This window comes from Campylobacter concisus (genome assembly GCF_015229965.1).
Lineage (GTDB): Bacteria > Campylobacterota > Campylobacteria > Campylobacterales > Campylobacteraceae > Campylobacter_A > Campylobacter_A concisus_BD.
The window spans coordinates 1-114,716 of sequence record NZ_JAAKZB010000001.1 but is presented as its reverse complement, the minus strand read 5'-3'; the positions used below and the strand labels follow the sequence as shown (position 1 = coordinate 114,716).

Annotated in this window: 122 protein-coding genes, 1 tRNA gene and 1 pseudogene (1 of these 124 running past the window's edge); 57 read left to right on the top strand and 67 right to left on the bottom strand. The window is 38.7% G+C overall.

Going from position 1 to position 114,716, the window contains the following annotated elements:
* From leuB to G6W43_RS00575, 10 genes are all read right to left on the bottom strand, one after another.
* Positions 1-816: the 5' portion of a 3-isopropylmalate dehydrogenase gene (leuB, locus tag G6W43_RS00620; RefSeq protein ID WP_149711811.1), read on the bottom strand. Its footprint begins 267 nt before the window's first position; the window shows 816 of its 1,083 coding nt (coding positions 1-816); its start codon is at positions 814-816; the stop codon falls past the left edge of the window.
* 9 nt (positions 817-825) lie between these two features.
* Positions 826-1,311, bottom strand: a complete 486-nt coding sequence (locus G6W43_RS00615; protein WP_002941843.1) for a 3-isopropylmalate dehydratase small subunit — start codon at positions 1,309-1,311, stop codon at positions 826-828.
* A 125-nt stretch (positions 1,312-1,436) separates the two neighbouring features.
* Positions 1,437-2,984, bottom strand: a complete 1,548-nt coding sequence (locus G6W43_RS00610) for a flavocytochrome c (protein ID WP_021092276.1) — start codon at positions 2,982-2,984, stop codon at positions 1,437-1,439.
* 131 nt (positions 2,985-3,115) lie between these two features.
* Positions 3,116-4,009, bottom strand: coding sequence for a DUF4299 family protein (locus G6W43_RS00605; RefSeq protein ID WP_103617172.1), 894 nt, complete (start codon positions 4,007-4,009; stop codon positions 3,116-3,118).
* A 17-nt stretch (positions 4,010-4,026) separates the two neighbouring features.
* Positions 4,027-4,386, bottom strand: coding sequence for a DsrE/DsrF/TusD sulfur relay family protein (locus G6W43_RS00600; RefSeq protein ID WP_103617173.1), 360 nt, complete (start codon positions 4,384-4,386; stop codon positions 4,027-4,029).
* Positions 4,387-4,459: 73 nt separating this feature from the next.
* On the bottom strand, positions 4,460-5,059 hold the full coding sequence (locus tag G6W43_RS00595) for a LysE family translocator (protein WP_194168903.1): 600 nt from the start codon (positions 5,057-5,059) through the stop codon (positions 4,460-4,462).
* A gap of 310 nt (positions 5,060-5,369) precedes the next feature.
* Positions 5,370-5,861: a DUF1877 family protein gene (locus tag G6W43_RS00590; protein WP_103617175.1), complete on the bottom strand. Its 492-nt coding sequence runs from the start codon at positions 5,859-5,861 to the stop codon at positions 5,370-5,372.
* A 180-nt stretch (positions 5,862-6,041) separates the two neighbouring features.
* Positions 6,042-7,088, bottom strand: a complete 1,047-nt coding sequence (locus tag G6W43_RS00585) for a type II asparaginase (protein ID WP_035160651.1) — start codon at positions 7,086-7,088, stop codon at positions 6,042-6,044.
* Positions 7,089-7,173: 85 nt separating this feature from the next.
* Positions 7,174-7,509 (bottom strand): branched-chain amino acid transporter permease, encoded by a 336-nt coding sequence (locus G6W43_RS00580; protein WP_194168902.1) that lies wholly within the window; start codon positions 7,507-7,509, stop codon positions 7,174-7,176.
* On the bottom strand, positions 7,506-8,168 hold the full coding sequence (locus tag G6W43_RS00575) for an AzlC family ABC transporter permease (RefSeq protein ID WP_194168901.1): 663 nt from the start codon (positions 8,166-8,168) through the stop codon (positions 7,506-7,508). The genes G6W43_RS00580 and G6W43_RS00575 overlap by 4 nt, the downstream gene beginning before the upstream one ends.
* 149 nt (positions 8,169-8,317) lie before the next feature.
* Between G6W43_RS00575 and G6W43_RS00570 the strand changes: the two genes are divergently transcribed.
* The 3 genes from G6W43_RS00570 to G6W43_RS00560 all read left to right on the top strand — a co-directional run bounded on the left by G6W43_RS00570 (position 8,318) and on the right by G6W43_RS00560 (position 10,539).
* Positions 8,318-9,277, top strand: a complete 960-nt coding sequence (locus G6W43_RS00570; RefSeq protein WP_194168900.1) for an SEL1-like repeat protein — start codon at positions 8,318-8,320, stop codon at positions 9,275-9,277.
* 9 nt (positions 9,278-9,286) lie between these two features.
* Positions 9,287-9,664, top strand: coding sequence for a hypothetical protein (locus G6W43_RS00565; protein ID WP_194168899.1), 378 nt, complete (start codon positions 9,287-9,289; stop codon positions 9,662-9,664).
* A 131-nt stretch (positions 9,665-9,795) separates the two neighbouring features.
* Positions 9,796-10,539, top strand: a complete 744-nt coding sequence (locus G6W43_RS00560; protein ID WP_194168898.1) for a tetratricopeptide repeat protein — start codon at positions 9,796-9,798, stop codon at positions 10,537-10,539.
* 121 nt (positions 10,540-10,660) lie between these two features.
* On the opposite strand, the gene flgG is transcribed toward G6W43_RS00560, so the two are convergent.
* On the bottom strand, positions 10,661-11,449 hold the full coding sequence (gene flgG / locus G6W43_RS00555) for a flagellar basal-body rod protein FlgG (protein ID WP_002942100.1): 789 nt from the start codon (positions 11,447-11,449) through the stop codon (positions 10,661-10,663).
* Between the two features lie 15 nt (positions 11,450-11,464).
* On the bottom strand, positions 11,465-12,274 hold the full coding sequence (locus tag G6W43_RS00550; RefSeq protein WP_194168897.1) for a flagellar hook-basal body protein: 810 nt from the start codon (positions 12,272-12,274) through the stop codon (positions 11,465-11,467).
* A 150-nt stretch (positions 12,275-12,424) separates the two neighbouring features.
* On the opposite strand from G6W43_RS00550, the gene rpoD reads away from it, so the two are divergent.
* Complete coding sequence (gene rpoD, locus G6W43_RS00545; protein WP_194168896.1) at positions 12,425-14,278, top strand: RNA polymerase sigma factor RpoD; 1,854 nt, start codon at positions 12,425-12,427, stop codon at positions 14,276-14,278.
* Positions 14,279-14,871: 593 nt separating this feature from the next.
* Here the strand turns inward: rpoD and G6W43_RS00540 are convergent.
* From G6W43_RS00540 to G6W43_RS00510, 7 genes are all read right to left on the bottom strand, one after another.
* Positions 14,872-15,627, bottom strand: coding sequence for a flagellin (locus G6W43_RS00540; RefSeq protein WP_194168895.1), 756 nt, complete (start codon positions 15,625-15,627; stop codon positions 14,872-14,874).
* Positions 15,628-15,767: 140 nt separating this feature from the next.
* Positions 15,768-17,060 carry a histidinol dehydrogenase gene (gene hisD / locus G6W43_RS00535; RefSeq protein WP_194168894.1) on the bottom strand — a complete coding sequence of 431 codons (1,293 nt, stop codon included), beginning with the start codon at positions 17,058-17,060 and terminating at the stop codon, positions 15,768-15,770.
* Positions 17,057-17,908 (bottom strand): pyridoxal-phosphate dependent enzyme, encoded by an 852-nt coding sequence (locus G6W43_RS00530; protein ID WP_194168893.1) that lies wholly within the window; start codon positions 17,906-17,908, stop codon positions 17,057-17,059. The genes hisD and G6W43_RS00530 overlap by 4 nt, the downstream gene beginning before the upstream one ends.
* Positions 17,901-18,992, bottom strand: coding sequence for an OmpA family protein (locus tag G6W43_RS00525; RefSeq protein ID WP_194168892.1), 1,092 nt, complete (start codon positions 18,990-18,992; stop codon positions 17,901-17,903). Before G6W43_RS00525 ends, G6W43_RS00530 begins: the two co-directional genes overlap by 8 nt.
* Complete coding sequence (locus G6W43_RS00520) at positions 18,989-20,302, bottom strand: MotA/TolQ/ExbB proton channel family protein (RefSeq protein ID WP_194168891.1); 1,314 nt, start codon at positions 20,300-20,302, stop codon at positions 18,989-18,991. Before G6W43_RS00520 ends, G6W43_RS00525 begins: the two co-directional genes overlap by 4 nt.
* Before the next feature lie 4 nt (positions 20,303-20,306).
* On the bottom strand, positions 20,307-21,371 hold the full coding sequence (gene fbaA / locus G6W43_RS00515; protein ID WP_009294115.1) for a class II fructose-bisphosphate aldolase: 1,065 nt from the start codon (positions 21,369-21,371) through the stop codon (positions 20,307-20,309).
* Between the two features lie 15 nt (positions 21,372-21,386).
* A complete protein-coding gene (locus tag G6W43_RS00510) occupies positions 21,387-22,205 on the bottom strand; it encodes a peptidylprolyl isomerase (protein ID WP_009294116.1) in 819 nt (272 codons plus the stop codon).
* A 94-nt stretch (positions 22,206-22,299) separates the two neighbouring features.
* Here G6W43_RS00510 and nth point away from each other — a divergent pair, with 94 nt between their 5' ends.
* The gene (gene nth, locus G6W43_RS00505) at positions 22,300-22,932 is read left to right on the top strand and encodes an endonuclease III (RefSeq protein ID WP_196779720.1); all 633 of its coding nucleotides are present in this window, start codon (positions 22,300-22,302) and stop codon (positions 22,930-22,932) included.
* 35 nt (positions 22,933-22,967) lie between these two features.
* Here the strand turns inward: nth and G6W43_RS00500 are convergent, their stop codons facing one another.
* Genes G6W43_RS00500 through G6W43_RS00485 form a run of 4 tightly spaced genes read right to left on the bottom strand, consistent with a single transcriptional unit; the run spans position 22,968 to position 25,924 of the window.
* Complete coding sequence (locus tag G6W43_RS00500; protein ID WP_103594073.1) at positions 22,968-24,257, bottom strand: M28 family peptidase; 1,290 nt, start codon at positions 24,255-24,257, stop codon at positions 22,968-22,970.
* Between the two features lie 17 nt (positions 24,258-24,274).
* Entirely contained in the window at positions 24,275-24,532 is a 258-nt protein-coding gene (locus G6W43_RS00495) for a heavy-metal-associated domain-containing protein (RefSeq protein WP_021085953.1), read from the bottom strand.
* Complete coding sequence (locus tag G6W43_RS00490; RefSeq protein ID WP_009294140.1) at positions 24,525-24,848, bottom strand: hypothetical protein; 324 nt, start codon at positions 24,846-24,848, stop codon at positions 24,525-24,527. Before G6W43_RS00490 ends, G6W43_RS00495 begins: the two co-directional genes overlap by 8 nt.
* Positions 24,845-25,924, bottom strand: a complete 1,080-nt coding sequence (locus G6W43_RS00485) for a transglutaminase-like domain-containing protein (protein WP_103594075.1) — start codon at positions 25,922-25,924, stop codon at positions 24,845-24,847. Before G6W43_RS00485 ends, G6W43_RS00490 begins: the two co-directional genes overlap by 4 nt.
* A 91-nt stretch (positions 25,925-26,015) precedes the next feature.
* Here G6W43_RS00485 and G6W43_RS00480 point away from each other — a divergent pair, with 91 nt between their 5' ends.
* From G6W43_RS00480 to G6W43_RS00460, 5 genes are all read left to right on the top strand, one after another.
* Positions 26,016-26,183 carry a hypothetical protein gene (locus tag G6W43_RS00480; protein ID WP_002942642.1) on the top strand — a complete coding sequence of 56 codons (168 nt, stop codon included), beginning with the start codon at positions 26,016-26,018 and terminating at the stop codon, positions 26,181-26,183.
* Position 26,184: 1 nt separating this feature from the next.
* The gene (cmoB, locus tag G6W43_RS00475) at positions 26,185-27,054 is read left to right on the top strand and encodes a tRNA 5-methoxyuridine(34)/uridine 5-oxyacetic acid(34) synthase CmoB (protein ID WP_262974962.1); all 870 of its coding nucleotides are present in this window, start codon (positions 26,185-26,187) and stop codon (positions 27,052-27,054) included.
* Between the two features lie 8 nt (positions 27,055-27,062).
* Entirely contained in the window at positions 27,063-27,602 is a 540-nt protein-coding gene (locus G6W43_RS00470) for a PaaI family thioesterase (RefSeq protein ID WP_194168890.1), read from the top strand.
* 196 nt (positions 27,603-27,798) lie between these two features.
* Complete coding sequence (locus tag G6W43_RS00465; protein ID WP_194168889.1) at positions 27,799-29,031, top strand: major outer membrane protein; 1,233 nt, start codon at positions 27,799-27,801, stop codon at positions 29,029-29,031.
* Between the two features lie 115 nt (positions 29,032-29,146).
* Positions 29,147-29,578 (top strand): trehalose-6-phosphate synthase, encoded by a 432-nt coding sequence (locus G6W43_RS00460; RefSeq protein WP_194168888.1) that lies wholly within the window; start codon positions 29,147-29,149, stop codon positions 29,576-29,578.
* A gap of 53 nt (positions 29,579-29,631) precedes the next feature.
* On the opposite strand, the gene ppk2 is transcribed toward G6W43_RS00460, so the two are convergent.
* Positions 29,632-30,441: a polyphosphate kinase 2 gene (ppk2, locus tag G6W43_RS00455; RefSeq protein ID WP_002942696.1), complete on the bottom strand. Its 810-nt coding sequence runs from the start codon at positions 30,439-30,441 to the stop codon at positions 29,632-29,634.
* Between the two features lie 107 nt (positions 30,442-30,548).
* Between ppk2 and dsbD the strand changes: the two genes are divergently transcribed.
* Positions 30,549-32,276: a protein-disulfide reductase DsbD gene (gene dsbD, locus G6W43_RS00450; protein ID WP_194168887.1), complete on the top strand. Its 1,728-nt coding sequence runs from the start codon at positions 30,549-30,551 to the stop codon at positions 32,274-32,276.
* 697 nt (positions 32,277-32,973) lie between these two features.
* Here dsbD and kdsB read toward each other — a convergent pair.
* Genes kdsB through G6W43_RS00420 form a run of 6 tightly spaced genes read right to left on the bottom strand, consistent with a single transcriptional unit; the run spans position 32,974 to position 38,298 of the window.
* On the bottom strand, positions 32,974-33,684 hold the full coding sequence (kdsB, locus tag G6W43_RS00445; protein ID WP_103617631.1) for a 3-deoxy-manno-octulosonate cytidylyltransferase: 711 nt from the start codon (positions 33,682-33,684) through the stop codon (positions 32,974-32,976).
* Positions 33,681-35,144 carry a threonine synthase gene (thrC, locus tag G6W43_RS00440; RefSeq protein WP_103617632.1) on the bottom strand — a complete coding sequence of 488 codons (1,464 nt, stop codon included), beginning with the start codon at positions 35,142-35,144 and terminating at the stop codon, positions 33,681-33,683. Before thrC ends, kdsB begins: the two co-directional genes overlap by 4 nt.
* Complete coding sequence (gene cutA, locus G6W43_RS10830) at positions 35,141-35,455, bottom strand: divalent-cation tolerance protein CutA (protein ID WP_103617633.1); 315 nt, start codon at positions 35,453-35,455, stop codon at positions 35,141-35,143. Before cutA ends, thrC begins: the two co-directional genes overlap by 4 nt.
* A 50-nt stretch (positions 35,456-35,505) precedes the next feature.
* Positions 35,506-36,426, bottom strand: a complete 921-nt coding sequence (locus G6W43_RS00430) for a tetraacyldisaccharide 4'-kinase (protein WP_103617634.1) — start codon at positions 36,424-36,426, stop codon at positions 35,506-35,508.
* Positions 36,419-37,549 carry a DegT/DnrJ/EryC1/StrS family aminotransferase gene (locus G6W43_RS00425; RefSeq protein WP_103615487.1) on the bottom strand — a complete coding sequence of 377 codons (1,131 nt, stop codon included), beginning with the start codon at positions 37,547-37,549 and terminating at the stop codon, positions 36,419-36,421. The genes G6W43_RS00430 and G6W43_RS00425 overlap by 8 nt, the downstream gene beginning before the upstream one ends.
* 11 nt (positions 37,550-37,560) lie before the next feature.
* Positions 37,561-38,298: an NAD+ synthase gene (locus G6W43_RS00420; RefSeq protein ID WP_194168886.1), complete on the bottom strand. Its 738-nt coding sequence runs from the start codon at positions 38,296-38,298 to the stop codon at positions 37,561-37,563.
* A gap of 120 nt (positions 38,299-38,418) precedes the next feature.
* On the opposite strand from G6W43_RS00420, the gene G6W43_RS00415 reads away from it, so the two are divergent.
* Positions 38,419-39,021, top strand: a complete 603-nt coding sequence (locus tag G6W43_RS00415; RefSeq protein ID WP_194168885.1) for an MBL fold metallo-hydrolase — start codon at positions 38,419-38,421, stop codon at positions 39,019-39,021.
* A gap of 147 nt (positions 39,022-39,168) precedes the next feature.
* Here the strand turns inward: G6W43_RS00415 and dnaK are convergent, their stop codons facing one another.
* Genes dnaK through G6W43_RS00400 form a run of 3 tightly spaced genes read right to left on the bottom strand, consistent with a single transcriptional unit; the run spans position 39,169 to position 42,408 of the window.
* Positions 39,169-41,043: a molecular chaperone DnaK gene (dnaK, locus tag G6W43_RS00410; RefSeq protein WP_002942660.1), complete on the bottom strand. Its 1,875-nt coding sequence runs from the start codon at positions 41,041-41,043 to the stop codon at positions 39,169-39,171.
* A gap of 31 nt (positions 41,044-41,074) precedes the next feature.
* Positions 41,075-41,617: a nucleotide exchange factor GrpE gene (grpE, locus tag G6W43_RS00405; RefSeq protein WP_103645282.1), complete on the bottom strand. Its 543-nt coding sequence runs from the start codon at positions 41,615-41,617 to the stop codon at positions 41,075-41,077.
* Positions 41,614-42,408, bottom strand: coding sequence for an HrcA family transcriptional regulator (locus tag G6W43_RS00400; protein ID WP_087581009.1), 795 nt, complete (start codon positions 42,406-42,408; stop codon positions 41,614-41,616). Before G6W43_RS00400 ends, grpE begins: the two co-directional genes overlap by 4 nt.
* Positions 42,409-42,775: 367 nt before the next feature.
* On the opposite strand from G6W43_RS00400, the gene G6W43_RS00395 reads away from it, so the two are divergent.
* The 3 genes from G6W43_RS00395 (at position 42,776) to G6W43_RS00385 (ending at position 43,821) form a co-directional block, all read left to right on the top strand.
* Positions 42,776-43,021: a DNA-binding protein gene (locus G6W43_RS00395; RefSeq protein WP_103641782.1), complete on the top strand. Its 246-nt coding sequence runs from the start codon at positions 42,776-42,778 to the stop codon at positions 43,019-43,021.
* Positions 43,022-43,201, top strand: a complete 180-nt coding sequence (locus G6W43_RS00390) for a hypothetical protein (RefSeq protein ID WP_107945893.1) — start codon at positions 43,022-43,024, stop codon at positions 43,199-43,201.
* Positions 43,202-43,470: 269 nt separating this feature from the next.
* Positions 43,471-43,821 carry a hypothetical protein gene (locus G6W43_RS00385; protein WP_230855690.1) on the top strand — a complete coding sequence of 117 codons (351 nt, stop codon included), beginning with the start codon at positions 43,471-43,473 and terminating at the stop codon, positions 43,819-43,821.
* Between the two features lie 88 nt (positions 43,822-43,909).
* On the opposite strand, the gene G6W43_RS00380 is transcribed toward G6W43_RS00385, so the two are convergent.
* Genes G6W43_RS00380 through G6W43_RS00350 form a run of 7 tightly spaced genes read right to left on the bottom strand, consistent with a single transcriptional unit; the run spans position 43,910 to position 50,418 of the window.
* Positions 43,910-45,187 carry a dihydroorotase gene (locus G6W43_RS00380; protein ID WP_148802847.1) on the bottom strand — a complete coding sequence of 426 codons (1,278 nt, stop codon included), beginning with the start codon at positions 45,185-45,187 and terminating at the stop codon, positions 43,910-43,912.
* A gap of 2 nt (positions 45,188-45,189) precedes the next feature.
* Complete coding sequence (locus G6W43_RS00375) at positions 45,190-46,119, bottom strand: aspartate carbamoyltransferase catalytic subunit (RefSeq protein ID WP_194168884.1); 930 nt, start codon at positions 46,117-46,119, stop codon at positions 45,190-45,192.
* Between the two features lie 17 nt (positions 46,120-46,136).
* The gene (locus G6W43_RS00370; RefSeq protein WP_021085857.1) at positions 46,137-46,547 is read right to left on the bottom strand and encodes a tetratricopeptide repeat protein; all 411 of its coding nucleotides are present in this window, start codon (positions 46,545-46,547) and stop codon (positions 46,137-46,139) included.
* 9 nt (positions 46,548-46,556) lie between these two features.
* A complete protein-coding gene (locus G6W43_RS00365; protein ID WP_002942640.1) occupies positions 46,557-46,784 on the bottom strand; it encodes a hypothetical protein in 228 nt (75 codons plus the stop codon).
* Positions 46,781-47,806 (bottom strand): DHH family phosphoesterase, encoded by a 1,026-nt coding sequence (locus tag G6W43_RS00360; protein ID WP_194168883.1) that lies wholly within the window; start codon positions 47,804-47,806, stop codon positions 46,781-46,783. The genes G6W43_RS00365 and G6W43_RS00360 overlap by 4 nt, the downstream gene beginning before the upstream one ends.
* A gap of 9 nt (positions 47,807-47,815) precedes the next feature.
* Positions 47,816-50,011, bottom strand: coding sequence for a flagellar biosynthesis protein FlhA (gene flhA, locus G6W43_RS00355; protein WP_103596779.1), 2,196 nt, complete (start codon positions 50,009-50,011; stop codon positions 47,816-47,818).
* A 2-nt stretch (positions 50,012-50,013) separates the two neighbouring features.
* Positions 50,014-50,418 carry an Rrf2 family transcriptional regulator gene (locus G6W43_RS00350; protein WP_004317794.1) on the bottom strand — a complete coding sequence of 135 codons (405 nt, stop codon included), beginning with the start codon at positions 50,416-50,418 and terminating at the stop codon, positions 50,014-50,016.
* A 146-nt stretch (positions 50,419-50,564) separates the two neighbouring features.
* On the opposite strand from G6W43_RS00350, the gene rpsO reads away from it, so the two are divergent.
* Positions 50,565-50,837: a 30S ribosomal protein S15 gene (gene rpsO, locus G6W43_RS00345; RefSeq protein WP_103617640.1), complete on the top strand. Its 273-nt coding sequence runs from the start codon at positions 50,565-50,567 to the stop codon at positions 50,835-50,837.
* Positions 50,838-51,195: 358 nt separating this feature from the next.
* Positions 51,196-53,472, top strand: a complete 2,277-nt coding sequence (gene fdhF, locus G6W43_RS00340) for a formate dehydrogenase subunit alpha (RefSeq protein ID WP_194168882.1) — start codon at positions 51,196-51,198, stop codon at positions 53,470-53,472.
* A gap of 144 nt (positions 53,473-53,616) precedes the next feature.
* Here the strand turns inward: fdhF and cmoA are convergent, their stop codons facing one another.
* Genes cmoA through G6W43_RS00290 form a run of 10 tightly spaced genes read right to left on the bottom strand, consistent with a single transcriptional unit; the run spans position 53,617 to position 62,708 of the window.
* Positions 53,617-54,321 (bottom strand): carboxy-S-adenosyl-L-methionine synthase CmoA, encoded by a 705-nt coding sequence (gene cmoA / locus G6W43_RS00335; RefSeq protein WP_103580882.1) that lies wholly within the window; start codon positions 54,319-54,321, stop codon positions 53,617-53,619.
* Positions 54,318-55,211: a bifunctional riboflavin kinase/FAD synthetase gene (locus G6W43_RS00330; protein WP_194168881.1), complete on the bottom strand. Its 894-nt coding sequence runs from the start codon at positions 55,209-55,211 to the stop codon at positions 54,318-54,320. The genes cmoA and G6W43_RS00330 overlap by 4 nt, the downstream gene beginning before the upstream one ends.
* Positions 55,177-55,890: a 23S rRNA (cytidine-2'-O)-methyltransferase TlyA gene (gene tlyA / locus G6W43_RS00325; protein ID WP_194168880.1), complete on the bottom strand. Its 714-nt coding sequence runs from the start codon at positions 55,888-55,890 to the stop codon at positions 55,177-55,179. The genes G6W43_RS00330 and tlyA overlap by 35 nt, the downstream gene beginning before the upstream one ends.
* A complete protein-coding gene (gene ligA / locus G6W43_RS00320; protein WP_194168879.1) occupies positions 55,880-57,823 on the bottom strand; it encodes an NAD-dependent DNA ligase LigA in 1,944 nt (647 codons plus the stop codon). The genes tlyA and ligA overlap by 11 nt, the downstream gene beginning before the upstream one ends.
* Before the next feature lie 41 nt (positions 57,824-57,864).
* A complete protein-coding gene (locus tag G6W43_RS00315) occupies positions 57,865-58,725 on the bottom strand; it encodes an NADAR family protein (RefSeq protein ID WP_194168878.1) in 861 nt (286 codons plus the stop codon).
* 23 nt (positions 58,726-58,748) lie between these two features.
* Positions 58,749-59,888, bottom strand: coding sequence for a dihydropteroate synthase (gene folP / locus G6W43_RS00310; protein ID WP_194168877.1), 1,140 nt, complete (start codon positions 59,886-59,888; stop codon positions 58,749-58,751).
* Positions 59,885-60,505 carry a DNA polymerase III subunit delta' gene (locus G6W43_RS00305; RefSeq protein WP_009294157.1) on the bottom strand — a complete coding sequence of 207 codons (621 nt, stop codon included), beginning with the start codon at positions 60,503-60,505 and terminating at the stop codon, positions 59,885-59,887. The genes folP and G6W43_RS00305 overlap by 4 nt, the downstream gene beginning before the upstream one ends.
* Complete coding sequence (locus G6W43_RS00300; protein WP_009294158.1) at positions 60,506-61,045, bottom strand: HobA family DNA replication regulator; 540 nt, start codon at positions 61,043-61,045, stop codon at positions 60,506-60,508.
* Positions 61,045-62,244 carry an aspartate kinase gene (locus G6W43_RS00295; RefSeq protein WP_002939482.1) on the bottom strand — a complete coding sequence of 400 codons (1,200 nt, stop codon included), beginning with the start codon at positions 62,242-62,244 and terminating at the stop codon, positions 61,045-61,047. The genes G6W43_RS00300 and G6W43_RS00295 overlap by 1 nt, the downstream gene beginning before the upstream one ends.
* A complete protein-coding gene (locus G6W43_RS00290; RefSeq protein ID WP_021087786.1) occupies positions 62,244-62,708 on the bottom strand; it encodes an RNA pyrophosphohydrolase in 465 nt (154 codons plus the stop codon). Before G6W43_RS00290 ends, G6W43_RS00295 begins: the two co-directional genes overlap by 1 nt.
* A gap of 131 nt (positions 62,709-62,839) precedes the next feature.
* Here G6W43_RS00290 and hemW point away from each other — a divergent pair, with 131 nt between their 5' ends.
* From hemW to G6W43_RS00265, 5 genes are all read left to right on the top strand, one after another.
* On the top strand, positions 62,840-63,886 hold the full coding sequence (gene hemW, locus G6W43_RS00285) for a radical SAM family heme chaperone HemW (RefSeq protein ID WP_194168876.1): 1,047 nt from the start codon (positions 62,840-62,842) through the stop codon (positions 63,884-63,886).
* 67 nt (positions 63,887-63,953) lie between these two features.
* On the top strand, positions 63,954-64,352 hold the full coding sequence (gene tatB, locus G6W43_RS00280; RefSeq protein ID WP_035142300.1) for a Sec-independent protein translocase protein TatB: 399 nt from the start codon (positions 63,954-63,956) through the stop codon (positions 64,350-64,352).
* Positions 64,352-65,107, top strand: coding sequence for a twin-arginine translocase subunit TatC (tatC, locus tag G6W43_RS00275; RefSeq protein WP_103634270.1), 756 nt, complete (start codon positions 64,352-64,354; stop codon positions 65,105-65,107). The genes tatB and tatC overlap by 1 nt, the downstream gene beginning before the upstream one ends.
* A complete protein-coding gene (queA, locus tag G6W43_RS00270; RefSeq protein ID WP_194168934.1) occupies positions 65,100-66,122 on the top strand; it encodes a tRNA preQ1(34) S-adenosylmethionine ribosyltransferase-isomerase QueA in 1,023 nt (340 codons plus the stop codon). The genes tatC and queA overlap by 8 nt, the downstream gene beginning before the upstream one ends.
* Positions 66,119-66,913 carry a hypothetical protein gene (locus G6W43_RS00265; protein ID WP_194168875.1) on the top strand — a complete coding sequence of 265 codons (795 nt, stop codon included), beginning with the start codon at positions 66,119-66,121 and terminating at the stop codon, positions 66,911-66,913. Before queA ends, G6W43_RS00265 begins: the two co-directional genes overlap by 4 nt.
* Here G6W43_RS00265 and ruvX read toward each other — a convergent pair.
* The 4 genes from ruvX to ilvC are packed head-to-tail and all read right to left on the bottom strand — an operon-like array spanning position 66,908 to position 70,532.
* Complete coding sequence (ruvX, locus tag G6W43_RS00260) at positions 66,908-67,291, bottom strand: Holliday junction resolvase RuvX (RefSeq protein WP_004317765.1); 384 nt, start codon at positions 67,289-67,291, stop codon at positions 66,908-66,910. The genes G6W43_RS00265 and ruvX overlap by 6 nt on opposite strands.
* Positions 67,288-68,058: a DNA-processing protein DprA gene (locus G6W43_RS00255; RefSeq protein ID WP_194168874.1), complete on the bottom strand. Its 771-nt coding sequence runs from the start codon at positions 68,056-68,058 to the stop codon at positions 67,288-67,290. The genes ruvX and G6W43_RS00255 overlap by 4 nt, the downstream gene beginning before the upstream one ends.
* Positions 68,055-69,506, bottom strand: a complete 1,452-nt coding sequence (locus tag G6W43_RS00250) for a divergent polysaccharide deacetylase family protein (RefSeq protein ID WP_107797317.1) — start codon at positions 69,504-69,506, stop codon at positions 68,055-68,057. Before G6W43_RS00250 ends, G6W43_RS00255 begins: the two co-directional genes overlap by 4 nt.
* 3 nt (positions 69,507-69,509) lie before the next feature.
* A complete protein-coding gene (gene ilvC, locus G6W43_RS00245; RefSeq protein WP_103608584.1) occupies positions 69,510-70,532 on the bottom strand; it encodes a ketol-acid reductoisomerase in 1,023 nt (340 codons plus the stop codon).
* 147 nt (positions 70,533-70,679) lie between these two features.
* Between ilvC and G6W43_RS00240 the strand changes: the two genes are divergently transcribed.
* From G6W43_RS00240 to rpsR, 6 genes are all read left to right on the top strand, one after another.
* Complete coding sequence (locus G6W43_RS00240) at positions 70,680-71,498, top strand: HDOD domain-containing protein (RefSeq protein WP_012140069.1); 819 nt, start codon at positions 70,680-70,682, stop codon at positions 71,496-71,498.
* Entirely contained in the window at positions 71,495-73,414 is a 1,920-nt protein-coding gene (locus G6W43_RS00235; protein ID WP_012140070.1) for an RNB domain-containing ribonuclease, read from the top strand. Before G6W43_RS00240 ends, G6W43_RS00235 begins: the two co-directional genes overlap by 4 nt.
* Positions 73,407-74,405: a DNA polymerase III subunit delta gene (gene holA / locus G6W43_RS00230; protein ID WP_012140071.1), complete on the top strand. Its 999-nt coding sequence runs from the start codon at positions 73,407-73,409 to the stop codon at positions 74,403-74,405. Before G6W43_RS00235 ends, holA begins: the two co-directional genes overlap by 8 nt.
* 77 nt (positions 74,406-74,482) lie before the next feature.
* Positions 74,483-74,902 (top strand): 30S ribosomal protein S6, encoded by a 420-nt coding sequence (rpsF, locus tag G6W43_RS00225; RefSeq protein WP_012140072.1) that lies wholly within the window; start codon positions 74,483-74,485, stop codon positions 74,900-74,902.
* 13 nt (positions 74,903-74,915) lie between these two features.
* A complete protein-coding gene (locus tag G6W43_RS00220) occupies positions 74,916-75,443 on the top strand; it encodes a single-stranded DNA-binding protein (protein ID WP_021087759.1) in 528 nt (175 codons plus the stop codon).
* A 16-nt stretch (positions 75,444-75,459) separates the two neighbouring features.
* On the top strand, positions 75,460-75,720 hold the full coding sequence (gene rpsR / locus G6W43_RS00215) for a 30S ribosomal protein S18 (RefSeq protein WP_087582546.1): 261 nt from the start codon (positions 75,460-75,462) through the stop codon (positions 75,718-75,720).
* 235 nt (positions 75,721-75,955) lie between these two features.
* Here the strand turns inward: rpsR and mrdA are convergent, their stop codons facing one another.
* From mrdA to G6W43_RS00150, 13 genes are all read right to left on the bottom strand, one after another.
* Entirely contained in the window at positions 75,956-77,779 is a 1,824-nt protein-coding gene (gene mrdA, locus G6W43_RS00210; protein ID WP_148824832.1) for a penicillin-binding protein 2, read from the bottom strand.
* A complete protein-coding gene (locus tag G6W43_RS00205; protein ID WP_021087205.1) occupies positions 77,776-78,267 on the bottom strand; it encodes a hypothetical protein in 492 nt (163 codons plus the stop codon). Before G6W43_RS00205 ends, mrdA begins: the two co-directional genes overlap by 4 nt.
* A 1-nt stretch (position 78,268) precedes the next feature.
* A complete protein-coding gene (gene yihA, locus G6W43_RS00200; RefSeq protein ID WP_194168873.1) occupies positions 78,269-78,880 on the bottom strand; it encodes a ribosome biogenesis GTP-binding protein YihA/YsxC in 612 nt (203 codons plus the stop codon).
* The gene (lptA, locus tag G6W43_RS00195) at positions 78,877-79,353 is read right to left on the bottom strand and encodes a lipopolysaccharide transport periplasmic protein LptA (RefSeq protein ID WP_103615407.1); all 477 of its coding nucleotides are present in this window, start codon (positions 79,351-79,353) and stop codon (positions 78,877-78,879) included. Before lptA ends, yihA begins: the two co-directional genes overlap by 4 nt.
* Positions 79,326-79,853, bottom strand: coding sequence for an LPS export ABC transporter periplasmic protein LptC (gene lptC / locus G6W43_RS00190; protein WP_021086384.1), 528 nt, complete (start codon positions 79,851-79,853; stop codon positions 79,326-79,328). The genes lptA and lptC overlap by 28 nt, the downstream gene beginning before the upstream one ends.
* A complete protein-coding gene (locus tag G6W43_RS00185) occupies positions 79,844-80,332 on the bottom strand; it encodes a KdsC family phosphatase (RefSeq protein ID WP_004317467.1) in 489 nt (162 codons plus the stop codon). The genes lptC and G6W43_RS00185 overlap by 10 nt, the downstream gene beginning before the upstream one ends.
* Positions 80,329-80,904 (bottom strand): imidazoleglycerol-phosphate dehydratase HisB, encoded by a 576-nt coding sequence (hisB, locus tag G6W43_RS00180; protein WP_180997188.1) that lies wholly within the window; start codon positions 80,902-80,904, stop codon positions 80,329-80,331. The genes G6W43_RS00185 and hisB overlap by 4 nt, the downstream gene beginning before the upstream one ends.
* 15 nt (positions 80,905-80,919) lie before the next feature.
* A complete protein-coding gene (locus G6W43_RS00175; protein WP_194168872.1) occupies positions 80,920-81,780 on the bottom strand; it encodes a septal ring lytic transglycosylase RlpA family protein in 861 nt (286 codons plus the stop codon).
* Complete coding sequence (locus G6W43_RS00170) at positions 81,767-82,978, bottom strand: lytic transglycosylase domain-containing protein (RefSeq protein ID WP_012140081.1); 1,212 nt, start codon at positions 82,976-82,978, stop codon at positions 81,767-81,769. Before G6W43_RS00170 ends, G6W43_RS00175 begins: the two co-directional genes overlap by 14 nt.
* 65 nt (positions 82,979-83,043) lie before the next feature.
* Positions 83,044-83,829 (bottom strand): TatD family hydrolase, encoded by a 786-nt coding sequence (locus G6W43_RS00165; RefSeq protein ID WP_194168871.1) that lies wholly within the window; start codon positions 83,827-83,829, stop codon positions 83,044-83,046.
* Complete coding sequence (locus tag G6W43_RS00160) at positions 83,826-85,082, bottom strand: diguanylate cyclase (protein WP_194168870.1); 1,257 nt, start codon at positions 85,080-85,082, stop codon at positions 83,826-83,828. The genes G6W43_RS00165 and G6W43_RS00160 overlap by 4 nt, the downstream gene beginning before the upstream one ends.
* A gap of 88 nt (positions 85,083-85,170) precedes the next feature.
* Positions 85,171-86,691, bottom strand: a complete 1,521-nt coding sequence (locus G6W43_RS00155) for an AAA family ATPase (RefSeq protein WP_194168869.1) — start codon at positions 86,689-86,691, stop codon at positions 85,171-85,173.
* Positions 86,684-87,559 carry an NAD(+) kinase gene (locus tag G6W43_RS00150; protein ID WP_193798961.1) on the bottom strand — a complete coding sequence of 292 codons (876 nt, stop codon included), beginning with the start codon at positions 87,557-87,559 and terminating at the stop codon, positions 86,684-86,686. The genes G6W43_RS00155 and G6W43_RS00150 overlap by 8 nt, the downstream gene beginning before the upstream one ends.
* A 92-nt stretch (positions 87,560-87,651) precedes the next feature.
* On the opposite strand from G6W43_RS00150, the gene aspS reads away from it, so the two are divergent.
* From aspS to G6W43_RS00005, 29 genes and pseudogenes are all read left to right on the top strand, one after another.
* Positions 87,652-89,409 (top strand): aspartate--tRNA ligase, encoded by a 1,758-nt coding sequence (aspS, locus tag G6W43_RS00145; RefSeq protein WP_107804800.1) that lies wholly within the window; start codon positions 87,652-87,654, stop codon positions 89,407-89,409.
* Between the two features lie 254 nt (positions 89,410-89,663).
* Positions 89,664-90,233: an adenylate kinase gene (locus tag G6W43_RS00140; RefSeq protein WP_021092793.1), complete on the top strand. Its 570-nt coding sequence runs from the start codon at positions 89,664-89,666 to the stop codon at positions 90,231-90,233.
* Positions 90,234-90,345: 112 nt separating this feature from the next.
* Positions 90,346-90,675, top strand: coding sequence for a NirD/YgiW/YdeI family stress tolerance protein (locus G6W43_RS00135; protein WP_223231546.1), 330 nt, complete (start codon positions 90,346-90,348; stop codon positions 90,673-90,675).
* Between the two features lie 68 nt (positions 90,676-90,743).
* Positions 90,744-91,262, top strand: a complete 519-nt coding sequence (gene ppa, locus G6W43_RS00130) for an inorganic diphosphatase (protein WP_103596801.1) — start codon at positions 90,744-90,746, stop codon at positions 91,260-91,262.
* A gap of 124 nt (positions 91,263-91,386) precedes the next feature.
* Positions 91,387-91,463, top strand: a tRNA-Ile gene (locus tag G6W43_RS00125).
* 193 nt (positions 91,464-91,656) lie between these two features.
* Complete coding sequence (locus G6W43_RS00120; RefSeq protein WP_194168868.1) at positions 91,657-92,910, top strand: tyrosine-type recombinase/integrase; 1,254 nt, start codon at positions 91,657-91,659, stop codon at positions 92,908-92,910.
* A gap of 746 nt (positions 92,911-93,656) precedes the next feature.
* Positions 93,657-93,935, top strand: a complete 279-nt coding sequence (locus G6W43_RS00115; RefSeq protein WP_103568014.1) for a TrbC/VirB2 family protein — start codon at positions 93,657-93,659, stop codon at positions 93,933-93,935.
* Positions 93,936-93,947: 12 nt separating this feature from the next.
* Positions 93,948-96,737, top strand: coding sequence for a VirB3 family type IV secretion system protein (locus tag G6W43_RS00110; RefSeq protein WP_194168867.1), 2,790 nt, complete (start codon positions 93,948-93,950; stop codon positions 96,735-96,737).
* Between the two features lie 11 nt (positions 96,738-96,748).
* Positions 96,749-97,543: a type IV secretion system protein gene (locus G6W43_RS00105; protein ID WP_194168866.1), complete on the top strand. Its 795-nt coding sequence runs from the start codon at positions 96,749-96,751 to the stop codon at positions 97,541-97,543.
* A gap of 9 nt (positions 97,544-97,552) precedes the next feature.
* Entirely contained in the window at positions 97,553-98,725 is a 1,173-nt protein-coding gene (locus tag G6W43_RS00100; RefSeq protein ID WP_194168865.1) for a type IV secretion system protein, read from the top strand.
* On the top strand, positions 98,710-98,967 hold the full coding sequence (locus G6W43_RS00095; protein WP_194168864.1) for a hypothetical protein: 258 nt from the start codon (positions 98,710-98,712) through the stop codon (positions 98,965-98,967). Before G6W43_RS00100 ends, G6W43_RS00095 begins: the two co-directional genes overlap by 16 nt.
* A gap of 1 nt (position 98,968) precedes the next feature.
* Entirely contained in the window at positions 98,969-99,673 is a 705-nt protein-coding gene (locus G6W43_RS00090) for a virB8 family protein (protein WP_194168863.1), read from the top strand.
* Positions 99,674-99,675: 2 nt separating this feature from the next.
* Positions 99,676-99,951, top strand: coding sequence for a hypothetical protein (locus G6W43_RS00085; protein WP_149718887.1), 276 nt, complete (start codon positions 99,676-99,678; stop codon positions 99,949-99,951).
* A 3-nt stretch (positions 99,952-99,954) separates the two neighbouring features.
* Positions 99,955-100,503, top strand: a complete 549-nt coding sequence (locus G6W43_RS00080; RefSeq protein WP_103594653.1) for a hypothetical protein — start codon at positions 99,955-99,957, stop codon at positions 100,501-100,503.
* On the top strand, positions 100,504-101,451 hold the full coding sequence (gene virB9 / locus G6W43_RS00075; RefSeq protein ID WP_194168862.1) for a P-type conjugative transfer protein VirB9: 948 nt from the start codon (positions 100,504-100,506) through the stop codon (positions 101,449-101,451).
* Positions 101,438-102,583: a type IV secretion system protein VirB10 gene (gene virB10, locus G6W43_RS00070; protein WP_242047598.1), complete on the top strand. Its 1,146-nt coding sequence runs from the start codon at positions 101,438-101,440 to the stop codon at positions 102,581-102,583. The genes virB9 and virB10 overlap by 14 nt, the downstream gene beginning before the upstream one ends.
* The gene (locus G6W43_RS00065) at positions 102,580-103,581 is read left to right on the top strand and encodes an ATPase, T2SS/T4P/T4SS family (RefSeq protein ID WP_103594655.1); all 1,002 of its coding nucleotides are present in this window, start codon (positions 102,580-102,582) and stop codon (positions 103,579-103,581) included. Before virB10 ends, G6W43_RS00065 begins: the two co-directional genes overlap by 4 nt.
* Positions 103,578-105,371 (top strand): annotated as a pseudogene (locus G6W43_RS00060) (type IV secretory system conjugative DNA transfer family protein); the annotation flags it as partial. The gene G6W43_RS00065 and the pseudogene G6W43_RS00060, both read left to right, overlap by 4 nt.
* 363 nt (positions 105,372-105,734) lie before the next feature.
* Complete coding sequence (locus tag G6W43_RS00055; RefSeq protein WP_103568025.1) at positions 105,735-105,956, top strand: DNA-binding protein; 222 nt, start codon at positions 105,735-105,737, stop codon at positions 105,954-105,956.
* A gap of 16 nt (positions 105,957-105,972) precedes the next feature.
* Complete coding sequence (locus G6W43_RS00050) at positions 105,973-106,443, top strand: cag pathogenicity island Cag12 family protein (RefSeq protein ID WP_180999549.1); 471 nt, start codon at positions 105,973-105,975, stop codon at positions 106,441-106,443.
* The gene (locus G6W43_RS00045) at positions 106,400-107,104 is read left to right on the top strand and encodes a TrbM/KikA/MpfK family conjugal transfer protein (protein ID WP_103609469.1); all 705 of its coding nucleotides are present in this window, start codon (positions 106,400-106,402) and stop codon (positions 107,102-107,104) included. The genes G6W43_RS00050 and G6W43_RS00045 overlap by 44 nt, the downstream gene beginning before the upstream one ends.
* Entirely contained in the window at positions 107,104-108,075 is a 972-nt protein-coding gene (locus G6W43_RS00040; protein ID WP_194168861.1) for a hypothetical protein, read from the top strand. Before G6W43_RS00045 ends, G6W43_RS00040 begins: the two co-directional genes overlap by 1 nt.
* 34 nt (positions 108,076-108,109) lie before the next feature.
* Positions 108,110-108,856, top strand: a complete 747-nt coding sequence (locus tag G6W43_RS00035; RefSeq protein WP_103568028.1) for a hypothetical protein — start codon at positions 108,110-108,112, stop codon at positions 108,854-108,856.
* 143 nt (positions 108,857-108,999) lie between these two features.
* Positions 109,000-111,246, top strand: coding sequence for a DNA topoisomerase III (gene topB, locus G6W43_RS00030; RefSeq protein WP_194168860.1), 2,247 nt, complete (start codon positions 109,000-109,002; stop codon positions 111,244-111,246).
* Positions 111,247-111,256: 10 nt separating this feature from the next.
* A complete protein-coding gene (locus G6W43_RS00025) occupies positions 111,257-111,769 on the top strand; it encodes a hypothetical protein (RefSeq protein WP_194168859.1) in 513 nt (170 codons plus the stop codon).
* A 1-nt stretch (position 111,770) separates the two neighbouring features.
* Positions 111,771-113,018, top strand: a complete 1,248-nt coding sequence (locus tag G6W43_RS00020; protein ID WP_194168858.1) for a hypothetical protein — start codon at positions 111,771-111,773, stop codon at positions 113,016-113,018.
* Positions 113,015-113,515, top strand: a complete 501-nt coding sequence (locus G6W43_RS00015; protein ID WP_103568032.1) for a lytic transglycosylase domain-containing protein — start codon at positions 113,015-113,017, stop codon at positions 113,513-113,515. Before G6W43_RS00020 ends, G6W43_RS00015 begins: the two co-directional genes overlap by 4 nt.
* A complete protein-coding gene (locus G6W43_RS00010) occupies positions 113,512-114,516 on the top strand; it encodes a toprim domain-containing protein (protein WP_103568033.1) in 1,005 nt (334 codons plus the stop codon). The genes G6W43_RS00015 and G6W43_RS00010 overlap by 4 nt, the downstream gene beginning before the upstream one ends.
* A complete protein-coding gene (locus tag G6W43_RS00005; RefSeq protein ID WP_103568034.1) occupies positions 114,513-114,695 on the top strand; it encodes a hypothetical protein in 183 nt (60 codons plus the stop codon). Before G6W43_RS00010 ends, G6W43_RS00005 begins: the two co-directional genes overlap by 4 nt.
* Positions 114,696-114,716: the final 21 nt, after the last annotated feature.

Sequence of the window (114,716 nt, the reverse complement as noted above, 5' to 3'; positions counted from 1 at the left end):
ATAAATTCCCACTTTACCGCCCATGCTAGCACTTGGTAAAAGTCCTATCGAGCCACAAACCATACTTGCCTCGTCACTTAAAATGTCGCCAAATAAATTTTCAGTCAGTATGACGTCAAAATTTGCTGGCGCTCTTACTAGCTGCATCGCTGCGTTATCGACGTACATAAAGCTAAGCTCTACTTCAGGATAGCCCTTTGCCACTTCGCTAGTCACCTCGCGCCAAAGCTGGCTTGTCTCAAGGACATTTGCCTTATCGACCATGCAGACCTTTTTCTTGCGAAGCATAGCCGTCTCAAAGGCGATCTTTGCGATGCGCTCGATCTCAAATTTAGAATAAATCATCGTATTAAACGCTCTATCTTCGCCTTTTTCACGTGGCTGTCCAAAATAAAGCCCACCAGTTAGCTCGCGAACCACGACAAAATCAACGCCTTTTAGCACATCTGGCTTTAGCGTGCTAGCATCCACTAGCTCGTCAAAGATGATGGCTGGGCGTAAATTTGCATAAGCTTCTAGCTCTTTTCTGATCTTTAAAAGCCCGCTCTCTGGCCTTAAGTGTCTTGGCAGGCTGTCCCATTTCTCGCCGCCGATCGCTCCAAAAAGCACAGCGTCGCTACTAAGCGCTGAGCTTAGCGTCTCATCTGGCAGTGGCTCGCCAAAAACGTCGTATGCTGCACCACCCATAAGCTTGTAGTCGTACTCAAATTTGATACCAAACTCGGCACTAACTACGTCTAAAACCTTTATCGCCTCGTCGATGATCTCAGGGCCGATGCCATCGCCTTTTATAACGCAAATTTTATAGTTTTTCATCGCCGCCCCTTAGTTCATCTTCGCTTTTGCGTACTCTATAAGGCCGCCAGCGTTTAAAAGCTCTTGCATAAATGGCGGGATAGCGTTAAATTTATACTCTTTTTTTGTGCTTTCATTTACGATGACGCCGTTATCTACGTCGATCTTTAGCGTGTCGCCCTCGTTTATCTCGTCAGTTTCTTTTATCTCAAGTATCAAAAGCCCTGTGTTAAAGCTGTTTCTATAAAAAATCCTCGCAAAGCTTTTAGCCACAACAGCCGCTATGCCAGCCTCTTTTAGCGCTAATGGGGCGTGCTCTCTTGAGCTACCGCAGCCAAAATTTTCGCCAGCTACGATGATGTCGCCTTTTGCTATTTTTGAGCTAAATTTAGGATCGGCGTCTTCCATGATGTGTTTTGCTAGCTCTTTTTCGTCTGAAGTGTTTAAATATCTTGCGGCGATGATGATGTCGGTGTCGATATTATCGCCAAATTTCCAAACTTTGCCTTGTTTCATTTTTAACCTTTAGTTTTTGTAAATTTGGGCTGATTTTAACCAAAAGAAGCTAAATAAATAATCAAAAGCGCTCTTGCAAGCTAAATTTAGCGGCATTTAAACCGCTAAATTTAAATAAAAATAAATTAGATATTCTCTCCAGCAACCATGCCAAATACCATACAATCAGCCATGCTCATCGTGCCAAGACGGCTTGCTCCATGCACGCCACCAGTGATCTCGCCAGCTGCGTAAAGACCTGCGATAGGCTCGTGAGTAGTTGCGTTTATGACTTGCGCTTTTGTATTTATCTCGACACCGCCCATGCAGTAAAGGATCTTTGGCGTAGTCTCACTCGCGTAAAATGGGGCTTTTGTAATGCCAATGCCATTTACATCAGCTTTTGTCAAAGGTTTGCCAAACTCAGGATCTTTTTCATTTTTGACATATTCGTTGAAATTTTTAATAGTCTCCAAAAATGGCTCAAGCGGGATATTATAAGCTTTTGCAAGCTCTTCAAGTGTGTTAAATTTCTTTATAGAGCCCTCTTCAACGCCCTTTTTTGTATAAGCGATATTGTTTGCATCAACGGCTGCTTGATCGCAGATATTTACTGGATAGTTATCGTTTTTATCGCTTTGCGCCATACAAGCAAAGATTGCATCGCTCTTTACCTTACGACCTGCATGCTCGTTCATAAAGCGTTTGCCTGTTTTTGGATTGACGCTTAGGCCGTAGTCATTTGCGCAGTGATTTGTAAAAAGTGCAGATGTGCCAAAGCCTCTTTCAGTTGGGTTTGTGTATGGATTTAGCTGGATCCAGCTAAGTTGGATAGGGTTTGCTCCAAGCTTCATCGCAGCTACTAGTGCTCCAGAGGTTGCGCCTGGCTGGCTAACTGTCTCGATATTGTCTTTTAGATACGGCACTTGCTGCATCCTAAACCACTTATCAGAGCTAAAGCCTCCTGCGGCTAGGATGACGCCATCTTTTGCTTTAAAGCATTTTGGCGTGCCAGTTTTATTCTCTTTATCATCATTTGCAAGCTGATGATCAAATCTATAATCCTCCCTGCATTTTATGCCAACAACCCTGCCATTTTCATCGATGATAAAATCATCAAATTTAGTCCTTCTTTTTGTCACGGCATTTGGATTTTTATCGATCGCATCGTGCATAGGCAAAACGTATCCTGCGCCACTTGTGTTTTTAGACTGAACAGCACGTTTTATAGAGTGACCGCTCGCTGAGATCACCTTGCCAGTAAATTCAACGCCAAGCGTTTTTAGGTATTCAAAAGCGTCATTTGCACGGTCATAGATGACTTCAAGCAGATCGACATGGTTTAAATTTTGACCATCTTTTAGGCAGTCAGCGATAAATGCTTCTTTGCTATCTTTTATGCCTGCTGCTTTTTGAAATTCATTATTTGGGACAGCCATATTGCCAGCATTTATGACTGAGTTGCCACCACTTCGTCCCATTTTCTCGATCATTAGCACTTTTTTACCGCGTTTTAGCGCTTGCAAAGTAGCCATCGAGCCTGCAAAGCCTGTGCCTATGACGATGACGTCATACTCTTCGTCAAATTTAATATCTTTCGCCTCTAAAACTCCAGCATTTGCGCTGCTAGCAGCAAGCGCCAATGCACCAGTAGCACCCATTTTCATAAAATTTCGCCTAGAAATTTCTTTCATTGTTTGCTCCTTTTTTGAATTTCTTGGCGTAAATTATACGTCAATTACGCATAAAATAAAACTTAATTATGAAAATTTGACTAAAAATATTTATAAAGAAAATTTTAATACTAGCCTTTAAAACTCCAAATTTATGCCTTGGCCTTTTGTAAAATTTCTTTCATCTCATCTTCACTAAGTGGCTCAACAAGCACGTTTGCAGCGTCGATGAAATGGTATTTTTCTTTTGGTAAATTTGCCATAAATGCTCCATATTCACACTCATCAAGCACATGCGCGTCACTATCATCCACGCCCACAACTAGCGTAAGCACCCAGCGTGAGACCTTGCGATCCCCAAGCGCCTCTTGTGCCTGCCACGACGGAGATGGAGCATAAGGCAAGATGGTCGGTAAATTTTCACTAAGTGTATATGTGCCAAGAATTTCGTTGCCGTCTTTATCTTGATAGAGATGCTCTTTTGCGCTGTATGCGTCAAGATACTGAACCTGTCTCATCATCTCATCAAATTTAGCCGCAGGACTGGCACTTGCAAAAATTTCATCTACCATAACCGCGTCAAACGCCACGTCTCGCTCCACGCCAGAGATGTAAAGCGTTTGATTTTTCTCTTTTGCGTCTTTTAGAGCTTCAAGCCCCCACATGATGTCAGCCTCATAGTCAAATTTTAAAATTTGCTCGCTATCATAAATTTTTTCGTTGTCGCACTCTATTTTTGAGCCAGTTTGAGCCGAGAGCTTTGAGAGTAGCTCGAGCGCGATCTGCCAGTCGCCAACGCCACTTGGAGTATAAACACGCACGATATAACAGCCATCTTCGTAGTTTAGCTCAAAGCCACGAACGCTCTTTTGCCACACACCTGCTATCATCACGTCAGCGCCAAGCTCATTTGCGCTTGGCTCCTCTTGCTCGCTGTTAAAAAAGAAAAGCCCCTCAACAAGAGCTGAAATTTCACGCTCACTTAGCGCCTTTGCGTATCCGCCAAGTAGCTTCTTTTTATTTTTTACACTAAATGTCAAACTCATAAATTCTCCTTTTTGCTCTAAAATGTCATCACCTGATCGCACTCTCTCACCCACTCGGACAAGATATCCATGCTACCTTTCACCTCAGCCTCAAAATAAGGCTCTCCCACATGCAAACCGCACCTTGTTTGGCAGCTACCACAAACCTTCAGCATCGCACCACCAGCGTAAAGCTCTTTTAGCATCGCTACTAGATCTACGTCGTAGTTTTCCGGCTTTTTGGTGCTATTTCGCGCAAGGTCGACCGCATCGTTCATTAGAAAAATTCTAACCTCTTCGCCTTTTTCTTTTAGCGTTTTAGCTAGCCTTAGTGCGTTGTAAGCGTTGTCTGTGCCGCTATATGGCTGATTTGTAAATATAAATAGAAATTTTTTCATCTCTTATCCTTTTGCTAAAAATGTAGTGCAAACTGGACAAATTTTAACCAAGCTAGATAAAAGGGGGATAAATTTATCTAAAAAGCAAGAACACGCCGATCGTGCAGACGATGATGGCGGTGCAAATTTCAAGTAGCCTTAGGTGCGTTTGTAAAAATTTCTTTAGCATAGCTCCGCCAAGTGCGTAGATATTTAGCGCGCAAAACTCGATGAAAACGAGCGTTACGGTGATAACGCACATGCGAGTGAGGCTAAATGGGGCGTCTTTGTCCAAAAATGTAGGTAGCAAGGCTGAGAAAAATATCCACGCCTTTGGGTTTGAAACGCTAACGATGAGGCCATTTATAAACATCTGCTTTTTGCTTGGCAAATTTGAGACATTTGTGATGCTAAGCTCGCCCTTGCCAAAAAATAGCATCACGCCAAGATAGAGCATATAAAGGCCTGCGATGATATTTAGCACCTTAAATGCGTACTCAAAGTGATGTAGCACTGCGCCCACACCAAGCATGCAGCTAAACGATACAAAAGCAATCGCTAAAAGCTGCCCAGCCATCACGAAAAACGAGTGTTTGTAGCCAAGGCTCATGCCAACGCTCATCGCATAAGTCATGTTGATGCCTGGCATCATCGAGATGGGCGCAAGGGTGATAAAAAATAGCAAGAAATTCATTAGATGCCTTGAAATTTTAATGAAATGCTAAATCAAAATCTATAAATTTATGATAAAGAGCGCTTTATTGGCAAATTTAGCCTGCTTTTGGACGTGAAAAATTTGACTTTTGGTGCTAGGCATATAAATTTAATAAATTTGGTGCAAAAACAAAGGCGATTTTGTATCTGTTTCGCAGGCTAAATGGCAAATTTATCAAGTATGTTTTTACATAAATTTAGCTTTTGATATAAAGGCGCTCTATAAATTTATTTGCCACAAAAGCTGACTAAATTTAAACCACAAAATAGCCCACTAAAAATTTAGAAATTTAGCCTATTACTATCAGCACGCCAAGCCCTTTGTCAGCGGCATTTTGGTAAAAGCTTAAAAGCCCAGCGAAGTGCTCTTTTAAACTCGCCTTTATATCTTCAAATTCGCTCTGCCGCCCAAAGATATCAGGATATGTCTTTGAGCTAGCAAATTCTTTTAAATTTATCTTTGCTAAAAATGCGCTAATATCAACATTTTTCAACGTCTCAGCCACCTCTTTTACATCCGCGGCATTTGTGTAAGAGATCATCTCGCTTAGCTCTTCATTTAAGGCACTTCGCCCAAAAATAGCCCAGCTAAAAGGCTCATTTGAGCTAAAAATATCACCAGCCTTAAGCCTCTGCTTGAAATTTTTACCAGTTAGCATCTTACACATGGCGTCCCACAAATTATTCAAGTCGTATTCGTCCAAAAGCTCGCCGCCGCCGCCATTTTTGATCTTTTCTATATCATCTTGCGAGTAGGCATAGTAGTGCGCAACAATCCCCATTTTAGAGCCTTAAAATTTAATGTGAATTTGAAAAAAGAGAGGGCGGAGCTATAAATTTAATAGATCCGCCATGAGCGGATATCGTGAGATGATTTTAAATGTTACGCATAATTTTTCTACTAAATGAGAAAAATCAAAGCTCACTTAAAAGCATTCGCGATATCTCCGCTAAAATTAAGCTTAGTGAGTTAAGAAAAACTCTTGAATTTTAGCTTTGTCGCTTGTTTTTGTAAGAGCAAGCATCAAAAGCACTCTAGCTTTTTGAGCGTTTAGGTTGTCGCTTGTTAAAAAGCCGTATTTTGCGTCATCAACTTCGCCATTCATAGTTGTCTCGCCACTTCCCACACGTGAGTCACGAACTACCACTACGCCAGCTTTTGAAGCCTCACCAAGAGCCTCTAACACGCTAAAGTAAGGGTTGCCGTTGCCTAGACCAGCGCTAACGATGCCTTTTGCGCCGTTTTTAACAGCCACATTTACAAAGTCAGGGTTGTCATTTGCGTGAGAGTAGATGATATCAACTCTTGGAAGCTCTTTTACGCCAGTTAGGTCAAAAGCTGAGCTTGCTGTGTGTTTTCTGATCGGATTCATATAGTATTTTACGTTGCCATAAAAGACTGTGCCGATCTTGCCGCTGTTTGGTGATTTAAATGTATCAACGCCTGTTGTGTTAGTTTTTGTTACCTCTCTACCAGCGTGAATTTCGTCATTCATAGTGACTACAACGCCCTTGCCTACGCTATCTTTGCTGATAGCTACATTTACAGCGTTAAATAAATTTAGTGGGCCATCAGCACTTAGTGAGCCGCTATTTCTCATCGCACCTACAAGCACAACTGGTTTGTCGCTTTTAACGACTAAATTTAAGAAGTAAGCTGTCTCCTCCATAGTGTCTGTGCCGTGAGTAACGACGATACCATCAGCTTTGCCGCTGTTTAGAAGTTCATTGATCCTATTTGCAAGCTTAAGCCAAACTTCGTTGTTCATATCTTGTGAGCCGATATTTGAAATTTGCTCGCCTTTTATGGTAGCGATCTTGTTGATATCTGGCACGGCTGCTATTAGTTTATCGACCGTAACAGTTCCAGAAGTATAGCTTGAATCAAGCGAACCTGAGCCGCTTCCAGCTATCGTTCCACCAGTAGCTAGGATGTAGATGGTTGGCTTAGCAACCGCCAAAGTAGTACCTAAAATCATGAGCAACACCGCCTTAAAGATTAAACGCATTTTAACTCCTTTGCATTAAAATTTGCTAGAGCATTATAACGTCATATATTTAAAAAATTTATTAATTTTTAAAATTTATATTTATTTAAAAAATTCTTATCATAAGCATATAAATTCCGGTTGAGACAACTATGCTAAGAAGGGCATTTTTGAATTTCAAATGCACCAAAACAGCCGTAAAAACCGCCACTATCTCACTTAAGCCATATGGAAACTCGCTAAATTTCGTATCTTTTAGCCCGTAGCAGACCAAAACGACCATTATCATCATACCCATGTGCTTCTCAATGGCGTCTAAATAAGGATTTGGCTTATAGTTTCTTAACGCATAAAATGGCGTCGCCCTCGTTATAAAAGTAGCTAGTGCGCTTAAAAGCACCGCTACAAAAAGCACCATCTCGCTTGAGCTTACACTTATCAAATTTTATCCTTAAACAAAAGCAAAAATATAAAACAAAGCGCCATCGAGCCAACAAGCACAAATTTAGCTGGAAACAGGCTCACTCCAAGCACGCCAAAAAAGACCGCCGCAAAGAGCACACGGTAGTTTTTATCATTTTTAAACATCTCGATGACGACCACTATAAAAAGCGAGGTCAAACTAAACTCAAGTCCCCTTGTATCGGCCTTGATAAAGTCACCAAGTATCGCTCCAAGTAGCGTCCCAGCCGCCCAGTAAGACCAAGATAAGAGATTTAGCCAGGTAAAGACAAAACTGCGATCCATTGCATCTTTTAGCCCTAAATTTTTAAATATCGAAAAGGTCTCATCTGTTAGCAAAGCGATGTTTAAAAGCCTAAATTTGATCCCGCTATACTCTTTTAAAAGTGAAATTCCATAAAAAGTGTGGCGCAAATTTACAAGGTAGCTCACGATAAAGACCTCAACATAGCTCGTGCCGACGCTAAAAAGTGAGAGCATCATAAACTGCGCTGCTCCGCCGTATCCAAGCATGCTAAGCGCCATGGCGATAAATGCACTCACTCCCATGCTCTTTGCCAGCACGCCAAAGGCGACACCAAGCGGAAAATAGCCCATAAAGATAGGAATGGATAGTTTAAAAACGTAGTTAAATGTCAAATTTTTACCTTAATAAAAGCCAAAATGTTAGCAAAAATTTAAAAATTTAAATTTAAAGAGGCGTTTTTGCTTTTATAAATTTAACTGCTTGCTCGCATTTTAAAACTAAATTTTATAAAATAACAACAAAATTTATAAAGAAAATTTCTATGAAAAAGATAGTTTTACTAATATTTTTAACACTAAATTTAATAGCCTTAACAACAAATCCAAAGATCAAAATCCCTCAAGCAAATAGCTGCAATATCGAGGATAACTGCATTGATTTTAGCCGCAGATACAGCGATGATGAGTATAAAAGGCTATTTGGAATTTACAAAAGTGAGTGCGAGGTTAAAAATTTAGACGCATGCATCTATCTGGCTGAGTTTTATAAAAGCGGACTTGGCGTAAAAAAAGACGCGGGAAAATCACTAGAAATTCTTAACAAAGCTTGCGATGAGAGCAATAAATTTGCCTGTCACAACCTTGGTGTTGAGTATCAAGAGATGAAAGAATACAAAATGGCTTTAGAAGCTTTTAAAAAGGGTTGCGATCTAGCTTTTATACAAAGCTGTTTTAACATCGCAGTTTTATATAATAACGGCAGCGGCGTAAAAAGAGACTACAAAAAGGCTGCAAAAATTTACAAAGAAGTTTGCGAGCAAAATTTCTATGAAGGATGCTACAACCTAGCGGTTTTATACCACAACACCCCAGGCGTAAAGCGCGACTACAAAGAAGCGGTAAAGCTTTACAAAAAGGCTTGTGATAGCGACTTTAGCATCTCTTGCTACAACCTAGCGAGCTTATATCAAGAGCAAAAAGAGTATGAAAAGGCTAACAAGCTCTATTTTAAAGCTTGCAAGCTTGACTTTGCCGATGCTTGTAATAACCTAGCCAGCCTTTACGACGACGCACTTGGCGTAGAAAAAGATGATGAAGTGGCGTTTAGATACTACAACAAAGCGTGCAGGCTAGATAGCGCAAGTGGGTGCAAACATCTTGCATACTTTTACTATCATGGTATAGGGACAAAAAAGGATAAAAAGCTGGCAGAAAAAGAGCTTAAAAAAGCTTGCAAACTAGGCCTTAAAGAGGCTTGCGAGATAGTTAGAGATTTTCACTAAAGAGCGTTTATGAAAAATTTGATTTTGTTTTTATCTCTCATTGTGCTTTTAAATGCAGAAAATTTAAACGAGATGTGCCAAAGCGAGGGCGATATAAGAGCAAATTTAACAAGCTGTTACAAGGCTGCTGTAAAAATTTATAACTCATCAAGCGATGATAAAGAGTTTAAAAAGCTAAAAGAGATATTTTTACTAGCTTGCGAAAATGATATGAAAGAGGGTTGTTACAGCGCTGCGCTCATCTATCTAAATGGCTACAACGACGTGGGTAGCGAGCTTAATCAAACTATCATATTAAATAGATATGCAAGATTTTTAAACTACGCGCTTTTAGATAACGGCAAAAAAGAGGACAAAAAAGCTACTTTCAAAGATCATGCGAGCTAGGCTTTAAAAAGGGCTGTGATGTGAGAAATTTATTAGAGAAACTTGGGTATTAATTTTAATCCTAAAAGCATATTTACTATAAATTTAAAGCTTTTTATCTAAACTTATTTAAATTTTTAAAAAGGCAGACAATGAAAAAGGTCGTTTTATTTTTAGCCTCTGCGGTGATTTTGTGGGGCGCAAATTTAGAGACAAAAACGCTTGAGTCTAGGTGCGAAAACGAAGATGCTAAAAGCTGCTTTGAACTTGGTAATAAATTTGAGAAGAGCAAAAACTACCAAAAAGCGGGCGAGTTTTACAAAAAAGCTTGCGAGCTAAAACACGCAGACGCTTGCAGTAGTGTGGGCGTGCTCTACGACATGGACTACATAAAAGATGTAAATAACAAAAATGCAGCCAAATTTTACCAAAAGGGCTGCGAGCTAAATGACGGCTTTGGCTGCGCAAGGCTTGGCTTTGTCTATACGTTAGATAAAAACTATCAAAAGTCAAAAGAGCTATTTTTAAGAGCTTGCGAGCTAAAAGATGGCGACGGATACTACGGCCTTGGACTTTTATACTATGACGGAAATGGCGTAGAGCAAGATGCCAAAAAGGCAAAAGAGCTCTTTGAAAAGAGCTGCGATCTGGGCCACTCTGCTGGCTGCAATAGCCTTGGTATGATGCTTCATAGCGGAAAATACGTAGAAAAAGATCAAAAAAGAGCTAGCAAACTCTTCACAAAAGCTTGCGAAATGGACTTTGGGGATGGTTGCCACAACCTTGGGGTTATTTATTTTGAAGCAAAAGGCGATAAAAATTTAGCCAAAAAGTACTTTGGCAAGTCCTGCGAGCTGGGCAACGACGAAGACTGCCAAATTTACAATGGCCTATAAATTTAATGCACCTGCCCTTTTGGACCCTTGCCCTTTGGGGTCCTATCTGAAAAGTAAAAAACATCAAGCGTAAAAGCAACGAGTATAAGTCCAACAATAGCCAAAGTCGCGTCCATATCACCTACCTTTTAAGTCCATTTACTATCTCTAGCATCGAATCACTCGTCGTTATCGCCTTTGAGTTTGCCTCGTATGCGCGCTGACCTGTGATAAGATCAGTCATCTCTTCAACAAGCTGCACGTTACTCATCTCGACAAAGCCTTGTCTAATGGTGCCAAGTCCATCAAGGCCTGCTACACCTACCACCACGTCGCCACTAGCGCTTGTTTGGAGGTAGTTGTTATCACCCATCGAGTGAAGACCGGCTGGGTTTATGAAATTTGCTAGCTCGATCTGACCTATCTGAGCCATGTCGGTTTCGCCAGCTTGAAGCACTGAGACGGTGCCGTCTGTGCCTATTGAAATTTGCGTCGCGTTTGCAGGGACAGTGATCTGAGGGATGAGCTGATATCCGTCGCTATTTACGATCGTGCCGTTTGCGTCAAGCTTAAATGCGCCATTTCTAGTGTAAGCCGTCGTGCCGTCAGGGAGTTGAATTTGAAAAAAGCCGTTGCCAGCTATGACCATATCTAGGTTGTTACTGGTCTCTTTAAAATAGCCCTGAGAGAAAATTTTATTTATCGCTGTTGGGCGCACGCCAAGACCAACCTCGATGCCTGTCGGGCTTGTGGTAGTCTGGCTTGTCGCCGTGCCTGCGTACTCCATGACTTGATACATAAGATCGGCAAATTCAGCCCTATTTTTCTTATATCCATAGGTATTTACGTTTGCAATGTTGTGTGAGGTTACGTCTATCTGCGTCTGCTCAGCGATCATGCCAGTGGCCGCAGTGTAAAGTGATCTCATCATAGTTTTATCCTTTTATTAAGCTTTTAGGGCTAGTTTTTGAACAGCATCTTGGTTAAGGTCAGTCATGTGGCTTGTCATAACCTTTTGATACATATCAACTAAGCGTTGGGTTTCTATTAGACCCACCATTTCTAAGACTGGATTTACATTTGACATCTGAGCGTAGCCTTGCATCACGCTATCAGCCTCGTCAAGCTCGGTTATGTCGTCAAAATTTCTCGTTTCAAAGAGATTGTCTCCGACCTTTTTTAGATCTCTTATCTCTCTTGGTTGGGCAATGTAAAATTTAGAAAATTGATTGTTATTTGAGTATAAATTTCCATTTTTATCAACGGTTAGCACCTCGCCTTGTGGCACTTGAATGCCTCTTTGACCAGGATTTTGCGCCTCATAGCCACTTGGCAGCACCCTATAACCCTCTTTTGTGACGATATATCCGTCCGCGTCAAGGCTAAAAGAGCCATTTTTGCTTAGTTTTACGCCATTTGGAGTATCAACTAAGAAAAAAGCGTCCTCTCTTTTTATCGCAAAGTCAAGTGTGTTTGAGCTGTATTTAAAGCCACCAGCGCTAAAGTCGGTGTATTCTTCACTCACTTGTGGCACACGATCAAGCGTTCTATTTAGAAATTTAGCTCCGTCTTTTGTGTGATTTTTAAGCGGAAGCTCATCTTGCGTCTCTTTAAAAATTCTCGCAAAGTCGCCGATGACTACGTCGTTTCGCTTGTAGCCGATCGTATTTACATTTGCAAGATTGTTTGAGATGACATTTAGTCTGTTAAACTGCGTTACCATGCCAGCAGTGGCTTGATAATAACCATTTTGCATAAAATTTCCTAATCAAAATTTGATTTTTTAGAATTACTAAGCAATCATCGTTCCAACTTTCTTTTTATACACTTTTAAAAAATTTTGGGTATAATCCATTTTCTTTTAACCAACACTTAAATCACAATGATACGATTTGAAAGGAAATTTATGAGCGCCGCAAAAGACTCTTTTTCTCAAATAGAAGAGCTTTTTGTTGAAAATGCAAAAGGCTTTTTGACATACGAAAAATTAGTAAAATTATTAGACAAAGCTCCGACGGCTACTGTAGTAAAAAAGATAGAACAACTCGCAAAAACAAACAAAGTCCAGCTCATCACATCTGCTGAGGCTGCAAAGCTTAGAAATTTAGCTGACGCCAAAAAACGTCAAGAAAACGCTCAAAAAAGCGACCAAGATATCGACGAAGACCTCGATCTTTCAAGCGAAACTGACCTTTTAGAGTGGTCAAGATCAGATAGTCCAGTAAGGATGTATCTAAGAGAGATGGGTCAGATCGCACTTCTTACAAAAGACGAAGAGGTAGAGATCAGCAAGAGGATCGAGCTTGGCGAAGATATCATCATCGACGCATTTTGTTCGGTGCCATTTTTGATCGATTTCATACTTGATTACAAAGAGCCACTTATCAACAGAGAGCGCCGCGTAAAAGAGCTTTTTAAAAGCTTTGAAGACGAGAGCGAAAATGAAAATGAAGATGGCGAAGAGGATATAGACGAAGAGGATGAGGAGAACGAAGAGAACGAAGCTCCTAAAAAATCAGCCAAAAACGACAAGCGCGCTGAAAAAGTTATAGAAAGCTTTAAGGCTCTTGAAAAAGCTAAAAAAGAGTGGCTAAAGACCGCAAACAAGCAAGATAAAGTTGAAAGCGACGATACAGCTTCAAAGATGACGCTTGCGTTTAAAAAGAAAATTTTAAAAGAGAAGCTGATGGACCTTGGCCCAACAAGTAAGCTAATTAGCGAGATCGTAAAATCAATGGAGACAGCTCTTAAAAGCGACGACGAATTTGATAGAGAGCTAAAGCGCTTGGAGTATCGCTTGCCAATGTTTAGTGACGAGCTAAAGAAAAATCACAAAAGCATCTTAAAAGATATCATCAAGCTTAGCAAAGAAGAGATCGCGGCTCGCGTGCCAGAGGCTACGATGGTCTCAACCTATGTCGAGATCAAAAAGCTTTTTACGACAAAAGAGGCTAGCAAACAGGGCTTTGACCTTGAGCCAGCAAGACTAAAAGAGATTTTAGAGCAGATCAAGCGTGGAAAGAAAATTTCAGACGAAGCAAAAGCTAGAATGGCTAAGTCAAACCTCCGTCTAGTCGTAAGTATCGCAAAACGCTATACAAACAGGGGTTTGCCATTTCTTGATCTCATCCAGGAGGGCAACATCGGCCTTATGAAGGCGGTTGATAAATTTGAATATAGAAAAGGCTATAAATTTTCAACCTACGCCACATGGTGGATACGCCAGGCTATCTCACGCGCGATCGCTGATCAGGCAAGGACGATTAGGATACCTATCCACATGATAGAGACGATCAATCGTATCAACAAAATCAACCGCAAATACCTCCAAGAAGAAGGAAAAGAGCCTGATGTAAGCGTCATCGCAAAAGAGGTCGGACTAAGCGTCGATAAGGTAAAACAGGTGATCAAGATCACAAAAGAGCCTATCAGCCTTGAAGCACCAATCGCAAACGAAGAAGACGGTAAATTTGGAGATTTTGTCGAGGACAAAACTTCTCTATCACCGATAGATCAAATTTTAAAAAGTGACCTTAGAGAGCAAATCGACGATGTGCTTTCACAGCTAAATGAGCGCGAAAAAGCGGTTATTTCGATGAGATTTGGCTTGCTTGAAGATGAGAGCGACCGCACACTTGAAGAGATCGGAAAGGCGCTAAACGTCACTCGTGAACGCGTCCGCCAGATAGAAAGCTCGGCTATCAAGAAACTAAAACACCCAAAAGTTGGTAGAAAACTCAAAAACTACATAGAGGGCTAACAAGCCCTGCCCTTTTGGGCATCTGCCCTAAACTCTTTTAATTCTAAATTTATACTCCAGTCTAAAATCAAGCTATTCTCGCAACCAAAGCACCAAAAGATACAAGTAAAAATTTAATGTTTTTATATGTGTCTGTATCCTATTTTGACAAATATTCTTTTTGCTTAGATAGCTTTTCTTCGAGAAATTTATAGCATCTATATATTTAATGGGCGCTTTTCATTGAAATTTTATAGCGCAAATACCATAAAATAATGTAAAGAAATTTTCACCATTTTGATTTTGAACAAAAGTCACTCTAGCCACGAATTAATCACATTTTTCTATCCTTTTTATAACTTTGATATCTAATATAACTTTACACAAACAAAAAATTGTTTTAAACATTACATATAGCTCTCATCTTAAAGCATAATTAACTTAACCTTCGTTTTGAGGGTACACTTGATATAGCAATAGAGCAAAAGAGGCACACTTGTTATAAAATTTCAAACGAGAAATATCAAATTTTTGATTTGCAAATATATTCTAAAATCAAAAAGTAAAGCATAAAAAATAAAAAAGAGTTTTACCGGCACAAGACCGGTAAAAATTTATTCGCCTAGAAGTTTATCTAGTTTTGCAGCCAAGCTCGTAGTATCGTGAGCTTTAGCCAAAGAGGCAGCATGCAGCTTTAAATTTGCTTGTAAATTTTCTTCCAAGCTCTTTGCTATATCGCTACTATCAAGATTTTCTACGCTATTAGCATTTGCTACGCTTCTAGCAGCTAGAGCGTTCATGCCCTTAAATACAGCATTTTGTGTCGAGCCGATCTCTGAGCGAAGTGAATTTATATTTTTCAAAATATCGCCAAAATTTGAGCCATCCTCTTTAACATTTAAAAGAGCATTTGTACTTAAATTTATATTTTTTGTGCCCTCACCTGTAAAAAAGCCAAGTTCGGCGTCAAAAACGTTTTTGCCGTTAAATTTAGCTTCTTTTACACTGTCGCTCATCGCATTTTTAAGCGCATTTATCTCGCCTTTTATGCCCTTTTGCTCGTTCGCTGAAAGAGCTGGGTTTGAAAGCTTGCTTGATAGCTCGCCGATCTTATCCGCACTCTCGCTTAAATTTAAAAGCGTTGAGTCGGCGATCTGAAGCATACCGATCATATCGTTTGCATTTGCCATGCCCTCATTTAGGACATTTGTTTGCGAAAGTAAGCTCTCTGCGATTTGCAAATTTGCACCTGATGCTCTGATCTCACTATTTGCAGAGATGGCGTTTAGCGCCTTTTTCTCGCTATTTTTAGCTTGATCTAAATAATAGTTTCCTGAAGCCTGGTTTGCAGTATAAGTTCCTAACTTCATATCAACTCCTTTTTTATTAGTTTCGTGATGGATTTTACTATAAATTTCATAAAAAGTTGCAAAAATATTTCTTAAAGTAAAAAATATTTTTAAAAAGATTTTAGAAAATTTTAAATTTTCTAAAATCAAATTTCATTTTTTTAATCCTCTAACCTCACGGCGATTGATCTTTTATGAGCTGTTAGCCCTTCGGCTTCGGCTAGCTGCATGCATGGTTTGCCAAGGTGTATGATGCCTTTTCTGCTAACTGAGATGATAGAGCTTCGCTTCATAAAATTTTCAACTCCAAGCGGCGAGTAAAATCTCGCACTTCCGCCAGTTGGCAAGGTGTGATTTGGTCCAGCGATGTAGTCGCCCATCGCTTCAGGCGTGAAGTGTCCAAAAAATATCGCTCCAGCGTGTTTTACCTCGTCCATATAGCTCAAAGAGTCGTTTGTAGCGATCTCTAGGTGCTCCACAGCAAGCTCGTTCATTAGCTTAAAGCACTCTTGCAAGTCTTTTGCGACGATGATAGCAGCTTTGTTTCTCATGCTAGCACTAGCGATTGGTTCGCGTTTTAGAGTTTTTAGCTCGTCCTCCACGTGTCTTTGCACTGCCCTTGCAAAGGCCTCCACTGGCGTTATCAAAAAGGCACTCGCAATCTCGTCGTGCTCTGCTTGTGAGAGTAGATCGATCGCTATGTGGCGAGGGTCCGCACTATCATCAGCGATCACGCCTATCTCGCTTGGACCAGCGATCATATCGATATTTACGTCACCATAAACTAGCTTTTTAGCAGTCGCTACGTAGATGTTGCCAGGTCCTGTGATGACATCGACCTTTGGCACGGTCGCTGTGCCGTAAGCCATCGCTGCGATCGCGCTTGCACCGCCTATTTTAAAGGCTGTTTTGATGCCACATAGATGCATCGCTGCAAGAAGCAGAGGATTTACCTTGCCGCCTGGCGCTGGGGTGCAAACTACGATCTCTTTTACGCCTGCAACGACTGCTGGGATAGCATTCATGAGAAGCGAGCTAGGATATGCCGCCTTGCCGCCTGGGATATAAAGACCAGCGCGATCAACTGGAGTGTATTTTGCACCAAGCAAGATGTCGTGCTCGTCCTTGTAGGTCCAGTCGCTTGGTTTTGTGCGCTCATGATAGCTTTTTATCCTGTCGTGTGCTAAATTTAGAGCCACCCTTAGGGCGTTATCTAGCGAATTGTAGGCCGCCTCCATCTCTTTTACGTCGATTATTATGTCGTTTTTGCTTGTGACGCTAAATTTATCAAATTTACTTATCTGGGCAAAAAGCGCACTATCGCCATCTTTTCTTATCTCGTCTATAATGCCTGTAACCACTGGCATCACGGCACTCATGTCATTGTCACTTCGCCTAACAAGCTGTGAAAATTTACTCTCAAAGTCAGCGTCGCTGCTGTGTAAAAACTTCATTTATGATCCTTTATTTTTAGTTTTCTCTCATATCTTTGCTTTTGTGTAATGTTACCCAAAATTCCGCCCTGGTGGATATATAAAATTTCGCTACCAAGCTTGTCTAAATTTGCAAAAAGCGTCATAAAGCCCACTGGGTCGTAAATCAGCTCAAACTCCACGCCACTTTTGCACACTTCAAGCCAAATTTCATAAAGCTCTTTATATAAATTTCCAAAATGATACTTCTTTGGGGGATTTAAAATTTGCACTTTGCTATCTTTATCTAGCTCGTAAATTTGCTTTTTTAGATAGTCGCTATCCCCTACGCAAGGAGCTGTAAAAACCCTAAGATCGGTGTGCTTTGCTAGGTAGCATGCGCTTGTGCCAGTGCCTGAGGGCAAGAAAATATCAGGCCTTATGCCACTTTTTTTGCTCCACTCATTTATCTCATTTGCCTGCGTGATAAAGCCAAGCTCGGCCTCACTTTGCGCTACACCCTCGTTTATAAATAGCGCGTTTTGGCTATTTGCTAGCTCTTTAGCAAATTTCTCACGCTCCTCTTTTACAAAAATTTCCATGCCATTTTCAAGTGCAAATTTGAAATTCCCAACTGGATTTTGCTCCAAATTTGAGCTAAGATGAGAGACTACGTAGTAAAATTTAAGCCCTTTTAGCTTAGCAAAAAGACTTAGGCTATACATCGCGTTTGACTGGCTTGAGCCGTGAGATACGATGGCTTTGATACCGCTAAGATCGGCCTTTAAAAAATACTCCAGCTTTCTTGCTTTGTTACCATTAAACTCACCTAGCAAATCATCTCTTAAAAGCCAAAATTCTCGCCCTCTTAAGCGAATTTTATCAATCACCCTTAAACTCCAAAAATTTCTCTATCTCGTTGATAGCCTCTTTGTTTGAGAGTGAAAATTTGATCTCTATACGCCTTGAAGCGTCCTTGTCCTCGGCTCCGTCTTTAAAAACTAGCTCGTTGTAGCTTCTGCCACTTGCAACAAGCAGCTTTCTAAGGCGCGCATCATCGCTAAATGAGTTTATAAATTCCATCACCGCGTAGGCTCTTTTTTGCGAAAGCTCTAGGTTATAAATGTAACTTCCATCGCTATCCGTAAAGCCTTCTATGACGATCTGATCGATGTTTGAGGCGATCTCTTTATCATTTAAAAGCACGTCAAAATACTTACTAAGCGTGGCCTTTAGCTCCTCTTTGACCTCTTCTTTTAAGACCGCGCTGCCCTTATCAAAAAGCACTGATGAGCTAAGCTTTAGCGCGCCTGAGTTTGGGTCGATCTCGATGCTAGATCCCAGCCTATCTTTTAGGGCGGAGATCACTTTTACCCTTATGCCAGTTAGGTTTTTGACCCTGTCACGAGTGACGTTTAGATCCCTTAAAAGCTCGTCATATCTAGCCTCTTTTTTGCTTACTTGCTCGAGCAAAAAGGCGATCTTGGCTAAATTTTTCTCGCTGCTTACATTTGCGTCGCTTAGCGCTCTATCTTTTGATGAAATTTCATCATTTAGCACGATCATCTTTTGGTTTAGATCAAAAATGCTAGCATTTAGCTCTTTGATGCTCGCATTTGCATCCTTGTTTTCCTCTATGAGCTGGGCTAGCTTTTCTTTTAGGGCGTCTATTTGGATGACAAAAATTTCATTTGATTTTTTTAAATTTATGTTTTCGTCGCTTATCTTTGAAAGCTCGCTTTTTAGGGCGTCATTTAGCTCTTCAAGGGTAAAATTCTTGCCCTGAGCGTCTTTTAAATTTGCTAAAGCTGCTATGATAGCTTGCTCTTTATTTTCAAGGGTGTTTTGAGTTAGGACGTATTTTACGACGACAGCGCCGATTAGCAGCATAAAAACAAAGAGCAGACCCGCCATCAAGTCTGCGTACGAAACCCAAAAGCTCGATTGATCTTCGTTATTTTTGTCTATTTTCATTGCACTAGATTTTCGATTTTTTCTATTACAGAATTTGCTTCTTTATCGATCTCGTCTATATTCTTCTTAAGCTCAGCAATGAGGCTCTCACGCTCTTTTTCGCGCTCCAAGCTCCTACCCTCTTGCTCATAAGCTGCCTTAAATATCGTCGCACTCTCCACGAGCGAGGTTCTAAATGCCTTTAACGCCTCGTTTTGCTCTTTCATCAAAGAGAGAGAAAATTCTTTTAAAATGGCATCAAAACTCTTGATAGTCTGCTCAAATTTAAGCTGGCTCTCTTTTGTGGCGTTTAAATTTCTACTAAAAATTTCGCCAAGCTTTGCATGCTCGGTTAAAATTTTAACCTCCATATCTTTAAAGGCGTTAGAAAACGCACCAACCGCTTTTAATATATCGGAGTGGATTTTTACAAATTCATCTTGTTTTAGCCCAGATTCATTTAGCATTTTTAAATTTGCGCTAAGCTCTGCCTTGCTTTGATTGATGATATTTTTTTCAACCTCGCAAAGCTCTTTTAGGCTGTTAAATTTCTCATTTGTCTGCTCGCTTAGCTCTTTTATAAATTTATCATCAAGCACCATTTTAAAGGCGTCGTGACTATCTTTAAAGTAGCCCACACTTGCTTTCATGAAATTTGCATTTAGCTCATTTTCCTGCCAGAAAAACTCACGGCTTAGCTCTTTTTGCTCGCTGTAAAATCTCTCAAATTTGCTAATGCCGATCTTTTCAAAAAACATCCACCAAAGCGCCAAAAATATGCCGTAAATCGATACATAAAACGCTGTAGCCACGCCATTTAGCAGTATAGCGATCTCTTTTTCAAGGCCATTTGCAGTGCTTGAGCTAAAGCTTGGCATAGAGATAGCGATACTGATAAATGTGCCCAAAATTCCAAGCATAGGAAAGACTGCTTGGCCTATGTTTGCTAGATTGTCATTTCTAAAATTTCTTGTATAGCTCTCGAAAAAATCTTCAAATTTAGCGTTTGCCTTTTTGACGCCTGAAATTTCAAAGAGATGAGCGATGATAAATTCTTTTAGCCTTATCTTGTAGTCTTTGGCATTTGCTAAGAAATTTGAGTAAGCTACCAAGGCACTATGGCGTGAAAATATAAAAGCGACAAAGAGTATAACGCCCATCATCATGATGGTATGAAGCTTCATCTGAAAATTTATAACGCCAAGATACGCTAGTATCGCCAAGATGTAGATAGCTAAAGGGATAAAGATAACTTTAAAAAAGACAAAGAAAGAGTGAGCTTGGCGCTCTTTTGGCACGCTTAGCTCACTAAAATCATTTTGATTTTGCATAGGATTAGTTCCTATTTAGGCAGTTTAAGTCGCTAAAAGCAGTCTGAAGACGCTTAACCATACTCTCCTCGCCACTTCTTAGCCATTTCCTTGGATCGTAGTATTTTTTATTTGGCTTATCATCGCCCTCTGGGTTGCCGATCTGGCCTTGCAAGTATGCTCTATTTTTAGCCTCATACTCGCGCACACCGTCCCAGAAAGCCCACTGCGTATCAGTATCAATGTTCATCTTGATAACGCCGTAACTCACAGCATTTTTGATATCTTTTAGCTCACTGCCACTACCGCCATGAAATACAAAATTTACAGGTTTGTCGCTTTTTGTATTAAATTTCTTTGCCACATAGGCTTGTGAGTTTTTAAGAATTTCTGGTCTTAGCACAACATTGCCTGGTTTATAGACACCATGAACATTGCCAAAACTAGCTGCGATGCTAAATTTATCGCTTATCTTACTTAGTCTTTCATAAGCAAGCGCGACGTCCTCTGGCTGAGTGTAGAGAAGCGCGTTATCAACGCTTGTGTTATCTACGCCATCTTCTTCGCCACCAGTGACGCCAAGCTCTATTTCTAGGCTGATGCCAAGCTCGCTAAGCTCTTTTAGGTACTTCTCGCATGTGCTTAAATTTTCGTTGATATTCTCTTCACTAAGATCAAGCATATGAGAGCTAAAAAGTGGCACGCCGTGAGTTTTTTTATACTCATGGCTTGCTTTTACTAGCTCATCTATCCAAGGCAAAAGCTTTCTAGCAGCGTGGTCTGTGTGTAAAATGACTGGCACGCCGTAAGCCTTGGCAAGTAGATGAACGTGCTTTGCTCCAGCGATCGCACCAAGAACGGCTGCGTTTTCGCAGGCTTTACCAGCGTAAAAACCTGCACCGCCATTACTAAACTGAACGATAACAGGCGAGTTAGCAACCTTTGCCGCTTCTAAAACAGCATTTACTGAGTCGCTGCCTACGACATTTACAGCAGGTATTGCAAAACCTTGCTCTTTGGCATAAGCATAAAGTTTTGTTACATCATCTCCGCTTAAAACACCAGGTTTTACGATATCTAAAACGCCCATTTTATCCTCCAAATTTTATTTGTATTCTATCTTTGCTTTTTGGCGTAGAGCTTCACTTTTTTGTCTAACAGCAGCTTGGAATTTCTCCATTTTTACAGCTTGCTCGATCTCTGGTTTTGCTTGTTCAAAGCTTACAGTACCAGCAGCTTTACCATCTTCTTTTAAGATAACATGGTAGCCAAACTGAGTTTTAACTGGCTTAGTTGAAACTGTGCCATTAGCCATTGAAAATGCTGCGTCTGCAAAAGGTTTTACCATTTGGCTTTGACCAAACCAGCCAAGCTCGCCACCGTGTGCTGCTGAGCCTTTGTCGATTGATTTTTGGCTTGCTAGCTCTGCAAATTTCTTAGTTAGAGCCTCGCCTTTTAAATTTTTAAGTTGAGCGATGATGTCATTTGCTGTTTTTTCATCTTCAACTAAGATATGTCTTGCTCTTGCTTGAGCTGGTTGGTTCATGCTAGCTTTGTTTTTGTTGTAAAAATCTCTTAAATCGCTATCGCTTACTTTTATACCGTCAAATAATTTTCTCATATAAAGCTCAACTGCAATGCCTTCTTGTGCAGCTTTTACAGCCTTGATGTAATCAACATCTTTTTCAATGCCTGTCGCTTTTGCGTCTTTTAAAAGAAGTTTTCTGTTGATTAGATCGTCGATTATACGTTTTTTCTCATTTGGTTGAAGCTTGCTAGCGTCAAAACCTGGCATAGCCGCTGATAAAAGTGCTGAGATATCGCTATCATTTATAGCATCGCCATCAACTGTTGCAACTACTGCTGCGTTTAGAGTGACAGCTGCAGCTAAACTTAAAACTGCTGGAAACAAAAATTTTTTCATATAAATCCTTTAAAAAATTGATTTTATGGGCAAGATTATATCAAATAATGCGGTAACTTTTCGTTTAACTTGCAATTTTAGGTAAAATAGCCAAATGAGAACAAAAAAAGATATTTTAGAGATAAAAAGAAGGCTTTTAGAAGAGTTTAAAGACGCAAAAAGCGAGCTTAAATTTAGAAATTTATATGAACTTCTTGTTTGCGTCATGCTCTCAGCTCAGTGCACAGACAAAAGGGTAAATTTGATCACCCCTGCCCTATTTGAGGCGTATAAAGATGTTTTTGAGCTAGCAAGTGCAAATTTAGCCAGTTTAAAACTCATGATAAACTCATGCAGCTTTTTTAACAACAAAGCCGTAAATTTAATCAAGATGGCAAACAGCGTGGTCGAGCTCTATAACGGAGAAATTCCACTTGATGAAGAGAAGCTAAAAGCGCTTGCTGGAGTTGGGCAAAAGACCGCTCACGTCGTGCTTTTAGAGGCTACAAACGCAAATGTAATGGCTGTTGATACTCATGTTTTTAGAGTATCACATAGACTCGGTTTAAGCAGTGCAAAGACGCCAGAAGCGACTGAAGAGGATCTAACTCTTGCCTTTAAAACCGACCTTGGTAAGCTTCATCAAGCTATGGTTCTTTTTGGGCGCTACACCTGCAAGGCTAAAAAACCGCTTTGTTTTGAATGTATCTTAAGCGATCTTTGTAAAAGCAAGGATAAGGTGATATAGAAAAATTTGCTAGAAATTTCTAGCAAATTTTGTTTTTATGAGTTATATTTTTTAACAATACCGCGAACGACTTTTTCTATAAAAAGCGCAGAGGCAACTTCGCAGTGCTCCCTTGTAGAGTGAGGTGAGTAGATGTTTGGTCCAATAGAGCATGCACTAAGACCCGCTTTTTTCTCCAAAAGCACTCCGCACTCAAGTCCAGCATGCACGGCTGTTATCCTTGCTTCTGGCTTATAAATTTTAAGCTCTTCTAAGATATCGTTTGCAAATTTATCATTTATAGGCTTCCAAGCAGGGTTTCTGTCTTTACTAATGACGTTAAAACCGACCGCTTTTGCAAGCTCAGAAATTTCAAATTCCATCCTATTTAGCCCGTCTTTACTCATTGATCTTGCGAAAAACTCCACTTCAAGTGTGCCGTCATCTTTGATCTTTGCCAAAGAGAGATTGACACTATCTTGCGGTATGCCTAGCTCGCAGTTGTAAGCTCTTACGCCTTGTGAAAATGAGTTTATTAAAGCTAAAATTTTCTCGCCATTTTCTAAAATTTCTTCGCCAGTGCCAAGCTTTTTCACGCTTAAATTTTCACACTCGCTCTTTAGCTCTTTATCACTTAACACAAGCGCAGTTGCGCTACTTGGGATAGAGTTGCTTCGCTCGCCACCTTCAAATTTAACAAGCTTGCAGCCATTTTTAGTCACAAATGTAGCCAAAACCTTGATCGCATTTGGGATATTTTTATGTATCTCATTGCCAGAGTGACCGCCTGGTAGGCCGCTCACTTTTACTTCGTAAAGCGTGCTCTCTTTTGTTTTTTTGCTATTTAGCGCGATAGTAGCAAACAAATTTACACCGCCAGCGCAGCCGATAGTGACGCGGTCGTCTTCTTCGCTGTCTAAATTTAAAAGCTTATCGGCTTTTAGATCGCCGCTAAAGCCAGCAGCTCCGACCATGCCGACCTCTTCGTTGTTTGTAAAGAGGCACTCAATGTCATCAAATTCACTTATCATCTGCATCATGATAGCTACGCCTATGCCGTTATCAGCACCCAAAGATGAGTTTTTAGCTCTCATGTAGCCATCATCGCCATAAACTATCTCGATCTTTGGCGCATCGCCCATGCAGACCATATCGTAGTGGCTCTGCAAGCAAATTTTTGGCTTGCCTTTGAATGCATGAACGTTGCCAAAGCTATCGACCACGACCTCACAGCCCTTGTCTTTTGCATAGCTAGCCAGAAAATCACGCATCTTATCAGTATCGTAACTGCAGTGCGGTATCGTCGCAAGTGTCTCAAATTTCGTTAGAACTTCGCTCTTTGACATATTTGCCTCCATTAAATTTATTTTATCTCGCCCTTATAGCCAGTCGCATCGACCGCTTTTAAAAGCTCTTTTTCATCGACCTTGTCATCTGCTATAACGACAGCTTTTCGCTCTTTTAGCGACACGTCTGCCTTTTTTACGCCCTCAACACTAAGTGCGGCCTTTCTTACTATCGCCGTGCAAAGCGGACAGTGCATGCTGGGTACTGAAATTTCTATCGTTTTCTCAGCGTAGCTTGCAGCCACCAAAAGGGCTAAAACTAAAATTTTACGCATAAATTTCTCCTAAAAGCTCCGGATATGTAAGAAGTAAAAGCAAAATCACTCCAAAAAGTATATATATAAGTATCCATTTTTTCTTTTTATAGCTTAGGTTGCAGCTTTTTGGCTTGTAAAACAGAGCTACACCAGAGATCACAAAGCAAATAACCGCCACGACGCTTAAAGGGACGCGGTACTCGTATAAATTTTGTGTCCAAGATAGAAATGAAAAAGATGTGCCAAAAAGCAAGAAAAGAAGTGCCGGCAAGCAGCACAAGGTAGCGCCGATAGCACTACCTATGGATGTTAGTATCAGCCAAAAGGCTCTCATTTTAGCTCTGTTGAGACGTAGTCGTAGCTAAATTCTTTTGGCGAATAGTAGTTTTGTGTGTTGCCATCGACTTCAGCGTATGGATAGCCAAAGTTATTTAGCGGTGTTTGCTCTGGGGTTGGCTTTAAGATAAAGTCACGTCCGTAGTTAAAGCCTATCCAGCACATCTCCCAGTTACCAAAGCAATAATCCCTAACAGCTACAATCTTAGCGTCGTCGTTTGTTAATTTCTCACCTAGTCTTACCTTTGTAACATCAGCTGGATCAACCGGTATCCAACCATAGCCTTTTAGGTAAAACTCAGCCCTGCAGTGCTGTCCGCCTGAAATTTTAGCTACGCCGTCTTTTGCGCTACCCATTTGATCTGAAAATCTAGACTGACCAACTCTAATGCCAAAAATTTCTCTTGCTGGAATGCCGACTGATCTGCAAAGTCCCACAAAAACTGAGTTTATGTCAGTGCATTTGCCAACTAGCTTGCCACTTTCTAGTATGGCTTTAACGTCGCCAGTGCCACATCCAATGACGCTGTTATCACGCTGCATAGTGTTTGCAACCCACGTATATATCGCTTTTGCACGCTCCAAATCGCCCTTTAAATTTCCAACGATCTCTAGTGCTTTTGCCCTTACGACGCCGTCAGTTGGGATGTGTGAAGTTGGTTTTAAAAACTCCAAAACAGCAGGATCGACCTTCTCATTTGGATCGAAATTTACCTTACTAAAGTCGGTATTGCGCTCTGTTGTTTGGATCTTAAACTGGATATTTAAAATAGGTCTTTGCTCATTTTCTTCAAATTCGCCATACATTGTTGGTATTAGCGTGTCTGAGATATAGACGTTTTTAGCGGTTGTGTTTATGACGTAGTCTTGGGTTAGTTGCTGATAAGTGGTGCTTAGCGGAAGTGGTAGCCAAATTCTCGAGCTTTTGCCCTTTTCAAGTATCTGGTGTTTGAAATTTACATCAAAATTTCTAACTACTGGGTTTGCTGGCTCGTCGCTAGCTAGAGTGACACTTGGAAGCAGACTTGCTGCACCTAAAAAACTACTGAATTTAAAAAAATCTCTTCTTTGCATAAAATGCCTTTTGCTTAATCTTAGCCAAACTTGGCTCTAAAACTGCCTGCTATTCTAGCATAAAATTTTTATTTATGATAAAATCCGCCACATGAAAAAGATTATATTTTTAGGCTTTATAGCGCTATTTTGCAACGGTTGTCTTTATATGAACGAGCGTGGAGTTTCGACTCAATATTATAATGATTGTAAAGAGTATTATGACGCGACTGGCACCTACCAAAAAGAGTGTCCGCACAACATCGTCGACTGGAAATAGCGTGGATCTTAGCAAATTTAACGAGCAGCAAAAGCAAATTTTAAATAAAATAGAAAATTTAGCAAATTTTGATTGCGAATTTAGCCTCTCTGATAGCGTAAATGTCAAATTTAAAAATTTAGACCAAGCCAAAAAAGATGAAATTTACAACCTCGCCCTTAGCCTAAAGCCTTGGCGAAAAGGGCCATTTTTACTTGATGATATATATATAGATAGCGAGTGGCAAAGTTTTATTAAATTTAACATCCTTGCCCCGCATCTAAATTTAGCTAACAAAAGTGTGGCTGACGTGGGTTGCAACAATGGATATTATATGTTTAAGATGCTTGAGTACGCCCCAAAAAGCATAACTGGCTTTGATCCTAGCGTGCATACATATTTGCAGTTTGCTTTTTTAAATAAATTTATCCGCTCAAATATCAACTATGAGCTTCTTGGAGTAGAGAGCTTGCCTGAATACGCAGCGAAATTTGATACTATTTTTTGCCTTGGTGTCATCTACCATAGAAGCGATCCTATAAAGATGCTAAAAGAGCTAAAAACCGCGCTAAATCCTGGCGGCGAGCTATTTTTAGATACGATGTATATAGATATGGATGGCGATTTTGCGCTAAGCCCAAAAGATAGGTACTCAAAAATTCCAAATATCTACTTTGTACCAACGCTTAGTGCGCTTTGTAACTGGTGTGAGAGGGCTAAATTTAAGGACTTTACCCTGCTTGAGACAAAGGCGACTGATCTAAATGAGCAGCGAAAAACGCAGTGGATAGACGGAGAGAGTCTTGGAAATTTCCTAGACCCAGATGACAGCACAGAGACCATCGAGGGCTATCCAGCCCCAAAAAGAGCCTATGTAAGAGTTAAAATTTAAGGATAAATATGGCAGATGAAAATATTTTTGAAGCAAAAGACGAGTCGCAAATAATCCTCCCAGAGGACGAAAACCCGCTAAGAAATGAGATAAAAACAGCTCCTTTAACAAAGCTAAATTTTAGTGGAACGGCATTTTTACTTGAGAAAAATCACGCAAAAACTAGATTTTTTACCACGGCTGACATGGTAAGTGACGCTGAGGGGCTCATACATAGCGGTTTTGTCTTCATGGGGGCAAACTACGCAGCACTTTTAGCTATAAACGAAGAATTTTGCGTTAGCATCGGTGCTAGGATAAATTTCTTTGGACCGCTCAAACTTGGCGATGTGGTTGAATTTGACGCACAAGCAAGGTTTGAAGAGAGTAGAAAAAGAGAGGTAAAAGTGATAGGCTACGTAAAAGAGATCAAGATCTTTGAGGGCATCTTTCAGCTAGTCACACTTGAAGAGCATATCTTTGTCGCTCAGCAAAAAAATATCCAAAAAGAAGCCGCTATAAGACAAAAGAAAGAGCGCGAAGAGGCGCAGGCTAAAAACAACGTCTAAATTTAACTGATGAGATATAAATTCTCATCTTTTAACTTCAAATAAACTCAAATTTTTAAAGACAAATCTTATCTTATTATCTTATTTTGGTAAACGATCGGTAATAATTTTTGATTTTTTTAACGAAATTTAAGCTATAAAATTAATTTTCTATGATAATATCCTTTCAAAACATTTTTATCAAAAGGAGATTTAGATGAAACTTACAAAAGTTAGCTTAGCTGCTTTGGTTGCTTTAGGTGCATTTTCAAGCGTTGCAAGTGCAACTCCACTTGAAGAAGCTATAAAAAACGTAGATCTTTCAGGATTTGCAAGATATCGTTATACAAACGATTACACTAAAAAATCAACGGCGAACACAGGAACAGAAAAAGGTAGCAATGCTGGACACGTATTTAGAATGCAAACAGCATTTAAAGCTGCTATAGACGACAACTTCTTTGGCGTTTTAAATTTAAGATATGAAGCAAAAGATAACTCAGGCGATGGCGTTACCAAAGGCACAGACAAAACAGACACAACTGGATCGTTTGGTGTATATGAGATGTATTTAGGCTATAAGGTAGGCAATACTACTATTACAGCTGGTAAGCAGCTACTAGGAACATTCTATGATGATAAAGATATAGCAGGCACAGGTATTAAAGTAGTAAATACTGATGTTTCAGGTCTTACTCTAGCAGCAGCTGCATTTGATGCAGTGCAAAACGATGGCTATGAAATAGATGGTCCTCTACTAAAAACACTTACAGGAGTTATCAGCGATGCTCCTGGTAATATATACTATTTAGGTGCAGCTGGTAACTATGACCCTGTAGCATTTCAAATAGCTATTGCAAACGTTCAAGAAGTAGCTACACTTTATGGTGCTGAAGCTGGTGTAAGCTTTAATGTAACTGATGATGTTAATCTAAATCTAAAAGGACAGTATGTTCATAATCAATCAGACTACGATCTAGTAGCTGATGCAAATTTCTGGGCTATCCAAGCTGGCACAAAACTATTTGGTGCTAAACTTAACGCTGGTTATTTAGACTTCGATGCCAAAAACAAAGACAATAACAAAATTTCATTTGTAACTCTTGATGCAAATGGTGGTCTAATCAACCCAACTAAGATCTTAAATGGTGTAATGAGTAATGGTAGTCAATACTATAACAATATCACAGGTGATAATAACTACTGGTTTGTTAATGCTGGATATGATATAGATAAATTTGGCTTTGGTGCTGGATATACTCAAGGTAAAGGTACAAGCTATGCGCTTGGCAAAGAGAGAGCAAAAAGAAACGAATGGTCTCTTGATGCTAGCTATAAATACAGCAAAAAACTCACATTCCTTTCTTGGTATGCAGCTGCTAAAGACAAAAAAGACGGCGAAAGCTACAAACAAGATCGTATCAGATTTGAAGCAAAATATAGCTTCTAAAAACATTTATCCGAGCGAGCTTTCGCTCGGATCTTATAAACTTCTCAATACTTAATCCAAATCAGCAATCCTTTCAAATAAACCCAATATAATGCCAAACAAAAAAGGCAAAAAAATGTATCTTTTTTCTCTCATTACGCATTTAGTTTGCGCCATTATCTTTATAGGATATGTGTTTTTTGATGTTTGCATATATCCATTTGCTAAAAAAACGATAAGTCCTCAAACTCTTGAAGCTGTCAAAAAGGCTTACACAAAAGGCAGTGCAAAGGTTTTTGGCACGGCATTTTTACTACTTTTGATAAGTGGGGCATACATGGCAAAGGACTATCTTGGAGGCGAGCATGGTTGGTGGCAAAGCAACTTTCAAAAGCTCTTACTAGCAAAGATTGCAGTTTTACTTCTAATGTGTCTTATCACTTTCATCTCTGTTTTTAATGTCACTATTTTAAAAAAACCAGATCCGTTTGGTAAATTTTCACACCTTATAGCTCTTGTGCTTTGTCTAGCAATGGTCATTCTGGCAAAACTTATGTGGTGGCTTTAGCAAAACTTGGCCATAAATTTAAAGCACAATTTTACAACCAAGCCCAAATAAATTTAATCTATGCTCTTTAGCTTATCCTTATTTAGCCCCTCTTCTATACGCTTGATCTCCTCGCTTCCATCTCTTACGACACTTTTGTCGTATTTTAGATACTCATCTATCTTTTTTGGATACTCGACATGAGTTAGGATAAATTTAAAGACATTTAGCCTAGCCTCTTTTTTATTGTCGCTTGAGACGATCACCCACGGCGAGATGCTGTTGTGAGAGGCAAGTAGCATCGAGTATTTGGCGATGGAGTACTGATCCCAAAGCTCTTGTGCTTTTTGATCTACTGGAGAGATTTTAAACTGCTTTAGTGGGTCGTTTAAACGCTCTTTGAAACGCTTTTTTTGCTCCTCTTTTGTGATAGAGAGGTAAATTTTAAAGAAAATGATGCCTGAGTTTATGATCATCTCTTCAAATTTTGGCACTTCACGCAGAAATTCCTTATGCTCAGCCTGCGTGCAAAAGCCCATCACTGGCTCAACTCCAGCTCTGTTGTACCAGCTCCTATCAAAGATGACGATCTCGCCAGCGCTTGGCAGATGTGTCACATATCTTTGAAAGTACCACTGCGTCTTCTCGACGTCGCTTGGTTTTGTAAGCGCCACGATACGGCAACCGCGCGGATTTAGATGCTCTGTTAAGCGCTTTATCGTGCCACCTTTGCCAGCTGCGTCTCGCCCCTCCATTAGCATAAGCACTCTAAGCCCCTTATCTTTGACATGATTTTGGAATTTTAAAAGTTCTATCTGAAGCAGTCTTAGCTCTTCTTCGTAGCCAAGTTTATCGCTCTTTTGGTGTTTTTTATCTTTTGACATCATCGCTCCTTTTAAAAATTTCACGCTTTTTCACGATTTTACTATAAAATAGAATAAATTTAAGAATTTAGACTAAAATCATCTCTTTTGATTTAGCAAGGATTAGCATGTTTTTTAAATTTATTTTTTCTCTCATTTTGTTTGCAAGCTCGCTTTTTGCCGAGGTTTTAGACGTTAGTAAGGCATTTGTTTTAAGCCCAAGTATCGATGAACAAGGTGTTGAGATCAAGTTTAAATTTGGTGAAAATATCTACCTTTACAAAGATAGCTTTGAGATTAAACTTGGCGAAGAGAAGATAAACAGCCTCCTAAATATGCCAAAGAGCGAAAACACCGGCGAATATGAAATTTACCCAAAAGATTTTTCACTGTTTATCCCATTAAATTTAGTAAAAGAGCATCTTAAAAATAGTAGTGTTAGGCTAAATTTAAGCTATCAAGGTTGTGCTAAAAATGGCATCTGTTACCGCCCGCAAACTAAAATTTATGACATTTTTGAGAAATTTGGCAAATTTAGCATCATAGCCTTTGAAAAAGAGCAAAAAGATGAAACCAATCCTGAATTTACCGAGCTTTCAGAAGATCAAAACATCGCAAACGAGCTAAGTAGCAAAAACTTTTTTATCTCGCTTGCGACATTTTTTGGCTACGGCCTCTTGCTCTCGCTCACACCTTGCGTCTTTCCGATGATACCGATCTTATCAAGCATCATCGTCTCAAAGGGTGGCAGCCTAAATGCCAAAAAAGGTTTCTTGCTCTCGCTAGTTTATGTCGTTGCGATGAGCCTTGCCTACGCGCTTGCTGGCGTTGGAGCAAGCCTACTTGGCTTTGGCATCGCAGGGGCTCTGCAAAACATCTACGTGCTCGGCGCATTTGCGGCCATTTTTATCATCTTAAGCTTTAGTATGTTTGGCTTTTACGACATCAAACTGCCGTCAAAATTTGAAAACTTAATCAGCAAAAAGTCACAAAACAGCTCAGGCCTCGTCGGTGTTTTCATCATGGGCTTTGCCTCAGCGCTCATCGTCTCGCCTTGCGTGGCAGCACCGCTAGCAGGCGCACTTCTTTACATCGCGCAAAGTGGAGACGCCATTTACGGGGGCATCATGCTCTTTGTCATGGGGCTAGGCATGGGTGTGCCGCTTCTTGTGATAGGGCTAAGCTCTGGCAAGCTCATGCCAAGACCTGGCGGCTGGATGGATGAAGTTAAAAAACTCTTTGGCTTTTTGATGCTCATCATGGCCGTTTGGATCCTAGCACGCGTGCTTGGAGCGTTTTTTGAGCTACTAGGATATGGCGTCATAGGCGTATTTGCGGCCATTTATCTTGGAGCGTTTGAGGCAGCAAATAGTGGCTGGGCTAAATTTAAAAAAGCACTTTGCGTGCTAGTTTTTATCTACTCACTCATGCTAATTATCGGCGCATTTTTGGGCTCAAAAGATGCCTTTTCGCCACTTTCTGGGCTAAATTTAGCCAAAAACGAGAGCGAGCTAAATTTCAAACAAGCTAGAAATTTAAACGAGCTAAATGAGATGATAAAAAGCTCGAGCAAGCCAGTACTTGTGGATTTTTATGCCGACTGGTGCGCGAGCTGCAAAGAGATAGAGCACATCACTTTTAAGGACGCTGGCGTGAAAAATGCTTTGGCAAATTTTACGCTTATTCGCATCGATGTGACAAGTGGCGGGGCGCAAAATGATGAGATGTTGAGAAATTTTGGGCTCATCGATCCGCCTGCACTTCTACTTTTTAAAGACGGCGAAGAGCAAAAAGCGCTTAGGACGATCGGCTTTATAAATGCTAAAAATTTCATAGCAAAGCTTGAGAAAATTTAGATTGCAAAGGCAAATTTGGCTGGAATTTTAAATTTATCAGCCAAATTTCTCTAGGTTTTTCAGACCTTGTAACTAGCTAGAAAAGTGGCAACTAAGTAAAATCAGCTACCAAATTTATATCGTGCGGCGACGTGAGTAAAATTGCAAAGTCAAAACTTGCAATCATCTTAAATTTATCAAATTTTAAAAAATATCAGCGAATTTGGTTTGGTTCTAGGATAGTAAAACAACCAAAATTTAATCAAATTTTGCACCAAATCGCGTGCTACAAGACCGTAATGCAAAAACAAAACTAAGTAAAGCATACGATTATCTTAAATTTATGAAATTTTAAAACATCTCAGCAAATATAAAATTTGCTAAAACGACCCAAGCCGCAAAGCTTACAATAAATTTAACCTAGCCTTAGGATTCAACCAAAATGCAATCAAATTTCACTCATCTCACGCACAAACAAGACCGCGAATCAAAAAACTTCAGTCAAGTTTGCAATTTAGAACATCTCAGCAAATAGATAAAATTATTCAAGTAAATTTAAAATATGAAGTTTGCAATAAATTTAACCAATAACAGGGCAAAATTGAGCAAGACCGCAAAATCAAAGACAAAAAAAATCAGCTAAACCATTACTCAAATTTATAAAAATTTAGAACTTGCTCTGCCGTAGCAAAGACGCCAAAGCAGAGCAAATTTAGGCTCATTTGCCAAATTTAGCAAGCGCTCTTTGGTAGTCCTCTTCGCTATCGATGCCGATACTTTGACTTTCAACCTCTAGCATCGCTATCTTTTTGCCGTTTTCTAGGGCACGCAGCTGCTCGAGCTTCTCGGTGTTTTCAAGGCTTGAAGGTAAGAGGCCGCAAAACTCTTTTAGACTTTTTACGCTGTATCCGTAGATGCCAAGGTGCGCCTTGTAGCTTTTGCACTCGCTTCTGTTAAATGGTATCCTTGATCTTGAAAAGTAAAGCGCATAGCCCTCAAAATCAGTCACTACTTTGACTAAATTTTTATCATCCGCAAACTCATCGTCCATCTTTTTATAGCAAGAAAACATAAATGCTTTCCCTTTATTTTGCTCGCAAAATACCCTAAATTTAGCGATATTTTCAGGCTCGATAAATGGCTCATCAGCCTGAACATTTATGATGATCTCGCCCCCATTTAGCCCCAAAATTTGCGCCGCTTCGTTTATCCTATCGGTGCCACTTTGATGATCTTTGCTAGTTAGCACCGCTTTTATGCCGTGAGCCTTAGCGATATCAAGCACGCTTGGCTCATCCACAGCAACCGCCACATCATCCACACCGCTTACTCTAAGAGCCGTCGCCACAAACATCGGCACGCCGTTTATCTCTTTTAAAATTTTATTACTAAACCTTGTTGAGGCAAGGCGGGCTGGGATGATTATCATCGCTCGATCCATTCTAGGACGCACTTTTCGATCTCGTCCTCTTTTATGATATTTTTATGCAAAATTTTCGCGCTAAATAGCGAGTTTATCGAGCTTGGCACGCTATCATTTAAGATTTTAGCGGTCTTTGCCAGCGCATCTTTTTCATCTTTTGTATTTGTGATCTGGCACGCTTTAATCATGCTTGGAGTAAATTTCACCCAGTGCGCGGTCGATGTGATGACATTTATGCGGCCAGCATCCACCATTTTAAAGCAAGTAGCCGTATGCGGATCGATCGCGTAGCCGTCCTTTGCGAGCTTTGCGATATATGCCTCGCACTCCTTATCATCGCACCAGCTAGCCTCAAAGTCCTCTTTTAGCGCCTCAAGCTCTTGTTTGCTAAGCTTATAAAATTTGTTTTTTGCAAGGCTTTGCATGAGTTCATTAGTTCTAACGCTTCCAAATTTATCAAATAGCAATCGCTCGACGTTTGAGCTTATCAAAATGTCCATGGCCGGGCTTATCGTCTTAACCAGCTTTTTGTCTCTTAGATCATAAACGCCAGTGGTGAAAAACTGCGTCAAGATGTTGTTTGCGTTTGAGGCGATCTTGATCTTGCCGATCTTTGCGCCCATTTTTTTAGCGTAATACGCCCCAAGTGCATTGCCGAAATTTCCGCTTGGCACGATGATGTCAAAGCTCTCGTTTGCCTTAAGTGCCTTTTGTTTTAGCAAATTTGCGTAAGCGTAAGCGTGGTAGATGATCTGAAAGAGAATTCTTCCAAAATTTACTGAGTTTGCTGCACTTAGTTTAAGGCGCTTTTTCTTAAGCTCAGCCTTAAATTTATCATTTGCAAGCAACGTTTTTAGCGCCCTTTGAGCGTCGTCAAAGTCGCCTTTTATGCCAAAAACCTTTAAATTTTCACCCTGCATGGTCTGCATCTGAAGCTTTTGCACCTCGCTCGTGCCACCATCTGGATAGAGGCAGACGACCTTTATATTTTCATCGTTTGCAAAGGTTTGAAGTGTCGCAGGGCCCGTGTCACCGCTAGTTGCGCACATGATAAGGTATCTTTCGCCCCTTTCCTTTGCTAGCTGGCTAAGCAGCGAGCCAAAAGGCTGAAGTGCCATATCCTTAAATGCCCTAGTTGGGCCGTGATAGAGCTCATTTACGTATAAATTTTTATCTATTTTTTTAAAAATGACTGGGTGCTTTGGATCATCAAAGCTTGCATATCTTTTGACCGCCTTTTTGAAAAATGCCTCAGATACATCAAATTTAAATAGCGAGATGATGTAAAGTGCGAGCTTTTCGTAGCTTAGGCTTGAGAGCTCTTGCCACTTTGCCTTTGTGATCTTTGGTAGCTTCTTTGGCGCGTAAAGTCCGCCGTGAGCGGAGCTTGGGCTAAGCATGGCTGTGCTTAAATTTACATTTTTTACATTTTCATCTTTTACGCTTCTAGTTGGTGTTAGTCTCATTTTTTGCCTTTTTTGGTTGATTTTTTTATCCAATTTTCATATTTTTTAAAAACATCTTTTGGCTTAAGTGCCAAAATTTCTGGGGTTTCGTAGCTGTGGTGCTTTCTTATAAATTTAGCTACTTTTTTAAATTTCACGTCCGTTTTTATGAGTAAAATTTGCTCTTTTTCATCACAAAGCTTCTCTTGCCAAAGATAAATGCTCTTTGCACTAAAGCTACTCACGCAAGCTGCAAAACCCTTTTTCACGAGCTTTTTGCTTAGTTTTTTTGCCTCTTTTTTCTTTGCGACTGAGGTGATTAAAATTCTCATTTTGATCTAAATTTTCCTTTTAAAAAGTGGCTCATTATAACAAAATGGGCTTAAATTTGCTTCGCCAAAACCTTTTTAAACTCCTTGCTTAGCGTAACTTCAAGCGTGATAAGCGATACTCTCAGCCCAAAATCCTTTACCTTTACATAGTCTTTTTGCGTCATCAAAAGCGAGGTCGCGCCGTAGGTTTGTAAAATTTCGCTTAGCTCTTCTTTTGAAAAGTCGTAGTGATCAGGGAAAAAGACCTGTCCCACGCACTCGCCAAAAAATGCTTCAAGGCGGGCTGGGTTCGCTATAGCGGTAACTAGCACCATTTTTTCGCTTTTATTTAAAATTTCACTCTTTCTAAAGTGAGTTTGCCCTTCATGCGCTATAAAATCACCAAATTTATAAAAGCTAAATGGATATCTATAAGCCCCGCTTGGCAGGCAAAGCTTTAGCTTTGGCTCTGGGTTTGGACGCACCAAGATGTCAAATTTGGCTATATCAAATTTAGAAAATCCATCGTCTAGCAAGATATACTTTGCGCCATGCTCTTTGGCGTAGTTTATGGCTATTTTTCTATCTTCGCTTACAATCACATTTGCGTTTTTAAGGCTTGTAGCGTATATCATCGCCTCATCGCCACTTGCCGCCACGTCAAGTAAAATTTCGCCATCACGAGCGACTACCTGCATGCCTTTGCTTTTTCTTTTATAGCCCCTAAGGATGATAAAAGCGCCTTCGAAATTCTTAGCGATAGCGACGCAAAGTGGGGTCTTGCCGCTTCCTCCAAGGGTTAAGTTTCCAACGCTAATTATCTTTATACCAAAGTCTTTTTTTTGTGCGCTAAATTTCTTACAAACAACTACTAAAGTGTAGATAAGACTTAGTGGCAAAAGTAAAAATGCTAGTAAAATTTGAAAGAAATTTGGGCGAAAGAAGTAGTCATTCGCCCAAGAGTGTAAAAGGATGTTAAATTTCTTAAACACGTGATTTAGAAATTTCTTTTACCGTATTGCAGATGTATTGCACCTCTTCGTCGCTCAAACTATGATAGATAGGTAGCGACAAGACTTGTTGATATGCTTTTAGAGCATTTGGAAAGTCATTTACTTTAAGCGAATATTTATTTTTATAATAACTTAGCAAATGTATCGGTATGTAGTGCAGCGAAGTGTGAATTCCACGCTCCAAAAGCTCTCTAGCAAAGCTGTCGCGGTTTTTATTTATCTTGATGATGTACTGAGTATAGATGTGCTCGCGTTTTTTGACTGGAGTTGTGATGTTGTGACACTCTTTAAGCTCTTTATCGTAAATTTCAGCGATCTTTTTTCTACGTTTTATAAGCTCGTCTGTCTTTTCAAGCTGAGCAATAGAAAATGCCGCATTTATCGAGTTTATGTCGTATTTTAAACCGATATCAACGACGTCGTAGATGTAGCTTAAACTACCAAATTTATCTATACCATTTACAAGGGCGTAGTTACGAAGTAGTTTTGCTTTTTTATAGACCTCTTCGTCATTTGTCGTGAAAAATCCAACTGTTGAGATAGGATTTTGCACGCGCGAGTTTGTCTGAAAGCATGATAAAAACGAGTCTGAACCAACCTTTTTGCCATTGTATGTTAGTCCTATGCCTCGGTTTGCATCATCTAAAACGACGATGCCATATTTTTCGCAGATAGCCTTTATCTCATCAAGCCTAGCGCTTTGTCCAGCGATGTGTGAGATAAAAGCACATTTTAGTTTTTTGTGATTTTGTTCTTTTAGCACCTTTTCAAGGGCTTCTGGGCTGATGTTAAAGTCCTCTTCATCGATATCAACAAAGATAGGCTCAGCATCAAAATGTCTAACAGCCTGAGCCACGCTAGGGAAGGCATTTACTGAGCAGATGACCTTGTCACCGCGCTTTGTATCCATCGCACTTAGCGCTAGGTGGTGTGCTGCTGCGATATTGTTTGTAGTGACTACAAATTTCGCACCAAAGTACTCTTTGATCTTTTCTTCAAATTTAGCAACCGTATCAGTAGCATTTTCAGAACGCAAAGCCTCCCCTATGAGCTCACTTTCGCGCTCAGTGATAGTCGGTTTGTAAAACGGAATTTCTCTCATATCAAATCCTTTTAAATTTTCACTATCAACGGCATTTGTCGTTTAAACCTGTTTGACACAACTCTATTTTCTATATCCAAGACCGCTTTTAATCCAAACTTTTTGATGGCTTGCTCCTTGTTATTTTCTAAATTTTGTAAAATTTCATCAATGACAGCATAGCTGTAACCTATGTCGCCCTCGTCACTTTGCCCATCCCAAAGATCGGCCGAAGGTGCTTTTTTGATAAAATTTTCATCAACACCAAGATGTTTTGCAAATTCAAAAATTTCACTCTTATAAAGCTCTCCGATAGGATTTATCGCGCATGCCAAATCCCCAAATATCGTGCCATAGCCAAGCATAAGCTCACTTTTGTTGCTTGTGCCGATGACTAGAGCGTTTATACTAGATGAATAATCATAAAGCAAGCTCATTCTAACTCTAGCTGCTAAATTCCCTTTTCTTAAATTGCTTAAATTTACATCTATCGTTTCGTAAAAGGCATTTAAAATGCTCTCAATGGATAAAACCTTATATTTTATGTTTAGTTTTTCACATAAATTTAAGGCGTCGTCCATATTTTCTTTGTTTGATGATGCTGTTGGCATAATGAGTGCATGAGTTTCATCTGGCTTTGCTCTCGCACAAAGTGTCGCAACTACAGCAGAATCAATACCGCCACTTACGCCTAATAGTAGATTTTTACCTTTAGTTTTATCTTTTAAGCTAAAAACCAAGGTTTCTTCTATTTTTTGATACCCCTTCATTGTCCCTTTGCCTAAATTTGCTTCCTTTTGCAAAAATTATACTAATTAAATTTAAAATTTTTCTTTAAGTTTAAGTAAAAAGATGTAAATATTTAAGAAATGATAAATTTAAGGTAAGAAATGAGAGTAATGCATAAAAGTTTTGGCGATTTTGGGACAAATTGCTACATCGTTACCAAAAATGGCTCAAGTTTGGTGATAGATCCAGGCGATGGGGCAAAAGGGTGGGTTTTGCAAAATGCACAAAATTTAAAGGCAATACTTTGCACTCATGGGCATTTTGACCATATTTACGACGTGAGCGAGCTAAAAAATGAGCTAAAAATCCCAGTTTATATCAATAAATTTGACGCTTTTATGTGCGAGAGTGACATTTTTGGCTATATGAAAAACACCTTTGTGTCAGATGTTTTGGCTCAAGGCGATGAGAGCTTTGTAGTGGATGACTTTTCTTTTAAATTTCACCATTTTCCAGGGCACACTCCAGGCTGCTCGATGATAGAGATAGAAGATGCGATGTTTAGTGGAGATTTTTTATTTAAAGGTAGCATCGGACGCTGGGACTTTCCATATTCAGATAAAGATGAGATGCTAGAAAGCTTAAAAAAATGTAAAAATCTAAAGGGCGACTTCGCACTTTACCCAGGACACGGCGAAAGTAGCACGCTAAAAGCCGAGCAACAAGAGCTTGATAGATGGGTGGAGATCGTTAAAAGGTCTTGATTTTTGAGTGCGGCAAATTTTTACATTTTAGAAATTTATATTTTTTGTCTTATAAGATGATGTTGTAAGTGTGTTAAGAAGTGTTTAGAAGTTTAAATTTATAAGTTAAATTTAAAGAGCAAGGCTGGTTGCCCTGCTCTAGAAGTTTTACTCGACTTCAGCGTCTATGACGTCGTCGTCTTTTTTGTTATTTCCGCCGTTTGCACCAGCGTTTTCATCTTTTTTATACATAGCTTCTGCTAGTTTGTGGCTAGCTTTGCTTAGAGCTTCTACCTTTGCATCGATTTGCTCTTTTGAAGAGTTTTCATCTTTTAGAACCTCTTTTAGATCATTTAGCGCAGCTTCGATGTTGCTTCTATCCTCAGCTGGGACTTTCTCGCCAAGCTCGCTCATGCTCTTTTCAGTTTGATGAACAAGAGCATCTGCTTGGTTTCTAGCTTCGACTGCGTCTTTGCGCTTTTTATCCTCTTCTTTGTGAAGCTCAGCATCTTTTACCATGCTATTTATCTCATCTTCGCTAAGACCGCTTGATCCTGAGATAGTGATATTTTGGGCTTTGCCAGTCGCTTTATCTTTTGCTGAAACGGTTAAAATTCCGTTTGCGTCGATGTCAAATTCAACTTCGATTTGAGGCACGCCTCTTGGAGCTGCTGGGATGCCCTCTAAGTTGAAGTTACCAAGTGATTTGTTATCCCTTGCAAACTCACGCTCACCTTGTAAAACCATGATAGTAACGGCACTTTGGTTATCTTCAGCAGTTGAGAAGACTTGACTTTTCTTAGTTGGTATAGTTGTGCCTTTTTCGATGATCTTTGTCATCACGCCGCCAAGTGTCTCGATACCAAGGCTAAGTGGAGTAACGTCAAGAAGTAGCACATCTTTAACGTCGCCTTTTATAACCGCACCTTGGATCGCAGCACCGATAGCCACGACTTCATCTGGATTTACGCTCTTATTTAGCTCTTTGCCAAATGCCTTTTTAACCTCTTCTTGAACAAGTGGCACACGAGTTGAACCACCGACCATTACGACCTCTTTGATGTCGCTCTTGCTTAGACCTGCATCTTTGATGACTTCATTTATCTTAGTGATAGTCTCACCCACAAGTGAGTCGATCATGCCTTCAAATTTAGCACGAGTTAGCTTTTTGACAAGGTGTTTTGGGCCAGTCGCATCAGCTGTGATAAATGGTAAATTTATCTCAGTCTCTTGAGCTGAGCTTAGCTCTTTTTTAGCATTTTCAGCTGCTTCTTTCAAGCGTTGAAGTGCCATGATATCGCCTTTTAGATCGATACCAGTTTCGTTTTTAAACTCACTTACTAGCCAGTCGATGATCTTGTTATCAAAGTCATCACCACCTAAGAATGCGTTACCGCCAGTTGCCAAAACTTCAACGATATTATCGCCAGTTTCAAGCACTGTAACGTCAAATGTACCACCACCTAGGTCATAAACTAAAATTTTCTCAGCCTCTTTTTTATCAAGACCATAAGCAAGCGCCGCAGCTGTTGGCTCGTTGATGATACGAAGTACGTTTAGCCCTGCGATAGTTCCAGCCTCTTTTGTAGCCTTTCTTTGGCTATCGTTAAAGTATGCAGGCACAGTGATAACCGCGTCTGTTACCTTTTCACCAAGATATGCTTCAGCGTCTTCTTTTAGCTTGATAAGAATTTTTGCTGAAATTTCTTGCGGAGTATAGACCTTACCAGCGATCTCAACCGCGCAAGCGCCATTTCTATCTACAACGTGATATGGCAAGCGAGCCTTTGCCTCTTCAGCATTTTTTTCATTGCTCATCAAACCCATGATACGTTTGATAGAATATATCGTTTTTTCAGGGTTTGTAACTGCTTGACGTTTTGCGACGTCACCTACTAGAATTTCACCTTTGTCTGTAAAAGCAACAACAGATGGAGTTGTGTTTTTGCCCTCTTTGTTTGGGATAACCTTGCTCTCGCCACGCTCAAAAACGCTCACACAAGAGTTTGTTGTACCTAAGTCTATACCTATAACTTTTGACATATTTTTCCTTTATTAGATTTATTTTTTAAATTTAGTTTGCCACACTGACCATAGCTGGGCGCAAAACCCTACCATTTATCATATAGCCTTTTTGTAAAGCTTGCACGATCTGACCGCTTTGCTTCTCCTCGCTATCGACCCTTAAAACGGCATTATGCACATTTGGATCAAACTCGGCATCAGTTGCGATCTCGCTCACGCCATGCTTTTCAAAACATTTCTTAAACTGATTTATCGTTATCAAGATGCCCTCTTTGATCTTTTTAGCAAATTCATCATCTTCTGGATCAAAATTTGCAGCGATCTCGAGCGCATCAATGACTGGTAACAAGTCCCTTGCAAATTTCTCATTTGCATAGCTTGCAACGTCTGCTTTCTCTTTTTCATAACGCTTTTTGATATTTTCAAACTCAGCATTTGCTCTGTAATATTTATCAGTGATCTCGCCAAGCTCTTTTTCGAGCTTCTCCACTTTTGAGATATCGCCAAGTGCATCTAAATTTACGCTATCGCTAGCTACCTCTTGCATAGGCTCAACCTCAGGTAGATTTTGCTCTTTTACCTCTTCGCTCACGCGGCCTCCTTTATTAGATTTATAAATTTCACATAATCAGTATAAACACTGCCAGCACAGATCATCTGCGCCTCACTACCAAGGTAGTTTGCTTTAAATTTAAGCCCCATGTAATTTTCGTCAAACATAGGAGAAAATGTAAGTTTTTCATCCATCTGCAAGCTAAAACTTGGGTCAAAAACCATCTTAAAGCGTCTATCCTTAAACATATCAAAGGCTAAAATTTCGTTTTCTTGGAAGTAAATTTTAGTCCTTTTAAGCTCTCTTATCTTGTTTTTTAGTTCGCTTAAGCCAACTTGAGAACAGATAAGCTCAAGCTTGTCTAAACTAACTCCGATAAGGTTGTTTAAAAATTTATACATCCTAGCGTCAAATTTGATGACGATCTCATCGCCACTAAAATTTAAAATCAAATATCTATCATTTAAATTTAAAATTTCCAGCAACTCCTTATCGATCGTGCCAAAAATCATGCAATAAAGCTCAAACTCATCACAGAGCATCTTTAAGCTTCTTGGGTCATTTATCTCTAAATTTATGTCGCTCTCAGTAAAAATTTCACTCCAATATCTTCTCATCGCAGCGATAGTTGGGATCCTGCCGCCACTGATGTGAAGCTTTGTGATCTCGCCCTCATCTGAAAGCTTTTTAAAATAAACACGTATCGTAGATGCCGGTATCGCCACGCTCATGCGAGAGCCAAGCTCGTTTGAGCCAATAGGCGCATTGTCCTGCAAATAGGCTTCAATGATAGAATTTAGTATCAAATCGCGTTTATTTGTTTTACTCACTTTTAGCACTCTTTCTTTTTAATTGCTAAGCGGATTATACAACTTTAGTTTATCAATGTCAAGTATATAAGTTAAAAAAATTTATTTATATATATTTAGCCTATATAACTAAACTTTTCTAATGCCTATATTATAAGCTTTGCGTAAAAACAAATAAAATTTAAAGCAAAATAAAAAATTTAACTTCAACATAAAACCCAAAATTTCTAATTTTATTCAAGAATTTAAAAGATTTTTATACGTTTTAACGTATATTATAAATAGTTTTTAGTATATTTAATACTTAATATTGATATTTATATACTATTTTACATTATTTATATAATATTTTAGGTATATTTAATGATAAATAACGTATAATTCTTCAATGATTGAAACAAGTGATATATTTAATTTGCTTCACAATGCAATTGAGGCAAAAAATATCGGTAAGAAAATTTCACAAGCAAAAATGGCAGAGGATCTTGGCGTGCCTATGAGGACATATCAGGACTGGAGACTTGGAAACTCAAAGCCACAAGCTGCTGCTGCTGTTTGCAAACTGCTATGTGAGCTTGACGATGATGAAATATTATTTGTTGTCAATAAGATGAGAAAATTGCTAGGAAAATAGATGGAAAATTTAACACAAAAAGAGAGAATCGACCTTGAGAGCGTTTTTGCAGTTATTTGCACTAAAAAAGAGCCAAAAATTTTAGCTACCTACAAGGATCTATGCTCGGCTGCAGCTTCAAAATTTCATGTAGTTAAAAATAAGATCAAAAAAGCAAGAGAAAAAAGAGCCAAAATTTAGTATTTTTGGCTTGAAATTTGGATATTTTATAAACTTTATAGCCAAAAAGGCTATCAAATAAATTTCATTCTACCTATTTATATAGGGTTTTGCTCCGCTTATCTTAACGAGCATCTATCTTAGCTACCAAAATATCTATAAATGGTGGCTCCAGTAGCCAAACGCAAATTTGTCAAATTCAATGTCACCACCCTATCTTCTCCTCTTCTTTATTGCGTATTCTTTTTACATTTCTTATCTATAAATTTTGGGAATTTTTCGCAAGATCAATGAGCAAAGATGGGCTAAATAGGATGGAATTTGAAATTTCAGAGCTTGCAAAAGCGGTTGGTTTTAGCGTCATTTCAAAAGACAGAAACCCAGCTTGGAAACCAATAAACGATAAATTTGCAAACGACATCTTAGAAGAGCTTAAAATTTATAAGCCAAATGCAAGGATAACAGCTGTGCATGCTGGACTTGAGTGTGGAGTGCTTTTAGAGAAAAAGGCAGGTCTTAGTGCATGTTCTATTGGACCAAACATCTACTCACCTCACTCTACAAGAGAGCACTGCGAAGTAGCTTCTGCGCTTTTTATAGAAAAAGTCGTTCGCGGTATCGTTAAAAAATATAACTCATAAAAAAGTAAAATTTGCTAGAAATTTCTAGCAAATTTTATATCTCAAAGCATCTAAAGCAAATTCGCCCGCAAACGCGAGCAAATTTAGACTATTTTCCAAACTCATAAACGATCTTGCCACTTTTTATAGTAGTAGTCGCTGCGCCTTTTAGCTTTTTGCCAAAGAGTGGAGAATTTACCGATTTTGATCGGTTTATCTTCTCATCATAAACATACTCGATCTCAGGGTCTATCACAGCGATGTCAGCTAGCATGCCCTCAGCAAGCCTGCCTTTATCTTTTAAATTTAGCATCTTAGCCGCATTTGTAGATGTTAGCTCCACCATGCGCTCTAAGCTTATAACGCCTTCATTTACAAGCTTAAGAGTGAGTGGCACAAGAGTTTGAAGTCCAATGATACCAAATGGCGCCTTGTCAAATTCCACTATCTTTTCGTCTGTGTGGTGTGGTGCATGATCGGTCGCGATAACGTCTATAAGTCCGCTTTTTAGCGCATCTCTTACCGCTTTTACGTCGCTTATCTCACGAAGTGGCGGTGACATTTTGAAATTTGTATCGTAGGCATTTTTCAAAATTTCATCGTCGCTAAAGCTAAAATGGTGAGGTGTGGCCTCGCAAGTGATGTTTATGCCCTCTTTTTTGCCCATTTCAATGATCTTAAGCGAGTACTCCGAGCTTACGTGAGCGATGTGGATGTGCGCTTTAGTGAGCTTTGCAAGTAGCATATCACGGCTCACTGCGATCTCCTCTTTCTCTCTCGCCATGCCACGAAGCCCAAGTATGGCCGAGACCTTGCCCTCGTGCATGACGCCCTGCCTGCAAAGCGAGCAGTCCTCTGAGTGACTTATGCAAAAGCTGCCAAACATACTTGAGTACTCAAGTGCTGCTCTCATCACGCTTGAGCTTGTAACTGGCAAGCCATCGTCGCTAAATGCAACTGCGCCAGCCTCTATAAGATCGCCCATCTCGACGATCTCGTTGCCCCCAAGCCCTTTGCTGATGGCTGCGATTGGTAAAAGATCGATCAGTCCGCAGTTTTTGGCCTTTTCTATCATCGCCCTTGTGATTGAAGCGTTGTCATTTACTGGATTTGTGTTCGCCATGCAAAGGCAGGTTGTCACTCCTCCAGCTACGGCCGCTTGCGAGCCTGAGATGATGTCGTCTTTATACTCTTGACCAGGATCGCGAAAATGCACATGCATGTCGATAAGTCCTGGCATGACTAGCTTATTTGTAGCATCGATGACCTTATCTGCCTCAAATTTCTCACTTCCGATTTTGGCTATTTTGCCGTTTTCTATTAGGATATTTGCCTTAAATTTCTCGTCGCTATTTACGATAGTGCCGTTAATTATTGCTATTTTCATCGTTAGCCCCTATTTTTTGCAAGCGTATTTAGTATCGCCATTCTTATAGCAACGCCGTTTTCAACTTGATTTAGTATGACTGAGTGCGTGCCATCAGCCACGTCTGAGTTTAGCTCCACGCCCCTATTTATCGGTCCTGGGTGCAGCACGATCGCGTCAGGCTTTGCTAGCTTTATCCTATTTTTATTTAGTCCAAAAAATTTCGAGTACTCTCTCGAGCTTGGAAATGCCACATCCGCACCGCCACGCTCTAGCTGGATGCGAAGCATGATGATGACGTCGCTGCCCTCGCAAGCCTCCTCCATATTTTTGCAAATTTGAGACTCAAAGACCTCAGCGTCTTTTGGCATCATCATCCTTGGTGCAAAAAGCTTTAAATTTATGCCAAATTTCTTCATCGCCCAGATGTCAGACCTTGCCACGCGGCTTCTAGCGATGTCACCGATGATCGCCACGTTTAGGTTTTTATCTAAAATTTTGCCATGCTCTCTTAGTGTGAAAAGATCAAGCAGAGCTTGGCTTGGGTGCTCATTTGTGCCATCCCCTGCATTTACGACGCTAGCCTCTGTTCTATCAGCTGCAAATTTTGCCGCTCCAGAGCTTGGGTGACGAAGCACGATGATGTCAGTTCTCATAGCAGCCATGTTATTCATCGTGTCATTTAGGCTCTCGCCCTTTGTCACACTAGAGCTTGATGAGCTGAAATTTATCGTATCAGCTCCAAGCCTCTTTGCTGCGATCTCAAAGGATGTTCTAGTTCTTGTCGAGTTTTCATAAAATGCGTTGATCGTGGTCTTTCCACGAAGGTAGTCATTTTTTTTAACTTGGCTTAAATTTAGCTCCTTAAACTCTTTCACCGCCTCTAGAAAATATAAAATTTCTTCCTTGCTAAGCTCTCTAGTTCCTATCAAATCTTTATGTTTGTAGCCCATTTTAAGCCCTTTTTGATCTATTTTGTTACAAAGTCACAAGCTGGTTTGTAGCCGTTGTCACAAGCTTTTTTAAACAAAGCTTTTGCCTTCTCTTCGCTTTTTGCTTCATTATCATCTTTGTCTTTTATAAGGCCATAAGCTGTCATTTCGCCTAGCTTTTCGCACGCCATGCCCTCATTTTCGTCGCACATTTTTGTAAAAATTTTCTCAGCCTGTGCTCTATCTTTTGCCACGCCATCGCCGTTAAATAGCATGATCGCATTCATCGTGCAAGCTTTCTTCTCGCCCTCGCCGCAAGCTTTGTTAAAAGCAAGATAGGCCTCATTAAAATTTTTCTTTGCATAAAGCTCATTTGCCTTGTCTAAATTTTCATTTGCCATAGCATTTAGCGCAAAAAGTGCCGCCGCTAAAACTAAAATTTTCTTCATATTTTCTCCTTATTTAAATAACTTTGGATGGTGTTTTTTCATATATTCAACTATCTCTATGACCTCGTCGCTACCGCTAGCGTCAGAGTTTTCTAGCGCATCGTCGATGCACTCGACATAGAGATTTGCCGCCTCTTCAAGCTTGTCTTTTTTCACGCCAGCATAGTAAAACATCGCTTCAAGCACCATGCTAAGCTCGTAGCTAAGCTCCTCTACGCTTACCTCTTCTTCTTTCATATCTCCTCCTGTGTTTTTTTAGTTATCAGATCAACTATCTGCGCCTTGATCGGCTCATAGCTAAAGCCATCTTTGAAATTTGCAAATAGCCCGCCGCTTGCATTGACATGTCCGCCGCCGCCAACTAGGTGTTTTGCCATGGCGCTAACATCAAGCTTGCCATTTGCGCGAAAGCTTAGCGTTTTTTTATTTGTCACGTCGATAAAGAAGTCAAATTCAGGATTTGCCACTAAAAAGTCATTGCCGATAACCGAAACATTGCCGACATTGTAGGTTAAAATTCCTTTATGATCTTTATAGCTTATGCTAAATTTCTCTTTATTTTCACTAAGTTTTTTTACGACGTAGTTTGAGATCAAGTTGCTTAGCGTATCGTCTTTATCCTCTTTAAAAAATGACTTTTTAATGGCATGCACCTGCATATCAAGGCCGATATAGTCGTTTTTCTCGTTAAAAAATTTGCTCGCTTCTTTTAAGATATGATCCATATAAAGGTTATTTTCAGCTTCAAACATCACCTTATTTATCTCTTTAGCATTTGCCACAAGCCCCAAGCAGACCTTACCCATCTCGAAATTTTTATCATCTTTTAGCCAGATATCCACGGCATTTACGACGTCACTAAAAATTTCAAGCTCTTTGTTTTTGCCAAAAATGCCCGCAAAAAAATCGTAAGTGATCTTTGTAGCACACCTTGAGCTATCTAAAAAATACCATGAGTAAACGCTCGCACACTCAGCACCGCTTTGGTGATGATCTAGCAAAAATAGCTTTATATTTTTACCATCTATCATCTCCTCAAAGCTCTCACACTGAGCTAGGCTTAAATTTAGATCGGTGATCAAAATGACGTTTTTATCATCGTTTGATGCATCTATCTCAGATAGAATTTGAGCAAATTTATCATCTATCTCTCTGCCGTAGTTTGAGTTTAGAAATTTCACATCTTTGAAGTAAAAATTTGTTATGTATTGCGCTCCGTATCCGTCAAGATCGGTGTGCGAGAGGTGATAAATTTTCATCTTTTTCCTTTATAAATTTTCTATTTCTATGACGCCAACCGTTTCAAATGGCGTATTTGCCGAGATCTCAGCAAAGCTTAGCACCACTATATCGATGGCGAAATTTGCGCAGATATTTGCTATAAATTTGCGCAAGCTTGGCTCCACGCAAAGCACCATTTCTCCGTGCTGGCTCATCGGTCGCTTCTCTTTTTCACGCCTAAGTGCTTGCACGATAGAGGATGTCTGCGCCACGTTTATCATCAGATGATAGGCGCCGTCTTTATACTGCACCGCGTCCATGAGCTTTTGCTGTGCGGCGGTGTCTAGGATATAAAAATTTAGCTGTCCCTTTTCATCTACATAAAGCGAGGTGATGACGCGTGAAAGCGCTGCACGTACGTGCTCGATGATCATATCTAAATTTTTACTAACCTCGGCGATGTCGCTGATGGCTTCAAGTATGCTAAGCAGGTCTTTGATCGGGATATTGTCTTTAAGCAGCGTTTTTAAGACCTTTTGGATCAAATTTATAGGTGCGATCCTTAGCGTATCCTCGACCACGACTGGGTAGTCGATCTTTAGTTTGTCTAGTAAATTTTGCGTCTCTTGACGAGTTAAAAGCTCGGCTGCGTTTTGCTTTATAAGCTCGCTCATGTGCGTTGAGATGACGCTTGCAGGATCAACTATCGTGTAGCCGCTAAGTATGGCGTCCTCTTTGACGCTAGCATCGATCCAAAGAGCATCTAGCCCAAAAGCTGGCTCTTTTGTCGGAATTCCTTCTATATCTTCGCTCACTAGTCCGCTATCCATCGCTAGAAATTTATCCGCGTAAATTTCGCCCTGACCGATCACGATGCCTTTTAGCTTAAAGCGGTACTCGTTTGGCGGTAACTGGAGGTTGTCGCGTATCCTTATCTTTGGCATCAAAAAGCCAAGGCTTGAAGCGATGTTTCGCCTCATAGCGCGAATTCTTTCTATTAGATCCACATCAGCTAGCTTTAGTAGGCCATATCCTAGGTCAAGCTCTAAAATTTCAAGCTTTAAGATATCATTTATCTTTGTCTCTTCTTCTCTTGCGATCTCTTCGTCGCTCTTTTTCGGTGCCTTAGCAGCCCCACCACTCGCAGCTGCTGCCCCTGCCCCACTTGGCGCAGCGCCGCCAGCCTTTTTAGAAGCAGTTTTCTCTTTTGGTGCAAGGCTTAAATTTAGCCCGCCGTCTTTTGTCTGCTTGATGATGTAGCCAAGCCCCAAAAATAGTAGTGCTATAAAGCCAAGAGATAGGGTTGGAAGTCCTGGCACAAGAGCAAACATAAATAGTATGAAGCCTACTATCAGCAAGGTTTTATAATCGCCTAAGAGCTGATTTAGCGTGCCCTCTGCAAAGTCCTCGTCGTCTTTGCTAGCCCTTGTGATGATGATGGCGGTCGCTGTTGAAGTGATAAGTCCAGGTATCTGGCTAACTAGGCCATCACCGATAGTTAGGATCGTGTAGTACTGAGCCGATGTCGCCATATCAAGGCCGTGTTGAAACGAGCCGATAGCAAAGCCGCCGATGATGTTGATGATGGTGATGATGATACCAGCGACGGCGTCACCTTTTATAAATTTAGACGAACCATCCATCGCGCCATAAAAATTTGCCTCTCCGATAATGGCTTGACGTCTTTCACGCGCCGTTTTTTCATCGATCAAGCCTGCGTTTAGGTCCGCATCTATCGCCATTTGCTTACCAGGCATCGCATCAAGTGTAAAACGAGCTTGCACCTCACTCACGCGGGTTGAACCCTTTGTTACGACCATGAAATTTATTAGTACCAAGATACAAAAGACGATGGTGCCGATGACGAAGTTGCCGCCAACGACGAAATTTCCAAAGCTTGAGATGATCTCACTGACCGCTTCTGGGCCGTTGTGACCCTCACTTAAGATCATACGCGTAGTTGCGATGTTTAGTGAGAGGCGAAAAAGCGTGATGATGAGAATGAGTGTTGGAAACGTGCTAAGGTCAGTCGGCTTTGGCACGTAGATCGAGATCAAAATAATAAGCACTGAAATCGAGATCGAAAGTGCCAAGAAAAAGTCAAGCACCGCGCTTGGAAGCGGCACGATGATGATAGCAAGGATGGCAACGATGATGCCAACGATGCTAAGGCTTTTAAATTTGACAATCGGCGCAAGAAACGGTGCGACAAGAGTCAAGATATTATTTTTTTGCTTTGCCAACTTTACTTCTTAACGATGTCACTTAGTTTTATCGCGTCAAGCATCTCGTCGATCTTGCCTTGAAGGCCACTAAACATCGACCAAATTTGACAGCTTGAGGCTTTATTTGATGGGCAACCAAGCGCTGAAGATGAGCACTCAAAGACGCTTAGTTCGCGCTTTTCGGCGCATTCGATTATCTTTTTTATACTTAAATTTTCAGGTTCGCCGTTTAGTGCAAAACCGCCATTTGCTCCTTTAAATGACTTTAAAACTCCATCTTTTGCTAAATTTTGTAAAATTTTTGCCAGAAAACTTTTTGAAATTTTAAGCTCATTTGAGATCGTATCAACATCAACTGGCGATGATTTTTGAGATATTAAAATAAGCGAAAGTAGAGCGTATTCGCTTGCCTTTGTAAAAAGCATTTATCTTCCTTAACTCTTTAAATAGCCCTAATTTTATTAAATTTTTACTGCATTTTTCATTAATTTTTAAAAAGCGTAATTTTATCTAACTTTATGTTTTAAATGCTATAATCGCTCTTCCAAAATTCACCAATCAGGAGGTCATCATGGCTTTGGATTCGGCTAAAAAAGCTCAAATAGTTGCGAAATTCGCTAGAAAAGAGGGAGATACAGGCTCTCCAGAAGTTCAAATAGCTCTTTTATCAGCTAGAATAACTGAACTTACAGAACACCTTAAAATTTTCAAAAAAGACTTTTCATCACGTTTAGGTCTTTTGAAACTAGTTGGTCAAAGAAAAAGACTTTTAAAGTATCTTAAAAACAAAGACTACACTACATATTCAAAACTAATCTCTGAGCTTGGCTTAAGAGATAAATAATCCCACGGAGAGCGACCTGCTCTCCTTTTAAATTTCACTTTTACTTTCAAAATTTCTCTTTATTTTTATAGTTTAAATATCTTGCCACAAACTAAATTTAAATTTAATTTTTCATCTTTCAGCTTCTGTGTCAAATTTACACAATTTATTTCTTATTTGATAAATTTTAGAAATTCATGCAAATTTAGCATATTTTTTAAATTCCTATATATTCGGCTTTTTAAATTTTATATAAAATATAACTTAAAATTAAAATTTATTTTTTAAATAAAGAATTTTTCATAAAAGATTAAGTTTTGCACTAGTAATATTACTCAAATTAAATATGCAGAAAATGCATAATTAGAAGGAGAAAGTGATGAAAGAAGGCAAAGTCATCTGTCCTTATTGCGGGACAGGCTGTCAAGTAACCTTGCACGTGGAAAACAACGTCGTTCGTGCCGCTACTGGCGTCGAAGACAATCCAGTCAATCAAGGAAATTTATGTTTAAAGGGCTTTTATGGCTGGGACTACGTTGCAAGTCCAGACAGACTTACAAAGCCGCTTATTAGAAAGAAAAATGGAGTCTTTTCAAAGGATGGTGAATTTGAAGAGGCTAGCTGGGACGAGGCGCTTGATCTTGTCGTAGAAAAGATGAAAGAGGCAAAAGAGAAATACGGCCCTGACTCACTAGCAGGAAACTTCTCAGCACGCTGTACATTAGAGGACAACTACGTCGCTCAAAAGCTAATGCGTGCAGTCATAGGCACAAATAACGTCGATCACTGCGCTAGAATTTGACACGCTCCGACAGTAGCAGGACTTGCTAAAACAATCGGAAACGGAGCTGCCACAAATAGCTTTACAGAGATTGGCACTTATAGTAACTGTATATTAATGATAGGCTCAAACCCAGAAAATGGCCACCCAATCGCAGCTATGCACATCCAAAGAGCGCTAAACCGCGGTGCAAAACTGATCGTTATCGACCCTATAAAGACTGAGTTTGCAAGTAGAGCAGACATCCACTTGCAGCTAGAGCCTGAGCACAACATCCCTGTTATCAACGCACTTCTTTATACTATCATCGAAGAAGGCCTTGTAAATGAGGAATTTGTAAGAGACCACACAATAGGCATCGAGTATGTAAAAGAAGCTGTAAAAGACTATGCTCCAGAGGTTGTAGCTAAATACACAAGGCTAAATCCAGAGGATATCAGAGCAGCTGCTAGAATGTATGCCACCACAAAACCAGCCGTCATCACTCACGGCATGGGCGTAACTCACTTCAACCACGGCGTTGGCGGAGTTTGCGACGTATCAAATTTATTCTTGATCACTGGCAATATCTGCGAGCTTGGCACAGGCGACTTACCACTTAGAGGTCAAGAGAACGTTCAAGGCTGCTGCGACATGGGCGTTTTACCAAATATCTTCCCAAATCTTGGCTCAGTAACTGACCCAGAGCAAAGAGCTTGGTTTGAGAAAATGTGGCACCTAGAACCTGGATTTTTAAACTCAAAGATAGGTATCCATAAAACTGAAGTACCTGATGCGATCCTTGATGGCAGAGTGCATTTCTTCTGGACTATCGGTGAAAACCCAGTCATCTCTGAGCCAAATACAAACCACTTCTTAAAAGGCATCGCAAATGTCGATTTTTACGTGGTTCAAGATCTATTTTTAACTGAGACTTCACTAAAAGCTGACGTGGTACTCCCTGGCGTTGCAAGTAGCGAAAAAGAGGGTCTTTACACAAACGCAGAGCGCCGTGTCCAGCACAACGAAGCTGTCATCACACCTCCAGGCGATGCTAGACAAGACTGGTGGATCGTTTGCGAGATCGCACGTCGTTTGGGCGCAACAGAGGGCTTTAACTTTAACTCACCAGAAGAGATTTGGGAAGAAGTTAGAAAATGCGACCCTAGACGCTACGGCGGCATGAGCTACTATAGACTTAAAAAATATCACGGACTTCACTGGCCATGCCCAACTGAAGATGATATGGGCGGTCAAAGCCTCTATCTTGATAAGAAATTCTTTACCCCTGATGGCAAAGGTCGCTTTGTGCCATGCCTATTTGTGGATAAGGCTGATGAGATCGAGAGCGCAAAACTTGAGTTTGCCAAGAAGATGAATATGTCACCTGAGTATCCTATCATGGCTGGTTCAGTCGATGAGAAGACTGACGCTGAGTATCCGATACAGCTTTTAACTACAAGAAAAGTTTATCAATACACAGTTGGCACCATGACAAGACGCTCACGTGCTATCGAAGAGGGCGGAGATAGCATCGGACCTATCGCTGAGATGAGCCCAGCGCTTGCAGAAAGATATGGGCTAAAACAAGGCGACTTTATCAAAGCTTGGAGTAGATACGGCTACATCGTCGTAAAAGCTGAAGTGACTGACATCGTGCCTGATGGCATCATCCAGATGACTTTCCACTACTGGGAGAGCTCTTGCAACGAGCTAACAAGCAGCGGTTGGGACTACATCAGTAAGACTCCGACATTTAAAGCAGCTATCCAGATCAAAAAGATCGATGAAGAGGAATTTTTACGAGTTCGCGAGCTAAAACGCGAGAAATTCCAAACTTCAAAGATCATCTACGATGACTTCCACCACCACGGAAATGTAGCGATAAATGAGTAAATTTAGCGGGTAACTCCCGCTAAATTTCTTTACTATTAAATTTCATTATTCAAAAATGCTGACATTGCAAAGCAAAATCTAAATTTTAAATTCACTGTTTGTGATTAAATTTTATATTTAAATACAAAAGCAGATATTTTAAATTTACTTAAACGCCAAAAAGCTCATGAAATTTCCCCATTTAAACGTGCTCTCGACACGCTTAAAACCAGCATTTAGGGCTAAGCTCCTATTTTCTTCTTCAGTGTATGGCACTAGCACATTTTCAAGCGCCTCTCTTTTTTGAGCGATCTCGTAGCGTGAGTAGCCTTGCGCCTGCTTGTAGTCCTCGTAAATTTCTATGACGCTTTTAGTGAGCTTTTTATCTTCAAAGATGATCTTTTCACTAAACAAAAAGACGCCATTTTCATTTAGTCCGTTATAAATTTTTTGCACCAGATCAGCCCTTTTTGGCGGTCTTATAAACTGCAAGGTATAGTTTGCCAAAACAGCATCAAAGCCCTCTAGCTCGCACTCTAAGATGTCACCCAAAATAAATTCAATATCAGCCCCATACGCTTTTGCCTTGTTTTTAGCATTTGCTAGCATCGCCTCAGAGTTATCCACGCCACTTAGCACGAGGTCGTTTCTAAGGTTGTTTAGCAAAAGCAGGCTATTTGCCGTCGAGCAGCCAAGGTCGCACACTTTTGCTGATTTTGGCAAAATTTTAGCCAGCAACTTTGCATTTAAATTTGAGCTCACGTCGTAAAATGGCACCGAGCGCGAGATCATATCGTCAAAAACGCTCGCCACAAAGTCATCAAATTCAAACTGCTTGCTTATAGGCTCTTTAAAAATTTCATCTCTCATATACCAGCTCCATATCCGTCAAAGTATTTCATCGTCTCTCCAAAAAAGAGATCGCACACGCCCACGCACTGCCTAGCCTCGTTTATATCGCGTTTTATCTGCTCTTTTAGCTCGCTAAGATTATTAAATTTCTTATTATCGCGCAAACGTTTTATGAAGCAAACGGCAACGTGCTTTGTCACCTTTGGCGCGACCTCGTCTAAGATGTGCGTCTCGACGCTAAAATTTCCATCCGTGCTAAGCCTGTTGCCTATAAAAGTGACCGAGCCATAGGTGTATGAGCCCATCCTCGTTCTTGTCGCATAGACGCCCTCGCGCGGCAAAAGATAGCTTTTTATATCTAAATTTAGCGTGGCAACCAGCTCTTTTGCGCCGATGCCCTGCCCTTTTATCACGTTGCCCTCGATCGAGTACTCCCTGCCTATTAGCCTATTTGCCTCATCGATGTTGCCTTGGCGTATCAGCTCTCTGATGGAGGAGCTATGCACGCCCATGCCGTCATAACAAACCTCATCAACGACGACCACCTCGCCATCAAAAATCCTTTTCAAATCGTGCTTGTCCCACGCTCTGTTTCTGCCAAATCTAAAATCAAATCCAACAACGATCTTTTTTAAATTTTTAAAATCCCTCTTTAAAAGTGCGATAAATTCCTCGCCGCTAAGCCCTTTTATACTCTCAAAATCATACAAGAAGCAAGGATAGTTTGAGTACTCGGCTCGCTTTAGTTTTGGCGTTATGTTGGCTTTGTTTTTGTCGATGACGACAAGTCCGCCAAACTCGCCAAGCTGTTTTAGAAGCTGCTTGTGCCCCCTGTGCACGCCGTCAAAGTGCCCGATCGCAACGGCAGTGATGTTATCTTTTGTTAAAAGCGTAGAAAAATTCGGCATTTCCTTCCTTTCCCTTGACCTCGCACTCTTTGCAAGCTATCAGTTCAAATTTCAAGCTGCTTGCTAGCACTTCAAAGCGCTTCATCGCTAAATTTACAGCCTTAGCGTCGGTGACAACGCCTTTTTTGTTGCGTTTTACACCAACGCCCACTTCAAACTGCGGTTTAAAAAGCGTTATGATGAGCGAATTTTCGCTTGCTAGCTCGCAAATGGCTGGTAAAATTTCAGCCAAAGAGATAAAGCTCACGTCGCAGGTTATGAGATCAAATTTATTTAAATTCTCTTTTGCAAACTCCCTGACGTCAGTTTTCTCATAAATTTTCACCCGCTCATCGCTCCTTAGGCTGGCGTCCAGCTGATCAGTGCCCACATCGACGCCAGTCACGCCCTTTACACCACGCTCAAGCAAAATTTGCATAAAGCCGCCAGTTGAGCTGCCGATATCAAGTGCGTTTTTGCCAGCTAGGTCAAATTTCATCGCCTCCAAAAAGCTCTTTAGCTTAAGCGCGCCTCGTCCAACATAAATTTCATCAAGTAGCGAAATTTTAGCCTCGCTAACCTCGCTTGAAACCTTAGTGCAAATCTGCCCGTTTGTTAGCACCTTGCCAGATTTTATTAGCTCGCTCGCCTTATTTCTGCTTATGTTTAAAACGCTTGCGACGTAGTTATCAAACCTCAAGTTTTAGCCTCTCATATTCGCTCTCATCGATCACCAGGACACCTAGCTCATTTGCTTTATCAAGCTTGCTGCCAGCCTCCTCGCCAGCTAAGACGAAGTCCGTTTTTTTAGAAACTGAGCCAGAAACCTTTGCGCCAAAGCTCTCAAGCTCGGCTTTTATCTCATCTCTTGGGCGACTTAGCGTGCCAGTTATCACGACCGTTTTGCCACTTAGCGCATTTGAGATGCTCTGCACCTGCGTCACGCTTGGCTGCACGATCTGGCTTAGTGCTAAAATTTCGTCCCTATTTACCTCGGCAAAGTCGGTTAAACTATTTGCCATCTCCGCGCCAAAACCCTCAAGTGAGACAAGCTTCTCAAAGCTAGCATCAAGCCAGCCAAGTCCAAAACTGCTTGCAAGCTTTTTAGCCGCCACCTCGCCGATGTGCTCGCAGCCAAGGCCCGTGATAAAGCGCGATAGCTCCGCACCTTTGCTAGCTTCGATCGCATTTAAAAGGTTATTTACCTTTTTCTCTTTAAAGCCCTCAAGCGCCATGAGATCATCAAATTTAAGGCTGTAGATGTCTTTTATGCAGGCAATTAGCCCCTTGTCAAATAGCAAATTTACGATCGCATCGCCAAGGCCGTCGATATTTAGGCACTTTTTCGATGCGTAGTGGATTATCGAGCCCACCACTCTTGCCCTGCAGCTTAAATTTTGACACTTTACAAAGACCCCTTCATCAAGCAGGTGCGAGCCGCAAACTGGGCAAAATTGAGGCCTATCAATCGCTTGCTCACTGCCATCTCGCCTATCTTTAAAAACTTTTGTGATCTTTGGTATCACATCTCCTGAGCGGATAATGCCGATGTAGTCGTTTTTCATGACGCCAAGGCGCTCGATCTCGTCAAAGTTATGAAGGGTGGCGGATTTTACATTGGCTCCGTCTATATTTACCTCATCAAGCACGCCAACAGGCGTTACTACGCCGCTTCTGCCAACTTGAAGTGCGACATCTCTTAGCCTAGTCACCTTTTCAATGGCTGGAAATTTAAACGCCACCATAAATTTTGGAAATTTGACCGTATATCCTAGCTGCTCACAGCGCGCAAGGTCATTTACACGTATCACCATGCCATCCATCATCACACTTTTTGCCTCGCGATTTGCCAAGAGCTCGTTATAGGCAGTCTCAAGTTCATCTTTTTTTAAAATTTTGAAAAAATCATCTCTTTCGAAGCCAAGATCACGCACAAATTTCATCACTTCGCTGTGATCTTTTAGCCTAAGGCTCTGCTCGCCCACGCCCCAAGGTATGAAAAGTAGCTTCCTTTTAGCAGTGACTGCGCTATCAAGCTGCCTAAGGCTTCCTGCAGCTGCGTTTCTAGGGTTTGAAAGCGGCGCCTCGCCCTCTTTTGCGCGCTCTGCGTTTAATAGCTCAAAGTCATCTTTTCTTATGACGACCTCGCCCCTGATTTCAATGAGCCCTTTGTAGCTAATGCTCTTTGGCACCGAGCTAATGGTCCTTGCATTTTGCGTCACGTCCTCGCCAGTAACGCCGTCGCCTCTGGTTATCGCCCTAACCAAAACGCCATTTTCGTAGAGTAAATTTAGGCTCGCTCCGTCAAATTTTGGCTCAGCAACAAAGGTCAAATTCTCTTTATCGCCGCGCTTTAGCCACGCATCAAGCTCGCCAAGGTTAAAGATATCCTCCATGCTCCACATGCGCTTTATGTGGCTTGCCTTGCTAAAGCCCTCTTTTACGCCTCCGCCCACTCGCTTAGTCGGTGAAAATAGCGAAATTTCACTAGGATTTGCCTGCTCGAAGGCTAAAACCGCATGATATAGCGCGTCATACTCCTCGTCGCTTGCAAGTGGCTCGTCCTCGTCGTAGTAGGCCTTAGCCCACACATTTAGCGTATCTACCGCTTTTTCGTACTCTTGTTTTGTCATTTTTGCTCCAAATTTACACCGCATTTTATCTTAAACATACTTTATAAATGATCCAAATTTAGCTCTCTTGCGTCACATAAATGGACATTTTTATAGACCTTTGCTATCTCGTCTCTCGCCCTCATCAGCGCAAAGCCAAGTAAATTTTGCCCTCGCCACTTCATAGGATTTTGCGCATTTTCATCGCTTGCGGCTAAACCTATGCCCCAAATTTTATCAGCTGGGCTTGCCTCAACTAAAATTTTGCTCCCAGTTTGGAGCAAAAAGTCACGCAAAGGGGCATTTTGGCTAAATTTTAGATAGCTCGCATTTAGCACGACGCCAAATTTTACCTCGTCCCAGACCCTAGCGTCAAAGCCACGCACCTGCCTGCCAAGCGCCTTCATCTGCGCTGGATCTTTGACGGATAAAATTTGTTTCAAAGCCTCTTTATCGCCAAAACACTGAGCCTTTTTAGCCATCATATATTGCTCAGCGCAAATGTAATGAACCTCGTCTTGCCAAAAGCTAGATGCGTACCACTGGCTAAGACAGCTTGCGCTTAAATTTGCACTCTTTTGATGACCCCAAAATAAGAGAAATTTATCCGACTTGCCAGCGTTATAGCGCTTTTTAAGCCATTTTAACTCATATCTAGGCTCACGCTCCCAAAGGTCTATGACAAAGTCACCCTTAATAAAAAGCGTGCTTTCATCGCCTCCAATCCTCTCATCCCAGTATCCACGCCACGTCGCAGGCTCAACGAAGAGCTGTTCGTATTGACGTTTTTCATCTTGGCTTAGCGTTTTTAGCCAGCCATTAAATTTAAACTTATAATCCTCGCCGCAGCCCATCCTCCAGCCGATGGAAAATGGATCTATACTTGGAAATTTGATCCAAGGTGGCGGCAATAAATTTCTCATCTAGCCTCTTTTTAGCAAGCGCCCTACCAAAGCGTGGCTTGGCTCATCGCCTCGTGCATATTAAAAAGCTGCTTGTGCTCGGCGACATCGTGCGTTCTTATGATCTGCGCGCCATTTTCGTAAGCCTTTAGGTGCAGATAAAGTGAGCCTGGCAAGCGGTCTTTGACCTCACTTTTATAGTAGTGGTTTATGACTGATTTGCGGCTAGCACCGACTAGCAGCGGGTAGCCAAATTTCAAAAAATGCTCCAAATGCTTAATAAGCAGTAAATTTTGCTCAGCCGTCTTACCAAAGCCGATGCCAACATCAAGCACTATCTTTTTAGCGCCAAGCTCCCTTGCTAGGACAATCTTTTGCTCAAAAAAGTCTGAAATTTCACCGATTAAGTCGTTATACTTTGGCGCAATCTGCATCGTGGCAGGATCACCTTGCATGTGCATCATACAAAACTGCGCATCGTATCTTGCAGCAAGCGTGGCTAAATTTGCGTTTGCTGTGATGTCATTTATCATCTTAAAGCCGTGATTTAGCGCAAATTCTAAGCAATACTCATCAAAGCTATCAAGGCTAAATTTCGCCTTTTCGTGTAAATTTAGCTTGTAAATTTCTTCTATGATATCTTTTATGCGCCTAAACTCCTCCTCGCGTCCGCAATACTCGCTCCCTGGCCTTGAGCTAACGCCGCCAAGATCGATGTAGTCAGCACCTGCTTCTATCATCGCTTCTATTTTTGCTATGCCATTTTGCGTATTTATGCGGCTTTGCTCGTTAAAACTATCTCTATTTATATTTGCAACGCCCATTATAAGTGGCTTTGTGGGCTTTGTAAATTTAGTTTCTAAAAAATTTGCAAGCTTTTTAAGCCCAAAGTCTTGCAGCTTCTCTTTTTTAGCTAACTGCTTAAGCTGCGCGTTTGTCGCCATTAGCAAGGCTTTGTTTAGGCTCTCGCGACCTAAAATCGTATCATTATGCGTCACAAGCTCGGCGCCAACACTTAGGGCATCTTGCTTTAGGATATTTGCCGCTGGGGTCTTTATCTCATCGATAAAGATAAAATTTATCTCGCTCTTTTCGTGCATAAGCTTCGCACCAGCCGGACTTGGCGAGATGGCCTTGCAAATTTCATTAAAGTCGCTTTTGTTATTTATCTTATAAAATTTCAACGTCGTCCTTTCTCAAAGATAGTAAGCAGTAGCGGCGTTAAAACGGCGTGAGACTTGGCGTTTAGATCGGCAAGCTTGATGAGTGAGAAAAAATACTCCATCTCCTCGCCGCTAAATTTATACCCACTATCAACTGCCTTTGTCACGATGGCTCCGACAAGCTCTTTTAGCTCGTTTTTGCCAAATTTTTGCGCCTGCTCCTCTGCTATCTTTTGGTCAATAAAGCTTGTTAGCTCTTTTAGGCTGAGCGATTTTAAATTTAGCTCCACACTCATTTTTGGCTTTTTGGTGAGCTTATTTTCTATGAGCATCCTCGATCTGATCGTTGGTAGAAGTAAATTTTTACTCTGCGTTACTATTATAAATTTGATGTTTCTTGGAGGCTCTTCGATGATCTTTAAAAGTGCGTTTTGAGCCTCGGTGCGAAAAGACTTCGCCTCTATGACTAAAATTTTCTCATCTTTTTCGGCGATGTAAGCTTCAGCGATGACCTCTTTTGCATTTTCAAGCAAAAAATCATCGCTTATAAAAAATCTTAGATTATTTACGCCAAACTCGGCTTCAAGCTTGGCTTTTAAATTTTCAAAATCGCTTGTTATGACGATTTTATTAAGCATTTAGAGCATCACCTTTGCAAAGAGCACGGCGTCTATGCTCTTGTCGAAAAGTTTATATAAATTTAGAAGTTTGATGTCTAAGTTTTCATCGCTCGAGCTTAGCGTGAAGCTATTTTGCGCCTGCTCGTCAAAGAGCCACATATAGCTGTTTTCATCAGTCTTGGCTAAATTTGCACGCTTATCTATGCTCTTGCCGATGTAAAAAAAGATGTAGCCATTTGGAAAGGCAAGACTTAGCATATCTTTTAAAAGCTGCTTTTGCTCGTTCGTCTCGATGCTGTCAAAGGCTGGATAGAGCGATCTTAGGCTGAAAAATGGCAAAAACGGACGCTCGCTTTTTGTGCGGTTGATATTTCTTAAAAGATAGTTTTCAAACCACTCTCGCTCATCGTCGCAGATGACTATAAAAGCCTTGCTATCAAGCAAAAATTTAAGCCTAGATGCGAGCAAAGGCGTCCATTCGACGCGCTTCTCCTCCATCCAGCTCATATATCTTTCGCTTCTTATAGTCTCAAGCGTCCATTGAATAAAATCTTGCATTATTTATCTAACTTATACGCATCGTGAAGCACGCGAACTGCGAGCTCGCCATATTTTTGATCGACAATCATTGAAATTTTTATCTCGCTTGTTGAGATCATCTGGATATTTATCCCCTCTTTTGCAAGCGTCTCAAATGCTAGACATGCTACGCCGCTGTGGCTCTTCATGCCTACGCCGATAACCGAGACTTTCACGATCGCATCGTCATACTCGACATGCTTTGCAGCTGAGAGCTTTTGCATAGTCTCTTTTGCTAGATCAAGCTCGTTTTGTGGCACTGTAAAGCCTAAATTTGTCGTTCCGTCGTGTCCTACGTTTTGGATGATCATATCTACATTTATATTTTGATGAGCTAGAGCTGTGAAAATTTCAGCTGCGATGCCAGGCTTATCGACTACGCCTCTTAAAGTTACTCTTGCTTGATTTTTATCTAGTGCTATACCGCTTACTAAAACCGCTTCCATATTATCTTCCTTTGCTATTAATGTACCTTCGTTGTGGTTAAAACTGCTTCTTGTGATTAGTTTGACATTTAGTTTTTTTGCTAGCTCGACTGAGCGATTTTGAAGCACTTTCGCCCCAGCAGAGGCAAGCTCAAGCATCTCGTCATAGCTTATCTTTTCTAGCTTTTTTGCCTTTTTTTCTATCCTTGGATCAGTCGTATAAACGCCATCAACGTCGGTAAAAATTTCACACAGATCAGCTTCAAGCGCCCCTGCTAATGCAACCGCACTAAGGTCGCTTCCGCCTCTACCAAGTGTCGTGATATCGCCTTTATCGTCTATGCCTTGAAAGCCTGCTACGACGACGATCCTGCCAGCTTTTAGCTCAGCTTTTAGCCTAGTGGTGTCTATCTTTTCTATCCTAGCTTTTGTGTGAATTTCATCTGTTATTATCCCAGCCATTGCGCCAGTTAGTCCTACGCACGCATAGCCTTTTGCATTAAGTGCAATCGTCAAAAGTGCGGTGGTTACTTGCTCTCCAGAGCTTAAAAGCATATCGGTAGCAACGCCGTCTGGGTGCTTTGAGAAATACTCACTATATTCAACCAATTGATTTGTAACTCCACTCATCGCAGAAACTACCACAACCACGTCAGCGCCGCTGTTTTTAGTCTCTATGACCCTATTTGCCACAGCTTCGATGCGCTCAAGCGTGCCTACACTAGTTCCGCCAAATTTTTGAACGATTAACATCAAAAATATCCTTTCTCTTTAAAATAACTCAAAACTTTGTCATAAATAGGCTTTTTGAAGTGATTTATCCCCTCTAAAGCCTTGTTGATATCTACAAATTTATACTCGCTAAACTCTGGATGCTCGGTCTTTAAATTTATGCTAGCACCGTTTTTTAGCCTAACCAAAAAGTACTTTTGCGTCTGCCCATCAAATGGATAAAATCTCTTTGACGCATTTGCTGGAAAGTCGTAGCTAAGCCAATCAGGATACTCTTCTAAGAAGTCAAATTTATCAGTTCCGATCTCCTCTTTAAGCTCCCTTTTTAGCGCTTGTTTTGGACTTTCTCCTTCATCTATGCCACCTTGAGGAAACTGCCAGATATCGTCCATATCAACCCTTTTTGCGACTAAAATTTCGCATTTAAAAGGGTAAGAACTAGACAAAATGACAGCTGCTACATTTGGTCTATATTTTTTTTGCATGTTTTTTCCAAAAAAATTTTATTTGAGATGATAACGAAAAAGAGTTAAGAGATAGATAAATGAAAGCTACTTTTAAACTGCGCTAAATGCCAAATTTCTTATAATCGCCAAAATTTTAAAAAGAGAGAAATTTGCAAGTTTATATCCACGTGCCATTTTGCGAGAGCAAGTGTCCTTACTGCGCCTTTGGCTCAAGCGATGACGAATTTAGCAAGGTTGGCGCCTACTTTAAAGCGCTTTGCCTTGATCTAAATTTCCAGCTAAAAAGCCAAAATGTAAAAGAAATTTCAACCATTTTTTTTGGCGGCGGCACACCAAGTGCGGTAAATGCCAAGCTTTATGATGAGATTTTTAGCATTTTAGCTCAACTTTGCACACCTAAAACTGAGATCACACTTGAAGCAAATCCAAATTCTGCAAATTTAGCTTGGCTAAAGCATGTAAAAAATTTAGGCGCAAACCGCATCAGCTTTGGCGCGCAAAGCTTTTTTGAAGATAAGCTTAAATTTCTAGGGCGCATCCACAGCAAGGAGCAAATTTTTAAAGCGGTTGAAAATGCCCATACAGCTGGCTTTAAGAGCATAAATTTAGACCTCATCTATGACACTAAATTTGATACCAAAAAGCGCCTTTTGGCTGAGGTTGAAAATTTAAAAAGCCTTGCTATCACGCATCTAAGCGCCTACTCGCTCACACTTGAAGAAAACACCCCATTTGCTGGCAAAAAAAGCTATAAAAAAGATAGCGACACTTTGGCTAAATTTATAATAGAGCAGATCCAGCGAGCTGGTTTTAAGCAATATGAAATTTCAAATTTTGGGCAAATTTGCAGGCACAATCTTGGCTACTGGCAAGGCAAAAACTACCTTGGTGTGGGGGCTTTTAGCGTGGGCTTTAAGGACGCCACCAGATACTACGCCAAAAATAGCATAGACGCCTACATCACGCAGCCAACGCATAGAGAAAGAGAAATTTTAAGCCCAAGCGAGCTAGCAAGAGAGCATATATTTTTAGGGCTTAGAAGCATCGTAGGCGTAGAGGCTGGACGCTTAAATGAAGCTCAGAAAAAAAGAGCAAATTTACTTGTAGAAAATGAAAAACTACTCTTTAAAAATGACAAATTTTACAACCCAAATTTCTTATTAAGCGACGAGATCGCACTCTTTATAGAGGGCTAAATTTATAAAAATTTGAGCAAAGTCAAGATAAAATACAAAGCTTAAATAAAATTTAACAGAGGCAAAAATGTTTGGAATGAGTTTTTCTGAGATCTTGGTCATCGCCGTGATCGCCGTGCTAGTTTTGGGCCCTGACAAGCTGCCAAGCGCTATGGTGCAGATCGCTAAATTTCTAAAAATGTTTAAAAAAGGCATAAATGACGCAAAATCAACATTTGATCAAGAGATGAAGATAGCCGAGCTAAAAGAGGACGCTCAAAAATATAAAGAGAGCATAACCCAAAGCGCTCAAAGCGTGCGAAAAAAGCTTACTTTTGAAGAGCTTGACGAGATCAAGAAAAGCGCAAGTGACGTCACTGAAAGCATACAAAACGTCGTAAGCGACACGAAAAAAACGGTAGAAAATATAAAAAATCCAACAAATTTAGTTAAAGATGCAATCTTAAACGATAAAAAAGAGGCGTAATGTTTGAAGAGTTAAGACCCCATTTGATCGAGCTTAGAAAGAGGCTTTTCATAAGCATAGTAAGCGTTTTCGTCTGTTTTGGCATCTGTTTTACATTTTGGAATCCACTGCTTGCATGGATGAGCGAGCCGCTAAAGCAGGTCTTGCCAGCTGGCTCAAATATCATCTTTACGCAAATCCAAGAGCCGTTTTTCACAGCGATGAAGGTCGCCTTTTTTGCTGGCTTGGTGCTTGCTTTGCCTATCATTTTTTGGCAGTTTTGGCTATTTGTCGCACCTGGACTTTATGACAATGAAAAAAAATATGTGATCCCATTTGTGCTTTCAGCCTCATTTATGTTTGCGTGCGGGGCGGCGTTTTGCTACTACGTGGTCATCCCGCTTGGTTTTACATTTTTGGTAAATTTTGGCGGTCAGCTCTTTACGGCACTGCCAAGCATCGGCGAGTACGTGGGCTTTTTTACAAAGCTACTAATCGGCTTTGGAATTTCATTTGAGCTGCCAGTCATTACATTTTTCTTAGCAAAGATAGGCCTTGTCGATGACAAGATGTTAAAAGATTATTTCAGATACGCAGTAGTCGTCATCTTTATCTTCGCAGCCATCGTCACACCGCCAGATGTTATAAGTCAAATTTTAATGGCACTGCCACTCATCGGACTTTATGGAATTTCTATCATAGTCGCCAAAAGAGCTGGCAAAAGCGACGATGATGAACAAGATAGCGACACAAACAGCGACGCAGGCGATGAGTGATATAAACGATATCTCAAGCTACGACTACTTTTTGCCTAACGAGCTCATCGCAAAAGAGCCAGTTTTGCCCAAAGAAGAGGCAAAACTGCTTGTTTATCTTAAAAAAACAAAAGAGATAAAACACTATAAATTTAAAGATCTAGCCAGCCTCATCCCAGAGGACGCGGCGGTCATTTTTAACAATACAAAGGTAGTTAAAGCGCGCATTTTAGGACACAAACAAAGTGGCGGAGCTTGCGAAGTGATGCTAAATCAACCGCTTAATGATAATAAATTTAGCGTCTATATAAGGGGCAAAGTAAGTGTCGGTAGCGTTTTAAATTTTGCTGATAGCATAAAGGTAAATGTGCTTGAGCTAAATGATGATGGCTCAAGAGTGGTAAATTTCACCAAAAATGGCGTTATTTTAGATACGGCGCGACTTTTTAGCGAGCTAGAAAAGATCGGTCACGTCCCACTCCCTCCATATATCAAAAGGGCTGATACAAAGGACGATGAGAGCTGGTATCAAAGTATATTTGCCAAAAATAGCGGCGCAGTCGCAGCTCCGACAGCCAGTCTGCACTTTAGCGAGCAGATGTTAGAGCAGATAAAGGCAAAGCACGAGGTCGCTTATATTACGCTTCACGTGGGCGCTGGGACATTTAAAGGCGTGGAGTGCCAAAACATAAATGATCACAAAATGCACTCTGAGTTTTATGAGCTAAGCGAAAAAGCTCAAGAGCTCATAAACTCAAATAAGCCCATACTTGGCGTTGGTACGACGGTTACTAGATGCGTTGAAGAGTTTGCTAGAAGCAAGCAGCCAAGTGGCTTTTGCAAGCTATTTTTAAATTTAAATAATAAGCCGATCAGGCAAAACTATCTTTTAACAAATTTTCATCTGCCAAAATCAACTCTGATCATGCTAGTTACTAGCTTCATAGGACTTGAAGAGACGATGAGGATTTACGAAACGGCAGTTAGCGAAAAGTATAGATTTTACTCTTATGGCGATGGGATGCTTGTGATATGAAAAATGTCGATTTTGTCGCGCAAATGGAGCTTTTTTTAGAGGCACTTTTTAAGGACGCAACAGCTAGAAACAACGCCATCGTCTTTAACTACAACCCAAACTACCCACGCTATCTAAGCTTTGAAGTGCATAAGCTAATAGGCGCGATCAAAAATTTAAGCAAATTTTACCTAAATGACGTAAGCAACTCAAAACTGCTCATATCCTTTACTCTAGTAAGCTACAGCCTAAGTTTAGTGCATTTTGACATACATATAAGATGCACTTCATGCCCGCAAAAGCCAAACGAGAGACTAGTAAAAGAAGCTGGCGAGCTACTAAAAGAGCTAAATGCCAAGATGAGTAAAACAGAGGACGGCTTTAATATAAGCATAAGCGTGCCGCTACCAAAAAGTGGGACATTTAAAAGGCAAAGCGTAGAGATAGCAAGCCTTCTAGGCAAAAATGCGATCATTGCGTGCGATGATGAAAATTTATTTTTAACGCTCAGTCATGAGCTAAGCTTTACGGGGCTAAAGCTCAGCAAACAAAAGAGCTTCGAGAGTTTAAATTTACACATAAAAGATGCCATTTTTAAGCCAGACATCATCTTCGTGCAAAAGGAGTATCTAAGCGACAAAGCAAGGCTTGATGAGATGCTAACTTATCAAAAGCTTAAGAATTTCTACATCGTCATCATCAGCAAGGATGAAGCCAAAAGCATCAAAAGTGAGAAGATGACTACGCTTAGACAGCCATTTACTAGCGATAGCTTGCACGAGACTTTAGGGGTGGTGGCTAGAAATTTATAAAATTTTTAGATATCTCTTTAAGATGATGGTGGCTGAGACGCTATCAAGCCTACCATCTCGCTTTGTATTTGTGTAAATTTCACTTGCCTCGCTGCTGCTAAAGGCTTCGTCTTGATAGACGATATTAGCCTGCACATCAAGAAGCGAGACAAAATGCTCTATGCGCCTTCTCATCTCATCTTCGCTACTGCCGCCGATCGGAACGCCCACTACTAGCGTGTTTGGAGCGTATTCATTTACTTTTTGGCTCACATCTCTTGCGGCTTGATTTCTATTTTTTCTAAGCACTGGCTCAAGGGGTGTCACGACCTCGCCAAAGCCAAAAGCAAGCCCTATGCGCTTTAGTCCAACATCGATCGCCATAAATTTCTCTCTCATAGCGCGCTTTTTACTCTTAAATTTGAAATTTCAACTAGCCCGTCAAGCTCGTACTCATAGATGATCTCGCCAAATTTAGCCAATGCTTCATCAAGGCTAACGCCATTTTTGCAAAATTTCAAGATCTCATCATCAGCTTTTGCTTGCTCTTTTACCTCGCCAAAAAGTGAGGCAAATTTAACGTAATCATCGATAAGTTCGGCCTTTTTGCTAGCTAGCAAGGCATTTGTCCCACTACTCTCATTTATGCGCTGAGGCAGGACAAAGAGAGGGATTTTAAGCTCATTTGCAAGCCTTGCACTTTGCATCGAGCCGCTTCTTAGATCAGCTTGTGCGACCACAAGAGCTTGCGCGAGCCCCACAACTATGCGATTTCTCTCTAAAAACCTATACGCGATCGGTGGCTCGCCCTCGTCATACTCACTTAGAGCCAAGCCGTTTTCATAAATTTCTCTTATCGCAACTTTGTTTTGCGCTGGATAGATGATGTCAAGCCCATTTGCAAAAACACCGATAGTTCGTGGCATGGCAGCCTTGTGCGCTGTGATATCCACGCCGATAGCCCCACCACTTACCACGCAGACATTTGCGCTTTTTAGCGCTGCGCAAAGTGCCGTGACACACTCTTTTGTATAAACGCTTGCCTTTCTTGAGCCAACGACTGCGACTTTTGGCATGCTAAGAAGCGAGGTGTCGCCTATGAAATTTAGCTCTTTTGGGGGATTTTTTAGCCTATTTAGCGCTTCTGGGATGATTTCAAGTTTCATAAAATATCTTTTAGATAAACAACTTCTACATCTTTTAAGATATTGTTTTTGCTAGCTTTTATCACTGCGATAGTGTTTTTCTTTGGGTGTCCGATGGCGATCGCGTAGCCCCTTTTTTTGGCTAAATTTACAGCAGCTACAAGCTCTCGCCTAACCGCACTAGCCGATGGATCATCATCTAAAAATATATCTCTTGAAATGTAAGGCTGATTATACTTTTTAGCAGCCCTTGCCACGGCTGTTTGAGCGATCGTCTTACTATCGACAAAGATAAAGCCCTGCTCTATCAGCGCTCTATAAGCCTTGTCCATCGCGTCATAATCACTTGTAAATCGTGATCCTGTGTGGTTGTTTGTATATTTTGCGCGCGGGAAGTCTCTTCGTATCTTTTTTATCTTTTCATGCATGCTTTCAAAGCTCTCGTTGATCGTTAGAGTGCCTATCTCTGGGCTATCAAAGTGCTTTGCCTGCATCGGCAGATGTATCATATAAAACTCAAACGTTCTAGCGATGTTTGGCGTATCTGGATGGGTTTTTGTCGCTGGGAAAATGGACGGCGTTATCTTTAGACCGATTGACTTTACCATGCTAGCGTGCTCAAATGTCGCCACATCATCGATTATTAGCACAAGCTTTGCGCGGCGCCCTTTTACACTGCTATTTGGAGTAAATGGCACAACTGCAAAGTCATCTTTTTTCACACTCTCTTTTTGCGGTTTTTCGCTGTAAATTTGCTTCTTGGCTTTGTTACTAGGCTCAACCTCACTTTTTTTAGTAGGCTCAGGTTTTAAAATTTCACTATGCTTTAAATTTTCTTTTATGCTTAAATTTGCTTCAGCGCTTTTGTTTTGCTCTGTTTTTGTTTCTGTTTTTGCCTCATTTTTACCTGCGTAAAATGGCTCGATTACTTGCTCAACCTTTTGCTCAGGCTTTTCTTCGCTCTTTGCTTCATGGCTTACATCTACGCTACTTTGCATATTTTTATATAAATTTGCAAGTAGATTTTTCGTATCGTTTTGCTCTTTTTTTGGCTCTTCTTTTTTAGCTTCTACTTTTACTTCAGGTTTTATCTCAGGAGTTATCTTTTTTTGCTCTTTTGGCTCAGTTTTTGGCTTTAAAGCAAGCTCACTTTTGTGTTTAGGATCGGTAAAAATTTTACTTAAATTTTCATCTTCATCAAATTTTAGAGGGTATTTTCTCTTCTCGTACTCTTGTTTTTTATCTTTGCTGACAACTTTTTGCTCAGCTTTTTTTGAAATTTGCTTCTCGCTCTTTGGCTCATTTACTTTGCTTATCTGCTCAACATCTTTGTTTTTGATGCTAAGAGCTGCGATGAGTGCCACTATCAAAATGGCAGCGATGACACCGATACCAAGGAAAATTTTATTATGAGAGCGACCTGCACTCTTTTTTACAGGACGCTTCTTTGTAGTCTTTTTTTCGCTCAAGGCTTAGTTTTTGCTTTGATCTATAAGTTTGCCGTTAGTTATCCAAGGCATCATTGCGCGAAGTTTTTTGCCAGTTTTATTTAGCAAGCTTCTCTCAGCTATGCCGCGCTCAGCGTTCATTCTAACATATCCTGCTTTTCTCTCTAGGATGAAGTCTTTTGCAAATTTACCATTTTGAATTTCTCTTAAAACTTCTTTCATAGCTTTTCTGCTCTCTTCGCCAACTACTCTTACGCCACTTACATAGTCGCCGTATTCAGCTGTGTTTGAGATAGAGTAGCGCATATCAGCCATACCACCTTGATACATTAGATCAACGATCAGTTTTAGTTCGTGTAAGCACTCAAAATACGCCATCTCAGGCTCATATCCAGCCTCTACAAGCGTATCAAATCCAGCATTAACAAGTGCGCAAAGACCACCGCAAAGCACAGCTTGTTCGCCAAATAAATCTGTTTCAGTTTCATCTTTAAATGTTGTCTCGATGATGCCAGTTCTACCGCCGCCTATACCGCAAGCATAGCTTAGAGCGATCTCTTTAGCCTTTCCGCTTGCATTTTGTTCAACAGCGATAAGATCAGGTATGCCTCCACCTCTTAAAAATTCGCTTCTAACTGTGTGTCCTGGGGCTTTTGGAGCAATCATGATGACGTCTATGTTTGCTGGAGCTTTGATCTGTCCAAAATGAACATTAAAACCATGTCCAAATGCGATAGCAGCGTGATCTTTTAAATTTGGCTCGATCTCATTTTTATAAATTTCAGCTTGAAGCTCATCTGGTGTTAGGATCATAACTACATCAGCGCCTTTTGTAGCTTCGCTTACAGTTTTTACTTCAAAGCCTTTTGCCTCAGCTTTTGCCCAGCTTTTGCCACCTTTTGCAAGACCGATTACGACACTTACGCCATTGTCTCTTAAATTTTCAGCGTGTGCGTGACCTTGTGAGCCAAAGCCAATAATCGCTACTTTTTTACTCTGAATAAGGCTTAAATCGCAGTCTTTATCATAATAAACACTTATAGCCATTGTTTCTCCTATTGTTAAATTTTGGCGAGATTATACATTTTAGCAACAAAAACGTTGCTGAAAAAGAGCAAAAAAGTATCTTTAAGTTTTATGCTGCAGCTTTTTGCTATAATGTGACAAAATTTTTAACCAAAAGAGTCACTTTACATGAATGAATCAATCTTTAAAAAAATCAAAGCGCTTCCGCCACTAGACGACACTGTCATACAGATCCAGCGCCTACATGCTGACGAAAATAGCTCGATAAATGACCTCACAAAAGTGGTCGAAAAAGACCCTATGCTAACAGCAAATATCTTGCGTTCAGCAAACTCGCCACTTTACGGATTTTCTCAAGAGATCACAACTATCGCAAGAGCCATTTCACTTTTTGGCATGGCTACTATCCGCGGTTTTGCGCTATCAAGTGCCATTAAAAAGACCTTTTCTATAAATTTAGAGCCATATGACATTACCGCACAAGATTTTTTAAATATCTCAATCATGCAAAATGCTTTGATGTACCACTGGTACTCAAAGATAAAACCTAAAAATCTAGAAATTCTCTCTCCTGCTTCATTTATGCTTGAAGTTGGCAAGATCGTTTTAGCACATGAGCTCACAGAAAATAACCAAGTTGCTGAGTTCAAAACAAAGCTAAAACAAATTTCATCTACCTATGATCTTGCGCTTTTAGAGTCAGAAATTTTGGACATCACAAACGAAGAGGTCACAGCTAAAATTTTTGAGCAGTGGAATTTAGAGATCGAGCTTGGAAATTCCATCCTCTACTCAAACACTCCAGAAGAGGCACCTGATCATATAAAAGAGTATGCAAGAGCGTTAAAAGTAGTAAAAACAGCGGTTAATATCTTTAACCAGCTTGACGATGTGAGCGTAAATAACGCAACACTTCTTATAAACGAATATGGCTTTGAGAGAGATACATTTTTAATGGCTGTTAGCAAAGTCAAAGACAATTTGTGAAAGAATTTTTAACATCACTTCTCGTTGGCATCAAAGAAAAAGAGATATCAAACGAAGATAAAGAGATCTTGCGTAATCTCCTAAACCTTGGTGCCGTAAGCTTACATAAAGATAAATTTTACCTAAACAACGGCTATGTCTGCGGCAAGCTAGACATCAGCCAAAACGCAACTGGCTTTATCATGCCATTTGACAAGCGCTTCAAGCAAGATATCATCGTAGAAAATAAAAATTTAAACAACTCTCACCTTGGCGATATCGTGCTAGCAAAGCTTTTGCCACTTAAGAAAAAACGCCAAAGTGCTAAGATAGTGATGAGCCTAAAGCTTGCAAATGAGACAAGCGTGGTCTATACAAAACGCTTTGGAGCGGCCATTTTAGGGGTAAATTTAAAAACTGGGCTAAGCACAACCCTAAAGGCAACTCAAAAAAGCCTAAAGATGCTCCCGCTTGGGACGCTACTAAAGATAAACAACCTAAACAACGAAATAGTTGAGGTTTTAGGAAATTTAGAAGATCCGCTAAGCGATGAGAAAATTTCGCTTGCTATTTATAATAAAAATGATAAATTTAGCGAGGCTTGCGAGCTTGAAGCAAAGGCATTTGGCGATGAAGTCGATGCTAGCATGTATCCAAACAGGGTTGACCTAAGAAATTTAGAGTTTTGCACGATCGATCCAGTCGATGCCAAAGACTTTGACGATGCCATATATTTTGATGAAAAAAAGCGCGAAATTTACGTCGCAATCGCCGATGTAAGCGAGTATGTGACCGCGTATAGCGCCATTGATAGCGAGGCTAAAAAAAGAGGCTTTTCTATCTACTTTCCGCACATTTCAGTGCCGATGTTGCCGCGCGCGCTTAGTGAAAATATCTGCTCGCTAAAGCCAGACGTGCCGCGCCTTGCATTTTGTTTTAAAATTTCACTCGATGCAAATAACGAGGTAAAAAAAGAGGAGCTTTTTGAGGCGATCATCCTTTCAAAAAGGCGCTTTAACTACGATGAGATCGATGAAATTTTAGAAGGTAAAAGAGAGTGTGAAATTTCATGGATCAAGCCACTTTTTAAACTCACCACGAAGCTTCGCAAAAAAAGGCTTTTGCACGCATTTGACTTTAGGACAAAAGAGCTTAGAATGAGCCTTGATGAAGAGGGTCAAATTTCGCAAACTAGGTTTGAAAGCGACTCCGACTCGCACAGACTTGTTGAGGACTGCATGCTTTTAGCAAACAAAGCCGCAGCAAAGCTCATCACAAAGGGCGTTTTTAGAAACCACGCTTCGCCTGATTTTAAAAAGATAGATACCTTGCTTGAGGACTTGCAGCTTTTGGGGCTTGACTTTACCTACGAGAGCGACCTTGCAAATTTGATAAGAAAGATCCAAACAAAGGCTGATGAACTAGGCAACCGTGAAGAGATAGATAAGCTCATCATCAAGTCTCAAAAAAAGGCTGAATACTCAAGTGAAAATTTAGGCCACTTTGGGCTTGGATTTGATAGATACACGCACTTTACAAGCCCTATTAGACGCTATTCTGACCTTATCTTACACAGACTTTTAAAGGCTAAAATTTCAAAAGATGAGAAGCTTTACAACTTCTTGCTTTTAAACATCCAAAGCACATGTGCAACCTTAAGCGAGCTTGAAAGAGAGGCCGACAAGGTAGCTTACGACTTTATGGATAGGAAATTTGCGCGCTGGGCAGCTGCAAACATCGGCAAAGAGGTGCGTTGCTACGTGAGCGAAAACCAAAATGTCTTGGTCGCTAAGCTTGATGATTATTTTGTTGGAGCTAGGATTTTCATCACTGGATACAGCGCAAATTTACTTCAAAAGCTTGTTGTAAAGATCACAGAGGCTGATATCGCGAGTGCTAAAATTTTTGCAAAAGTGGTAAGAAAGATCGATGTATAGAAAGGATTTAGAGCTAAATTTAGCAAATGCAAATTTAAGCAACTACTTCTTGCTTTTTGGCGCAGATGAGTTTCAGATAGAGCTTTTTGGCAAAGAAATTTTGAGCTTTTACTCAAGCGAAGATGCAAATTTATTAAGCCTTTATTTTGACGAGTACAACTACGCACAAGCAAGCTCTCACCTAAGCGAACAGTCGCTTTTTGGCGGCAAAAATATCCTCTATGTAAAAAGCGACAAAAAGATCCCGGCAAAAGAGCTAAAAGAGCTCATCTCGCTTTGCTCAAAAAGCCATGACAACTACTTTTTATTTGAGCTTTATGAGGCCGATATGAAGCTAGTTTTTGATACGCAAAAGGCATTTGGGGCAAATTTTGCTAGATTTTTTAAGCCCTCAAACCCAGATGAAGCTATAAATTTACTAGCTAAAAGCTCAGCTAAAATAGGCCTAAATATAACCAAAAACGCACTTTATGAGCTTTATTTTACACATAATGAAAATTTATACCTTGCGGCAAGCGAGCTGACAAAGCTAAAGAGCCTAAACACCCACATCGAACAAGACGATGTAAAAAGGCTAGTTTTTGGACTTGGCGGGATAAATTTTGATGACTTTTTTAACAAATTTATGGCTCTAAAAGATATAAAAAACGACTTTTTTACCTACTTGGAAGATCCAAATTTTAATGAAATTTTACTTCTAAACTCACTTTACAAAGCATTTTTTAGGCTGTTTAAAATTTACTCTTACATCAAGATAAATGGCCGCTTGAATTTAGACGAAGCGATCGGCTATCAGCCGCCTGTAAATGTGGCAAATTTACTAAAAGCAAATAGCTTAAAGCTAAGTTTAAATGCCTATTTGGAGATATTTAAAACGCTAAATTTAGCCGAGCTAGAGCTAAAAACAAATACAAAAATGGATAAAGAAATTTTCGTTTTATCAACCATTTTAAACCTCCAACACCTCATATCAACAGCAAATATTAAGTAAATTTAAGCTAAAATCCACCCTTGCTTAATGCAAAATCCTTGCTCACAAAGTGAGCTAAATATCCATAAGGAGAAAAAATGAAACATTACGAGCTTTTATTTATTCTTAAGCCGACATTGACGGAAGAGGAAGTTAAAGCTAAGGTTGATTTCGTAAAAGAAGTCATAACAAAAAACGGCGGCGAGATCGCTACTGTCATTGAGATGGGTACTAGAAAACTAGCTTATACCATCAAAAAATATGAGCGTGGAACATATTTTGTTATCTACTACAAAGCTCCACCAGCACTTCTTGCAGAGCTTACAAGAAACGTAAGAATCACAGAAGATATCATAAGATTTTTAAGCGTTAAATATGAAAACAAACGCGAAATCGCAGCTTGGGAAAGACTTTGCAAAGGTATCAAGCAAACTATTAAAAAAGAACCTCGCGAGCCAAGAGCACCACGCGAGCCAAGAGTTGAAAAAGTAGACGAGCAAACATTTACAGAAGAATAATCAAGGATAAAAAATGTTCAATAAAGTAGTATTAGTTGGAAATTTAACCAGAGATATAGAGCTTAGATATACTACTAGCGGCGTTGCCATAGGAAATTCTAGTATAGCTGTGACACGCAAAATCACCTCAAATGGGGAAAGAAGAGATGAGACTTGCTTTATTGATATATCATTTTTTGGCAAGAGTGCAGAGATAGCAAACCAATATCTCAACAAGGGATCAAAGCTGCTTATTGAAGGAAGACTCAAATTTGATCAGTGGACCGACAATAACGGACAAAATCGCTCAAAACACTCTATCGCCGTTGAAAGCATGGAAATGCTTGGCTCAAATAACCAAACGCAACAAGGCGGATACTCTATGAATAGCCAAAATAGCGGTGGCTACGGACAGCAAGGCGGATATCAAAATAACCAATATAACCGCCAACAAGAAGCTAGACCGCAAGCTGCTCCGCAAAGAAAGCAAGAGAGTTATTCAGAAGTTCCTGATATAGACGTTGATGCTGATAGCTTCAACAATGAAGAAATACCGTTTTAATTTTAAAGGATAAAAAATGGCAGAAAAAAGAAAATATTCACGCAAATATTGCAAATTTACAGAAGCAAAAATTGATTTTATAGACTACAAAGACACTTCACTTTTAAAGTATTGCTTGTCAGAGAGATTTAAAATCATGCCAAGACGCCTAACTGGCACATCAAAAAGATACCAAGAGATGGTAGAAAAAGCGATCAAAAGAGCTCGCCACGCAGCTATCATACCTTACATAGTTGATCGCAAAGACGTAGCTTCAAATCCTTTTGAAGGTCTATAATCCATAAATTTTAGCCCTATTTTGGGCTAAAATTTTTAAAACTATTTTTACTTACTTCATTACAAATTTAAATGTTTATTTAGTTAATGTCAAAGTTACGAATACATGCCAATCATAAGTTAGCTAATCATTAATTATATTTTTATCTTATAAGAACTATTTTGTAAGGTGGTCACGTTTTGAGAGCAAACAAATACACACAGACATATTTAGTAATTTTTTTTAGAGATAGAATTTATTGTTTTTTATCTTTATCAGTCTGAACTTTATCTAGCTTTATGTATCCCATTTCAACTAGCTTGTTATAAATTTGCGAGATCTTAGGACCAGCCGCACTACCGCCGTGACCGCCGTGCTCGACAACCATCGTGATGACGTATTGTGGGTCCTCAAAAGGCGCATAGGTCGTCATCCACGCGTGAGATCTTTGCAGATACGCCATATCCTCCTCTTTCATACGTTTCTTTTCAGTTTGCGAGATACCAACGACCTGAGCTGTTCCAGTCTTTGCCGCAACCTTTACAAGACTTCCCACAAAGTGCCTATTTGCCGTGCCTCTTGGGTGATTTGCCACCTCATACATCGCATGCCTAATGGCAGGTAGCTGTGACTTCTCAAACGGCGTAAAAGCATCATCTGTTGGCGTAAAATCAACATCCTTGCCATCGATGCTCTTTAAAAAATGTGGCGTCACATTTAGCCCAGTTGCAAGGCCTGCTGTGTATTTAGCTACCTGCATAGGCGTGACTAGAAAATTTCCCTGTCCGATAGAGGTGATGAGCGTCTCGCCTTGAAACCACGCCTTGCCATACTTCCTCATCTTCCACTCCCTACTTGGCAAGGTCCCCACAAATTCATTTGGTAAATCAACCTCTGTTTTTCTACCAAAGCCCATACGCTCAAGTATCGGCACAATGGCGTCTATGCCGATCTTTTGGCTACCCTTGTAAAAGTAGTCATCACAGCTCTCTCTAATTGCCGTGTTCATATTAACCGTGCCATGACCATGCGAGTTCCAGCAGCGAAATTTACGCCCTCCAAGCTCATACGAGCCACTGCAAAAAAAGCTATCATATTTGCTCATGCCATTGTCTAAAAAGGCAAGTGCCATACCCATTTTTACGACAGATCCTGGCGGATAGAGGCCGTTTATCAGCTTATTTGTAAATGGATGATCGACGTTTTTTACAAGCTCCTCCCACTCAGCCTGAGAAATTCCAAGTACAAAAGGATTTAAATCATACTCAGGAAAGCTTCCTGCTGCGATGATGGCGCCATCTTTTAAGCTCATAACTATGACGCTTCCTGCATCCTTACCAAAGACATCAGCGACAAACTGCTGAAGCTCAAGATCGACGGCGAGCTTTATGTTTTGACTTTGTGGCGCTTGATAGCTCACCTGCTCGATCTCCTCATTTAGCGCATTTACCTTGATCTTTTTAAAGCCTTGAATTCCTTGCAATATCGGGTTATAAAAGCGCTCTACGCCGCTTCTGCCAATATAGTTTGTAAGCTTTGTCAAAGGGTCATTTTCCATATCTTTTTGGTTTGCCCTGCCGACATAGCCGATGATGTGAGAAGCTAAGTCGTTGTATGGATAGTGGCGTTTTGAAGCGGGTCTTATCTCTAAATTTTCACGCAGAGAAAGAGGCGCAAAAAATGGCAAAAATTTATCATAATCAACAAATTCGACCACGTTTATGAAGTCTTGGTTGTAAGCTGAGTCGTTTTTGATATATTCATTTTTAAGCTTGGTGACGTTTAGATCACCAAATAGCGAGCCGATATAGGCTAGCTCATCGTCTAAAATTTTCACCTTTTTGTTTGCGCTAAGGTGCGGCCTTACATAGATAGAAAAGCCAAGACGATTGACCGCCATAGGCTTGTCGTGCGCATCAAAGATGATGCCTCTAACTGGCGGGATGTAGATAGTTTTTATCGCATTTTGCTCGGCGATCTCGTTATAGTAGGTGTTAGAATTTACACTTAGGTGGTAAATCCGCCCCAAAAGCATGATCCAAAAAAGAGCGATCACGCCAAAAACGATACGCATCCTCATAGCACTTTGTCCCTAAAAAGCACGATAGCAAGCACACTTTCAAGCGCTATGAAAAATAGATACTCTGCACTAAAAGTCAAATTTGGCTCGTTTAAGACGTAGGCAAAAAGGTTATTTACAAGAAAAGTTAGCACATAGCCAGAGGCGACAAAGATGATGAGCAGGCAGTTTCGCCACTTCATCGTCGTATAGAGCCAGTCTAGCACGAAGTTGTAAAATAGCAAAAATGCAATGATCGTTGAAAAGAGATAAAAACCATGAATTTGCTCGGCAAAGACCAAGAAAACGAGCGAAAAATACCATGAGGGCTTAAACTCATCATACTGCTTTTGCTTTCTTGAATACTCCAAAATCATATATGTAAAAAAAATGCCAATAAGTGGTGGCAAGAAGCCAAACTGCGTAGTTGCGATCTCGTAAGAGAGCAAAAAAATGACCCACCAAAAGCCTTTAAAAATTTTAATGTCTAAGCTGCTTATGGTTTGCATTTTACCTACCAAGAGCGTGGTTTATGATAGCTTCCCGTGCCTTGTCGATGCCGCTTTTGCTGAGTGTCGAGACCAAAATGCCACTTGGGTCAAATTTCATTATCGCACTCTTCTGGCTTTGATTTAGCTTGTCGATTTTTGTGTATAAATTTAAGATTTTCTGATCAGCTCTTAAAAAGCTTTTTAGGTAAGAATCCACGTTCACGTCGATGTCTAGGTCAAAGTGCCTAGCGTCGATTAGATGTATAAAAAGTCTGATGTCGCTTCTAAATTTCAAAAACTCATCTAAATTTTTGCGCCACTCGTCGTGTTTTGACTTTGCCACTTTTGCGTAGCCAAAGCCTGGTAGATCAACCAAGATGAGTTTAAATTTCTCTTTTTCGCTCTCTTCTTTTTCCTCACAAAACTCAGCCTCAAAGAAATTTATAAGCTGTGTTTTGCCAGGAGTCGATGAGCTTTTGGCCAAATTTTTTTGATTTACAAGTGCATTTATGAGGCTGCTTTTACCTACATTTGACCTGCCCAAAAAGACCACCTCGCTTGTCACAAAGCTTGGAGCCTCTTTTATGCTTGGGCTTGAAGTGATAAATTTAGCGCTCAAAGCTCTTATCACTTGGTTTTATCCTCTATTTGAAAGATAAATTTAACCGGCTTTTTCTCGTCGCTATTTACGCTATATGTGCCATCCTTTTGATTGACCACGATCTTATCGCCGTAGACATTTTTATCAGTCTCTACCTCGTGCAAATAGCCGTTGCCAGTTACTGTGTATGTCTGCTTTGCTGGCTCGTATGTTAGCGTATCGCCCTTACCCTCATAGTGCTTATCTTTCATGAAAATTTTAGCCCTAGCATTGCCCGTGGCTACATATTTTACTGGTTGGCGCTTTTTATCAAAATGCACAACGACTTTGTTTGCCTTTAGCTCATCGTATGAGCCTTTTTTGATATTTACATTGCCTACAAACTCGCTGATCTGCTTGTTTTCATCAGCAAAAAAATCGTTTGATGTGATCTCAACTTGCTCTGCATTTAAAAATGTAAAGCCCAAAATCATCGCTAAAATCGCTGCTTTTCTTCTACCCATGCCCTTAACCCTTTTATCTGCGTTTGTTTTTTACCAAGATCGTAGCTGCCACTATCACCTAGTGCTTTGTCGCCGTTTCTAGTGATGGTGAAATTTGCTTCTGATCTTACTATTTTTGTCTTTGTGTTATATATAACTTCATCGCTTTTAAATTTCAAACTATCATTGTTTTCATAGTTTGCATTTTTTTGAAAGATTATCTCATCGTTTTGCGAGATAGCCTTGTCTGAGCTTAGAAAATGTCTTAAATTTCCCCTTAAAATTCTCGCTTTAAAGTCTAAAAATTCATCCCTGTCGCTATATCTGTTTAGCTCGTCACTCTCATAAACTCCGCTTATCTTAGTTGAGTTTATCTCATAATCAACCACATCATTTACCTGCATATTTGATATCTTTGTATCAACCTTTAGCACGTTTGCTAGGTATGGGTCTTGAGCCGCTAAAAATATCATCACTGCACTAAAAATGGCCACGACGAAGTAGAAAATTTTTACAACCAACGCTTAGACCACTCGTCATATAAATTTTCTGATTTTATGATCATCTCGATCATCTCTCTAACAGCGCCATTGCCACCTTTGTGCTTTAGCTTTGTCTTTACATCAAGCTCTTTAATGGCATCTTTTGGCTTAAAGCTCCAAGCAACTGCGTCTAAAATTTTATAGTCATTATAGTCATCGCCGATAGCTGCTGCGTTTTTAAAGCTAAGCCCTTCAAATTTTAATATCTCGCTTGCTACTTCAAATTTATCGCCAACGCCTTGATAGACGTGATTTATCTTTAGATCCTCAGCCCTTCGCTCAACGATAGCCGACTTTCTGCCAGTGATGATAGCCACTTTCTTGCCAAGTTTTAGCCAGCTCTCTATCGCGTAGCCATCTTTTACATCAAAAAATTTAAGCTCTTCGCCGTTTGCATTGTAGATGATCTTGCCATCAGTGAGGCACCCATCAACGTCTAAAAATATAATTTCTATCATAAAACGCCCTTAGTACTTGGAGTGCCGATCCTTGCGTTTTTGGCAAGCGCTCTGCGGAGTGCTACGGCAAATGATTTAAACGTTGCTTCGATGATGTGATGAGTGTTTTTGCCACGAATTTGATTTAGATGAAGAGTGATGGCCGAATTTATAGCAACTGCTCTAAAAAACTCCTCCACAAGCTCAGTGTCAAACTCACCAACTTTGGCATTTTCATTAAAATTTTCATATACGAGGTAAGCTCTGTTGCTAAGATCTAGTGCGCAAAAAACAGCCGCCTCATCCATAACAACGCTCGCCTCGCCAAACCTCTCAACACCGCTTAAAGGATACAAGGCCTCTTTTAAAAGTTGCCCCAAAACTATGCCTACATCCTCGACACTGTGGTGAAAATCCACATGCGTGTCGCCATTGCATGAAATTTCAAGATCGAGCAAAGAGTGTTTTGTAAATGCCTCAAGCATATGGTCAAAAAAGCCAATGCCTGTGCTTATCTTTGCAATCCCAGAGCCGTAAATTTTGAGCTTCATTGAAATTTGCGTCTCTTTTGTGTTTCTAGTTAGTTCTAAAATTTCCTCTCTCACGCCCTAACCTCTTACTATAAATGCACCTTGGAATTTACCGCTTCTTGCGTAATCCCTAGCCTCGTCCTCGCTTCTAAAGCCATTTAAAAATACCCTATAAATGGTTGAGCCATCTATCGTAAATGTCTTAACGACTGATCTATAACCATCTATGCTTTTATGCTCTCTTTGGTATCTGTTTGCGCCTTCAAGGTTTTTAAACGAGCCAATTTGTACCATAAAATCTCCACCCACAACGCGTTGCTCTGATGAGATCACGATGCCGCCAACTGGGGCCGTTGGAGAGACTGGATTTGGCACTTTTATGCCAGTGCTTGTTGGTTTTGTTGGTTGTGCGCTAGCGGTTGTAACGGCATTGATGTCTTCATTAAAGCCGATAACCTCCATACTAACTGGAGCTGTGCCAGTGCCGATGACATCAAGCTTCATTGCAGCTGCTTTTGAAAGGTCAAGCACCCTGTCAGCCACAAAAGGTCCTCTATCATTTACGCGCACGATGACGCTTTTTTGATTTCTTAAATTTGTTACTTTAAGTATTGTATTCATCGGCAAAGTTTTATGCGCCGCAGTCATATTATACATATTATAAACTTCGCCATTAGATGTTGTTTTGCCGTGAAAATTTGGACCATACCAGCTTGCCGTTCCGCTAGCTTTATCGCCGACACTTACGACGGTTGGATAGTAGGTTTTGCCGTTTATCGTGTATGGTCTCATTGTTGCTTTTTGAACTGAGGCGGAGTTGTTGCCTCTTACATTAGTTGGGCCAATTGGAGTAAATGGAGCCCCACTCCAAGAACAACCAGTGATTAGAAGTGTAAAACTTAGTCCTAAGTAGAAATTTAGGCTCTTACGGTATGACAATATTTGCTCCGACATTTAAATTTGAACTAGCCAAAGAATTTGCATCTTTTATATCTTTTTCACTTACATTAAATTTCTTTGATAAAGATGCGATCGTATCGCCTGTTTGAACTACATAGTTGTGAGATTTGTTTTGAGTAGAAAAAGGGATGATTAGTTTTTGATTATAGCTTACTGCATTTGTGCTAAGCTCGTTGTAGTCCTTGATCGCTCTGTGGCTAACGCCTGTTTTTTTAGAGATAGAGAGCAAGGTCTCGCCTTTTTTTACTGTATATGCATAGAAGTTATTTTTGCCATTAAATGGTTTGAAATTATCTGAGAAAAGTTGCTTTTTATTTTCAGGGATATAAACGTAATAATCTTTTAAAGTTGGAGGAGTAAATACAAATTTTAAATGTGGGTTATTGCTTTTCATCTTTTTTGTGCTAAGACCGATGCTGTCGCCTATCTGAGCTAAATTTGTACCGCCTGGCACTTTTACTTTCGTAAGTCTTAATCCGCCATTTATGTTTAGTAAAGACGACTCTTTAGATATCAAAAAGTCCGCATCTTTTGCAATATATGCCGCTCTTAAAATTTTAATGATAAAATTTCTAGTCTCAGCTGGGAGGTATTTTTTCTCAGCATCAAGAAGTGTTACAAGATCGTCTGTGCCAGCTTTTTGTATAGCTTTTTTTAACGCACCATCGCCGCAGTTATATGCCATTGCTGCCAAGTACCATTTGCCAAATTGATTTTTCAGTGATCTTAGATAGTTTGTAGCGGCTACAGTTGATTCGACTGGATCTTTTCTCTCATCGGTGTATTGTCCTACTTTTAGGCCGTGAATTTTAGCTGTTTGCTCCATAAATTGCCACATACCAGTAGCTTTAGCATTTGAGACAGTGTGATTTGAAAAGCCTGACTCTATCATCGCTAGGTAGAAAAATGACTCAGGTACGCCTGATTTTTTGATCTGCTCTTTAATCATTGGTATATACATATAGCCATTTTTCAAGGCATCTGTAAATGTTCTTACCTGTGAGTTTTGTATGCCTTGTCTCATCTTTGCATAGTGAGAAGTTTTCATAAAGCTAGCATCGATGTCTAGCTCTTTTAAAATTTTAACCTGAGTGTCATAAGAGCTCTTCTCAGGGGCGTTTGCTAGTAGCAAGGTACTACATGCAAATAATAAAAATATCTTAAGCATTGCTTTCATTTCTATCCTTTTTCGTGTCAAAGCTTAATGATGCTAGCATCTTAAGCAAGCACAATGCCCAAAATTTAGGCAAAGCACTTAAATAACCTTTTGGCATTATCTGAAGTCGTTTTACAAACTACTTCAAATTCAAGGTTTAAAATTTCAGCTATCTTTTTAGCAACAAATGTCGTAAACGCCGGCTCATTTCTCTTGCCGCGATTTGGTTCTGGCGTGAGATAAGGGGCGTCAGTCTCTATCAATACCCTATCAAAAGGAATTTTTGGCAGAATTTCAACTAAATTCTTAGCGTTTTTAAATGTCAAAACGCCACCTATACCAAAATAAAAATTCCCAAATTTGCAAAGCTCCAAAAGAAGTGGCGAGGCATTATAACAATGCAAAACTGCCCCAGCTTCAAGCTTTGGCGCATACTCTTTTAAGATGTTAAAAGAGTCCTCATTAGCCTCTCTAATATGGAGGATAACGGGTTTTTTTAACTCAACTGCCAAATTTAGTTGAGCTAAAAAAACACGTTTTTGATCCGCTTTTTCTCTTAGCTTTTCTTCTTCATCTTTTGGCAAGCGGTAGTAGTCAAGCCCACATTCGCCGATAGCCACGCACTTTTTGTCTTTGGCAAATTCTCTTAAAGTTTCAATATCAAAATTTTCTTTATCATATGGATGAACTCCAACGGCAAAGAAAATATCATTTTTTTCGTGCGCTATTTTAGCCGCTTTTGGTAAATCATTAATATCAGCTCCAGGGATAATAAAGCCTTTTAGCCCTAAATTTCTGGCTTCAGATAAAATTTGCTCTAGGTCAAAATCATAAACTTTACTATCCAAATGGCAATGCGTATCTATAATCATAAAGCTATTTCTACCCTATTTCTACCATTTTCTTTTGCGACATAAAGCGCTGAGTCGCAAGCTTCAAGCATATCATCTATCTCGCAGTGACCTTTTCCAAAAGATATGCCGATAGAGACGGTCACTCTTACGATCTTATCTTTTATGATTACCTCATTTTCAGCCACTTTTGCTCTTAAATTTACAAAAAATTTAATTGCCTCCTCTTTTGCTATCTTTTTAAGAACGACACAAAATTCCTCGCCACCAAACCTAGCGATCACATCTCTTCCTTTTGTGTTGTCAGTTAGTATCTTTGCGAGTGATTTTAGTATCTTGTCGCCACCATCATGTCCGTATGTATCATTTATCTTTTTAAAGTGATCTATATCAAGCATAGCAAACGCATAAGGCTCATCAAGCTCTTCAGCTGCTTGGACGTACTCTTCTATATCTTGATAGAAAAATCTTCTATTGTAAGCGCCAGTTAAAAAGTCGCGGTTGGCAAAATTTGCTATCTTATTTATATTCTCCATCGCCTCAATGGTGTTATTTACACGGCAAATGAGCTCTTCTTTTGAAAATGGCTTTGCTATAAAGTCGCTAGCTCCATTTTTTAAAAATATCGAAGCATCAGTCTTTTCGCTAGGAGATGTCATCACGATCACACCAAGGTGGTTTTTATCTTTCTCTTTTCTCACCTCTTTTAAGACCTCTAAACCATCTTTAACAGGCATTCTATAGTCAGTTATGATTAAATTTATATCAGGATTATCAGCAAAATAGCTCATCGCCTCTTCGCCGTGAGCCGCTGCTAAAACCTTAAACTGAAGGCTAGTTAAGATTTTTTTTATCATATTTCTAAAAGGCAATGAGTCCTCAACGACTAGAACTTTATATTGTCTATTTTTGCTTAGTCTGTTTATCATTTGAAAGATGTAGTTGATATCATCCATGTTGCCCTTATAGACGTAATCAACTATGTCTTTGTTTATAAAAAATTCTTTCGTCTTATCATCGATGCTACCAGTTAAAACGATAGCACAGAGCCCTTGAGCAAGGACATAATCAACGATCTCACCATTTGGTGCGTCAGGTAAATTTAGATCCAAGATAGTCATAAAATAATCTTTGCCGTGCTCGCTAATTAGCATCTGGGCTTCGGCAAAATCGTACGCAACGTCGATCGCCATATCCTCAATGCTCTTTTCCATCTGCATGACGATTAGCTTAGCAAGTGCCTTATTATCATCAACTACTAGAATTCTTTCCATATTATTCCTGTGATTTTTTATTAAATTAGCTCGGATTTTAACAAATAAACCTAATCACAAAGCTTAAATTTAAAACTTAAATTTCAAGCTATTTTAAAAGTCCTTTTGCGAAATTTATCGCCTCTTCGCTGATATGCTCACCGCTTATCATACGCGCAAGCTCATTTACACGCTCCTCTTTGTCAAGCTCTCTTACGACTGAGCTCTCACCGTGGCGCTCTACCAAAAAGTGCGAATTTGCCTTTGAGCTAAGCTGCGGCTGGTGCGAAATGGCAAAAATTTGATAGAAATTTGCAAGTTTAAGCAAGACATTTGCGATACTCATCGCCTCTTTTCCACTTAAATTTGCATCTATCTCGTCTAAAATGATGACATCACCGCCCGTTTTTGTGATCTCACTAGATGCGGCTATAAAAGCTAACCTTAGGCGGTTTAGCTCGCCTGAGCTTAAATTTTTAAGTGAGGTCTCGTTTAAATTTAGACAAATTTCATCAGCGCCTAAAATATCAAGCTTTTTGCCCTCGATCCTTAGCGTAATATCTGGCATATAAAGCTCTTTTAGGTATAAATTTATCATCGTCTCAAGCTCTTTTAAATTTACACTCCTTGCCTTGCTTAAAGTGCTGGCTAGCTCATTTGCCTTTTTGCTTAAAATTTCAAATTTCTTCTCAAGCTCGCTCTTTTCAAAGCTTAAATTTTCATATCTAGCAAGCTCTTTTTCCTTTTTATCAAGCGCTTCTAACGCCTCCTCCTCGCTGCCATAGCGCCTAATGATGGCATTAAGAGCTTCTATCCTATCAAGCACGCTCTCCACGTCGATATCGTCAAGCTCCTCCATATTTAGGCTATCACGCGCAACTCTTAGCTCGTTCATCGCATCTTCAAAAAAGCCACTATCAAGGTCGCTGATACTTAGCGCCTCATTTACGCTGTGCTCTAGCTCAAATATCCGCTCAGCCCTAGCCCACGCCTCATTTATCTTATCTTTTTTGCTAAGCCTTTTTTTAGTCTCCATAAGCTCTTCAAACTCGCCTTTTTTAGGTCCAACACTTCTTATCTTCTCGATCTCAAAGCTGGCAAGCTCCTTTAGCTCCTCGACCTTTTTCTCTTCCTCTTTGATAGTGGCTAGCTCTTTTGAAATTTTAGAAAATTCTAAAAACGCCTCTTCAAATTCTTGTTTTATCTCTTTAAATTTCTCATTTTTTGAAATTTCAAGCCTGTCAAGCAAATTTAGAAATTTCTCATTTTCAAATTCATTTGCCTCTTTTGCCGAGAGATATTTGATGTGCTCGCGCGCCACTTGGGCTAAATTTCTCTTTGAGATGGCTTGTTGGTTTATAAAATACCTCGTGCTCTTATCTTTTAAAAGCTTGAAAATATTGACCTCTTCGTTTTCTATGCCAAACTCATCAAGCTCAAATTTATGCTCAACGTCAGCTTCTATTAGCCTTGCCTCGCTATCTTTTAGCCCAAAAACAGCCATTATAGCACTCATCAGCACCGACTTACCAGCGCCGCTAACGCCCGTAAATACGCTAAGACCCTCTTTGAAATTTAGCTCGACATTTTTAAAATTTAGATAATCCTTAATCAAAATTCGATCAATCATTATAACCCCAGTGAAGTTTCTCTTTTAAAATTTGAAAATAATCCCTGCCAATATGGCGTATCAGCCTCGCTTTTTTATCGCTCAGACTCATGCTGACGGCTGAAATTTTACTCATATCAAAGCGGTCTTGGCCGTCTATTACTAAAATGGCGTCGCTATTTGTTCTAAATTTGACCGTGTGGTTTTTTGTAAGCACGACTGGACGCTGCGTGAGCGAGTGCGAGCAGATGGGAGTTAGCGCAAAGACCTCACTTAGTGGATATATGATAGGACCATTTGCGCTCATATTATATGCCGTTGTTCCTGCTGGTGTCGCCACTATGACGCCGTCTCCAAAATATGAGTTAAAATACTTTTCATTTAAAAGTGCCTCGATATGCGTCATTGAACCGCCATTTTTACTAACGATGACCGCGTCGTTAAATGCTATCTTTTTCTCAGTTTTGCCATCATTTTTATGAAGCGTCACATCAAGCATAAAAGGCGTTTCTACCTCAAATTTATCATCAAAAAAGTCTTTAAAAAACTTCTCACTCTCATTTATCGTGATATCTGTCAAAAAGCCTAGCCTGCCAGCGTGTATGCCAAGGATGAGTGGCGAGATGTGAGCTAGCTTTCTGCAAGTTGAGATGATCGTGCCATCACCGCCAAGCGTGATAAGAAATTCACACTCTTTGGCTAGTTTTATCAGCTCAAAGCCACTTTTTTCTACCTGTTTTGCACAGTTTTTTTCAAGCAAAATTTCTGCGTTATACTTTTTTAAAATTTTTTCTAGCTTTGCTAAATCCTGCTTAAATAATGGGTAATCTTTCGCGATAAGTCCCACTTTTTTGGCATTTGTGGTATTAAATTTTTGTTCATTTTTCATAGAAATGATTGTAACATATTTTATTTTAACAAAGCTTTTCAAAAGAAAAAAGCGATTATAATTGCCTAAAAAACATTGCAAAGGAGCATTTTATGCGAAGTCATTATTGCACCGATCTTAGCAAAGCTGATATCGGCAAAGAAGTAATACTTTGTGGCTGGGCAAACACATATAGAGACCACGGTGGCGTCGTTTTCATCGATTTAAGAGACGTTAGCGGGCTTATACAACTAGTTTGCGACCCTGCTGACAGCAAAGAAGCACACGACGTGGCTGCAAAAGTAAGAGATGAATATGTCTTAAAAGCAAAAGGAAAAGTAAGAGCTAGAGGCGAAGGACTAACCAATCCAAAGCTAAAAACTGGCGAGATAGAGGTGATAGTAAGCGAGCTCATCATCGAAAATCCAAGCGAGCCACTACCATTTATGATAGGTGATGAGAGTGTAAATGAGGACATCAGGCTAAAATACCGCTTTTTAGACCTTAGAAGCGAGCGTTTGCAAAATATCTTTAAAATGCGTTCTCGCGCAGCGATCGCAGCTAGAAACAGCCTAGATAAAATGGGCTTTATCGAGTTTGAAACTCCAGTTTTAACACGCGCAACTCCAGAAGGTGCGAGAGACTATCTAGTGCCAAGCCGCGTGTATCCAGGCCAATTTTACGCGCTCCCGCAAAGCCCACAGCTATTTAAACAACTTTTGATGTGTTCTGGCTTTGATAAGTATTTTCAGATAGCAAAATGCTTCCGCGACGAGGACTTAAGGGCTGATCGCCAACCAGAATTTACTCAAATAGATATCGAAATGAGCTTTGTTGAGCAAGAAGATATCATAAATATGGCTGAGACAATGCTAAAAGATATCTTTAAAGCCTGCGGGCACGACATCAAAACGCCATTTAGACGTATGAGCTACAAAGAAGCGACCGAGACTTACGGCTCAGACAAGCCTGATCTTAGATATGATCTAAAAATGATCGATGTGATCGATATTTTCGAGCGCTCAAGCAATGAAATTTTTAGCGGGATCGCAAAAGATAAGAAGAAAAACCGCATAAAAGCGCTAAAAGTGCCAAATGGTGACAACATCTTTAGTAAGCGCGAGATGAATAGATTTGAGGAATTTGTACGTAAATTTGGCGCACAAGGTCTTGGCTACTTCCAGATGAAAGAAGATGGTTTAAAGGGCCCGCTTTGCAAATTTTTCGAGCAAAGCGATCTTGACGAGATCGTCTCAAGATGTGAGCTAAAAGTTGGCGATGTAGTATTTTTTGGTGCTGGTAAGAAAAAGATCGTGCTTGATTATATGGGACGATTTAGAATTTTCCTAGCTGAGCAAATGGACATCATCGATCAAAACAGACTTGAGTTTTTATGGGTGCTTGACTTCCCAATGTTTGAGCAAAATGACGATGGTAGCTACTCTGCGATGCACCATCCATTTACAATGCCAAAAAATATAGATGAGCCTGATCTTGAAGATATCCTATCTATCGCTCACGACGTCGTACTAAACGGCTTTGAGCTTGGTGGCGGAAGTATAAGAATTCACAAAAATGACATCCAACAAAAGGTCTTTAAGCTTCTTGGCATAGATGAAGCCGAGCAGCGTGAGAAATTTGGCTTCTTGCTTGATGCCTTGACATTTGGCGCGCCTCCACATGGCGGTATCGCGATCGGCTTTGACAGGCTAAATATGCTTGTAAATAAAGCAAGCTCAATCCGTGACGTCATAGCCTTCCCTAAAACACAACGCGCTCAGTGCCCACTCACAAAGGCGCCAAGCTACGCTAGCAACGAACAGCTTAGGGAGCTAGGGCTAAGGATAAGAGAAAAAGAGCAAAAGGCTTAAAATTTGCCTTTAAAAAGAGATGGAATTTTGTCTTTAAATATTTTTCTTAGACAAAATTCCATCCTAAATTTAAATTTATAAAAAGATGCCTCCAACTTGGCGGCTAATTAAATCAAAACTTGCCTAAGTAGTTTGAGATGATTTTTGTGGTTGCGACGTAAAATTTTGCGCAGATAGAACACTTAGTTCATCAAGCTAAATTTTACTAGCTCCGCAAAAAGCGCTCAAAAGACAAAGGCAATAAAAGGGAAAAAATGAAAAATTTATTTTTAATCATCGGCGCTCCAGGCAGCGGCAAAACAACAGACGCATCGATCATTGCACAGCAAGATGAGAAATTTGCACACTTTTCAACTGGCGATCTTTTAAGAGCTGAAGTCGCAAGTGGTAGCGAGCTTGGCAAACTGATAGACGGCTTTATCTCAAAAGGAAATTTGGTCCCACTTGACGTTGTCGTAAATGCGATCGTCTCAGCTATCAAAAGCTCAAATAAATCAAACATCATAATCGACGGCTACCCAAGAAGCGTTGAGCAAATGACCGAGCTTGACAAAGTCTTAAGCGAGCAAGATGAAATTTCTCTAAAAGGTGTCATCGAAGTGGATGTTAGTGAGGACGTGGCAAGGGCTAGAGTACTTGGCCGTGCAAGAGGTGCTGACGACAATAACGAAGTCTTTAACAACCGCATGAAAGTCTATCTTGATCCGATCAAACCTATCCGCAAATTTTACAGCGAAAAAGAGCTACTTCACGTGGTAAATGGCGAGCGTGGCATAGACGAGATCGTAGCTGACATCAAAAATTTACTAGCTAAACTTATATAATTCACAGACCTTGCATCAAAAGGTGCAAGGTTTTAAAACTTACCATTTATTAACACCAAAAATGTAATATCCTTTAAATTTAACAATCAACCAAAAAGGATAAAATGAAAAAATCTTCATCGCTTCACTGGCTGCTAGCATCGCAATGGCTGGAGGCTTTGTCTCAAATCACAAAAGCGAAAATGCTATAAGCGTAAAAGAGGCTTTAAAACTAAATGATGACGCAAAAGTCGTGCTTGAGGGCAAGATAAAGTCACACATCAAATCAGATAAGTATGAATTTGCCGATAAAAATGGCGATGTCATCGTTGTTGAGATAGGCGACAAAAAATGGGGCAGCATAACAGCCAACGAAGATACACCTTTAAGGATAAGAGGCGAGGTGGATAAAGACCTTACAAAAACAAAGATCGACGTAGATAGCGTAGAGGTTGTAAGGTAGTTAAATTTACGAGTATTTAATGCAAAAAATACTAAAATCACGAAAATTTCTAATAAAAGGACAAATATATGGACGTTTCAAAGATCAAATTTGGCTCAAACCCAGACAAAGTCAATGCCGTAATCGAAATACCTTATGGCTCAAATATCAAATATGAGATCGACAAAGATAGCGGTGCAGTCGTAGTTGATCGCGTGCTTTACTCAGCGATGTTCTACCCAGCAAACTACGGCTTTGTGCCAAACACACTTGCAGCCGACGGCGATCCAGCTGATATTTTGGTGCTAAACGAGTATCCACTCCAAGCTGGTAGCGTCATCCCTTGCCGCTTGATAGGCGTTTTGGTGATGGAGGATGAAGCAGGTATGGATGAGAAGCTTTTGGCTGTGCCAGTTACAAAGATCGATCCAAGATATGAGGCGATAAAAAGCTACGAAGATTTGCCAACTGCGACACTAAATAAGATCAAAAATTTCTTTGAAACTTATAAAATTCTTGAGCCAAACAAATGGGTTAAAGTGAAAGAATTTAAAGACGCAAACGCTGCAAAAGAGATTTTAGACGCTGCGATAAAAAATTATAAATAATTTATAAGCCCTATTTTAGGGCTTTTTCTTTTTAAATTTGTTCGTTTTTATACGCCATATTAAAAAGGCTATTTTTATATTTAGATAAGCTTTTTCTTGTATAATACGATTTTCTTTCAACTGTGGGTTCATAGCTCAGTTGGTTAGAGCATCCGGCTCATAACCGGATGGTCCCAGGTTCGAGTCCTGGTGAACCCACCATTTTATGTTTTTTATAATTCTTTATACTTCTTTTTAATTCTTTTTATTTCTTTATAATTCCGATTTCATGGGCTAAAAGTAGCTATCTAATTCTTTTTACTTCTTTTTTATATACAATTACTTCCAGATAATTCTAGTTACATATAAGGTAATTCTTACTGCATAAAGGTAACTTTTAAAAAAGGAGTAAAAGATGCCAAGAGTTTCTACCGCAAATTTGTTTGATAAAGATATAAGGGCAATGTTGCCAGCCAATAAAGTATATAAAAAAGCTGTGGGCAATCCAAAAGAACTTTATATAAAAGTGTATCCAAGTGGTATGAAAACATTTTTTATACAATATAAAAACACTACACATTTTAAGTTGAAAGAGTTTAGGGAGGGAATTTACTCAGTTGCTGAGGCAAGAAGAGATGCGATAGAAATTATAAGAAAATTTGAAAGTGGTTTTGTAAGATCCAAAGATAAATATCGAATTTCAGAGCTATTTGATAGATATATTGACAAAAAAGAGAAAATAGACCAGCTAGATAAGATTTATATAGATAAAATTAAATCTAGGATAAAAAAATACATCTTGCCTAAATTTGGTAATGTTGATATTAAAGATATAAATTTTAATGATATAAAAACTATATTAACACCATTATTTAATCCGTATAATCCAAAGAAATCAAGACTTGAGACTATACACAGAATTATAAATACGCTAAATTCGCTATATGAAAATGCCATTAAAGATAGATATATAGATTATAACCCTTGCAAGGCTTTACACGATGAATTTCCAACTTCCAACAGCTTTAGCCTTAGAAATGGCATCGACACAAGATACCCAGCTATTACAGATGAAAATGAGTTAAAAGAGTTTTTGACTGATTTACGAAATGACAGCAAATTAGATCTACAAGTCAAAAGAGCCGTAATGCTCCAAATTTTATGCGTTAATCGTCCCATTAACACAGTAAGTGCTGAGTGGAAAGATATAGATCTTAAAAAAGGAATTTGGACTATTCCGCCTATCCAAATGAAAATGAGGCATGCACACCAAATTACACTCTCAAAGCAAGCTTTATCAGTTTTACTAGAACAAAAACAATATACACCATTAGAAAGTAATTTTGTATTTCCGTCTCTTACAAAAACAGGTCATATTAACAGAGACAGCATTAGTAATGCCATAAGAAATATAGGCGGCAGAGAGAAATATAATTCTAAAGCTTCTGCTCATGGTTTTAGAGCCACGTTTAAAACAATTTGTTCTTTACATCTTACGGATCTGGCACAATTGGGTATAAGCGAAAAAACAATAGAAAATGCTCTAGCGCACACAGAAAGCAATGCAGTTAAATATGCTTACGAAAGACAGACAGCAACTATTGATCAAAATAGAATTTTAATGCAATGGTATGCAGATTACCTAAACAATCTAGTTCAATTTATTTAAAGTTAATATCTTAAAGTCATACGATATAAAACATTAGTAAAAGGTTCGGTTTTTTAAAAATTTATATCGTTTTTTTAATGCTATTTCATCGGTTTTTTACTGGTTTTTTAATACAGCTTAAAAAACCGATAAAGCCCTTTAAATCGCCATTTACATAGCTATTTTTTTCGGTTTTTTAACTTTTTCAGCGCGTGTATGAGAAAACTTAAATCGTTTCTAGGCTCGGTAATAACGATATTTTAAAGCATTACAAAAGTAAAAATTCATGTTTTTATTTAAGGTAAAAAACCTATTTTAAGACCATTTTTTGTTTAAAAAGAGGTATTTTTATCTAAATTCTCTTAAGAATATAAAAATTTCTTTCGGTTTTTTACTGGTTTTTTAATTTAAAAAAGTCTATTTTTAGGTGCTTAGAGAGCATTTAAGCAAAAAATATATTACTAAAAGATAAAAAATACTTTGAAATATCGTCTTGATGGGTTTTTTATCGGTTTTTTAGTGCTTTGCAAAATCATAAAATCAAAATTTCAAAAAATTAGCTATGCTCTAGGATGATGAATTGTAGGCTACTGATAAAAAATTGATTAGAGTTTTCATATTTTTATATCATTTTATTCAAAAATATGTTACACTTGCGTGTCAATATTTAAAAGGAGACATAAAATGACAAACAACATTTCCGCTCTAATCGTCGAGAGAGAGAGAGAGAGAATAAAAATCGCTTTCTAAAATCTAGCTCTACTTCAATCTCATATTTCAAGCAGTTTTCTGCTTTTCTGTTTTTATTTTTTTTCCCAAATTTTCTATTTGCTGCTGGTGGAACTGGTCTAACCAAAGTTGACAACTTTTTTTCAACTGTGAATGGTTGGTTAAGTGCTGCTGGTGTTCTGATTATGACTGGTGCAATCATGGTCGCAGGCTACAAAGTAATGTTCGGTGGTCAAGCAATTAGGGAAGTTACACCTATAGTTCTTGGTGGTATTCTTATTGGCGGTGCAGCTATGATTGCTGGCATGCTTCTTTAAAAGATACTCTCAATGTTAACTCCTGAGCCTATCTTTAAAGCTTTGACACGCCCTCCTATGGTATTTGGTGTTCCTATGGTGCCGTTTATGATTATGGCACTTAGTTGGGCTTTATTCGCAATTTTCGCCAAAGTGCTATTTGGAAACGAATATTTGCTTTTAGCGGCTATGATAATTCCTACCACCTTTGTTTTCCAATTTTTAGTCAAAAAAGACGATATGGCGTTTAGGCTTTGGGGGTTGAAACTTAGATTTTTTAGATCCCCTGCCATTAATAAATTTTATAATGGTCGGAAAAGCTATATGGCGAATTCGACATATACCAAGCAATCTATGCGCAATTTCTATCCAAGACTTAGCGTTGTTGGACTAAGTGAATTTGCAAATTTAGAGAATTTAATTCCGTATCAAACATATATAAATAATGTTGTCATCACAAAAGATAGAGATTATTTAGCCACATGGCGAGTTGATGGTATAGCTTTTGAAGTAGAAGATGACGAATTAATAGATCTTGCGAAAAACAAGCTTAATATGCTTGTTAGGCAATTCGCTGGTGAAAATATTAGTTTTTATTTTCACAATGCTAGAATTAATACACAAGTTGGCTTGAACGATTATTTTTCAAATGAATTTTTAAAAAGTTTCTCAAAAAAGTATTATGAGATTTTTAGCTCTGAAAATTTAAAGGAAAACAGGCTATATCTAACTGCGATATATTCACCATTTAGTAAGGCTGAGAAACTACACTTTAGAAATCAAAACATAGATGCCAAAAAGAAACAGATCAAAGCTCATTTGAAAAGTTTTCACCAAAAATGCATAACTATTGAACAAAATTTAAACCATTTTAAGCCACATAGACTTGGCATATATGAGCAAGATGGTGTAATTTTTAGCTCTCAACTAGAATTTTACAACTATTTGATAGGTGGTAAATTTACAAAAGTTCGTGTTCCAAATGCACCCCTAGACTTTTATCTTAATGGTAACTTAAATGAAATTTTTCCTTCACAGCATACTTTACAGCTAAATTATAATGATGGAACTAAGAAATTCGTAAAAGCAATTGAATTAAAAGACTATCCAAATGTAAGTTTTAGTGGAATATTTGATAGTCTAATGTATGCTAATGTCGAATATACCATAACTCAAAGCTTTACGCCACTTTCAAAAAAAGAGGCGAGAGATGAGCTTACAAAGCAACAAAAAAGATTAGTAGCAGCAGAAGATGATGCATTAAGTCAAATTGCAGAACTTGGCACAGCTCTAGACGAATTACAAAATGACATAATCTTTGGAGAGTATCACTTTTCTATTGTCATATACGCTGATACACAAAACGAGTGCGAGCACATTGCAAACCAAATTGCGGTCGTATTGCAAGACTTAGGATTTTTAGCAACACAAGCCAATATAGCTCTAGAAGCTACATATTTTGCGCAGCTTCCAGCAAATTTCACGCTACGCCCTAGGCTTCACACCATTTCGAGTAAAAATTTTGCTAGTTTTGTAGCACTTCACAACTTTCCACGAGGAAAACAATATGGCAATCCATGGGGAGATGCCATTGCAATATTGCAAACGCCAAATGCGCAGCCATATTTTTTTAACATACACCAAACAATTTTTGACAAAGACGAATTTGGTAAAAACGATGTTTTAGCAAATACCTTCGTTTTAGGTCAAAGCGGTGGAGGCAAAACTGTTTTAATGAATTTCACACTAAATATGCTCTGTAAATTTAATGAGCCAGATACTTTTGCAGAAAACACTCCAAAAGAAAAACGTAAGGCTACCTATTTCTATTTAGACAAGGATAAAGGAGCTATCGGCAATATAATTGCCATTGGCGGAAAGTATTTAACCATAACAAGTGGAGAACCGACTGGATTTAATCCTTTTAGTTGTGACGCAACACCTGAAAATATACGTCGCTTGAAGGTTCTCTTAAAAATGTTAGCCACCAAAGGCAATCAAAATAATTTAATGCTAACAACTAGAGAAGAAGAGCAACTCAATCTAGCAGTAGATAGCGTCATGAGACTGGAAAAAAGCGAAAGAACTCATGGCATCAGTAGGGTTTGGCAATTGCTTCAAGAAGGCGAAAATGAGTCAAATTCCTTAAAATCTAGATTGATGGCTTGGACTATCGGTAATGAATTTGGATGGGTATTCGACAATGAAATGGATACTTTAGATTTTAGCGACGAGAGTATTCTTGTGTATGGTATAGACGGCACAACGATCTTAAAAGACGATGAAATTTCTCCATATGTTGCATATTATATTCTTTGGCGAATTATCGATATGGTTGATGGACGCAGGTTTGGCTTATTTATCGATGAAGCATGGGATTGGCTCAAAAATCCAGTAGTGTCAAAAGAGGTCTTCAACAAGGAAAAAACCATTAGAAAAGAAAACGGCTTTTTATTTCTTGGCACTCAAAGTGTCGAAGATATCGCAAAATCTAGCATTGGCACAGCAATCATGGAACAAAGCGAAACAGTGTTGTTACTAAGTAATCCAAAAGCAAAAGAAACTGATTTTTGCGGTTCCTTGGGTATGAGTGAAGCAGAATATCAATTCGTTAAAACAACAGATCCAGAGAAATATGAATTTTTAATACGAAAAGGCGTTGATTATAGGGCGATTGCCAAGATCAATCTATCGCATCTAGGAAACATGATAAAAGTTTTATCAACAGCGAAAGTCTATGTTGATGAAATAACAAATATTAATGCCTTGGATATCAGTCGTGAAGAAAAATACCAACTCATCAAAAAATTATATAAATTTTAAGGAGAAGACATATGAAAAATAGTCTCGTTTATAGAGCAAAGAAAGCTTCAGTTATGGCTATTTCTGTAGCAATTCTATCATCTAATCTATTAGCCTCTGGTATTCCAGTAGTTGATGGTGCTGCTATAGCCCAAAATCAAGCAACATTTACCATGGAGTGGATGCAAACGCTGAAGGACTACGCTGAAAAAGTCAAAGTATGGGGAGAAGAAGCTTCACATAGAGTCCAAGAAGTTAAAAAATGGGCTGATGAAAGAGTGCAATGGGCAAATGACCTATATACCAAAACAGGCATTAGGGATATTGTCAATTTCACAAAAGAAATGAACGAACTTTATAATGAAGTCTACGATACTGGTTATTCAATATATACACAAGCAACAGGTTTTAGTCTCGATAGCTTTGATGAAAGGGCATGGGATTTGTTTTTAAAATTTGGTGGAACAGACCAATGTTCATCAATAAGTGATATTACGCATAGAAATATCTGCAAAAAGAATACTACAAGTGCTTTTAAAGAATTTGAAGTCGTAAATAGACAATTTGATCGTCTTAAGCACGAAATTAACGATCTCGACAAAATAAGCAAAGAAGTAGCTAGAAATAAAGGTAAACAAGAGGATCTAAAAGGTTCTATAGATACTTCAAATCAAATAGCCCTATTGCGTGCTCGGCAAGAAAATAACTGGCGTGCCTATCAAAGAGACATGGATCAGTTAGAAAACGAAAGAAAAAGATTACAAGACGCAGAGTTTAAGATGACTAAAGATAGGCAGCGAGCGGCATTTAAAATTTTACAAAAATAGGCTCATAGTATGTATAAAGTAACAACTGATTCAGGTCGAGGATTACACGATCTAGTCATAGATATATCAGAGAATGTTGATAGTTTCTTTCAAAATAATTATTCAAATGGAGTGGGAGCACTTCAATCGTTAATTAATACAACTGGAAATATTCTAGCCGTATATCTTACCGCTTGGATAATGATCGAGGGATATAAAATTCTTTGGGGTAATGGCAAACAAACTTTTCAAAATTTTGCTTTTGATGCAACTATTAAGTTTGTCTTTATAGTCTTAGCAATGAATGCTGGAAACTGGATAAATCTTGTTTTTGAAGCATTCAATGGTGCAAAAGAATATGCAAATACCTTTTTGTCATATGACGGCAAAGGCTTATACTCAAAAATCGCAACATGGGCTGGATTTATGGGTGACTACTACGATGTAGTATGGGATCAGTCAAGCACTTTAGAGCTAGCATACATTATCTTCATAATTATTATAGCTTTTATTGGCTTTTTTATTGGTGCAGTTCCTATTTTGAGAGCGCTGTTTGTAAATACACTATCATTTCTATTGCTTATGATTTTGGCTCCATTGGCATTTTATTTTTTAATCTTTAAAACAACTAAAAATTCATTTGCACAGTGGTTCCAAATGGTTTTATCAAATATTATTGCGTTGCTCTGCCTATCATTATTCTTAAATATTTTGTTTGATTACATGTTTCCAAAAATCAACAGCAGTCACGATTTTAAGGATGAAGTATTTGTATTGGCTCTAGCAATGGTATTTTATGGAATTCTTGCAAATATAATGTGCGGTATGGCTACTGGAATAGCCGAAAAACTCACTAATGTTAGCCTTGATGGATTAGCAGGAACAGGCGTTGGACGTGCAATGGGTCTTGCAGGTGCTGTTGGGGGTGGTGCAATAGGTGGTGCAATGTTGGCGGTAAGAGGTGCTCAGGCAATGGGTGCTGGCAAGGCAACTGGTTTTATAGGCTCTCGTCTTTTAGGCGCAGCCACATCTGCAGCAAAAGAAGTTGGCAATTCAAAACTCGGTCAAAGCATCAACTCTGGAATAAACACGATTAAAAATTCTTCAGCAGCCCAAGCCGTTGGATCAAGACTAAACCAAGCGAAAAACATAGGTTCAAAAATTAACAATTTTACAAAAGGTCAAGGTTGGAAAATAAAATGAAATTAAATAATATTTTAAACTATAAAAAATATTTTAAAAAAATATTAAATTATATTTTAATATTTTTCTCTTTACTTGTAGGCACTAGCTTTATGAGCGGTTGCGCCGCTCATAATTCTCCTAAATTTGAAAATAGTGGTAATCAAAAATGGGAAGATTATTTTGATAGTAATGAATACAAGCCAGTAAATGAAAATAGAGAAAATTTAGATCTCAAACAAAGTATAAAAAAGGCAATGTAAAATGAAAAGAGCTAATGATAAAAATGATCTTTTGGCTTCTAATAATCCAGATGATGTAGCAATTAGCTATGAAGCAAGCATTAGATACATAGCGGAACAAGCTAACAAGAGGGCTTATTTTATATCAGGTGTTGCTCTACTTATTGCTATCATCAGCGTTATCGCTGTTTGCTTATTGACACCTTTAAAATCGGTTGAGCCTTATGTTATTAGGGTTGATAATACAACCGGAATGGTTGACATAATAACAAGCGTAAATAAAGCTGAATTCACAGGTAATGAAGCACTTGATAAGTATTTTGCAACAACATATGTAAAAGCGAGAGAGGGATACTATTATGATATTTTGCAAAGCGACTATGAATTAGTTCAAATTTTAAGCTATCCAAGCGTTGCCAGTGATTATTTGAGAATTTACGAAGGTGAAAATTCTAGAGACAAAGTTTTAAAAGATGACTACGAAGTAGAGATTGATATTGTTTCGGTTACACTGGGAAATAGCGCTGGAGCACCTACTGCAACTATCAGATTTAATCAAATTACCAGAAAAAAAGGCGAAAAAATAGCTGTATCAAACAAAGCAAAGATTGTGACACTTTCATATGACTACCAACCAAATACACTCACAACAGAGGAAGAGCGTATTAAAAACCCACTTGGATTTAAAGTTAGCACGTATAGAGTTGATGACGAAATAAGGAGATAGAAATGATTACTAATGATGATTTCACAAAGTTAATTGATGTTATGACTGAGCTTTTAGCTCAAAAAAATACTGACATTGCAGAACTAGTTCAAGAGGTCGAAACCTTAGAAAGAAAACTCGCATTATATGAGCAGAAGGATCTATTTGAAGTAGTAGGGACTTCAAATATCGGTGATCAAGTTTTGAAAGTATATGAGAAATTTGTTCCAGATTTTGTAACAGATGAAGAAATTGCAGCAGCAAACTCCATTGCACCAAAATTTGACATTTCGGAGTAAAAAATGGATTTTAAAACAGCATATACGCACGATTTGCTTACTCAAGCCGAACAATGCTTCTCAGACAAGGAGCTCACGCATAGCTTTTTAAAATTTATTTTCAATAGTTCTAAAAATAGACAAGAAGCAGAGAGAAAACTAAAAGCCCTTAGGGCTAGAATTTTTCATTTAGAAGATATGGCAAAAAATTCTTACAACATGATCCTTGATATGCAACGCACCGCACAACAAGAAGAATATGAGTTAGACAAAAAACAAAGACAAGTCTTTGGCAATAGTGAAATTTATGACTTTTTTATAGATAGCAAAAATGATGAATTTATAGCATATCTAAAGGAAATGGCGCCATTAGAGCGAATAAATACAGCTATTAAACAATTTGAAACGATGAGAGCACGTTGTGATAGTCTAATAGATGGTTTAAGAAAAAGCCATCCCATGAAGAGCAATCAAGTCATTACACAAACACCACAAATAAGTCCTAAGGCGAGAACAAGCAACACATTACAGCTAGATCGTGGCTTATATTTAAACAATACTGGGAGATTTTAAATGATAAAAAATAATAAAAAATTATTTAATATTGCAATAATTTTACTCTTAGCAATAGCAAATTTACACGCAGTAAATACTCCAAGGCTATCTAAATTTGACAAACGCATCACGTATGCAACATACAATGCCGATGACGTTGTCTTAGTTAAGTGCAAAGAGGGTTTTGTGAGTATTATAGAATTTGAAAAAGATGAACGCATCGTAAATATAGCAACTGGGTTTAGCGATGGTTGGGAAGTAATGGATAAAGATAACTATCTATTTATTAAACCAAAGAGTTACACCATAAAATCCGAAGAACAAAATATGACCAATGAAAGTGGTGAGCAAATAGAATTTTATGGTAGTTCGGTTATTCAACCAAATGCAGCTGATTGGAAGACAAATCTAATCATCACAACAAATAAAGATAAAGTTTATACATTTGATTTGGAGCTAGGAGAGATTAACAAGATTAATTACAAACTAACTTTTAATTATGCAACCCCTAAAGAAAAGATAGAAAAAGAGAAAGCCGAAAAAGAACTCGCCGAAAAAGCAGTAAAAGAAAAGGCACTATATAAAAAAGAGATCGATAGAAATACAATACCTAGAAATTGGAACTTTGTAATGCATGTAAATAAAGATAGTGAAACTATAACACCTGATTATGCATATGACGATGGTGTCTTTACATATCTTGGTTTTAGCTCAACTAAAACTATACCAAGTGTCTTTCTCTTTGATGATGCCAATAAAGAAAGCATCCTCAATACTCATATCAAAAAAGACGGCAAATATGACGTAGTTGTGATCCACAAAACAGCTAAAAAAATTTTACTAAGAAGTGGCAATAAGTTAGTCGGAATCATAAATAATGGCTATGGTCAAAATCCACTTGATAAAACCTACAGCACTAATAAAGACAATATTCAAAGAGAGATTATAGACAATGAGCAAAAATAGAAGTAATGAAAATATGAATAATCAAGAGTCTCAAGTTGAAAGAATTGAATATGAGCATCCAGAAGTCGAAAATGAGCCAAGCAAAAAATTAATGGTTATTGCGGTCATGGTTTTATGTCTGGTTGTTTTTGTTATGGTTGGTCTTAGTTTTTTAGGGAAAAATAGAGAGGCAAATGATGCTGTAAAATCACAAGTTCAACAAATAGGAACTGAAGTAAAGAATAAAAATTTTGAGTTGCCTCAGCAAGAAGTGTCTCAAAAGAATTTTCAAGAGTTTCAAACTGCTCCAGCACCACAACAAACGCCTGTGCAAGTAGCGAGCAAGCCAGACCCTTTATCAAATACTACGGTAGTTCAAAAAACTATTTTTAAGCCTAAAGTTTTTAAAACTGGTAGTAGTTTGGCGATTGCAACAAGTAGTTCAAGCAAAAAAGATATATATGTTGCCGACCAAAACATATCTTGGGCAGAACAAGCCAAACGTTTTGAAGAAGACCAGGATTATGAAGGCAATACATACACTCCAAAAATTGCCGTAAAAGACAAATTTAACCCTAGTCTCTTGCTTCAAAAAGGCACATATATTGGTTGTTCGCTCGACACTAGACTTGTGTCTCAAATTAAAGGCGGAATATCTTGCACAACTAGCGAAGACGTATATAGCAAAGATGGCGTAACCCTCCTAATTGAAAAGGGAAGCAAAATCTTTGGCAGCTTCAGAAGCGGAGAGATGAATGATGGAATGAATAGAATTTTTGTTATTTGGAGCGAGATCAGAACACCAAACAATATTAACATTCCAGTTCAAAGTGGTGCTAGTGATGAATTAGGCGGTAGCGGTCTACAAGGATACGTTGATCATCAATGGCTAAAAAGATTTGGTGCTAGCATATTGCTTTCAATGGTAGATGACGTTTTTAATTATACTGCAAATGGCAAACGTGACAATAGCTATGACTATAGTGAAAACACAAGAGACTCTACACAACAAATGGCAAATACTGCACTTGAGGAATTTATAAAAATAAAACCAGTCCTTTATAGAAATCAAGGAGATATAGTTGGTGTTTACGTCAATCGCGATATAGACTTTAGTAAGGTGTATAAGCTTACAATAGGTAGAAGAAAATGAGCACAATGGGATTAGACAAATCTGCTATGCTAGATGGCTACGTCAAAAAGTATTTTGGCAAGTATCTAGATGATGAAAGTATAAATGAAATAGCTTACAACGGCGGAAATCTAATTTGGACTGAAGATATAATCGGTAATTGGTCTAGTCACGAAAGTGAATTAAACTTTAATGCTGCCCAATCTTTTGCTAATGCATGTGCCGCTTATAAAAACGATAAGATAGAAAGACAAAAACCTATTTTATCATGCATTCTCTCAACTGGAGAGAGAGTGCAAATAGTTATACCAAATGCTACAAAAGAAAATCATATATCAATCACCATTAGAAAACCTAGTAAGGTTCGTTATACGATAGATGACTACATTAATAATGGTTCAATAGATGCAAAAATGGCAAATGAACTAAAAATAGCTATCGAAAATGGCAAGAATATTATTATTTGTGGTGAAACTGGTAGCGGAAAAACTACTTTTATGAAAACACTTATCGATTTTATACCATTAGATGAAAGAATTATTACTATAGAAGATGTTGAGGAAATTAAATTTTGGGATCATAAAAATTTTGTTCAACTCTTTTATCCAAGTGAGGCAAAAAGCGATAGTCTAGTAAATGCCACAACTCTCTTAAAGAGCTGCTTGAGAATGAAACCCAGCAGAATTCTACTAGCAGAAGTTAGGGGTGGTGAAACATATGATTTTTTAAATGTGATTTCAAGTGGTCATAATGGCAGTATGACAAGTTGTCATGCTGGTAGTGTTAAGTCAGCCATAGATCGTCTTGTAATGATGAGCATGCAAAATACTCAAGCCCAAGTTCTAGGTAAAGATATGTTGCTTGATATTGTTTCAAATACAATTGACTACATCGTAGTTTTTAAGCGTCTTGGCAAGAAACGTCAAGTTACAGAATACTTGGCTAATGGCGAATATTTCATAAGAAATAATGAAGGTAATGCTTTTGTTGAGTCTAGCTTAAGGAACGCTAAGCAATGAAAAAAATGCAGATTGGTTTTTTAATTGCAATTGCCTTAATTATAGGCTATTTCTTGGCTAGTGTATTATTTTTTGGACTAAATCACAGTTTTAAAAAGCTTCCAAAAATATGGTATTTAGGGCTTACTTTTGATATGCTGATAAACGGCTGGTCAAAAGCATATTTGGCTTACTTTATTGCAAATTTAATAAGTTTCACTCTAGCTTTTTTACTACCATTTTTACCAAAGAAACAAAGCCTACACGGAGATGCAAGATTTGCAAATGCCAATGATGTAAAGAAAATGGATCTTTATGGAGATGGAATAATCATTGGTAAATTTCAAAACCGCCTCTTAAGATTTGGCGGTCAGCAGTTCGTATCGCTTGGCGCTCCAACACGTAGCGGAAAAGGCGTTGGTATTGTTATTCCAAATTTACTTGACTGGAAAGAGAGTGCAGTTGTTCAAGATATTAAACAAGAGTGCTTTGACTTTACTAGCGGATATAGAGAAAAAATACTAGGGCAAAAAGTATATTTATTTGATCCGTTCAATAAACGCACTCATAGATATAATCCACTAGCTTATATTGATATGGCAAGCGATAATGCAGATGGACAGCTAACTGATTTTGCAAATATTTTATATCCCATGACAGGCGATAGCACTACGCAGTTTTTTAACCAACTAGCTCAAAACTTATTTATAGGAATTTGTTATATCGTTCATGATCTTTTAAATTCAAAAGGTGGCATTTCGCTCCTAAAAGCTCTAAATATGGAGATAGATTTTACACTATATGGTATTTTGCAAATGAGCGAAGGTTTTAAAGGTGAAGTTGATATAGACGGCAATAGAAAAATTATATTCAAGGCATTTGATGATACATATAATGTTTTATCTGAGCTTGGACTAATTGGTAAAAAAGCTCAAATGCGTTGCCAAAGCTATTTCAAGATTGATAGCGATAACACAAAAAGTGGCGTTATGTCAAGCTTCAATGCTCCTTTGATGATGTTTAGAAATGACAATATGAGGCTTGCTACTTCAGCAAATGATTTTGATTTTAGAGATCTTCGTAAAGAAAAAATGACTATTTATGTAGGTATTACTCCTGATCAATTGGCAAATGCGAAGCTAATTTTAAACATATTTTGGCAGCAATTAATCTTGGTAAATACAAAAGAGTTACCGCAAGCTAATCCCGATTTAAAATATAAAGTGCTTTTAGTAATGGATGAATTTACTGCACCAGGCTTTTTAGGAATATATTTAAAGTCAATTAGCTTTATAGCTGGATATTGGCTAAGAAGCCTAATGATCTATCAATCAAACTCACAACTTGAAGCAAATCAACCTGATGGATATGGTAGAGAAGGCGCTAAAACACTGCTTACAAACCATGCTTGTCAAATTTTTTATACACCAAGAGAACAAGAGGATGCTAAAAAGATTAGCGAAATTTTAGGAACAAAAACCATTAAAAATAGGAGTAGAAATCTGGGACAAGGCGGTGGAGGAAGTGAAAGTGACACAAGTAGAGCCTTAATGCTTGCGCAAGAATTACGAGAAATGCCTTTTGAAAACGAGCTAATTACGATTGATAATGGCAAGCCTATTATGGCAAAAAAGGCATTTTACTACTCAGATCGCTACTTTATGAACAAGTTCAAAGAAGTAAGTCCAAGCCTTAGAGCGATCGATGGAGATAAATATAAGATAAAAGTGAAAGAAAATGGAAAGATACCAAATCGCAATCAATTAGAGAAAGCTATTCAAAATGGTGAGACAAACATAGAAGTCCCTATTCAAAACATAGCAAATATAAAAGCATACTTTAAAGAGCTTTATAATGATGAAAGTTCTAGATATAAAAATTTACCTGAAATAGTTCATGAAATAGATGAAACTCAAGAAGAATATGAAAAAAAACTTAGACTTCAAAGGGATAAAGATGAAGCAATAAAAGAAGAGACTCAAAAGCTTTACGAGCAACAAATAGTCGAACAATCGAGTAATGCAAATAAAAGTGTAGAAAATATCGATACTGATCCGGTAGCAGAAGAAACAATCAACGATAGCGATAGCATAGAAGAATTAATGGCTCAAAATGCTAGTTGCCCAAATTTTGATGAATTAGACGATGAGAGACAAGACTATAGTGAGTAGATAATGAAAGATACAAGCTTTTATGAAAAATATATAACACCAGCACAACTGGAAGAGATGTTTGGCATTAGTAGAGGACTTCAAAATAAGTTACGAATGCAAAAGAACTATACGGATGAGAATAGACAAAAACATTTACCTTTGCCATTTTTAAAAATTGGCAACCGTATTTTATACAACATTGATAGCATCAAACAATGGCTAGAAGACATAGAACAAAAGTAATTTCCAAGGAGACAAAATGATTAAATTTACGAGTTTAGCAAGTATGGCAGCTATATCCTTTTTATTTTTTGGATGTTCAAGCATACCAAAGCCAATAGAACTTGATAGTAGTAGTCAAATCACTATCAACCAAGAGCTAATTAGGCAAGAAAGACACAATATTCCGCTAGATCCATTCTTAAAACAAAATAACTGGACATATAACTTAATGTTTGAAAAAAATGACGATGAGTATATACCAAATAATATGATTGTTAAAACATTTTATGTAGCGCACAATGCCGATAAGATCATAGTTATTGGAAATAAAAAGATAGCCCAAGACTACAAAGATTACTTGGCAAGCAATGGTTGTAAGAATATTGCTATTCATCCAGTAGATAGCATTGGACAATCTAAAAAACGCGTAAATATCTTATTTTTTGGAATGAAAGGGAAAAACGATGAAGATTATATCAAAAGCTTTACTAACTTGTTTGATTTTTAATAGTGCCGTATGTGGAGCTGACGAGCTTACTGGGGATACAAAACTAGCATGCGAAGCTATTTTGTGCCTATCGAGTAGCGAAAGACCAAGTGAGTGTTCGGCAAGTTTAAGTAAATACTTTTCAATAAGAGCAAAAAAGGCACATGAAACGGCAAAAAAGAGGAAAAATTTCTTAAAGCTTTGCCCAACTGATACTGCTATAAAAACAGACCAAGATTACGCAAGTTTGATTGATACTATATCAGAGATAGGTGGGGGATGTGATGCTAGCGATCTTAACAAGAATTTAGACAAACGTCGTGTCTGGGATAGTGAGAAAGGACTATATCAAACTCAAATTAGAATAAGCCCAAACATGCCTGAATATTGTAAAAGACTTGCTCGTCATAATTATACAAATATTAAGGACTTGAAATATACTTGCGACACCAAGTTTTATGACGAGAATATATGGAAAAGAGGATATGAGCTACAAACTATAAGTCAAGCTCAATACAACGCTTTAAGTAGCGATAAAAAAGAAATTCAACCAAATCCAGAATTTTCGAAATGTGGCGACATAAATAAAAGTTACCATTGGCGACAGAGTTGTCGTCAACATATATCTCAATACCTATTCTTTGAGAAGAAGTATTTTAGTAAAACATGCTGGGTAGACTGATGGAAAATGAAAATCTATTTGATAGCACTGGCTCATCTGAAGTTGCACCAATAAGAAAACTCGAAAGCAAAGATGAAATCATAGCTAGGCTTCAAAAAGAGGCAGAAAATGCCAAAAACGAGCTAGATAATGTAGAGCAAGGCAAAAAAGAATTGCAAGAAAGACTTGAAAGACTAGTTTATGAGCGTAATACAACAGCTGATATTTTAAAGAATGAAGTGGCGGAGCTAAATTCTAAATTTGAAAAAGCTGGATTGAAAATAAGCGAAAAAGGCGTTGTCTCTATCTTAGATTATTCCAACTACCAAAAAAGAGTTGACATGAGTTTCAATATGTTTAATAGTGAGCTAAATTTGGTTCAACAAGCCTTTGAAAGATTTGCAACAGAAAATAATGCAGATTACAGTAGATACGTCAAAATGGTTCAATCGCTTATGGATGAGAGTGCGAAGCTTAAACAACTCTTTGAATACCTAAATGAATTTATGCTCAATCCTCCTAGTAAAGAATTTATGGCTCTCATGAATAATACACTTGCTATTAGGAAAATAGCTCAAGACTATAAAGAATTTGAAAACATCGCAGACATAACTAAAATTAAGGCAACCATGCAAGATCAAGAAGATGCCTTTAACGAGATGACTATGCAGTTTAATAATTTTGCTGAAAATCAAAACAAATTCTTTGAAGAAGAGCTAAATAAGATTGAAATTTTTAAGGATAAGATAAACATAAGGCTAAATGATACTGGAGATGAATACAAAAGATTTAGTGAGAATATGATCGCTCATTTAAACGATCAGTTAAAAGTTTTTGAGGTAAATCTGGCTGAGTATAAAGAAATTAGAGAAAATGAAACAAAAATACTAAAAAACTTAAAAAAAGGAGGATACGCACTAACAGGATTACTTTTCATGATGTGCTTGGCACTTGGTGGAGTTATCGGTTACGCTATTTTTTTAATCAAATAGCGTTATAAAAATTTTAACTTAAAAGGATAAAACAATGGCAGATTTTGACAGAACAGAAAACGGCAACGAAAAGAACCTTGCAACAATTTTCATAAGCAAAACTGAATTACCAGAACAAAACAAAACATTAATTGGCTTTGGCATGGAGCGTCCATACGAAAAAGATGGAAAAGAAATAGAACTTGGTGCAGTAAAAGCATTTTATGCTATAGAAAATGCTAGAAATTTTCTCAATGGTGTTGATTGTCGCAATCACCCAGTAAAAATAGAGTGCGGCTTACAAAACGAAAAGCACACTTTTTATACAGCATCTACTTGGATACACAATGGCATAAACGATAAGACTGGTCAAGCTTATAGTCTTCATAAAATGGCAATCACAATTCGCCCAGAGATTAAAAACGAAGCTGGTGAAATAGTCCAACAACAAGAGAGAATTTTTGCTACAAAAAATAGAAATGGCGTAAAAGGTTACTCTTTTGATGTTACAAATGATAGTGCTCTTGAGAAAGAATTTTTAAGCAATATTTCCAAAGGCTTTAACTTGGGTCTGGTCGCTGAAAAAAATGAGACATTGGCCAAAAATCCAAAACTTATGGAAATCGTTAATAAAATTCCAGACAGATCAGCCGTAACAATGAATTATGACTTTGTTAAGCAACAAGGCATAGTCGTATTGCCAGAAACCATGAAAGCAGTCACAAAATCAGTAAGCAAAGGTGCTGAAATTTTAAATGGCGAATTAAAGCAAGAGCAAAAAAGTCAAGGTTTTGATAGATAGTCTCACTTCAACTTTTTTGCTGTATTTAGGGCTAAAACTGCTACTTTTAGCCCTTCAAAAATTATAATAAAAAATAATTTTAAAATGTATAAAAATATAAAAAACAATTTAAAACAATTTAAAAAATTAATGAAGGATACAAAATGGGTAGATTATTTATAGCAGAAAAACCTGAACTTGCACGTGCAATAGCTAAAGGGCTTATTGGCAATGAAAGTAAAGGTAATGGCTTCATTAGAAAAGGTAACGATACCATAACTTGGGCTTTTGGACACATTTTGGAGCTTTTTAAGCCTGACGATTATGCAGAAAAATATAAAAAATGGAATTTAGAAGATCTACCCTTTGAAATAGAGAAATTTAAATATAAGCCTATTGACAAGAGCAAAGATCAACTTAAAATAATTTTAAACTTATTAAAAGAAAAAGATACAACAGAAGTTATTCATTGTGGTGATGCGGACGATGAGGGACAAATTTTAGTTGATGAAATTTTAGCTTATGCAAATAATAAGTTACCAGTAAAAAGAATGTTAATAAATGACCTTAGTGAAGCTGGTATCAAGAAAGAGTTAAATAATATAAAGTCAAATGATGACTTTTATGGGCTTTCTCAACGTGGTTTTGCAAGAAGCTTGGCTGATTGGATAGTCGGACTAAATTTAACTAGAGCATTTACCGTTGTGGCTAGAAATAAAGGGTATCAAAATGGTGTTTTAAATTTAGGACGTGTCCAAACCCCTATTCTCTCCTTAGTGGTAAATAGAGATAAAGAAAATGAAAATTTTAAAAGTCTGGAATACTTTGCAATTAGTGGTGAATTTAAAAGCTTTGATGGCATAGATTTTCGTGCAAATCTAAAAACTGATGATAAAATTACAGATAAGGATTTAGCTCAAAACATATTAAAAGAGTGCGAAAACAAATCCGCAAGAATTACAATCAAGAAAACCGAAAAAAAGAAAGAGCTACCGCCACTTCCTTACAATTTATTAAAACTTCAAGCTCAATGCGCAAAAGAATTTGGCTTAAAACCTGATAAAGTTCTTGCTATTACTCAAAACTTAAGAGAAAAATTTCACTTAATAACTTATAACAGAAGTGATTGCGAATACCTACCTGATACAATGTATGATGAGTCGCCAGCTATTATACAAAGTCTAAAAGAAATTTTTAAAAATGCAGACGATATTGAGTTAAAAGGGATTTTAGACAATGCTGATCTTACTATAAAAGGTGCAGCATTTAACTCAGCAAATATTTCGGCTCACCATGGCATTGTCCCAACTGGAGCAAAAGCGTGTTTAAATGAACTAAGTAAGGATGAATTAAATATTTTTACACTTATAGCAAAAAGATTTGCATTGCAATTTTTTAAAGCAAGAGAATATGAGTCAACAAATATAGTTTTGGAACTTAACGAATATAAATTTACAGCCTCACAAAATACCACAACTGATCTAGGTTTTACTTTCTATCTTAAACCACAAAAAGATGAAAAAGATGGTAATGATGATGAAATAGAAAACACTTCAAAGTTGGATAATTTAATAGAAGGCTCTATGGCTGAGTGTTTAAAGATTAAACTTGAGCCAAAAAAAACTAAACCAAAGCCATTTTACACCATGGCAACACTTCTCACCGACTTAACTGGCGTAGCCAAATATGCTAAAGATCCGAACATTAAGAAATTACTCCTTGAAAAAGATCAAGGCAAAAAAGGAGAAAATGGAGGTATCGGAACCCCAGCTACTAGATCAAATCATATAAAAAGCTTGATAGATAATGAATTTATCAGTGTTAGTAATGACAAAAAGCAAATAATACATGCAACACAAAAAGGCAAAGACTTAATTTCAGTTGCACCTGAAATTTTAACCTGCGTTGATATGACTGCTTTATGGTTTGAAAAACAAAAAATGATCGAAAGCCGCGACTTAAGTTTGGATGACTTTTTAACAGAAATAAATCAACAAATAAAGGAAGAGATAGCAAAGGTAAAAGATAGCGATATGGGAAATTTTGAAACAAAACCAGATAATGCTCAAATTTGCCCTATTTGCAATAATGGATATCTAATAAGACATGAAAGCCAAAATAAAAAAGGCGTATTTTGGTGGGGTTGCAGTCAATGGCGTGAAGGTTGTAAGGCATTTTATTACGATAACGATGGCAAACCACAACTTGAAACTAAACCAAAACAAGAAATACCAAGTGATGCACCTATATGTCCAAAATGCAAGAGTGGTAAGCTGCTGCCTAGAACCAGTGCAAAAGGTTTTAATTATTTTGCATGTAATGGCAAGTTAAAAAATGGCAATTGGTGTAATGCTAAATTTAAGACAAACGATAATGGCGAACTTGAAGAGATGGTTTTTGAGAAAAAATAAGGATAGTAGGATGCAAGCAGAAGACCTAAAAAAGATTATCAATACGGTAAGGTTTAATGATATTTTATTAACTTTTAAAGATCCAGAGGATTTCAAATGTTATTGTGATTTCTTAATCAATAAGCCAAATAGCATTCATGATAACAGCCACAGCTTTTGGAATAGTTATTATAAATTACAAAATAATATTCTAAAAAATATTGAAGAAAAAAATTCCAAATATGATCTTTGCAGGAACGAACAAACTAGAGAAGAAGCTAGTTTGTCTTTAGAACGATTAATAAATGAATGCGGCTGCGAAAACATAAAAGCTAATGTTATTTATTTTGATGCATTTGATAAAAATTCACAATACATCTATGCTGATGAATACGAAAAACTAGAGGAGCTTGCAAATATTATCGACAAAAGATACCACATCTCGAGTTATAAAACAAAATTTGCTTGTATACACTGGAATGATCACGAAGAAGAGTATCACTCACCAAAGGTCAGCATCCATAGAGTCTTAATAAAGGAATAACATGCCAACTTACAAAAATTTAAAATATATCAATGAAAGCAAAAATTCAATATTAAGTAATTTAGATAACAATTTACAAGAACAATATGTCAGTGACCTAGATCAAAATCTAAACGAACTCTACAATAATGAGGTTAGGTCGAAGATTGAAAAAATGGGGGATAAAAACCAACAAATTTCAGAATTTTTAAATGAAATGTATTCAAATGTTGATTACAACATGGATGAATTCGATCCAAAATACTTAAAAGAGAATAAAGAAAAATTTAAGGATATAAAAGGTGGCATAATCGCAAGTATTATTGATAAGAACAATAAAGCACAAAGCAACTACCAACTTGAGAGCTTTTTCGAAAAGTATGATCAAATTTTTGACAAGAATACACCTCATGATAAGATAATAGATAATGTTGCTAGTAAATTTCTAGAACTCAATGGAGAACTTTATAACAAAATAGAGCATGAATCAGTATATAACGAAGCTGAACTAGCTCTTAGTAAAACATTATCTAAAAATATAACTTCACGCATTGATATTGATATAAACAAAGACGGAAATTATCAAATACATAAATTTAGTAAGTTGCTAGCTGCCAACAAAGAGTTTAGGGGAGATGAAAATATCGCCCTATTCCAAACTCTAAAAATGATGGATAAAGCATTAATGGATGAAAACAATAAGGACTTTAAAGCTATACATGAAAAAATATGCTTTAACTTTACTGATATTGATGGAAAAACTATTCATATCAATGCAAGACTTGGCGAAGGACACTTTCAAAAAGACTTAGATCATTTAGTAAAGATAGGTTGCAATGATTGTGGCATAGGTAGTGTTAGCAAAATAGCTAATAAAATTTTTATAAAATCCACTGAAACAAACGATCTAATTTTAGATCAAAATGAAGAACAAAACAAAGAGAGAGGCAAAGGATTAAATTTTAAAAATCCTGCAACAATTGATAATTTTGAAAAATGTTTAAAAGGTGGCATAGAAGCAACTGCAGCATTAGCTGAAAGCATAGGAGATGAAAGTATTACAGCTTTTACTCAAAATTTAAATCGTGTTGCTGGCATATCTGGTATAGGTAAACATATAAATAATATTGTATCGGCACAAAACAACAAAGAGGTAATAAATAGATTAGGTAAGGCATACACAGAAAAGGTCAAAAGTGGTGCAATAAAACTTCCAAAAGAAAAAGTTATGGAACACTCAAATCAAAAGAGCTTAGGCGCTAATAGATGAAATTTTTAAAACAATTTAAAACAATAAAATACTATAAAAAACTATTTATTATTATATTATCATTATCTACAATAGCGACAAATGTTTTAGCTATACCCAATGCTAATGAAAGTAGATACAATAAGCTCTTTTATAAATTTGGCAAAGAGTTTAATATCCCTCCGATACTTCTTTGGGCTATAGCAAAAACAGAGAGTAACTTTACCAATAATGCAAAGAATATTAACAACAATGGCTCAATAGATTATGGATTGATGCAGATTAATTCAATTCATGAAACAACGTTAAAAGCTAAAAATTTAAGCATTGATGACCTATATAAGCCAGAAACAAACATTCAAATGGGAGCAATGATACTAAGAAATTGCATTAATAAACATGGTTGGGATTATAAAGCACTAAACTGCTATAACGGAAAAGTTGAAAATAATCCATATTCTCGTAAAGTTTTTGCAAATTTAAAAACTTTAAAACAAGCAAGAAGAGTAATTAAATGAACTTACACAAAGATGATACAAGGGCTTTTTTAGAATATCTTGGTTTTGACGTGGATAGCCACTATAAATTCAGGATGCGAGAAGATGAGCATACCGCTTCTGCTTCTATTGATCCAAAGAATGGCTATATTAAAGACTTTGGCAGTGGTTTTAGGGGTGATATAATAGCATTTTATAAGGAAATAAAGAATTGCGACGAAAGAAGTGCATTTTTAGAAGTAGCAGGTATTCTAGACAACCTAAAAATAGATCATGATCTAAATCATGGGCAAAAGACAAATATTGCTATTCATAAAAAAGCTATAAATGTTAGACCAATTAAAGAAGAACCCACAATAGATTATCTTGATGACGACATAGTAAAAAAATACGAAAATGAAAGGCGTGAGAATTTTACACGCTATCAAGAACTTTTACATAAACTGCTTCCAGTTTGTGACAATAATCAACGTAAAGAAATAGCTCAAAGATTTCAAATAGGTTACTCCAAAGAAGAAGATAGGTTGGTAATGCCATTAAGAAATGAGACTGGCAAGATCGTAACGCTTTGGAAATATAATCCAAATTTAAATATCAAATACACTTTTAGCAAAAATAGACCACGCTGCGCCTTTAATATCCAAGCATTAAAAGAATATACAAGAGATGATAGTCCTATATTCATAGCTGAAGGTGAAAAAGACTGCTTAAATATGTTGTCACGTGGATATAAGGCTATAAGCTTTGGGAGTGCTGCCACTCATTTAAAACAAATTCAAATTGATATGTTAAAAGATAGTTACATTGTTGTAGCATATGATTATGACGAGGCAGGGAAAAATGGTGCAAAGGCTTTAAAAGAGCAGTTAAATAACTCTTGTAAAGTTGTAGAAATAATAGAATGGGAAAAGATACTCAAACAAAACGGATTAGAAAAAGAGCTAAAGAAAGGATTTGATTTCACTGATTTTCTAAAACTTAGTGCCAAGGAGAGGGAAAAAAAACAAGGAATTAATAGATGACAGACAACAAAGAAAAAGATAATAGCCAATATAAACCAAAGAAAAGACAGGTTGTAATTTATTTAGAAGAAGATGAATTAAAATATTTAGACTATATCTATAATAAAAAATTCTTTCCAACTCGTGCCGCATATATTAGAATGCTTATTAATGAAGACAAAGAAATGAATGGATACTAAAAATATTAAATATTTTAATAT

Bases quoted from the DNA above. Each gene is read 5' to 3' on its own strand.
- G6W43_RS00490 (WP_009294140.1), bottom strand. From the start codon at position 24,848: ATGAGAGCCTTTTGGCTGATACTAACATCCATAGGTAGTGCTATCGGC.
- G6W43_RS00170 (WP_012140081.1), bottom strand. From the start codon at position 82,978: ATGAAAGCAATGCTTAAGATATTTTTATTATTTGCATGTAGTACCTTG.
- G6W43_RS00090 (WP_194168863.1), top strand. From the start codon at position 98,969: ATGAAAAGAGCTAATGATAAAAATGATCTTTTGGCTTCTAATAATCCA.
- G6W43_RS00520 (WP_194168891.1), bottom strand. From the start codon at position 20,302: ATGCAAAATCAAAATGATTTTAGTGAGCTAAGCGTGCCAAAAGAGCGC.
- G6W43_RS00595 (WP_194168903.1), bottom strand. From the start codon at position 5,059: ATGAATTTCTTGCTATTTTTTATCACCCTTGCGCCCATCTCGATGATG.
- topB (WP_194168860.1), top strand. From the start codon at position 109,000: ATGGGTAGATTATTTATAGCAGAAAAACCTGAACTTGCACGTGCAATA.
- G6W43_RS00050 (WP_180999549.1), top strand. From the start codon at position 105,973: ATGATTAAATTTACGAGTTTAGCAAGTATGGCAGCTATATCCTTTTTA.
- G6W43_RS00390 (WP_107945893.1), top strand. From the start codon at position 43,022: ATGGAAAATTTAACACAAAAAGAGAGAATCGACCTTGAGAGCGTTTTT.
- G6W43_RS00080 (WP_103594653.1), top strand. From the start codon at position 99,955: ATGGATTTTAAAACAGCATATACGCACGATTTGCTTACTCAAGCCGAA.
- queA (WP_194168934.1), top strand. From the start codon at position 65,100: ATGAGTGATATAAACGATATCTCAAGCTACGACTACTTTTTGCCTAAC.
- G6W43_RS00350 (WP_004317794.1), bottom strand. From the start codon at position 50,418: ATGCTTTTTACAAAGGCAAGCGAATACGCTCTACTTTCGCTTATTTTA.
- G6W43_RS00140 (WP_021092793.1), top strand. From the start codon at position 89,664: ATGAAAAATTTATTTTTAATCATCGGCGCTCCAGGCAGCGGCAAAACA.
- thrC (WP_103617632.1), bottom strand. From the start codon at position 35,144: ATGAGACTAACACCAACTAGAAGCGTAAAAGATGAAAATGTAAAAAAT.
- G6W43_RS00425 (WP_103615487.1), bottom strand. From the start codon at position 37,549: ATGAGAGAAATTCCGTTTTACAAACCGACTATCACTGAGCGCGAAAGT.
- G6W43_RS00085 (WP_149718887.1), top strand. From the start codon at position 99,676: ATGATTACTAATGATGATTTCACAAAGTTAATTGATGTTATGACTGAG.
- G6W43_RS00375 (WP_194168884.1), bottom strand. From the start codon at position 46,119: ATGGGCTACAAACATAAAGATTTGATAGGAACTAGAGAGCTTAGCAAG.
- cutA (WP_103617633.1), bottom strand. From the start codon at position 35,455: ATGAGAATTTTAATCACCTCAGTCGCAAAGAAAAAAGAGGCAAAAAAA.
- G6W43_RS00485 (WP_103594075.1), bottom strand. From the start codon at position 25,924: ATGCAAAGAAGAGATTTTTTTAAATTCAGTAGTTTTTTAGGTGCAGCA.
- nth (WP_196779720.1), top strand. From the start codon at position 22,300: ATGAGAACAAAAAAAGATATTTTAGAGATAAAAAGAAGGCTTTTAGAA.
- G6W43_RS00550 (WP_194168897.1), bottom strand. From the start codon at position 12,274: ATGCAAAATGGTTATTATCAAGCCACTGCTGGCATGGTAACGCAGTTT.
- G6W43_RS00160 (WP_194168870.1), bottom strand. From the start codon at position 85,082: ATGGAAAGAATTCTAGTAGTTGATGATAATAAGGCACTTGCTAAGCTA.
- G6W43_RS00470 (WP_194168890.1), top strand. From the start codon at position 27,063: ATGGCAGATGAAAATATTTTTGAAGCAAAAGACGAGTCGCAAATAATC.
- rpsR (WP_087582546.1), top strand. From the start codon at position 75,460: ATGGCAGAAAAAAGAAAATATTCACGCAAATATTGCAAATTTACAGAA.
- G6W43_RS00110 (WP_194168867.1), top strand. From the start codon at position 93,948: ATGTTAACTCCTGAGCCTATCTTTAAAGCTTTGACACGCCCTCCTATG.
- G6W43_RS00315 (WP_194168878.1), bottom strand. From the start codon at position 58,725: ATGAGAAATTTATTGCCGCCACCTTGGATCAAATTTCCAAGTATAGAT.
- G6W43_RS00010 (WP_103568033.1), top strand. From the start codon at position 113,512: ATGAACTTACACAAAGATGATACAAGGGCTTTTTTAGAATATCTTGGT.
- G6W43_RS00590 (WP_103617175.1), bottom strand. From the start codon at position 5,861: ATGGGGATTGTTGCGCACTACTATGCCTACTCGCAAGATGATATAGAA.
- G6W43_RS00300 (WP_009294158.1), bottom strand. From the start codon at position 61,045: ATGCAAGATTTTATTCAATGGACGCTTGAGACTATAAGAAGCGAAAGA.
- ruvX (WP_004317765.1), bottom strand. From the start codon at position 67,291: ATGAGAGAGAAATTTATGGCGATCGATGTTGGACTAAAGCGCATAGGG.
- rpsF (WP_012140072.1), top strand. From the start codon at position 74,483: ATGAAACATTACGAGCTTTTATTTATTCTTAAGCCGACATTGACGGAA.
- G6W43_RS00525 (WP_194168892.1), bottom strand. From the start codon at position 18,992: ATGAAAATAGACAAAAATAACGAAGATCAATCGAGCTTTTGGGTTTCG.
- G6W43_RS00255 (WP_194168874.1), bottom strand. From the start codon at position 68,058: ATGAAACTTGAAATCATCCCAGAAGCGCTAAATAGGCTAAAAAATCCC.
- G6W43_RS00460 (WP_194168888.1), top strand. From the start codon at position 29,147: ATGTATCTTTTTTCTCTCATTACGCATTTAGTTTGCGCCATTATCTTT.
- G6W43_RS00395 (WP_103641782.1), top strand. From the start codon at position 42,776: ATGATTGAAACAAGTGATATATTTAATTTGCTTCACAATGCAATTGAG.
- mrdA (WP_148824832.1), bottom strand. From the start codon at position 77,779: ATGAGGATGCGTATCGTTTTTGGCGTGATCGCTCTTTTTTGGATCATG.
- G6W43_RS00415 (WP_194168885.1), top strand. From the start codon at position 38,419: ATGAGAGTAATGCATAAAAGTTTTGGCGATTTTGGGACAAATTGCTAC.
- ilvC (WP_103608584.1), bottom strand. From the start codon at position 70,532: ATGGCTATAAGTGTTTATTATGATAAAGACTGCGATTTAAGCCTTATT.
- ppa (WP_103596801.1), top strand. From the start codon at position 90,744: ATGGACGTTTCAAAGATCAAATTTGGCTCAAACCCAGACAAAGTCAAT.
- fbaA (WP_009294115.1), bottom strand. From the start codon at position 21,371: ATGGGCGTTTTAGATATCGTAAAACCTGGTGTTTTAAGCGGAGATGAT.
- tatC (WP_103634270.1), top strand. From the start codon at position 64,352: ATGTTTGAAGAGTTAAGACCCCATTTGATCGAGCTTAGAAAGAGGCTT.
- hisD (WP_194168894.1), bottom strand. From the start codon at position 17,060: ATGAAGTTTTTACACAGCAGCGACGCTGACTTTGAGAGTAAATTTTCA.
- G6W43_RS00330 (WP_194168881.1), bottom strand. From the start codon at position 55,211: ATGCCGAATTTTTCTACGCTTTTAACAAAAGATAACATCACTGCCGTT.
- G6W43_RS00020 (WP_194168858.1), top strand. From the start codon at position 111,771: ATGCCAACTTACAAAAATTTAAAATATATCAATGAAAGCAAAAATTCA.
- G6W43_RS00540 (WP_194168895.1), bottom strand. From the start codon at position 15,627: ATGAAGTTAGGAACTTATACTGCAAACCAGGCTTCAGGAAACTATTAT.
- rpoD (WP_194168896.1), top strand. From the start codon at position 12,425: ATGAGCGCCGCAAAAGACTCTTTTTCTCAAATAGAAGAGCTTTTTGTT.
- G6W43_RS00005 (WP_103568034.1), top strand. From the start codon at position 114,513: ATGACAGACAACAAAGAAAAAGATAATAGCCAATATAAACCAAAGAAA.
- G6W43_RS00025 (WP_194168859.1), top strand. From the start codon at position 111,257: ATGCAAGCAGAAGACCTAAAAAAGATTATCAATACGGTAAGGTTTAAT.
- G6W43_RS00600 (WP_103617173.1), bottom strand. From the start codon at position 4,386: ATGAAAAAATTTCTATTTATATTTACAAATCAGCCATATAGCGGCACA.
- G6W43_RS00420 (WP_194168886.1), bottom strand. From the start codon at position 38,298: ATGAAGGGGTATCAAAAAATAGAAGAAACCTTGGTTTTTAGCTTAAAA.
- G6W43_RS00560 (WP_194168898.1), top strand. From the start codon at position 9,796: ATGAAAAAGGTCGTTTTATTTTTAGCCTCTGCGGTGATTTTGTGGGGC.
- G6W43_RS00045 (WP_103609469.1), top strand. From the start codon at position 106,400: ATGAAGATTATATCAAAAGCTTTACTAACTTGTTTGATTTTTAATAGT.
- G6W43_RS00040 (WP_194168861.1), top strand. From the start codon at position 107,104: ATGGAAAATGAAAATCTATTTGATAGCACTGGCTCATCTGAAGTTGCA.
- G6W43_RS00500 (WP_103594073.1), bottom strand. From the start codon at position 24,257: ATGTCAAAGAGCGAAGTTCTAACGAAATTTGAGACACTTGCGACGATA.
- G6W43_RS00605 (WP_103617172.1), bottom strand. From the start codon at position 4,009: ATGAGTTTGACATTTAGTGTAAAAAATAAAAAGAAGCTACTTGGCGGA.
- G6W43_RS00380 (WP_148802847.1), bottom strand. From the start codon at position 45,187: ATGAAAATAGCAATAATTAACGGCACTATCGTAAATAGCGACGAGAAA.
- G6W43_RS00065 (WP_103594655.1), top strand. From the start codon at position 102,580: ATGAGCACAATGGGATTAGACAAATCTGCTATGCTAGATGGCTACGTC.
- G6W43_RS00385 (WP_230855690.1), top strand. From the start codon at position 43,471: ATGAGCAAAGATGGGCTAAATAGGATGGAATTTGAAATTTCAGAGCTT.
- G6W43_RS00465 (WP_194168889.1), top strand. From the start codon at position 27,799: ATGAAACTTACAAAAGTTAGCTTAGCTGCTTTGGTTGCTTTAGGTGCA.
- G6W43_RS00035 (WP_103568028.1), top strand. From the start codon at position 108,110: ATGGCAGATTTTGACAGAACAGAAAACGGCAACGAAAAGAACCTTGCA.
- G6W43_RS00055 (WP_103568025.1), top strand. From the start codon at position 105,735: ATGAAAGATACAAGCTTTTATGAAAAATATATAACACCAGCACAACTG.
- G6W43_RS00480 (WP_002942642.1), top strand. From the start codon at position 26,016: ATGAAAAAGATTATATTTTTAGGCTTTATAGCGCTATTTTGCAACGGT.
- G6W43_RS00290 (WP_021087786.1), bottom strand. From the start codon at position 62,708: ATGCAAAAAAAATATAGACCAAATGTAGCAGCTGTCATTTTGTCTAGT.
- G6W43_RS00155 (WP_194168869.1), bottom strand. From the start codon at position 86,691: ATGATTGATCGAATTTTGATTAAGGATTATCTAAATTTTAAAAATGTC.
- G6W43_RS00295 (WP_002939482.1), bottom strand. From the start codon at position 62,244: ATGTTAATCGTTCAAAAATTTGGCGGAACTAGTGTAGGCACGCTTGAG.
- holA (WP_012140071.1), top strand. From the start codon at position 73,407: ATGTATAGAAAGGATTTAGAGCTAAATTTAGCAAATGCAAATTTAAGC.
- G6W43_RS00120 (WP_194168868.1), top strand. From the start codon at position 91,657: ATGCCAAGAGTTTCTACCGCAAATTTGTTTGATAAAGATATAAGGGCA.
- G6W43_RS00565 (WP_194168899.1), top strand. From the start codon at position 9,287: ATGAAAAATTTGATTTTGTTTTTATCTCTCATTGTGCTTTTAAATGCA.
- G6W43_RS00585 (WP_035160651.1), bottom strand. From the start codon at position 7,088: ATGCGTTTAATCTTTAAGGCGGTGTTGCTCATGATTTTAGGTACTACT.
- G6W43_RS00365 (WP_002942640.1), bottom strand. From the start codon at position 46,784: ATGAAAGAAGAAGAGGTAAGCGTAGAGGAGCTTAGCTACGAGCTTAGC.
- aspS (WP_107804800.1), top strand. From the start codon at position 87,652: ATGCGAAGTCATTATTGCACCGATCTTAGCAAAGCTGATATCGGCAAA.
- G6W43_RS00205 (WP_021087205.1), bottom strand. From the start codon at position 78,267: ATGCAAACCATAAGCAGCTTAGACATTAAAATTTTTAAAGGCTTTTGG.
- ppk2 (WP_002942696.1), bottom strand. From the start codon at position 30,441: ATGTCAAAAGATAAAAAACACCAAAAGAGCGATAAACTTGGCTACGAA.
- G6W43_RS00570 (WP_194168900.1), top strand. From the start codon at position 8,318: ATGAAAAAGATAGTTTTACTAATATTTTTAACACTAAATTTAATAGCC.
- G6W43_RS00610 (WP_021092276.1), bottom strand. From the start codon at position 2,984: ATGAAAGAAATTTCTAGGCGAAATTTTATGAAAATGGGTGCTACTGGT.
- G6W43_RS00150 (WP_193798961.1), bottom strand. From the start codon at position 87,559: ATGAAAAATGAACAAAAATTTAATACCACAAATGCCAAAAAAGTGGGA.
- G6W43_RS00185 (WP_004317467.1), bottom strand. From the start codon at position 80,332: ATGATAGAAATTATATTTTTAGACGTTGATGGGTGCCTCACTGATGGC.
- flgG (WP_002942100.1), bottom strand. From the start codon at position 11,449: ATGATGAGATCACTTTACACTGCGGCCACTGGCATGATCGCTGAGCAG.
- G6W43_RS00615 (WP_002941843.1), bottom strand. From the start codon at position 1,311: ATGAAACAAGGCAAAGTTTGGAAATTTGGCGATAATATCGACACCGAC.
- virB9 (WP_194168862.1), top strand. From the start codon at position 100,504: ATGATAAAAAATAATAAAAAATTATTTAATATTGCAATAATTTTACTC.
- rpsO (WP_103617640.1), top strand. From the start codon at position 50,565: ATGGCTTTGGATTCGGCTAAAAAAGCTCAAATAGTTGCGAAATTCGCT.
- G6W43_RS00265 (WP_194168875.1), top strand. From the start codon at position 66,119: ATGAAAAATGTCGATTTTGTCGCGCAAATGGAGCTTTTTTTAGAGGCA.
- G6W43_RS00015 (WP_103568032.1), top strand. From the start codon at position 113,015: ATGAAATTTTTAAAACAATTTAAAACAATAAAATACTATAAAAAACTA.
- G6W43_RS00305 (WP_009294157.1), bottom strand. From the start codon at position 60,505: ATGCTTAATAAAATCGTCATAACAAGCGATTTTGAAAATTTAAAAGCC.
- dnaK (WP_002942660.1), bottom strand. From the start codon at position 41,043: ATGTCAAAAGTTATAGGTATAGACTTAGGTACAACAAACTCTTGTGTG.
- lptA (WP_103615407.1), bottom strand. From the start codon at position 79,353: ATGGGTAGAAGAAAAGCAGCGATTTTAGCGATGATTTTGGGCTTTACA.
- G6W43_RS00220 (WP_021087759.1), top strand. From the start codon at position 74,916: ATGTTCAATAAAGTAGTATTAGTTGGAAATTTAACCAGAGATATAGAG.
- G6W43_RS00510 (WP_009294116.1), bottom strand. From the start codon at position 22,205: ATGAAAAAATTTTTGTTTCCAGCAGTTTTAAGTTTAGCTGCAGCTGTC.
- ligA (WP_194168879.1), bottom strand. From the start codon at position 57,823: ATGACAAAACAAGAGTACGAAAAAGCGGTAGATACGCTAAATGTGTGG.
- G6W43_RS00240 (WP_012140069.1), top strand. From the start codon at position 70,680: ATGAATGAATCAATCTTTAAAAAAATCAAAGCGCTTCCGCCACTAGAC.
- kdsB (WP_103617631.1), bottom strand. From the start codon at position 33,684: ATGATAATCATCCCAGCCCGCCTTGCCTCAACAAGGTTTAGTAATAAA.
- cmoA (WP_103580882.1), bottom strand. From the start codon at position 54,321: ATGAGAGATGAAATTTTTAAAGAGCCTATAAGCAAGCAGTTTGAATTT.
- G6W43_RS00105 (WP_194168866.1), top strand. From the start codon at position 96,749: ATGAAAAATAGTCTCGTTTATAGAGCAAAGAAAGCTTCAGTTATGGCT.
- G6W43_RS00360 (WP_194168883.1), bottom strand. From the start codon at position 47,806: ATGAAAATTTATCACCTCTCGCACACCGATCTTGACGGATACGGAGCG.
- tatB (WP_035142300.1), top strand. From the start codon at position 63,954: ATGTTTGGAATGAGTTTTTCTGAGATCTTGGTCATCGCCGTGATCGCC.
- G6W43_RS00100 (WP_194168865.1), top strand. From the start codon at position 97,553: ATGTATAAAGTAACAACTGATTCAGGTCGAGGATTACACGATCTAGTC.
- dsbD (WP_194168887.1), top strand. From the start codon at position 30,549: ATGTTTTTTAAATTTATTTTTTCTCTCATTTTGTTTGCAAGCTCGCTT.
- G6W43_RS00165 (WP_194168871.1), bottom strand. From the start codon at position 83,829: ATGATTATAGATACGCATTGCCATTTGGATAGTAAAGTTTATGATTTT.
- virB10 (WP_242047598.1), top strand. From the start codon at position 101,438: ATGAGCAAAAATAGAAGTAATGAAAATATGAATAATCAAGAGTCTCAA.
- G6W43_RS00370 (WP_021085857.1), bottom strand. From the start codon at position 46,547: ATGAAGAAAATTTTAGTTTTAGCGGCGGCACTTTTTGCGCTAAATGCT.
- G6W43_RS00495 (WP_021085953.1), bottom strand. From the start codon at position 24,532: ATGCGTAAAATTTTAGTTTTAGCCCTTTTGGTGGCTGCAAGCTACGCT.